General features: G+C 72.0%; 84 protein-coding genes (2 of these 84 running past the window's edge). 45 read left to right on the top strand and 39 right to left on the bottom strand.

Annotation, left to right across the window (positions count from 1 at the left end):
* From ACNF49_RS39335 to ACNF49_RS39320, 4 genes are all read left to right on the top strand, one after another.
* Positions 1–56, top strand: the final stretch of a protein-coding gene (locus tag ACNF49_RS39335; protein WP_482940853.1) for a heme lyase CcmF/NrfE family subunit. Its footprint begins 1,741 nt before the window's first position; the window shows 56 of its 1,797 coding nt (coding positions 1,742–1,797); the start codon falls outside the window, past its left edge; the stop codon is at positions 54–56.
* A 41-nt stretch (positions 57–97) separates the two neighbouring features.
* The gene (locus ACNF49_RS39330; RefSeq protein ID WP_482940852.1) at positions 98–604 is read left to right on the top strand and encodes a TlpA family protein disulfide reductase; all 507 of its coding nucleotides are present in this window, start codon (positions 98–100) and stop codon (positions 602–604) included.
* Positions 601–933, top strand: coding sequence for a cytochrome c-type biogenesis protein (locus ACNF49_RS39325; RefSeq protein ID WP_482940851.1), 333 nt, complete (start codon positions 601–603; stop codon positions 931–933). Before ACNF49_RS39330 ends, ACNF49_RS39325 begins: the two co-directional genes overlap by 4 nt.
* A 64-nt stretch (positions 934–997) precedes the next feature.
* On the top strand, positions 998–1,639 hold the full coding sequence (locus tag ACNF49_RS39320; RefSeq protein ID WP_482940850.1) for a tetratricopeptide repeat protein: 642 nt from the start codon (positions 998–1,000) through the stop codon (positions 1,637–1,639).
* Here the strand turns inward: ACNF49_RS39320 and ACNF49_RS39315 are convergent.
* From ACNF49_RS39315 to ACNF49_RS39275, 9 genes are all read right to left on the bottom strand, one after another.
* Positions 1,607–2,392: a helix-turn-helix transcriptional regulator gene (locus ACNF49_RS39315; RefSeq protein WP_498703300.1), complete on the bottom strand. Its 786-nt coding sequence runs from the start codon at positions 2,390–2,392 to the stop codon at positions 1,607–1,609. The genes ACNF49_RS39320 and ACNF49_RS39315 overlap by 33 nt on opposite strands.
* Before the next feature lie 905 nt (positions 2,393–3,297).
* Entirely contained in the window at positions 3,298–3,765 is a 468-nt protein-coding gene (locus tag ACNF49_RS39310; protein WP_357971346.1) for an acyl-CoA thioesterase, read from the bottom strand.
* Entirely contained in the window at positions 3,762–9,491 is a 5,730-nt protein-coding gene (locus ACNF49_RS39305) for a type I polyketide synthase (protein ID WP_482940849.1), read from the bottom strand. Before ACNF49_RS39305 ends, ACNF49_RS39310 begins: the two co-directional genes overlap by 4 nt.
* A complete protein-coding gene (locus tag ACNF49_RS39300; RefSeq protein WP_482940848.1) occupies positions 9,491–10,432 on the bottom strand; it encodes an enediyne biosynthesis protein UnbU in 942 nt (313 codons plus the stop codon). Before ACNF49_RS39300 ends, ACNF49_RS39305 begins: the two co-directional genes overlap by 1 nt.
* Positions 10,422–12,350 (bottom strand): CRTAC1 family protein, encoded by a 1,929-nt coding sequence (locus ACNF49_RS39295; RefSeq protein WP_482940847.1) that lies wholly within the window; start codon positions 12,348–12,350, stop codon positions 10,422–10,424. The genes ACNF49_RS39300 and ACNF49_RS39295 overlap by 11 nt, the downstream gene beginning before the upstream one ends.
* A gap of 49 nt (positions 12,351–12,399) precedes the next feature.
* Entirely contained in the window at positions 12,400–13,296 is an 897-nt protein-coding gene (locus ACNF49_RS39290) for a DUF1702 family protein (RefSeq protein WP_482940846.1), read from the bottom strand.
* A 962-nt stretch (positions 13,297–14,258) separates the two neighbouring features.
* Positions 14,259–14,930: a hypothetical protein gene (locus ACNF49_RS39285; RefSeq protein ID WP_498703299.1), complete on the bottom strand. Its 672-nt coding sequence runs from the start codon at positions 14,928–14,930 to the stop codon at positions 14,259–14,261.
* Positions 14,931–15,380: 450 nt separating this feature from the next.
* Positions 15,381–16,583, bottom strand: coding sequence for an NAD(P)/FAD-dependent oxidoreductase (locus ACNF49_RS39280; RefSeq protein WP_482940844.1), 1,203 nt, complete (start codon positions 16,581–16,583; stop codon positions 15,381–15,383).
* A 51-nt stretch (positions 16,584–16,634) separates the two neighbouring features.
* A complete protein-coding gene (locus ACNF49_RS39275) occupies positions 16,635–17,486 on the bottom strand; it encodes an SDR family NAD(P)-dependent oxidoreductase (protein WP_482940843.1) in 852 nt (283 codons plus the stop codon).
* Positions 17,487–17,708: 222 nt separating this feature from the next.
* Here ACNF49_RS39275 and ACNF49_RS39270 point away from each other — a divergent pair, with 222 nt between their 5' ends.
* The 3 genes from ACNF49_RS39270 to ACNF49_RS39260 all read left to right on the top strand — a co-directional run bounded on the left by ACNF49_RS39270 (position 17,709) and on the right by ACNF49_RS39260 (position 20,765).
* On the top strand, positions 17,709–18,608 hold the full coding sequence (locus ACNF49_RS39270) for an RNA polymerase sigma-70 factor (protein WP_482940842.1): 900 nt from the start codon (positions 17,709–17,711) through the stop codon (positions 18,606–18,608).
* A gap of 389 nt (positions 18,609–18,997) precedes the next feature.
* A complete protein-coding gene (locus tag ACNF49_RS39265; RefSeq protein ID WP_482940841.1) occupies positions 18,998–20,221 on the top strand; it encodes a cytochrome P450 in 1,224 nt (407 codons plus the stop codon).
* A 235-nt stretch (positions 20,222–20,456) separates the two neighbouring features.
* Positions 20,457–20,765 carry a hypothetical protein gene (locus ACNF49_RS39260; protein ID WP_482940840.1) on the top strand — a complete coding sequence of 103 codons (309 nt, stop codon included), beginning with the start codon at positions 20,457–20,459 and terminating at the stop codon, positions 20,763–20,765.
* 107 nt (positions 20,766–20,872) lie between these two features.
* Here the strand turns inward: ACNF49_RS39260 and ACNF49_RS39255 are convergent, their stop codons facing one another.
* Together ACNF49_RS39255 and ACNF49_RS39250 are read right to left on the bottom strand one after the other, a co-directional pair.
* Positions 20,873–22,345, bottom strand: coding sequence for a hypothetical protein (locus ACNF49_RS39255; protein ID WP_482940839.1), 1,473 nt, complete (start codon positions 22,343–22,345; stop codon positions 20,873–20,875).
* A gap of 29 nt (positions 22,346–22,374) precedes the next feature.
* A complete protein-coding gene (locus tag ACNF49_RS39250; protein WP_482940838.1) occupies positions 22,375–24,729 on the bottom strand; it encodes a S8 family serine peptidase in 2,355 nt (784 codons plus the stop codon).
* A 118-nt stretch (positions 24,730–24,847) separates the two neighbouring features.
* Here ACNF49_RS39250 and ACNF49_RS39245 point away from each other — a divergent pair, with 118 nt between their 5' ends.
* The 4 genes from ACNF49_RS39245 (at position 24,848) to ACNF49_RS39230 (ending at position 30,461) form a co-directional block, all read left to right on the top strand.
* A complete protein-coding gene (locus ACNF49_RS39245) occupies positions 24,848–25,807 on the top strand; it encodes a transcriptional regulator (RefSeq protein ID WP_357971334.1) in 960 nt (319 codons plus the stop codon).
* On the top strand, positions 25,804–26,775 hold the full coding sequence (locus tag ACNF49_RS39240; RefSeq protein ID WP_482940837.1) for a helix-turn-helix domain-containing protein: 972 nt from the start codon (positions 25,804–25,806) through the stop codon (positions 26,773–26,775). Before ACNF49_RS39245 ends, ACNF49_RS39240 begins: the two co-directional genes overlap by 4 nt.
* Before the next feature lie 45 nt (positions 26,776–26,820).
* Positions 26,821–27,165, top strand: coding sequence for a hypothetical protein (locus ACNF49_RS39235; protein ID WP_482940836.1), 345 nt, complete (start codon positions 26,821–26,823; stop codon positions 27,163–27,165).
* A 206-nt stretch (positions 27,166–27,371) separates the two neighbouring features.
* A complete protein-coding gene (locus ACNF49_RS39230) occupies positions 27,372–30,461 on the top strand; it encodes an AfsR/SARP family transcriptional regulator (protein WP_482940835.1) in 3,090 nt (1,029 codons plus the stop codon).
* 102 nt (positions 30,462–30,563) lie between these two features.
* On the opposite strand, the gene ACNF49_RS39225 is transcribed toward ACNF49_RS39230, so the two are convergent.
* Positions 30,564–31,163 carry a TetR/AcrR family transcriptional regulator gene (locus tag ACNF49_RS39225; protein WP_482940834.1) on the bottom strand — a complete coding sequence of 200 codons (600 nt, stop codon included), beginning with the start codon at positions 31,161–31,163 and terminating at the stop codon, positions 30,564–30,566.
* 76 nt (positions 31,164–31,239) lie between these two features.
* Here ACNF49_RS39225 and ACNF49_RS39220 point away from each other — a divergent pair, with 76 nt between their 5' ends.
* Positions 31,240–31,626: a DUF4345 domain-containing protein gene (locus ACNF49_RS39220; protein ID WP_357971329.1), complete on the top strand. Its 387-nt coding sequence runs from the start codon at positions 31,240–31,242 to the stop codon at positions 31,624–31,626.
* An 87-nt stretch (positions 31,627–31,713) separates the two neighbouring features.
* Here the strand turns inward: ACNF49_RS39220 and ACNF49_RS39215 are convergent, their stop codons facing one another.
* Positions 31,714–32,256, bottom strand: coding sequence for a hypothetical protein (locus tag ACNF49_RS39215; RefSeq protein ID WP_482940833.1), 543 nt, complete (start codon positions 32,254–32,256; stop codon positions 31,714–31,716).
* Between the two features lie 288 nt (positions 32,257–32,544).
* Between ACNF49_RS39215 and ACNF49_RS39210 the strand changes: the two genes are divergently transcribed.
* The 3 genes from ACNF49_RS39210 to ACNF49_RS39200 are packed head-to-tail and all read left to right on the top strand — an operon-like array spanning position 32,545 to position 37,325.
* On the top strand, positions 32,545–36,228 hold the full coding sequence (locus ACNF49_RS39210) for a CHAT domain-containing protein (RefSeq protein WP_482940832.1): 3,684 nt from the start codon (positions 32,545–32,547) through the stop codon (positions 36,226–36,228).
* Complete coding sequence (locus ACNF49_RS39205; RefSeq protein ID WP_357971326.1) at positions 36,225–36,917, top strand: hypothetical protein; 693 nt, start codon at positions 36,225–36,227, stop codon at positions 36,915–36,917. The genes ACNF49_RS39210 and ACNF49_RS39205 overlap by 4 nt, the downstream gene beginning before the upstream one ends.
* Before the next feature lie 33 nt (positions 36,918–36,950).
* Entirely contained in the window at positions 36,951–37,325 is a 375-nt protein-coding gene (locus tag ACNF49_RS39200; RefSeq protein WP_498703870.1) for a helix-turn-helix domain-containing protein, read from the top strand.
* Between the two features lie 359 nt (positions 37,326–37,684).
* Here ACNF49_RS39200 and ACNF49_RS39195 read toward each other — a convergent pair whose 3' ends face one another.
* The 3 genes from ACNF49_RS39195 to ACNF49_RS39185 form a co-directional block, all read right to left on the bottom strand.
* On the bottom strand, positions 37,685–39,043 hold the full coding sequence (locus tag ACNF49_RS39195; RefSeq protein ID WP_482940830.1) for an erythromycin esterase family protein: 1,359 nt from the start codon (positions 39,041–39,043) through the stop codon (positions 37,685–37,687).
* Between the two features lie 169 nt (positions 39,044–39,212).
* Positions 39,213–39,851 carry a response regulator transcription factor gene (locus ACNF49_RS39190; RefSeq protein WP_357971323.1) on the bottom strand — a complete coding sequence of 213 codons (639 nt, stop codon included), beginning with the start codon at positions 39,849–39,851 and terminating at the stop codon, positions 39,213–39,215.
* Complete coding sequence (locus tag ACNF49_RS39185; RefSeq protein WP_482940829.1) at positions 39,839–41,080, bottom strand: sensor histidine kinase; 1,242 nt, start codon at positions 41,078–41,080, stop codon at positions 39,839–39,841. Before ACNF49_RS39185 ends, ACNF49_RS39190 begins: the two co-directional genes overlap by 13 nt.
* A gap of 99 nt (positions 41,081–41,179) precedes the next feature.
* On the opposite strand from ACNF49_RS39185, the gene ACNF49_RS39180 reads away from it, so the two are divergent.
* Positions 41,180–41,452 carry a hypothetical protein gene (locus tag ACNF49_RS39180; RefSeq protein ID WP_482940828.1) on the top strand — a complete coding sequence of 91 codons (273 nt, stop codon included), beginning with the start codon at positions 41,180–41,182 and terminating at the stop codon, positions 41,450–41,452.
* Positions 41,453–41,571: 119 nt separating this feature from the next.
* Positions 41,572–42,060: a GNAT family N-acetyltransferase gene (locus tag ACNF49_RS39175; RefSeq protein WP_357971562.1), complete on the top strand. Its 489-nt coding sequence runs from the start codon at positions 41,572–41,574 to the stop codon at positions 42,058–42,060.
* Between the two features lie 112 nt (positions 42,061–42,172).
* On the opposite strand, the gene ACNF49_RS39170 is transcribed toward ACNF49_RS39175, so the two are convergent.
* On the bottom strand, positions 42,173–43,534 hold the full coding sequence (locus tag ACNF49_RS39170) for a CBM96 family carbohydrate-binding protein (protein WP_482940827.1): 1,362 nt from the start codon (positions 43,532–43,534) through the stop codon (positions 42,173–42,175).
* 439 nt (positions 43,535–43,973) lie between these two features.
* Between ACNF49_RS39170 and ACNF49_RS39165 the strand changes: the two genes are divergently transcribed.
* Positions 43,974–44,282 (top strand): hypothetical protein, encoded by a 309-nt coding sequence (locus ACNF49_RS39165; RefSeq protein ID WP_482940826.1) that lies wholly within the window; start codon positions 43,974–43,976, stop codon positions 44,280–44,282.
* Positions 44,283–44,373: 91 nt separating this feature from the next.
* On the opposite strand, the gene ACNF49_RS39160 is transcribed toward ACNF49_RS39165, so the two are convergent.
* Complete coding sequence (locus ACNF49_RS39160) at positions 44,374–47,820, bottom strand: protein kinase domain-containing protein (RefSeq protein ID WP_482940825.1); 3,447 nt, start codon at positions 47,818–47,820, stop codon at positions 44,374–44,376.
* Between the two features lie 184 nt (positions 47,821–48,004).
* Between ACNF49_RS39160 and ACNF49_RS39155 the strand changes: the two genes are divergently transcribed.
* From ACNF49_RS39155 to ACNF49_RS39140, 4 genes are all read left to right on the top strand, one after another.
* Positions 48,005–48,379, top strand: a complete 375-nt coding sequence (locus ACNF49_RS39155; protein ID WP_357971317.1) for a VOC family protein — start codon at positions 48,005–48,007, stop codon at positions 48,377–48,379.
* Positions 48,380–48,439: 60 nt separating this feature from the next.
* Positions 48,440–49,936, top strand: coding sequence for an MFS transporter (locus tag ACNF49_RS39150; RefSeq protein WP_482940824.1), 1,497 nt, complete (start codon positions 48,440–48,442; stop codon positions 49,934–49,936).
* 122 nt (positions 49,937–50,058) lie between these two features.
* Positions 50,059–50,919 (top strand): SDR family NAD(P)-dependent oxidoreductase, encoded by an 861-nt coding sequence (locus ACNF49_RS39145; RefSeq protein ID WP_482940823.1) that lies wholly within the window; start codon positions 50,059–50,061, stop codon positions 50,917–50,919.
* Positions 50,920–50,939: 20 nt separating this feature from the next.
* Positions 50,940–51,359 (top strand): VOC family protein, encoded by a 420-nt coding sequence (locus tag ACNF49_RS39140; RefSeq protein WP_482940822.1) that lies wholly within the window; start codon positions 50,940–50,942, stop codon positions 51,357–51,359.
* A 28-nt stretch (positions 51,360–51,387) separates the two neighbouring features.
* Here ACNF49_RS39140 and ACNF49_RS39135 read toward each other — a convergent pair whose 3' ends face one another.
* Positions 51,388–51,915, bottom strand: a complete 528-nt coding sequence (locus tag ACNF49_RS39135) for a CGNR zinc finger domain-containing protein (RefSeq protein ID WP_482940821.1) — start codon at positions 51,913–51,915, stop codon at positions 51,388–51,390.
* A gap of 125 nt (positions 51,916–52,040) precedes the next feature.
* Here ACNF49_RS39135 and ACNF49_RS39130 point away from each other — a divergent pair, with 125 nt between their 5' ends.
* On the top strand, positions 52,041–53,435 hold the full coding sequence (locus tag ACNF49_RS39130) for an MFS transporter (protein WP_482940820.1): 1,395 nt from the start codon (positions 52,041–52,043) through the stop codon (positions 53,433–53,435).
* Here ACNF49_RS39130 and ACNF49_RS39125 read toward each other — a convergent pair.
* Complete coding sequence (locus tag ACNF49_RS39125; RefSeq protein WP_482940819.1) at positions 53,380–54,072, bottom strand: SDR family oxidoreductase; 693 nt, start codon at positions 54,070–54,072, stop codon at positions 53,380–53,382. The genes ACNF49_RS39130 and ACNF49_RS39125 overlap by 56 nt on opposite strands.
* A gap of 97 nt (positions 54,073–54,169) precedes the next feature.
* Between ACNF49_RS39125 and ACNF49_RS39120 the strand changes: the two genes are divergently transcribed.
* Positions 54,170–54,739: a TetR/AcrR family transcriptional regulator gene (locus tag ACNF49_RS39120; RefSeq protein WP_482940818.1), complete on the top strand. Its 570-nt coding sequence runs from the start codon at positions 54,170–54,172 to the stop codon at positions 54,737–54,739.
* Between the two features lie 107 nt (positions 54,740–54,846).
* Positions 54,847–55,740: a LysR family transcriptional regulator gene (locus tag ACNF49_RS39115; protein WP_357971309.1), complete on the top strand. Its 894-nt coding sequence runs from the start codon at positions 54,847–54,849 to the stop codon at positions 55,738–55,740.
* A gap of 62 nt (positions 55,741–55,802) precedes the next feature.
* On the opposite strand, the gene ACNF49_RS39110 is transcribed toward ACNF49_RS39115, so the two are convergent.
* Together ACNF49_RS39110 and ACNF49_RS39105 are read right to left on the bottom strand one after the other, a co-directional pair.
* On the bottom strand, positions 55,803–56,306 hold the full coding sequence (locus tag ACNF49_RS39110) for a MerR family transcriptional regulator (protein ID WP_482940817.1): 504 nt from the start codon (positions 56,304–56,306) through the stop codon (positions 55,803–55,805).
* Positions 56,303–56,656, bottom strand: coding sequence for a hypothetical protein (locus ACNF49_RS39105; protein WP_482940816.1), 354 nt, complete (start codon positions 56,654–56,656; stop codon positions 56,303–56,305). The genes ACNF49_RS39110 and ACNF49_RS39105 overlap by 4 nt, the downstream gene beginning before the upstream one ends.
* A gap of 198 nt (positions 56,657–56,854) precedes the next feature.
* Between ACNF49_RS39105 and ACNF49_RS39100 the strand changes: the two genes are divergently transcribed.
* From ACNF49_RS39100 to ACNF49_RS39080, 5 genes are all read left to right on the top strand, one after another.
* On the top strand, positions 56,855–58,351 hold the full coding sequence (locus tag ACNF49_RS39100; RefSeq protein ID WP_482940815.1) for an alpha/beta fold hydrolase: 1,497 nt from the start codon (positions 56,855–56,857) through the stop codon (positions 58,349–58,351).
* Between the two features lie 29 nt (positions 58,352–58,380).
* Entirely contained in the window at positions 58,381–59,217 is an 837-nt protein-coding gene (locus ACNF49_RS39095; protein ID WP_482940814.1) for a S1 family peptidase, read from the top strand.
* Positions 59,218–60,005: 788 nt separating this feature from the next.
* A complete protein-coding gene (locus ACNF49_RS39090; RefSeq protein ID WP_482940813.1) occupies positions 60,006–61,670 on the top strand; it encodes a TROVE domain-containing protein in 1,665 nt (554 codons plus the stop codon).
* 444 nt (positions 61,671–62,114) lie between these two features.
* Entirely contained in the window at positions 62,115–62,258 is a 144-nt protein-coding gene (locus tag ACNF49_RS39085; RefSeq protein ID WP_498703298.1) for a hypothetical protein, read from the top strand.
* A complete protein-coding gene (locus tag ACNF49_RS39080) occupies positions 62,255–64,306 on the top strand; it encodes a WD40 repeat domain-containing serine/threonine protein kinase (protein ID WP_482940812.1) in 2,052 nt (683 codons plus the stop codon). Before ACNF49_RS39085 ends, ACNF49_RS39080 begins: the two co-directional genes overlap by 4 nt.
* A 77-nt stretch (positions 64,307–64,383) precedes the next feature.
* Here the strand turns inward: ACNF49_RS39080 and ACNF49_RS39075 are convergent, their stop codons facing one another.
* From ACNF49_RS39075 to ACNF49_RS39060, 4 genes are all read right to left on the bottom strand, one after another.
* On the bottom strand, positions 64,384–65,289 hold the full coding sequence (locus ACNF49_RS39075; RefSeq protein ID WP_482940811.1) for a S41 family peptidase: 906 nt from the start codon (positions 65,287–65,289) through the stop codon (positions 64,384–64,386).
* 112 nt (positions 65,290–65,401) lie between these two features.
* Positions 65,402–66,523, bottom strand: a complete 1,122-nt coding sequence (locus ACNF49_RS39070; protein ID WP_482940810.1) for an RNA polymerase subunit sigma-70 — start codon at positions 66,521–66,523, stop codon at positions 65,402–65,404.
* A 30-nt stretch (positions 66,524–66,553) separates the two neighbouring features.
* Positions 66,554–67,546 carry a zinc-binding dehydrogenase gene (locus ACNF49_RS39065; protein ID WP_482940809.1) on the bottom strand — a complete coding sequence of 331 codons (993 nt, stop codon included), beginning with the start codon at positions 67,544–67,546 and terminating at the stop codon, positions 66,554–66,556.
* 133 nt (positions 67,547–67,679) lie between these two features.
* Positions 67,680–68,930 carry an FAD-dependent monooxygenase gene (locus ACNF49_RS39060; protein WP_482940808.1) on the bottom strand — a complete coding sequence of 417 codons (1,251 nt, stop codon included), beginning with the start codon at positions 68,928–68,930 and terminating at the stop codon, positions 67,680–67,682.
* Positions 68,931–69,003: 73 nt separating this feature from the next.
* Here ACNF49_RS39060 and ACNF49_RS39055 point away from each other — a divergent pair, with 73 nt between their 5' ends.
* Positions 69,004–69,588 carry a TetR/AcrR family transcriptional regulator C-terminal domain-containing protein gene (locus tag ACNF49_RS39055; protein WP_482940807.1) on the top strand — a complete coding sequence of 195 codons (585 nt, stop codon included), beginning with the start codon at positions 69,004–69,006 and terminating at the stop codon, positions 69,586–69,588.
* A gap of 29 nt (positions 69,589–69,617) precedes the next feature.
* Here the strand turns inward: ACNF49_RS39055 and ACNF49_RS39050 are convergent, their stop codons facing one another.
* On the bottom strand, positions 69,618–70,454 hold the full coding sequence (locus tag ACNF49_RS39050; protein WP_357971297.1) for a helix-turn-helix domain-containing protein: 837 nt from the start codon (positions 70,452–70,454) through the stop codon (positions 69,618–69,620).
* Between the two features lie 122 nt (positions 70,455–70,576).
* On the opposite strand from ACNF49_RS39050, the gene ACNF49_RS39045 reads away from it, so the two are divergent.
* Positions 70,577–70,999, top strand: a complete 423-nt coding sequence (locus ACNF49_RS39045; RefSeq protein WP_357971296.1) for a hypothetical protein — start codon at positions 70,577–70,579, stop codon at positions 70,997–70,999.
* A gap of 45 nt (positions 71,000–71,044) precedes the next feature.
* Here ACNF49_RS39045 and ACNF49_RS39040 read toward each other — a convergent pair whose 3' ends face one another.
* Positions 71,045–72,208 (bottom strand): MFS transporter, encoded by a 1,164-nt coding sequence (locus ACNF49_RS39040; protein ID WP_357971295.1) that lies wholly within the window; start codon positions 72,206–72,208, stop codon positions 71,045–71,047.
* A gap of 73 nt (positions 72,209–72,281) precedes the next feature.
* On the opposite strand from ACNF49_RS39040, the gene ACNF49_RS39035 reads away from it, so the two are divergent.
* A complete protein-coding gene (locus ACNF49_RS39035) occupies positions 72,282–72,872 on the top strand; it encodes a helix-turn-helix domain-containing protein (RefSeq protein ID WP_482940806.1) in 591 nt (196 codons plus the stop codon).
* Between the two features lie 109 nt (positions 72,873–72,981).
* On the opposite strand, the gene ACNF49_RS39030 is transcribed toward ACNF49_RS39035, so the two are convergent.
* The 3 genes from ACNF49_RS39030 to ACNF49_RS39020 are packed head-to-tail and all read right to left on the bottom strand — an operon-like array spanning position 72,982 to position 87,981.
* Positions 72,982–74,208 carry an MFS transporter gene (locus tag ACNF49_RS39030; protein ID WP_482940805.1) on the bottom strand — a complete coding sequence of 409 codons (1,227 nt, stop codon included), beginning with the start codon at positions 74,206–74,208 and terminating at the stop codon, positions 72,982–72,984.
* Positions 74,205–75,554: a serine hydrolase domain-containing protein gene (locus ACNF49_RS39025; RefSeq protein ID WP_482940804.1), complete on the bottom strand. Its 1,350-nt coding sequence runs from the start codon at positions 75,552–75,554 to the stop codon at positions 74,205–74,207. Before ACNF49_RS39025 ends, ACNF49_RS39030 begins: the two co-directional genes overlap by 4 nt.
* A gap of 1 nt (position 75,555) precedes the next feature.
* Entirely contained in the window at positions 75,556–87,981 is a 12,426-nt protein-coding gene (locus tag ACNF49_RS39020; RefSeq protein WP_482940803.1) for a non-ribosomal peptide synthetase, read from the bottom strand.
* A 330-nt stretch (positions 87,982–88,311) separates the two neighbouring features.
* Here ACNF49_RS39020 and ACNF49_RS39015 point away from each other — a divergent pair, with 330 nt between their 5' ends.
* Positions 88,312–88,854, top strand: a complete 543-nt coding sequence (locus ACNF49_RS39015; protein WP_357971290.1) for a hypothetical protein — start codon at positions 88,312–88,314, stop codon at positions 88,852–88,854.
* The gene (locus ACNF49_RS39010) at positions 88,847–90,016 is read left to right on the top strand and encodes an MAB_1171c family putative transporter (RefSeq protein WP_482940802.1); all 1,170 of its coding nucleotides are present in this window, start codon (positions 88,847–88,849) and stop codon (positions 90,014–90,016) included. Before ACNF49_RS39015 ends, ACNF49_RS39010 begins: the two co-directional genes overlap by 8 nt.
* A gap of 7 nt (positions 90,017–90,023) precedes the next feature.
* On the opposite strand, the gene ACNF49_RS39005 is transcribed toward ACNF49_RS39010, so the two are convergent.
* Complete coding sequence (locus ACNF49_RS39005; RefSeq protein WP_482940801.1) at positions 90,024–99,623, bottom strand: non-ribosomal peptide synthetase; 9,600 nt, start codon at positions 99,621–99,623, stop codon at positions 90,024–90,026.
* 18 nt (positions 99,624–99,641) lie between these two features.
* Positions 99,642–100,670 carry a guanitoxin biosynthesis L-enduracididine beta-hydroxylase GntD gene (gntD, locus tag ACNF49_RS39000; protein ID WP_482940800.1) on the bottom strand — a complete coding sequence of 343 codons (1,029 nt, stop codon included), beginning with the start codon at positions 100,668–100,670 and terminating at the stop codon, positions 99,642–99,644.
* A gap of 251 nt (positions 100,671–100,921) precedes the next feature.
* Here gntD and ACNF49_RS38995 point away from each other — a divergent pair, with 251 nt between their 5' ends.
* Positions 100,922–101,965: a hypothetical protein gene (locus ACNF49_RS38995; RefSeq protein ID WP_482940799.1), complete on the top strand. Its 1,044-nt coding sequence runs from the start codon at positions 100,922–100,924 to the stop codon at positions 101,963–101,965.
* An 11-nt stretch (positions 101,966–101,976) separates the two neighbouring features.
* On the opposite strand, the gene ACNF49_RS38990 is transcribed toward ACNF49_RS38995, so the two are convergent.
* From ACNF49_RS38990 to ACNF49_RS38980, 3 genes are read right to left on the bottom strand one after another with little or no spacing between them, the layout of a single operon-like run.
* Positions 101,977–102,888: a TauD/TfdA family dioxygenase gene (locus tag ACNF49_RS38990; RefSeq protein ID WP_357971285.1), complete on the bottom strand. Its 912-nt coding sequence runs from the start codon at positions 102,886–102,888 to the stop codon at positions 101,977–101,979.
* A 3-nt stretch (positions 102,889–102,891) separates the two neighbouring features.
* Positions 102,892–103,104, bottom strand: a complete 213-nt coding sequence (locus ACNF49_RS38985) for an MbtH family protein (protein ID WP_357971284.1) — start codon at positions 103,102–103,104, stop codon at positions 102,892–102,894.
* A gap of 20 nt (positions 103,105–103,124) precedes the next feature.
* Positions 103,125–104,030, bottom strand: a complete 906-nt coding sequence (locus ACNF49_RS38980; protein WP_482940798.1) for an ArsR/SmtB family transcription factor — start codon at positions 104,028–104,030, stop codon at positions 103,125–103,127.
* A gap of 437 nt (positions 104,031–104,467) precedes the next feature.
* On the opposite strand from ACNF49_RS38980, the gene ACNF49_RS38975 reads away from it, so the two are divergent.
* Genes ACNF49_RS38975 through ACNF49_RS38965 form a run of 3 tightly spaced genes read left to right on the top strand, consistent with a single transcriptional unit; the run spans position 104,468 to position 107,900 of the window.
* Positions 104,468–106,060 (top strand): tryptophan halogenase family protein, encoded by a 1,593-nt coding sequence (locus tag ACNF49_RS38975; RefSeq protein ID WP_357971282.1) that lies wholly within the window; start codon positions 104,468–104,470, stop codon positions 106,058–106,060.
* On the top strand, positions 106,057–107,364 hold the full coding sequence (locus tag ACNF49_RS38970) for a cation:proton antiporter (protein ID WP_482940797.1): 1,308 nt from the start codon (positions 106,057–106,059) through the stop codon (positions 107,362–107,364). The genes ACNF49_RS38975 and ACNF49_RS38970 overlap by 4 nt, the downstream gene beginning before the upstream one ends.
* Positions 107,361–107,900, top strand: a complete 540-nt coding sequence (locus tag ACNF49_RS38965; RefSeq protein ID WP_357971280.1) for a flavin reductase family protein — start codon at positions 107,361–107,363, stop codon at positions 107,898–107,900. The genes ACNF49_RS38970 and ACNF49_RS38965 overlap by 4 nt, the downstream gene beginning before the upstream one ends.
* A gap of 5 nt (positions 107,901–107,905) precedes the next feature.
* On the opposite strand, the gene ACNF49_RS38960 is transcribed toward ACNF49_RS38965, so the two are convergent.
* On the bottom strand, positions 107,906–109,327 hold the full coding sequence (locus ACNF49_RS38960; RefSeq protein ID WP_482940796.1) for an ArnT family glycosyltransferase: 1,422 nt from the start codon (positions 109,325–109,327) through the stop codon (positions 107,906–107,908).
* Between the two features lie 717 nt (positions 109,328–110,044).
* On the opposite strand from ACNF49_RS38960, the gene ACNF49_RS38955 reads away from it, so the two are divergent.
* From ACNF49_RS38955 to ACNF49_RS38940, 4 genes are all read left to right on the top strand, one after another.
* Positions 110,045–110,728 carry an aminotransferase class I/II-fold pyridoxal phosphate-dependent enzyme gene (locus tag ACNF49_RS38955; protein ID WP_482940795.1) on the top strand — a complete coding sequence of 228 codons (684 nt, stop codon included), beginning with the start codon at positions 110,045–110,047 and terminating at the stop codon, positions 110,726–110,728.
* Positions 110,725–111,963 (top strand): aminotransferase-like domain-containing protein, encoded by a 1,239-nt coding sequence (locus tag ACNF49_RS38950; protein ID WP_482940794.1) that lies wholly within the window; start codon positions 110,725–110,727, stop codon positions 111,961–111,963. Before ACNF49_RS38955 ends, ACNF49_RS38950 begins: the two co-directional genes overlap by 4 nt.
* Before the next feature lie 33 nt (positions 111,964–111,996).
* A complete protein-coding gene (gene mppR / locus ACNF49_RS38945) occupies positions 111,997–112,848 on the top strand; it encodes an enduracididine biosynthesis enzyme MppR (RefSeq protein WP_482940793.1) in 852 nt (283 codons plus the stop codon).
* Between the two features lie 113 nt (positions 112,849–112,961).
* Positions 112,962–113,411, top strand: coding sequence for a helix-turn-helix domain-containing protein (locus ACNF49_RS38940; RefSeq protein WP_357971275.1), 450 nt, complete (start codon positions 112,962–112,964; stop codon positions 113,409–113,411).
* A gap of 115 nt (positions 113,412–113,526) precedes the next feature.
* On the opposite strand, the gene ACNF49_RS38935 is transcribed toward ACNF49_RS38940, so the two are convergent.
* Positions 113,527–113,667 carry a hypothetical protein gene (locus ACNF49_RS38935; protein ID WP_357971274.1) on the bottom strand — a complete coding sequence of 47 codons (141 nt, stop codon included), beginning with the start codon at positions 113,665–113,667 and terminating at the stop codon, positions 113,527–113,529.
* A 62-nt stretch (positions 113,668–113,729) separates the two neighbouring features.
* On the opposite strand from ACNF49_RS38935, the gene ACNF49_RS38930 reads away from it, so the two are divergent.
* Both ACNF49_RS38930 and ACNF49_RS38925 read left to right on the top strand, forming a co-directional pair.
* Positions 113,730–114,338 (top strand): TetR/AcrR family transcriptional regulator, encoded by a 609-nt coding sequence (locus tag ACNF49_RS38930; RefSeq protein WP_482940792.1) that lies wholly within the window; start codon positions 113,730–113,732, stop codon positions 114,336–114,338.
* Between the two features lie 136 nt (positions 114,339–114,474).
* Entirely contained in the window at positions 114,475–115,011 is a 537-nt protein-coding gene (locus ACNF49_RS38925) for a TetR/AcrR family transcriptional regulator (RefSeq protein ID WP_357971272.1), read from the top strand.
* Here ACNF49_RS38925 and ACNF49_RS38920 read toward each other — a convergent pair.
* Positions 115,008–115,343: the end of an MFS transporter gene (locus ACNF49_RS38920; protein WP_482940791.1), read on the bottom strand. The gene runs 1,191 nt beyond the window's last position; the window shows 336 of its 1,527 coding nt (coding positions 1,192–1,527); the start codon falls outside the window, past its right edge; the stop codon is at positions 115,008–115,010. The genes ACNF49_RS38925 and ACNF49_RS38920 overlap by 4 nt on opposite strands.

Below are 115,343 nucleotides of genomic sequence, written 5' to 3'. Positions count from 1 at the left end.
TCGCAGAAGCCGACGGCCGTTTCTGCAGCGCCACGATGAAACGGGAACCGGTATGAAGCCTTCGTCACGTCTCGTGAACCGACTAACAACAGCGGCGGTGGTCACGGCGCTGACATCTCTTGCGGGCGTACTGATCAGTGTGCTGGTGTGGGATCCAGCGGAGGAGCATGTACCGCTCATCGGACGTCAAGCTCCAGGCTTCAGTCTCGACCGAATCGGGGGGCCTGGGAACGTCACTACGGCGCAGTTCGCCGGTCACCCGATAATTATCAACTTCTGGGCTTCGTGGTGTGATGTGTGTCGCTCGGAGTTTGTTCTGTTGGACGGGGCGCTTGAACGATATCGTGAGAAAGGGCTCGTCGTGCTGGGTGTGCTTGCCCATGACACAAAGGAAAGAGGATACGACTTCCTGCGCCAAACCGGTGTGGACTGGCTGAATGGCGTGGATGTCGACGCGAGGACGACTATTGCGTATGGAGTACGAGGGCTTCCTCAGACGGTTTTCGTGGCACCGGATGGTCACGTCAGCGCTGTTCATTTCGGTGAGCTGGATGATACGGCGCTTGAGAGGTACATCGAGGAGATGACGGGAACGGGTGAATGAGACGGGGACTGATCCTTGTGGTTGTCGCCGTCGCACTCGTGCTCCTTGTCGCCCACCAGCTCAGCGGGCCTCCTTCGCGCGGGGAGCAGGCATATCGCCTGGAGAAGCGACTACGCTGCCCAACGTGTCAGGGCATCTCGGTCGCGGACTCTCCTTCGCCGATCGCCCGCACCATCCGGAGGGTGATCGACTCGGAGTTGAATGCGGGACGCGATCCGCGGGCCATCGAGGCTGACCTCGTCGCTACCTATGGTGATTGGATCCTGCTGGAGCCCCCGAACCGTGGGCTCGGGCTGATCGTCTGGTGGCTTCCCCCGTTGCGATGCTGATCGGACTCGTGCTGGTTGGACGTCGGGTCTGGTGCTGGGCCGACGGTGGTCAGCGGGAGGAAGCTTGAACGAATGGCTCATGCCGGTGGGGGCGGCCGCCCTGACATGGGTGGTGCTCGTGGTGGGACTCTGGCCGCTCATGAGGCTGCCTCGGGTCGAGTATGGAATCGGCTCACGCGCTCATCAGCGATGCTTCAGGTGGATGCTGAGCGGTGCTCTTTTGATCGGGATGGCCACGCTGCTCACAGGATCGGTCCCGCTTCGAACGTCGACGACTACCATGAACGCCGCACTCGAACGTTCGACTCCTGCCCAATCCAGAAATGGTGAACCGCAGTCGATCGAAGAACTGCTGGCCCGGGCGCGCCAGTACATGAGCCAGGGGGCGGTCAGAGATGCGATCGTGCAGTACATCAGAGTTTTGAGTATCGACCATCGTAATGCTGAAGCCTATACATACCTGGGATATATGCAGTATATGGCCGGTCATCTGAAGGATGCACGCTGGGCCGTGGGGCAGGCATTGAGTTTCGATCCGGAAAATACGCAAGCACGATACCTGCGCGGCAGGATTGCACTTGGCGCGGGGCGGACCAGAAAGGCCACGGAGGATTTCTGTGAATACTTGAGGCGGGCGCCCCTTGGGGCTTATCGAGCCGATGTGGGGCGCTTGCTAAGGGCTGTCGGCAAAAGTTGCGGAGGTTGAGCGGTCAGAAGTCTGTTCAGGCGAAATGTCCTCCTGTGTGAGAAGGGGAAACGCTGTCAAAAGTGGCGGATCAGTCAACTGTCGCTTTCGTGGCTGGATGTAGACGACTTCCAAGGGGGTTTGGTCGCCGAGTGTCACATCACTTCCTCTTCCTATATATATGGATGCCTCGGGTGTTTCCATGAGAACTTGTTCGACTGTCGCCTCCACGGCCATACTAATCGCCGATGCGACGACTCTTGCCGGAGATCTCGAAACCGGTATCAGGACCGGGCCCGGAGAAGTGATGACCGTGCACGAGATGGGTCGAGTCTGGGCGATGTGCGAAGGGAACAATCCAATCACGGTGAGGCCATGAGTGAGGTCAGGTCGCTCACGAACCCAGCACTCAAGATGAAATGCGGTACCGTCAGGCTGTGGTGCACTGTTGATATTCATCAGTTCGATGACTGGTACGTCTGCGAACTTGCGCGCCAGAGATCGAAATCGTCCTGGAGATAGCCCCACGAGCCTGGTGAATTGTGACGTAAAAGTGCCCAAGCTGGAGTACCCAACGGAGATGCTGACATCCACGATACTCGTGGATGTCCGTACGAGCATTCGCTTGGCCTCGGAGATTCTTAGGGCGGTGAAGAATCGGCCAGGGGTGGTTGTGGTGATTGTGCGGAAGGTTCGATGAAAGTGAAACAAACTCATGTGCGCGGTCTGTGCGTGATCGCGTAGTTCTAGCGGCTCGGCCAGTCTTTCGTTCATGTTGGCGATTGCCAACCTGATGGACCTGACGTGGTCGTCATGGTGGCATGTGCTGTTTCCTGACCGCATGGCTTCGACCCGGTCCATAGTGCTGCTCCGTTAAGTCATCCGGCCATTTCTGTGCCGATAAGCCTCTACGTCATAATCGTATTGGCTCGACTCGGTGGCGAAGAGAGTTGTCTGGGGCGTTGGGAGATGCGAATCGAGTCCATGGTGAAATATGAAGCTCGTCTGATATTTCACCACAGAATTTTACCTCTGATAGGGTGAATCGTTTCGGTGCTGAACGTTCTTGATGCGCTTCGTGTCGCTTGCGTGCATTGACCGCAGCCGTTCAACAGGTCACAGGAAAGGCCTGCAGTGTACGACGGTGGTGATGACGGGAGCGGCTCGCTTCTGAGGGTGTGGATCGGATGACGATCTCTTGCGCATGGCCGATCGGGCGATCGCCAGCTGCTCCGATTTGATGACCGCTGTCTCCGAGGAGTGGGAACTTGCGATAACCGACCCGTGGAACGCCAAATGGCAAGAGATGGTAGGCGGACCGACGGCGTGGGAGCGAGAACGAGTCGTTGTTCTGCGTGATCGCAGACGGATGATCACCCGGTGACAAGTGCTTCGGGGGAGACGCTCACCAGGACGGCGCCCTTCTGGTCTTTCGCCCCCAGAAGGCACCCCTGTAGCCGTTCCCCGCGCGGGCCGTCTGGGACGCGGCCCGGCGGATTCGCCAGTGCGCCCATGGTTGAGGCGCGGCGGAAGACAGGCGATGGGACATCGACCTCTATGGAAGGTTCCGAACGCACGTTCTCGCGCATGTGGGCGATATCCGACTCGATCGGCCGGGCATGGGCCGCGATCGTGGAGTCCCTGTGTGCCGCGCGGGCATCGGGGCATTTCTCGTCCATTTACTCCATGGCTGTGGACGGCATCGGCGAATGTGTTCCGGCGCGCTTCATGTAAGGGCCGAGTGCCGCGATGAGTTGCGCGGGCAGCGGAGCTGGTTCCAGGCCGGTGGATCGGCGCCGCATGAAGGCGACGGTCTGCCGGCCACGCGCGGCGAGTTCCGGGCCTGCGTCCGCGACGCGCTGGTAGTCGAAGATCATCGTTAGCCGGTTCGTGGTGGTGTCGCACAGTGACATGTGCATCTCGATGAGGTCCAGGGGCCAGCATTCGCGCAGGTAGTCGACACCGCAAGAGACGGTGACGAGGGCGTACCCGTCGTGCAGCATGTCCAGGACGCGGGGGCAGTGTTCGGAGAGGAAGGCTTCGCGGCAGTGTCCCTGCCAGCGGACGTAGTGGGCGAAGTAGGCGTTGCCGGTGAAGTTCGTCTCCTCGAAGGTGACACGGTGGCGGTGGACGTAGGTGCGTGTCATGAGGCGCCGTCCCAGGTGAGGGAGGTGCTCCCTTGTCGGTCCCCTTGGAGACAGACGGCGATCGCGACGGGGCTGGGTAGCTCGCGGACCGCGGTGACCAGACCGGCGATCCGCCGTTGTCCCGAATGCATGAGCAGCCAGCCGTCGTCCCGGGTCTCGGGGACGAGGATGAGGGGATCGGAGGGACCGGCACCGAGCTTGGCCAGGGCTTCCCTGGCGGTCCAAATCCGAGCGGCCGCCCAGGTGTTCGGCTCTCCCGCCGTGACGGTGATCTGCCGTGCGACCTGTGCGTCTGATGTGCTCAGGAGCGAGTCCCAGCGTTGCGTGGGCGCGCCTTCGACGGCTTCCCAATCGACCGCGATGGGCCGCGTTCCGATGGCCACCATCAGGTACCCGGCGTGATGGCTCGCGGAGGCGTACGCGCCAGAGACGATCAGCCGACCCTCCGGACTGTGGCTCACGGCGTGCTCGCCGTCCAAGAGCGTCCGCACCATGCGTTCCGTGGTCGCGGGGGACGAGCGTGTACCGCTCGCGACGCAGACCAGATCGGTCGTGATCGAGGGGAAGAGCCGGTCGAGGGTGCGGGCCAGGTGTGGGCCGAGCATCTCCAGGGACAACGCTTGGGTGTCTGGCATTGGTCCCGTATCGGTGAGCCGCAGTCCACGCCAGGTCTCTATCACGGTGCCGTTCGCGTCGGTGACGTCGAGGTCGTAGACGAACGTGGCGCCGTCGTGGTGGCGTTCCCGGGCACGTACCCGCACAGTTCCTGTGGGAAATGCGATGCTCTGCACCGATTCCACCGCTACGGGCAGCACCCGCTGGCCCGGTACGCAGCCCTGAAGCACGTGGATGTAGGCGTCGCGGGTACCGGGATCGCCCAGGAGCAGGTACGGATCGTGGAATCCGGCGAACCAGGTCGCGGTGAGGTCGGCGTTGACGAGCGCCTCGCATCGGCGTGCGGTGAGCAACTCGTAGCGCCGGAGCCGGTGGAAGCGGGAGCCATGGAAGAACAGGGTGCCGTAGTAATCATGGACGGCGTCGCCTGGGCCCTTGCCGGTGACGAGGGTGCGGACGGGTGACCGGTCGGCGAACCGGCACACTGCGGAAAAGTGGTCCACCGCATAGCCGGTCTCCGCGGCGCGCAGGACGACCTCGATCTGGCCGTCGTCGTGGCTGAGGGCCGCGAGCCGAACGGTGCAAACGCCGTCCGTCGGCACCGTCACCGGCCAGCTGAATCTGATGTGCTCGAAGGCAGGCGCGTCCGTGCGGCCGGCCACCGCCGCGGCGGCCTGAGCCATCGCCTCCATTCCCACGACTGCGGGCAGCAGCGCCACGCCGTCCAGCACGTGGTCGTCCAGATAGAGGTCTTCGGGCATGGACAGGTCGGCTTCGGTGATTAGTTCGACGCCGGGATGATGTATCAGGGGGCGTTGCAGAAACCGCCAGGTCGGCACCGCTTCCCGTTCGTACACCAGCGTCTGCCCCCGCGGATGCCGTCCGCAGACCATGACGTCGAACGGCAGGTCGTTCTCGGCGAGGAGGTCCATGAAGGCCGCGACGCCCTCGGGCACCGGGATGGGTGCGACACCCTGACGAGTCAGCATGTCAACAGCGCCGAGTCGTGCCCCCATGCCGGTGCCGGACCAGACTGACCATTCGATGTTCAGGCACCGGCATCGGGGCAGCCGCGCGGCCGCGTCCGCGACGCGGAGGCGCAGCCGCTCATTGGCCAGCGCGTAGTCGCTCTCACCTGGCAGGCCGATCCGGGCGATGACCGACCCGAAGGTGATCAGCATGCGCAGGTCCGCCTCGTCGAGCTCGGACAGGAGGAGTTCCAGCCCCTGCACCTTCGGAGCGAACGTCGCGCGCATCCGCTCCGGGGTCATGGCCTCGATGCGGCCGGGCCGGTTGTGCCCGGCGGAGTGCACGAGGCCGCGGACCGGTCCCAGCTTGGAAGCGTGCCGTACCGCGTGGCGTACCGCCTCGGGGTCGGTGATATCAGTGCGCAGGTAGATGGCCTTCGCCCCGGCGGCGGCGAAACGCTCTAGATTCGCGGCGACCTCCGGATCGTCGATTTCGCTGCGGCCCAGCAGGACGATACGGGCGCGGGTGGCCTGGGCGAGTGCGAGGGCGCACTCTGCGCCGATTCCCTTGGCTCCGCCGGTGACGACACACACATCTTCGGGTCCGAGCGGGAGAGTGCGGACCGGGTCGCCGCGCCGACGCAGCCGTCGATGACGTGTCACCGGCGTGGTCCGCCCGCCTCGGCCGTCGACGGTGATCTCGGTGTACCCGTGGAAGACCCGCGATGCCTCCTCTGCCGCCTGCTCCAGCCCTGCCTTCGTCGCAGGTGCGTCGATCACCAGACAGTCGGTGTCGGGACGTTCGGCTACGAGGCTCCGGCCGAGTGCGGCGCCCAGGCCCTGGTGGTGCAGGACGACAATCGGCACGTTCTCGGCCGCGGCCTCCTGGAGCGCGGCGGTGAGGACGTCGGCGGCGTCCCCGTCACCGGGCGGTAGCGCGACGAGCCGGCTCGGCGCGCCTTCTCCAGGCGGGAAGCAGACGGAAAGCTCGTCGGCGAGAGGATGGTGTGTGGCCGACATCTTCCAGTCCCGGGCGGCGGCCCTACCGGGCGGCGGGGCGGGCACCCAGCGGTGCTCGAACGCTCGCACCCAAGGGGCGACCCCGGCGATGAGGGAGTCGAGCTCCTGCCCGGCCTCGGGCAGCTCGTCCACGTAGGCGGCCAGGTCGGCGACCGTGGCGCCGGCCAGTGCGGGAGGCGCCACGGGCGCGGCCCTGCCCAGACGGGCGGCGGCTTCGGCGGCGAGCCGACCGACCTTCAGCGAGTTGAGGTGCAGATCGGTGAGGAGCCGGTCCTGCGGCCGTACCGCGGGCAGTTCCAGTTCGGTGACGAGCAGCTCCTCGACCACGGCGCGCGCGTCGCAGGCCGCCTCGGGCGGCACTCCACGCGTGGGCGTCCCGGTCTTGGCTGGTTCGCCCGCTCCTTGGTGCTCAGGCCAGGCGGGAAAGGTGGTCTCGCACGGGCTGGTCAGCAATCGCCTCGGCTGCGAGGCGTCGATGTGCCGTGCTCCTCTGCCGTGGACGAAGGCACCGGCGTTCGCGCCGCAGGCGGCGAACAGGGCCGCCGTCACCTCCGCAGCGGGGCGCGCCGAGGGGTTGCCGCTGTCGAGAGCGACTACCGGTACGCCCGCCTGCTCCGCGATACCGGTGAGCATCGTGCCCGGTCCGGCTTCGATGAGCAGATCGGCGTGGGCGAGCAGGCCCTCCAGGGCGTCGGCGAACCGTACCGGCGCGGTGAGCTGCTCGCTCAGCAGGGCGGCCAGGTCGACGTCGGCGGTGATCAGCTTTCCGGTGACCGAGGAGTACACGTCACGCCGCGGGGGACGGAGCCGGGCCGCCTTGAAGTGCGGCTCCAGTTCCTCGGCCGCCGGAGCCATGACGGACGTGTGGAAGGGGTGGGACACGCGCAGACGCGTCGCCCGAACCCCGTGCTCAAGCACCCGGGCCAGAACCGTCTCCAGGTCCTGCGCGGGACCGGCGACGGTCACCGACGCGGGACCGTTGCAGGCGGCGATGACGGCTGCGGTGCCCTCGATGAGACGTCGGGCCGGCTCGGGACCGGTGGCGAGACTGATCATGCCCCCTTCTCCGGGCATCTGGCCCATCGCCTCGCCCCGCGTGCGGGCGAGCCGCAACGCTTCCCGCTCGCTCAGCGCATCGGCCCAGCACAGTGCGGTGAGCTCGCCCAGGCTGTGTCCCACTGCGCCGACGGCGGCCACGTCCAGCGCGGCCACGTAACGTAGTCCGGCGAGCGAGGAACGCACGATGGCGTGCTGCGCCACGGTGGTGTCGGTCGTGCCCGCCTCGACCGGGCCGTCGGCGAACAGGTCGCCGGTGTCGACCAGCCGCCCCGTCCAGCCCGCGTCCGGATACACCGGCGCGGCCTGACCGGGCAGCAGCAGCCCGGGGCGTGCCGGTCGGCGTCCCCACACGAACGTTCCGTCACGCACGCCGACATGCGCGTCCTCCCCGGCCAGGACGAGCCCGAGCGCGCCATGCAGACGATCGGCGAGCATGGACGGGCCGTCCGCGACGAGGGCCGCCCGCCACGGCCGGTCGCGCAAGGCCTGCCGGGTGAGCGTCACCGCCAGGTCGGTGAATTCGGCGTCGGACAGTTCGGCGGCGTGCCCGGCCAGCATCCGCAGCTCGCGCGCGAGTCCCTCGCGGTCGGCGGCGCCGAGCGCGACCACCTCCCAGCCGGGAGGCCGCATGCTCAATCGCCGCTCTCTCGCAGTCAGAGTCGTCCGCCGGGCGGGCCGTGCCTCGGACACGACGACGTGGGTGTTGATACCGCCGAACCCGGCGGAGGTGACGCCGGCGCGGCGATGCGGGCCGCACCATGGTTCGGCGTCCTGCGCCGTACGGAGCACCGGTGCGTTGTCGGTCAGCTCGGGACGCGGCGACCGGCAACCGGTGGTCGGCGGCAGCAGCTCGTGGTGGACGGCGAGGACGGCCTTGAGCAGGCCGGCGATGCCGGCGGCCGCCTTGGTGTGGCCGATGTTGGCCTTGATGCTGCCCAGCACCGCAGGGGCGCCCGCGCGGCCGGCCCGTCTCAGCGTGGCAGTGAGCGCGTCCAGTTCGACAGCGTCGCCGACCTGAGTGCCCGTGCCGTGCCCTTCGAAGAGATCCACCGTCGCGGGTGAGAAGCCAGCCATGCGGTAGGCGCGGTCCAGCGCGAGTGCCTGACCACGCTGCTCCGGCCGGGTCAGGCCGCCCGCGCCGTCGGATGACACGCCCCAGCCGCCGATGAGGGCATACACCCGCATGCCGCGCTCGTGGGCGTGGGACAGGCGGGTGAGCGCCACCATCCCGCAGCCTTCTCCGGGAAGGAAGCCGGTCGGGTCACGATCGTAGATACGCATCTCGTCCTCGGCCAGCGCGCCGAGGCGGGCGAATCCAACCAGTTCGAACGGATCCAGGCTCAGGTCGACCCCGCCCGCCAGGGCGAGGTCCAGTTCACCCCGCTGCAGCGCGGCACACGCGTTGCTCACGGCGAGCAGTGACGATGCGCAGGCGCCGTCGACGGTGTAGCCGAAGCCGTGGAAGTCGTAGTGGTTGCAGATCCGCCCGGCGATCGTGTTGGCCAGCGCGCCGGCCAGCGACTCGTCCCCGGGTACGGGGAACGGCCGCTTGAAGTCCTCCTCCAGGCGGGCGAGCATCCGGGCGCGCTGCTCGGGCGTCAGGTCCTCGGCTGACAGCGCGGCGGCGACGGTACGGCGCACATACGGCCAGCGGGTGCGCAGCCCATGGGCCCGGGTGACGTCGCCGGTCAGGGAGTTGCCGATGACGACGCCGACCCTGTCACGGTCCAGCCCCTCGCCGCCGGGTGCTCCGGCGTCGCTCAGGGTGGCGTCGGCGACTTCGAGCGCGAGCCAGTGCGCCGGATCGACGGCGCGATACAGGGAGCCTGGCACGCGGAAGCGCTCGCGGTCGAACGTCCAGCCTTCCAGGAGCGCCGCACGCTTGACGTAGGTGGTGTCGGCGGCCGACCGGTCGGAGGAGATGTAACCCCGAGGGTCGAGCCGCTGGGCAGGCAGCCGGCGGAACGCCCGCCGCCTCGCCAGCACGCTCTCCCACAGGCGGCTCGGGTCGTCCGCGTCGGGGAAGCGGCATCCGATTCCCACGACCGCGATGGGCTCGTCCATCAGGAGTTCCTCGATTCGGCGGCCACTTCGAGGGGAGCGGTGACAGGGGCGGGCCGCCGGTCGGGGGCCGTGCGCCGCCACAGGTTCAGTGCGGCCAGTCCCAGCCAGCGCGTCACGCAGACCGACGTCAAGGCGAAGAACAGCCCGAATGACACGCCGGCCGCCACCAGGACCCCGTAGGCGGCGGCGACGGACAACCCGAACGCGACCTGGCGGCGGGGGGCGACCGGGGTGCTGCCCGGGTCGGTGATCATGTAGTTGGTGTAGAGGATGAAGGCCACGCCGCTCATCGGCAGCAGCGCGCTCGGCAGCCAGACCTCCGTCAGCACCGCCCGCATCACGGCCTGCAGGACGAACCCGCCCAGCCAGCCGAGGATCAGCGGCATCTTCCCGGTCAGCTTGGCGTTCAGCATGGTCCCGGCGGCAAGGATGACAAGCGGGATCACCCATCGCCACAGGCCGGGGGTGTACTCGGTGAACTGGTACGGCGGCGCGATGCCGACCCACGGGAACAGCAGGAGGACGACGGTGATCCCGGTGTTGGACGGGTTCAGGACGTGCCTGAGCCGCCCGTGGACGCGTATCCGGACGACGTACTTGGTGGCGATGGCGACCGCGACCGCGAGCATGTACGGGGCCAGCCGGTCACCGGCGAAGAGCAGCATCGCCGAGGCCAGCCCGGCGATGTGCGCCGGAAGCAGGAAGTCGGCGAATGTCGCCGCCGAGCCCAGGAACCGGGGCCGCCGTCGAGAGACCAGTGCTTCGAGGCTCTCCAGGGTCAGTTCGACGGCGTAGGCGGTCAGCACCGTCACGATCGGCGTGAGGTATGCCTGCTCGAAGCCGAGCCACGCATGCCCCAGCACGGTCAGGACGGTGATGGACAACGCGAAGCGTCGTAGCGACTTGATTCGCCGTTGGTCGGGCGACAGTTCAGCGGCCACGTCGGCCTCCGTTCGACGAGCCGTGCTCCAGGACCACGGTGTGCCATCCCGGCCGCAGGGCCCGGGTGATGCGATGCAGGCCCGACGCGTCCCGCCAGGTGATCTCGACGGTCACGTCCCGCAGCGGGCGGTCGCCCAGGCCGAAGAGCAGGTCGGGGCTGGACACGCCGGTGTGCCCGTTGGCCGGGTAGACCTGCTGGGTCTGCGAAGGCGAACCCGGTGCCGACACGGTGACGCGTGCGCCGATGGCCGGGGTGAGCGCGCCGTCACGACCCGCCGGTGCCGGCACCCGCAGCCGCAGGCCCACGTGGTCACCGACCGGGCCGGCGTTGCGGTAGAACGTCGACCGGCCCCACTGGTTGGCCACCGCGAAATCCAGACGGCCGTCGGCGTCGGTGTCGGCCAGGGCGAAGGACCGGCTGGGCGTCTCCTGTTCCAGATCCAGCATGGTGGACAGGTCTGTGTAGCGGCCCTGCGGCGTCCGGACGAAGAATCTGTTGTGCGCGGCCCCGGAAAGGTCGTCCCCTGGGCCGAAGTCCGGCCAGGCGGCGGGTTCCCGCAGCAGGGAGTCGTTGGTCATCGCCAGTTCCTGGAGTTGAGGCCAGCGGTTGGTCTCCCCCTTGATGAACCCGACGGCCTGCAGGATCTGCTGCTCGCCGCTGTTGGTGAAGTCTCCGGTCTTGATGTCCCAGGCCCAGCCGGACCGGGACAGGCCCAGTTCCTCGCTGCGGTCCTGGTACGGGGCAACGCCCTTGAGCAGGTCGTCGGCCGTTCCGGTGGGGGCGAACGCGAAGTTGCTCTCCTGGAGCGCGTAGGGAAGCGTGATGTTGCTGACCAGGATGTGCGGCAACGGATCGGGGCCCAGCTGGGCGAACGCGACGCCCATGCCCTTGAACGAGTCACGCCCGACGACCTTCGACTTCGGCGTGGAGAGCGTGCGGGTCCCGGCGGCGGTCGTGAAGCGGACGCGGCCGGGCGAGGAGCGGTTGACCAGCAGATGGTCGCGTCCGAAGTCGTTGGCGAGGTACAGCTCCGGCAGCCCGTCGCCGGTGAGGTCCTGCGCGCCCGTGGCCAGCGTCCAGGAGGTGCGAGCGTCCGGTGGCAGCGCCTGCGGTTCTTCCTGGAAGGACGCGTCCGGAGCGGCCCCGCCCAGACCCGACTTCCACAGCAGGACGTGTGCGGTGCCGGCGCCCGCGGCATTGGACATGCCGTCCTGCATCTTCATGAGCGGATCCGGCCCGGCCTCCGGATCCAGCACGCGGGCGCCGTCGGCGAAGTAGTTCCCCACGATGACGTCCGGACGGCCGTCGCCGTCGACGTCGGCGATGTTCACGGTCTCGGTGTTCCAGATCCGCGGGGGCGAGACCAGTTCCCGTGACCGGAAGCCGTCCGCGGTGGGGGGTCGATCGAGCTCGTCACGCCGCAGGTAGAGGACGGGTGACCGCCCCCAATAGGAGACCAGCAGGTCGGCGCGCCCGTCCTGGTTGAAGTCGCCCGGCACGCAGCCCATCGGCGCCATCGTCGCCGGATTCCACCACAATCCCCGGGGCGTCAGCCGGAACGGCGTGAAGCGATCACCCGTGCCCGGCGCCGGGCGTACGGTCAATGAGTCGTCGCGCGGATCCACCAGGCACACGTCGCCGTCCCGGCCGCTGCCCGCGATGTCGGCGATGGCCACGGCCGCGCCGACCGCCGAGATCCACGCCGAGATCCGGGCGAGGCCGGGCGCCACCCGGCGGACCGTCGCCACGTGTGCGGGGTCGCCGTCCAGATCCATCCGGACGAAGCGAAAGCGCTCGGCCAGTCGCGCCCGCTCGTCCTCCGCCACGGTCGGCTCCCGGCTCACGGTCACGAGCGCCCCCACGACCGCGAGTGCCACGGCGGGCACCAGCAGTCCGCGCCATATTCGTTGCAACACGATCCCCCCGAACACGTGCTGTGATTTCCCGTCGTACTCTTCGATCCGTCTACTCGGCTCCGGAGAGCCGGCGGATCTCACGTCGCCACAGGAGGAATTCCTGGACGGTCCCGTCACCGGAGAGCGAGGCAGCCGCCTTCTGCGTCCAGTCCGCGGCGGTGTCGACATCGACCCCGGCCAGGCGGCGTACGGCCTCCCGCGTGTACCCGGGCACATGGCCGGCGCGACGTCGTGCCTCTGCGGCGAAGGCGGCCCCCTGGGCCACATGAGCCCGATGTCCAGCGGACAACTCCGCCAGGCGGCCTAGTTCCTCCCCGGTGGCGCCGCCGGCATAGGCCGCCGCGAGACCGACACCGCTCCACAGATGGGGCCGGTGCTCCGGAGGGGCGGCGTCGATCACGACCGCTATCGACTCAGGGTCGGCGGACTCGATGAACCACAGACTCCGGCCCATGCCCTGGCACCGCACGGCGTCCGTCGCTCGCAGCGGGCCGCGGCTCCTGCGGCGGCGCAGCGCGCGTCGGCCGCCGAAGAACCCGAGGGAGAATCCCCATCCGTCCTGTGCGAGCCACCCGAGCAGAGGATCCAGTCCCAGCAGCCGGCGCGCGCCCGGGTAACGGAGCCGGGCGAGCGCCCATCCCGCCCCGACGTGGATCACGTAGGGGTGCTCCTCACCCGTCCCTGCGAGCAGCGCCTTCGTACGGCGTCCTCGGGACAGCAGAAGGCCGTCCATCAGGGCGGACGCCATTCCCGCACCCTCGAAGGCGAAGCCACGCTCCTCGGGCTCCACCGAACCGAGCCGCGCGTGCACCTGGCCGATCGGAGAACCGGCCATCGCAGTGTTGAACCCGTACAGGAACGATCTGGCATGCCCTTCGAGGACAGCACGGCTGACGGGACGATTCAGGGTGAATCCTCGCTCGGCAAAATCCGCGAGCCCGTCCACAAGTCTGAAACGGCTGAAAACAAGGTTCCGCCACCCGGACATTAACGACCAGCACCTCAAAGAAGTTCTTGGCAATTGCGCGACAACGCTAACAATGCTCTCAATATCGGGAGCATAGCATGGGGAAAAGGTGGAATTTCGGCCGATTTGCCAGGACTGGCACGCTTAGCGCATGCATGCATTTAGCGGCATTGCCAAGTAATTTCGGCGCCATCGGACATGTTTTAACGCGATGGCCACCTGGCACCAGAACATCCCCCTCGGGCAACGGCGTGTCCTCTCCTGTGGGGTCTCCGGGCCAGAACCATCGCGAACCCGCTCATGCGCTTTCCCTCGACGGACGCGCGAGTCGTCCTCGCGCGGCCATGCGGCAGTGGACCTCCGCATCGCCTCTGGGCCATAGGGCGCATCCGATCCGCCACAAGACATTCACAACGTCATGCCAGAAAATGAGCTGGAACAAGCAAAGATCTCACACCCGGCGACAACGTTCCGTTGACAAAAGCCTGATCGACCTTCCTTGATCACATCAATGGTCGCGGCTGGCGCATCGGCGGAGCCATCGTCTGATGGCCACCCTGGCCCCTCATCTAATTTCGCGAAGACTATCCGGATGAGTCTTGAGCGCCTTCTCCCACAAAGCCCAGGGGCAAGTCAAGGAGAATGCTTTTCCTGCCTGGAGAACGATGCCGATTCTCGCTGGGAAGGAGATCCGATATGACCGAGACCACCATGGGCAGGTACCTCCTGCAGTGCGCTGTCGGCGCTCAACGGCAGTACCATGAGGCCGCACTGAGCATCTTCCTAATGATCGTCTTGGCGCATTGAGCCGAACACGTCACCCAGGCGATTTAGGTGTACGCGCTCGGTTGGCCGCTACCCGAGGCACGCGGCGTACTGGGCCGCCCTTCCCGTGGGTGGTCACCTCGGAATGGATTCACTACCCCGGCAGCCGCCATTCGTCAGCTGAGCTGGGTGTAATCGGTGGCCAGGTGGGAGCGGCGATGGATCCATCGGGCGCGCATGTCCGGCTCGTCGGAGAAGTTGCGCTCCTGGGTGACGACACCCTTGAGGTCGGGATGGCCGGCGTCGTAGCCGCTGTCGAGCACGGCCACCGTGACGCCCTGGCCGGTGAACCCCTGCTTCCACGCCTCGGTCGCGCCGATCTGCGCGGTGCTGCGGTCCAGCGTGAAGGACCGGCGCCCGTCGAGCCAGATCTTGCCCTTCCCCGCGGCCGGCGTACGAGCCCCGCTCACCAGGTCCCGCCACGTCCGCGCGGCGGTGCTCTTCGGCACCCGCACCGCCGCCACGCCGAGGTCGTCGAGCTTGCGGGTCAGGCGGGTCCCGCTCAGCGTCGGGGCCGACTTGTCCTCCAGGGTCTGACTGATCAGCGGGATCTCGTCCGTGTCGGCGTCGCCGTACCTCCATGCGAGAAGCTGGGTCACGTCGAAGAGCCGATCGTCGAGCAGTCCCTCGCTGACGAGCGGGAACGCGTCCGAAGGGATCACGTAGAGGTGTCCGTCGCGAAATTGCGTCGAGTAGCGGACCTGCCGTCCGGGGGCGCTCTCCACCCGGTGGCCCCGGCCGCTGACCGTCACCTTGTCCCCGGTCAGGAGCGTCACGCTACCGGACACGACCGGGCCGGATCCTGACGGGGCCGGCTGCGGGGCCGCGGCGAAGGAGGGTTCCTGAGCCGTGACCGCTCCCAAGGAACCGGCCAGTACGGCGGCCACCAATCCTGTTCGCAAAGTTGTGAATGCCACGCCCCTACTTGGACGAACCGGCGTGAAGCGTTATGAGGCACGTCGGGATCGAGGTTCCGTCCTGTGTGAAGTGTTGCACCGAGCGGGCCAAGACACGGGGCGGCCAAGCGCTCCGTGACGCACCTGGCCAGGCGCCGGGGTTCGCGGTCGAGGGTGCGGGAGCGGACGGGGCCGGCCTCCCGGTGCAAGAACGCGCCTTCGGCGTCGGCGCGGAGCCCAGCGCCAGTGGGGCCGGCCGGTCTCGGCCCGGCCTCACTGGCCTACCGGCTGATGTCGAAGAGATCAGTGGCGGTGCTGCCCACGCGGCCCCCCGTGAGGCGGTTACGCGAGCGCCTTCTCGGCGGACACATCCGGCGTGGCGGCCAGGCGGCGCTTGTGCTTCGGCAGGCCGAAGGTCGGGTGCGAGATGCCCCACAGCGAGATCTGGAGGATGCCGGACTTGATCCGCGCGGCCTTCCTGCCGCCCACGTAGTTCGGCTTCGTTTGCGCTGCGTCGTCGACCATCTGCAGGATCCCGTCCCGCCGTCCGAGGCTGATGTGGTTGCCCGGGTGGTCCAGCCTGCTCTTCGCGATCTTGCGGCCGGTCAGGCGCCCCACGATCGCGTCCGTGGCCTGCCGGCCGGTGGAGCCGGCCGACGCGCAGGACATCGGCAGCGGCCGGCCGTTGCCGCCGATGGCGTAGGCGCTGTCGCCGGCGGCGTAGACGTTCGGGTGCGAGACCGACCGCATGGTGCCATCGACGACGATCCGGCCGTCGTCGGTGACCTCCAGCCCGCCGGCGACGGCGATGGGGGCGACCGCGAACCCGGCGGTCCACACGGTCGCGTCGGACGCCGGAGCGGTGCCGTCGTCGCACTGCGCCCGCGTCGCCTCGACGGCTTCGACGCCGGTGTGCTCCAGGACGGTGATGCCCAGCCGGTCGCAGGCCCGGCGCAGGTGGCTGCGGGCTCCGGCGGAGAGCCGGGCGCCGAGCCGGCCGCGTGCGATGAGCGTCACCGACAGGCCGGGCCGGGATTCGGCGAACTCGGTGGCGGTCTCGATACCGGTCAGCCCGTCGCCGACGACCAGCACCCTCCCGCCCTCGCCCCGCTCGGCCAGGCTGTCCAGGCGCTGGCGCAGGCGCAGCGCGGCGGGCCGGGCGGTGACGTGGAAGGCGTGCTCAGCCACACCGGGGACGCCGCAGTCGGCGACGTGGCTGCCGAGCGCGTAGACGAGCGTGTCGTAGCCGAGTTCGCCGCCGCCGCCGTCGGCGTCAGCGACGGCGACGACCTGGCGCACGGGGTCGACGGCGGTGACCCGGGCCAGGCGCAGCCGTATGCCCGTGCCCGCGAAGACGTCGGCGAGCTTCGGAGCCTCGATGCGCTGGCCGGCCGCCAGCTGGTGCAGCCGCAGCCGCTCGACGAAGTCCGGCTCGGCGTTGACCACGGTGATCTCGACGTCCGCCGGGGACAGCCGGCGGGCCAGGTTCCCGGCCACGTAGGCCCCGGCATAGCCGGCGCCGAGGACGACGATGCGGTGCTTCATGTGTTGCTCCTGTCGGTTCGCTTGCTCGCTGTGGGCTGACTCGGCACCGGGTCACCGGGTTTCTTGATCGAGGTCGCCGTGAGCCTGCGCCGAAAGGTCCCGCCAGTCGGCCCAGGTCTTGAGCCGGTCGGCGTAGACCTGCTGGAGCATCGGGTAGAAGCCCAGGCCGAAGAGCACCCGCAGGGGCGGGTCGTCGGAGTCGACGATCTTGAGGAGTGCCTGCGCCGCGGCGGCCGGGTCGCCGGCGGGCTGCTTTCCCGCGAACGCGGCGATGCGCCGGCGAAGGCCGTCGTAGATCGGGTCGGGCCCGGACAGGTGGCCGTTGTTCAGTGGGTCGGGGTTCTTTCCTGACCGGGTGGCGAAGCCGCCGGGTTCGATGACGGTCACCTTGACGCCGAAGTCGGCGACCTCCTGGGCGAGGGATTCGTTCAGGGCTTCCAGGGCCCACTTTGAGGCGCTGTAGGCGCCGCTGAGCGGCATCGCCATGAGCCCGGCGGCCGAGGACAGCTGGATGATGTGCCCCGAGCGCTGCTCGCGCAGGTAGGGCAGCGCGGCCTGGATCATCCACACCGCGCCGAACAGGTTGGTCTCCAGCTGGTCGCGCAGGTCCTGCTCGGTCAGCTCCTCGACCGCGCCGACCTGGGCGTGGCCGGCGTTGTTGACGATGACGTCGAGCCGGCCGAAGTGCTCCCTGGCCCGCTTCACACCCTCGAAGACGGCGGCCTTGTCGGTCACGTCCAGCTCCAGCGGAAGCACCGCCTCGCCGTAGGCGGCGACCAGCCCGTCCAGGCTTGCGGTGTTCCGGGCGACTGCGGCCACCTTGTCACCGCGCGACAGGGCGGCCTCGACGAAGTGGCGGCCGAGGCCGCGGGACGAACCGGTGACGAACCAGACCTTGCTCATGATGTCTTTCCGTTCTTTCTGCGGAGGCGGCGTCCTGACGATCATGAGGCGTCGGCGTCCCGAACTGTGTGACAGCGCGGCGATGTGACGTGCGTCACCGAGCACGGGTGTCACACGGCGGTGGGCGCCAACGCCTTATGCATGGAGCAGGAGTTGCGAGTGAACAGGCAGGAGCCAGGCATGAACGAGCGCGGGGACGCAACGACGGGGACAGCAGAGCCGATGGCTGATGACGGCCGGATGGACTCCGCCGCCGAGGCGTTCCTCGTCCACCGCAACCTGCTGTTCACCGTCGCCTACGAGATGCTCGGCTCGGCGACCGACGCCGAGGACGTCCTCCAGGAGACCTGGCTGCAGTGGATGAAGATCGACTTGGCGCAGGTGCACGACCGGCGCGCCTACCTGGTACGAATCGCCACCCGGCGCTCGCTCGACCGGCTGCGCACCATGAAGCGCCGCAAGGAGTTGTACGTCGGCCCGTGGTTGCCCGAACCGCTGCTCACCGCGCCGGACGTGGCCGAGGACGTCGAGCTCGCCGAGAGCGTGTCGATGGCGCTCATGCTCGTCCTGGAGACGCTGTCGCCGACCGAGCGGGCCGTCTTTGTGCTACGTGAGGTCTTCGACGTCGGCTATGACGAGATCGCCGCCGCGGTCGGCAAGACGCCGGCGACCGTACGCCAGATCGCGCACCGTGCCCGCCGGCACGTCGATGCCCGTCGCCCTCGTGAGGCGGTCTCCCCGAGCCAGAGCCGGGCGGTGCTGGCCTCGTTCCAGCGTGCGGTCGAGACCAGGGACCTGCAGGGGCTGCTCGACGTGCTGGCCCCGGAGGTCGTCCTGATCAGCGACGGCGGCGGCGTCAAGCAGGCCGCGCCGCAGCCGATCATCGGCGCCGGCAAGGTGGCCCGCATGATCGTCAGCGGTCTCGGCAAGGCCCAGGTCGCGCTCACCGGCGAGCTCACCGTGGTCAACGGCAACCCGGCGCTCCTCCTGTGTGTGGACGGCGAGATCGACGGCGTCATCGCGACCCGTGTCGAGGACACCCGCATCACCGGCCTCTACTACGTCCGCAACCCGCACAAGCTGACCCGCATCGGATCCGAGACCCCGCTCACGCTGAAGTGATCCGCCGGCCGCCGCGCCGGCAGCGCGCGGCATTCCGGGCGGCGGCATCCGCGTTCCGGCCCGCCCCGTCATCACGTCAACCACGCAAACGTTCTCTTCGAGGAGCAGATATGGCCGTTCAGGCCCCGCCGGCAGCCGACACACCACCTTCCCTCTGGTCAACGTTTCTCAGGGCAGTCGTCCTGCTCACGGCGGGCGCCTCCGTACTGCTCACCTCCTTCGCGTGGCCGTCGGTGCGGGATGTGCCGCCGCATCGCCGGCCTCGGCAACCCCGCTCAGCCTGCGATGAACACCGCTGACGAGCCGGCCCACGGCCTTGGAGCGACCGCCGGTTCCGGAGTCGCTCCAGCAGAACACATTCCGCCAGATCCAGTACTGGGAGGTCATTCATGACGAAGAGCGTTGCCGACGGACTCGCCGATCTGGAACTGCCGGTCGGGCGGGGCTGCCCGTTCGCCCCGCCCGCCGCGTACGAGCGACTGCGTGAGCAGGCGCCGATCAACAAGGTCCGCCTGGCCGGCGGTGGCGAGGCGTGGTGGGTGTCCGGGTATGAGGAGGCCAGGGCCGTCCTCGTCGATGGCCGCTTCTCCTCCGACAAGCGCAAGGACGGCTTCCCGCTGTTCACCCTCGACGCGGCGACCCTGCAGCAGCTGCGCAGCCAGCCGCCGTTGATGCTCGGCATGGACGGCGCCGAACACGCCGCGGCCCGGCGCTCGGTGATCGGCGAGTTCACCGTGAAGCGGCTGGCCGCGCTGCGCCCGCGGATCCAGGACATCGTCGACCGCTTCATCGACGACATGCTCGCCGCCGGCCGGCGGCCGGTCGACCTGGTTCAGGCACTGTCCCTGCCGGTGCCCTCACTGGTGATCTGCGAACTGCTCGGTGTCCCGTACGACGACCACGACTACTTCCAGAGCCGCACCACCATGATGGTGCGCCGGACCTCGCTGGAAGACCGCCGGCGAGCCTTCAGCGAGCTCCGCGCCTACATCGACGACCTGATCACCCGCAAGGAGTCCGAGCCCGGCGACGACCTGTTCGGCCGACAGATCGCCCGGCACCGCCGGGAGGGCACCCTCGACCACGCGAGCCTGGTCAGCCTGGCCTTCCTGCTGCTGACCGCCGGGCACGAGACCACGGCGAACATGATCTCGCTCGGCGTCGTCGGGCTGCTGACGCATCCGGACCAACTGGCCCTGGTCAAGGCCGACCCGGGCAGGACGCCCATGGCCGTGGAGGAACTGCTGCGCTACTTCACCATCGCCGACGGAGTCACCTCCCGGCTGGCCACCGAAGACGTGGAGATCGGCGGGGTGAGCATCAAGGCCGGCGAGGGCGTCATCGTCTCGATGTTGTCGGCCAACTGGGACCCGGCGACGTTCGAGGACCCGGGCGAACTGGATGCCGAGCGCGGGGCCCGCCACCACCTCGCCTTCGGCTTCGGCCCGCATCAGTGCCTCGGCCAGAACCTGGCCCGGATGGAACTGCAGATCGTCTTCGACACGCTGTTCCGCCGCATCCCCACCCTGCGGCTCGCCGCACCGGCCGAGGAACTGCCGTTCAAGTCCGACGCCGTCATCTACGGCGTCCACGAACTCCCGGTCACCTGGTGAGCAGGGCATGACCCGCATCAAGGCCGGCACCAGGGCCTGCACGACCGGAGCGCCGCACGGGCGAGCCACGCCGTCAGACCTTGCCTCCACTCAGCGACAACGGCATCGACCTCGTGATCTAGTGGCCATTGTCGGCCATGGGATACCTTTGGCTGTTCTGGACGGTCTCGGTGCAATCCTCGTTGTTTTGCGATGAAGGTGCATGGCAATGGGGGGCGCGTACGAAAGAGGTGCCGTGGTCAAGCCCTTATCGGAGCGCAGCCCCGCCAGGCCAAGAGTCAAGCTGCTGACGATGCTGGTCATTGCGCACGTCTTTGCAGGTACGTTCGCGGCTTTCGACCCTTACAGCAAGCGTGATATCTCGTTCATTCTTCAGAAGGCGCATGAAGGCAAGCTAAGCGAAGTGACTCTTGTCGATGATGAGCGACGCATCTCCGTCTCCACGATCGATGGTCAGAAATGGTACGCCCACTATGGGCCGCCCGGCCTCTCTGCGGAAGCACTCATGGAAGAGCCCCGTGGGCGACGGGTTGGCAGGGCTTGATCGCGGGTGGAGCGGTCCCTTGATCGGCGGGTCCGGGGTTCGAGTGCCTGGCGGCGCACAGCGCATCCCTTCGCTGGAAGGGGTGCGCTGTGCGCGTTCCGTCGGGGTTACTTCAGTCCGTAGGCCTTGTGGATCGTCTGGTCCACGGCGTTGCCCTCCTGGTCGGTGGCCTGGGCGCGGAGGCCGACGGTGCCGTCGGTCCGGGGCAGGGGCGGGTGGGTGATGGTGCCGGTGAAGGCGTGGTCGCCGGAGGCGGACATGGGGACGGGCACCCAGTGGGCGCCGCCGTCGAAGGTGGCCGACAGCCGGAGCGTGGTCAGCTTGGCGTCGGGCTGCCCGAAGGAGCCGTTGTAGCCGGTGACGGTGATGCGGCGGGCGAGCCCGGCCGTGGCCTGGTTGTCCAGGTCGAGGTCCAGGTCGTAGCTGAGGTTGAGCCGGCGTACCGGCGCGCAGGGAGCCAGGACCTGGGTGACGAGCCAGCCCGCGCACAGGCCGTCGGTGAGGTCCTTCATCCCGGATTCGGGGCGTTTGGAGCGGAAGGTCCAGGCCGTTTCGACGTCGGTCGCGAACCGCTGTCCCGACTGCGGGGTGTGGAAGATGTCGGTGAGCCGGTGTTCGGCCTCGTCGGGCGGAAGGGTGAAGGTCGGCAGCTTGATCGCGACGGGTCCGAGCGCGCCGATCCTCTCCTCCAGGGGCACTTCCCGGCCGTCGCGGTAGAGGTGCAGTTCGTCCTTGCCGCCGGCCCAGGCCTGGAAGTTGGCACTCCAGGTGAAGGGCTCCTGGTGGTTGGGCTCGGGGCCCATGACGGGCACCGCCGCCGTGAACAGACCGCCGGTACGGCACGCGAAACAGGTGACCGTGCCCGAGTCGATCACGCGGTCGCTGTCGCGCGGGGCGCCGGGAACTCTGGGCTGCATGCCCCACCGCTCCGTCCGGCGTCCCGCCTTGGTGAAGACGTCGAGCGCGATCGTGGTGTAGCCGGTCCTGGAGGGATTGCCCTCGTCGTACCGCATCCGGACGTCACGCTGCCACGTCACGTCGGGCGAGACCGGCCCGACGTACTCGGTCACCGTGGTCCGTGCCTGCCAGGCGCCGTCGAGACCCCACGCGACGAACGGTTCGGAGCCGTTGAGCAGCACGGGGGTCCAGCTCATGCGTACGGTGCCGGGGCGGTCGGAGTGGAAGCGGTCGTCGATCTCCTGAAGGTTCTTCCCGGTCACCCGGTAGTCGAGCCTGGCGGGGATCCGGCCGCGCTCGGGGAAGAACAACGAGTACATGTACGGCCTGGCCGGGCTGCCCTCGACCTTGACGTCGACCGGCTTGCGGGCCAGCGCCCTGCCCTGGTCGGCGGGCAGGCTCATGGTCGGGATCGGGTAGAAGGCCCAGCTGCCGGTCGGGTCGAGGAAGGCCCGTCCGGACGCGCCGTAGCCGAGCACGCCCACCGCGCCGGCGGCCGCCAGGGCCTCCACGCGGTCGAGCCCGTCGCCGGAGCAGGTCGTGTCCGGGCAGAGGTCGCCGAGGTCGAGCAGGGCGAGCTTGCCCCGTACGTCCAGGCCGGACAGGTCGGTGCCGTGGCCCACGTCCGCCAGCGGGAGGGTCTGCTTGCCGGTCAGCTTCGGGATGTCGGGGGTGATGCCCGCGTAGCGGGGGCGAGCGTGCGTCCGGCGGCCTTCATCGTGACGAGGGGCGCGCCCTGCCAGAACTGGCCGGTGAGGTCGAGGGCGCCCTGCTTGACCGGTTCGGTGGGCAACATCCAGTAGTGGTGCAGCCCGTACGCCGGGTAGGAGGAGAGGAAGTCGGCCACGATGCCGTTCGCGGTGGTCCGCCGCAGAGCGTAGTGGGACAGGTAGGTCTCGGTCGTGCGGGGGGTGTCCAGGCGGACCTCGCGGGCCTTGCGCAGGTCGAGGGTGACCGTCGTGTCCCGGTCCACCTTGACCTCGGGCGCGGTCGGCAGTGACTGCTGCCACTCGCCGTTCTCACCCCGCCAGGCGGCGATGGTGTGGACGCTGAAGGTGCCCGGGTAGACGCTCGCCTCGCCCTCGGCCGTCTGATAGAAGGAGTCCAGGTCGTCGCGGTCGTCGGTACGCAGGAACAGCCAAGGGACGGAGACCGCGTCGGTCGCGCCGTCCGGCATGATCAGTTCGGTCTTGAGCTTGACCCTGCGCGGCTCGACGAACGCGCCCACGGCCGTGCGCACGACCACGTCGCCGCCGGTGGCCGCCACCGAACCCTCGTACCAGGTGGCCGGTCCTGACGGGTCGAAGGAGACGGCCACGTCCGCGGCGCCGTGGGCGGGGACGGTCACCGTGTCGCGGTCCAGCTTGAGCGCCCGATCGGGGGCGGTGCCGCGGTGCGCCGCGATGCTCGCCCGCAGGGCCAGCGTCACCGGCTGGTCGCCGTCGTTGGTGTAGGTGATCGTCCTGGTGGCCGGGCCGCTCTGCGGGGAGCTCAGGAAGCCGAAGTCGAGGTTGCCCGAGCCGCGTACCTGCTGGGTGACCGCCCTGGCCACGTCGATGCGCCCGGCGCCCTGCTGGTAGGCGGTCAGGCCGTCGTCCTTGGCGGTGCCGATGAGCGCCGCCTTGAGCTGCGGTCCCGTCCAGTCGGGGTGCCGGCCGGCGAGGATGGCCGCCGCGCCCGAAACGTGCGGGGTCGCCATCGAGGTGCCGGAGGCGGCGGTGTGGAGCTCGTCCACGGGCGAACCCATCGACGTGCCGCGCGCGCGGGCCGCGACGATGCCGACGCCGGGCGCGGCCACGTCGGGCTTGAGCCCGTAGTCGAACGGGGTCGGGCCTCTGCTGGAGAAGGGCGCCAGCTCGTCCTCGCGGCCGACCGCGCCGACTGTCAGCGCCGCCGCCGCGGATCCCGGCGAGTTGACGGTACGGCTGCCGCCGTCGTTGCCGGCGGCCACGACGAACAGCGCTCCCGTCTCGGCGCTGAGCGTGTTCACCGCCTGGTTGATGGGGCCGTTCTGGTCCTCGTACTCGCCGCCGATGCTGATCGAGACCACCTTGGCCTGCGCGGCGGCCCACTGCATGCCCGCGATGACCTGCGAAGAGGTGCCCGTGCCCGACGAGCTGAGCACCTTGCCCACCAGGAGCGTGGCCTCGGGCGCCACGCCCGTGTACCGTCCGGAGCCGGCGATCGTGGAGGCGACGTGGGTGCCGTGGCCGTGGCCGTCGCGGGCGTCGGGATCGTCGGTGAAGTTGGCCGTCGCCCCGATCCGGCCGGCCAGGTCGGGGTGGTCGGGATCGACGCCGGTGTCGAGCACGGCGACCTTGACGCCCTTGCCCTTGTAGCCGGCGGCCCAGGCCTGCGGCGCGCCGATCTGCGGCACGCTCTTGTCGAGCACGGCCTTCATCTTGCGGTCGAGCCAGATCGCCTTCGGCGCGGTCGCGCGCGCGGCGGGGGACGAGGCGGCCGCGGCCCAGAACTCCCGCGCCGCCTTCTTGTCCACCTTGACGGCGGCGCCTCCCACGCTGGCCAGGGCGAGGGGCGAGGCGGTGGCCGGGAGCGCGTCGGCCCGCGCCGACAGCGTCGCGGCGGCCTGCCCGGCGGTGCCGTACTGGACGATGACCGGCAGGGTCGGGCGTTCGGCGTCGGTGTAGCCGTTGGCGGCCAGGTACGCCACGTCGAACAGGCCCTTGTCCACCTGGCCCGAGGCCACCGGGGCCATCGCGTCGGAGGGGAAGACGTAGAAGGAGTCGCCCTTTCGCAGGGTCACGAAGGACACCGGCGCTCCTCCGGCGCGCCTGGCCGGTCTCACGTCGGCGCGCGGGGTGCCGTCGGCGGCCTTGCCGTACGTCACCACGTCGCCGGTGATCAGGGTGAGCTGGGTGGCGGCGGGTAAGGCGCCCGGGGCGGGGGCCGGGGTGTCGGCGGACTCGGGTGAAGGGGAGGGCGTGGCCATCCCCATGGACAGGACCAACCCCAACGCGGTCAGCCCGGCGAGCGGGCGGCGAGCCATGGTTCTCCTCGGAGTAGTACATGATCGAGCACACAAAACCTCCCATCACGCGCCATATCCAGAAAGATGACCTTTCGTCCTCTTCACGCCGTTGGCGGGAAGAGGACACGATGGGCGCATGCTCGAATCGCTGGGCCTGTCGACGGCCGAAGAGGCGCTGTACCAGACGCTGATCGAGGTCTCGCCGATCACGGCCGCCGACCTCGAACGGCTCGCCGGCCCGCAGGCCGCGCTCTGCGCGAGGCTTCAGGAACTCGGCCTGGTCACCCGGCTGCCGGAGGACCCGCCCAGGTACGCCGCGGTCGCCCCGAGCATGGGCCTCGACGTGCTGATCAGCGCGAGGTCCAGGGCGCTGGCCGCCGCCCGGGGCCGCATCGCCGGGCTCAGCGCCGCCTTCCACCGGGCGGGCACCGAGCGCGACGCCGCCGGGCTGGTCGAGGTGGTGATCGGCAGGCAGGCGGTGAACGACCGTTTCGAGCAGCTCCAGCGGGAGACGCACCGCTCGATCCGGGTGTTCGACGCGCCGCCGTACGCCGGGGTGATCGGGGCGAACGCGCGTGAGTTCGACCTGCTGGCAAGGGGCGTGAACTACCGCGTCCTGTACGACAGGAAGGCGATGGAGCTGCCCGGGGCGCTGACGGTGGTCACCGACTACATCACCGCCGGCGAGCAGGCCAGGGTCGGCGAGGTGCCGATGAAGCTCGTCCTGAACGACCGGCCGACGGCGATCGTGCCGCTGCGGCACGATCTGCACCTGGTCGAATCCGCGCTGGTGGTGCACGACCCGACGCTGCTGGAGGCGCTCGGCGCGCTGTTCGAGATGAACTGGCAGCGCGCCGTCCCGCTGGGCGTGCGGCAGGGGCAGGCCCGGCTGCCCGAGGAGCGGAGCCCCGCCGACGCGCACGAGGACCTGCTGCCCCTGCTCATCTCGGGGCTGACCGACGCGGCCATCGGGGCGCAGCTCGGCTGGAGCGTGCGCACGGTGCGCAGGCGGGTGCAGGCGATGATGGTCCAGCTCGACGCGCAGACCCGGTTCCAGGCCGGCTACCAGGCCGTCCTGCGCGGCTGGCTGCGGTGACGCTCGAAGCGCTCGGGCTGAGCCCGGCCGAGGAGCAGCTCTACGAGCTGCTCGTCGAGTGCTCGCCGGCCACCCTCGACCGGCTCGCCGCGGGCTTCGCCGGCCCCGGCCTGCCCGCGCTGCTGACCGGGCTGGAGAACAAGGGCCTGGTCAACCGGCTGCCGGACGAACCGGCGCGGTACGTCGCCGTCGCCCCCGACGTCGCGCTCGACGCGCTGCTCACCGTCGCCGAAGAGGGGCTCGCGCGCGCCAGGGAGCGTGCCGCCGACCTGGACGACGCCTTCCAGCAGCGCGCCTCCGGGCAGCAGCCGCCGCTGGTCGTGGAGGTGATCACCGGCGCCGCCGCGGTACGGCAACGCCTCCTCCAGCTCCAGCGCGCGGCCCGCCACCAGGTACGGACCTTCTCCCAGCCGCCGTACTTCGACCGGCACGCCAGCGTGGCCGCCCACCGCGAGCTGCTGGACCGCGGCATCACCAGCCGGGTCATCTACGAGCGCGACTTCATCGACCGGCCGGGCGCGCTGGGGCTGATCGAGGAGATGATCGGCGCGGGCCAGCTGGCGAGGGTGCTGCCCAGCCTGCCGATGAAGCTCTACCTGGTCGACGACCGGTTCGCGCTGCTGGTGCTGCGCTACGAGTCGCCCGACTCCGCGGCGCTCCTGGTGCACCCCTCCGGGCTGCTGGAGGCGCTGAGCAGGCTGTTCGAGGGGACCTGGGAGCGGGCGCTGCCGATGCGGCTGACCGGTTCGCGCGAGGCGCCGCAGGACGACGAACGGTTGATCGCCCTCCTGCTGACCGGCCTGACCGACGAGGCCATCGCCCGCCAGCTCGGCATCGGCTACCGCACCGCCCAGCGGCGCATCGCCGAGCTCATGGCCAGGCTCGGCGCCCACACCCGCTTCCAGGCCGGCGTGCAGGCCGCCCGATCCCAGGCCCGGAGCACCCCTCCTCGCTGCTCCAGTGCATAGCCGAGCCACAGCCGATCCATAGCGCCGCGTTCTACGGTGTGCCGCATGCGACCTACGACGGCAATGCGCCGTGCATTCAGCATCGGGCTCGTAGCAGTCAGCGGATTCATCGCTGTCCCTGCGGGGACGGCCTCCGCCACTACCGTGCAAATCGCCTCCGACCTGAGCTGCTACAAAAAGGTGGTCACCGTCCGTGGTGGAGGCATCAAAGGGTTCTCCGTCAACTGCACGGGCCCGTCCAGCAAGATCAGGACCTTCACCGTCTGGGGGTGGCGCGAGAACGCCGGCACGCTGACGAGCAGCGGGATGAGCGTCTACGGAGCCGAAAGCGGATGGGTGTCGCTGCCGACGCTTTCGAGCGGCACCTACTCCTGGATCGACGTCAAGTGACCAGCAGAACGCTCTGACGCCACTTCGGGGCCGGGACCTCTCCGGGGAGCAGAGAGCCTCCGAGGCCGAGCTCGCCAACCGGCCCCCTGACCCCGACACGCCGATGGCCGCCACCCCGACCAGGGTGGCGGCCATCGGCGTCTGCCCCGGTGCGCGCACCTTGCGGGCAGACGCCCGGCGGAGACAGCCCTCGCTATCGTGATCACATGGGGGCAGACGACGTACGGTTCAACATCCTGGGCCGGCTCGAAGCGACGGTCGGCGACCGGCCGGTGCGGCTGGGCGGCCCACGGGCCCGGGCGGTGCTGGCCATGCTGGTGGTCGGCCACGGCAAGGTGCTCAGCATCGACCGGCTGGCCACCGCCTGGGGGCAGAACCCGCCCGCGACCGTACGCAACCAGGTCATGATCGCGGTGGCGGCCTTACGCAAGGGATTACGCGAGGCGGGCGCCGAGTCGGAGATCATCAAGACCGAGGGGTCGGGCTATCGGCTCGTCGGCGGCCTGGTGGACACCCAGCACGCGGAACAGTGCATCGAACAGGGCCGTCAGGCGGCTCAGGCGGGACGGCAGGCCGAGGCCGCCGACCTGCTGGGCCAGGCCCTGGCTCTGTGGCGCGGCCCGGTGCTCGGCGACCTGGAACTGGAGGAGCTGGCGGCCTTCGCCGGGCGATGGGAGGAACTGCGCCTGGCCGTCCTCGAAGAACGGGCCGAACTCGACCTCGCCCTCGGCCGCCACCGCAACGTGGTCGGCGAGCTGTCGGAGCTGCTCGCCGGACATCCGCTGAGAGAGCGCCTGCGGGGGCTGCTCATGACGGCGTTGCACGGCTCCGGGCGGCGGTCCGACGCGCTTGAGGTCTACCGTCAGGGGCGAGCCCTGCTGGCGGACGAACTCGGCCTCGACCCCGGCCCCGAGCTGCGCCGGCTGGAGGCGGCCATCCTCGCCGACGCCCCCGACCTGGAGCCCGTCCACGGAGGCGACGAGACGAGGCAGGTGCCCGCCGAACTGCCCGCCGACGTGACCGCCTTCGTGGGGCGCGAACGCGATCTGGCCCTGCTGCGCAGGTACGCCTTGTCCGGGGGAGTGCCCTCCGTCACCACCGTCACCGGCCCGGCCGGGGCGGGCAAGACCGCCCTGGCCGTCCGGTTCGGCCATCTCGTGGCCGAGGAGTTCCCCGACGGCCGGCTCTACGTGAACCTGCGCGGGCACGCGCCCCGACCGCCCATGTCGCCGCTGGAGGCACTCGTACGCATGCTCGGTTCGCTCGGGACGCCCCCGGAGCGGATCCCTGAAGAGGAGGAGGCCGCGGCGGGCCTGTACCGCTCGCGCCTGTCGGGCCGGCGGATGCTGGTGCTGCTCGACGACGCGCGCACTGCCGAGCAGGTGCGCCCCCTGTTACCCGGCGCTCCCGGTTGCCTGGTCCTCGTCACCAGCCGCAACGCGCTCGCCGGGCTGGCCGTCTCCCACGGCGCCCGGAACCTGTCGCTCGGCGTGCTCGACCGTCGCGAGAGCGTGCGACTGCTGGCCTCCGTGGTCGGGGATCAGCGGCTGTCCGCCGAGCCGGACGCGGCCAAGCAGATCGTCCGGCTGTGCGGCCGCCTCCCGCTGGCCCTGCGCGTGGCCGCCGCCACACTGGCGACGCGCCCGCGCAGGTCGCTGAGCGAATACGCCGCCGCGCTGTCCGCGCGAGGGCTGGACCTGCTGCGGATCGACGGCGACGTGGCGGTCAGGGCGGCGTTCGAGCTGTCGTACGCGGGACTGCCGGAGGCGGAGCGGCGCCTGTTCAGGCTGCTGGGGCTGGTTCGAGGGCCCGACATCACCGCGCCGGCCGCCGCCGCCCTGGCCGGCGTCGAGACCGCCGAGGCCGAACAGCTCCTGGACCGCCTCGCCGCCGCCCACCTGATCGAGGAGCACCGGCCGTACCGGTACACCTGCCACGACCTGCTCCGCCAGTACGCCGGAGAGCTCGCGCTCCGCGACGACGCCCCGGCGGCCGGCGTCCAGGCCCTCGAACGCCTCGGCGACTGGTACCTGGCCGAGGCCGTCGCGGCGGCCGAGAGCGCCTATCCCTCGATCACCCGCCTGCCGCTGCCCGCCACGTCCGGGCTCAGGCCCCGTGCCGAGGCGATGGCCTGGCTCAGCGCGGAGCAGGCCAACCTGGTCGCCTTCGCCCTGCACGCCGCCGACGCCGCCTTCTCCGTCCCCGCCGCCCGCCGGCCGCCGATCAGCGGACCCAGGCGGCACGCCTGGCTGATCGCCGACGCCCTGCGTGGCCACTTCGTCCACCACACCGCCACCAGCCTGGCCGACATCGTGGCGGTCTCCGACGCCGCGGCGCACGCGGCCGCCGTCGAGAACGACCCGCTCGGCCTGGCGGCGGCGCACCTCTGTGCGGGCACGGCCGCCCTGTGCCGCGCCGCCTATTCCGCCGCCCGCCTCGCCTGCGACCTGGCCGTCCGGCACAGCGAGCGCGCGGGTTGGTCCGCCGGCGCCGCCGCCGCGCACAACAACGCCGCCGCCGCCTGCCACGACCAGGGCGAGCTGGGCCGGGCCATCGACCACCTCGTCAGGTCCGTGGAGCTCAACCGGGAGATCGGCGACACCTACGGCGAGGCCCGCGCCACGGGCAACCTGGGCGCCGTACACCTGGAATGCGGCGACCTGGAGGCAGCGGAACGACATCTGCGCGACGCCATCGCCCTCCACCGCCACCTGCGCAACAGCGAGCTGAGCCACTCCCTCAACGAGCTCGCGACCGTCCGGCGCCTCAGCGGCGACCTGGACGAGGCACTGGCCCTCGCCACCGAGGCGCTCCGCCACGACCGCGCGAGCGACCTGCACGTGCCCGAGTCCAAGAGCCTGACCACGCTGGCGGAGATCCACCGTGACCGCGGCCGTCTCGACCTCGCCCTGGAGGCCGCGATCTTGGCCGGTCAGCGCGCGGAAGGCGCGCGGCACGTCTACGCCATGTGCAGCGCCACGCACGTACTCGGCACCGTCCGGGCGATGACCGGACATCACAGCGAGGCCCTCGACGCCCACCGGCAAGCACTCACCTACGCCGTCACGGCAGGCATGCGGCGTCTGCAGGTGAGGCCGCTGCTCGGTATCGCCCGCGCGCACGCCGACCTGGGCACGCACGACCGCGCGCTCCAGTACGCCCGTCAAGCGCTGGACCAGGCGTCCTCGACCGGCTACCGCCTGCTGGAGGACCTGGCGCTGTCGCTCTTGGCCGACCTGGAAGGGCAGCCACGTCCGGCACGTCACGACGGGGACGGGCGCCGTACCCGGCGGTGATGCGGCACGAGGTCGCTGCCGGCGAGGTCACCATGGGCCCGCTGACCGAGCCGGGAGCTCGGCCTCCAGGCCGCCTCCCGGCCGGACGGCCCCCTCAGGCTCTCAGGGGCTCGTCGGGTTCTCGGTGAGCAGTGGCTCGAGGGCGCCGAGGGCCGCGCCGACGCAGATGTCGCGCAGCTGATCGCGCGTGCAGGTCTCGTGGGTGAGCCAGTCGACGCAGAGGATCTGGACGAAGACCAACCAGCTCTTCAGGACCCCGGAGACGGCCTCGCGAACGTCGTCGCCCGCGAGCGGGAGGACCGCCAGCAGCCTCGCCCGGAGCGCGTCCAGCTCGTTCGACATGATCGTCTGGATCACCGGATCGCCCGTGAGGACCCGGTTCGCGGCCAGGACGGCGTTGCGGTTGGCCACGAAGTAGTCGAGATGGACGTCCATGCCCTGCACGAGCTGCTCACGCAGTGAGTGGGCGGGGTCGAGCCGCGTCTCGGCGAGCAACCGGTCCGCGGCCTGCTGGTAGACGGCGGCGAAGAGGGCCTGTTTGCTCGGGAAGTGCCGGTAGAGCAGAGCTCGTGACACGCCGGCCTGCTCGGCGACCTCTTCCATCAGCACGTCGGCGTAGGGGTGCGCGGCGAAGAGCCGGGCGCCGACGGCGAGGAGCTGGGCGTGGCGCCCGTCAGGGGTGAGTCGCTGGCGTGGAGGCATGGACCAAGACTAGTTGACACACGTCTACTAGCGCGGGCACCGTAGTAGACACATGTCAACTAAGGTGGGAGAAATCATGGTCAAGGCGCTCCGTACGCTCGCTCAGCTGATGGGGTGGGCCTGCGTGCTGATCGGCCTGCTCCACGTGGCGCTCGGCAACGCGGCGATCCCCGGCGCCGCTTCCGCGGGGCCGACGATCGACAGCTGGGGCCGGTTCATGGGAGCCGCCTTCGTCGGCTACGGGTTGGCGTGGCTGTGGGCGGCGCGGCAGCGCCCGATCCCGGCCAGGGTGGTGCGGTGGCTGGCCGCCGTCTTCCTGCTGGGCGGCGTGGGCCGGCTGCTCTCGCTCGCCGTGTCCGGTTGGCCGCACGGGTTCCAGGTCGTGCTGGCGGTCATCGAACTCGTTCTGCCGCCGGTCTTCTTCTGGCTCGCCGACAAGGAGGAACGCGCCCATTCGGCCTGAGCGGCACGGCGGAGGCACTCGCGGGCGCGACCTCACCGTACCGGGCGCTCTGTTCCGGCTTGGTCGCGAGCACCGCGACCGGTGGGCTCAGCTCCAGGTCGCCTGCTTGAGAATCGGGCCGAGCCGGCCGTCGCTCCACTGGTCGAAGACGAGGATCTTCGACTTGGGCAGGTGCCAGATCCGCTCCTGATAGGAGACGCCGGTCCGCTTGGCCGACTGCGTCACGCAGCCGACGCGCCAGACGCGGTAGGTGGCCTTGTGTCCCGCGCCGACCGGGCGGATGGCACGGGCGACGAGTTTGCCGGGGAAGTCCTCCACGTAGCGCTTGTCGGGTGCGCAGGCCGCGAGCCCGTTGCCCGGGTGGTACGGCTCCTCGGGGTCGTAGGGGTTGCCGTGGCGGGCCAGGGAGATGCCCTCCGGCCCGACGAGGTAGAACCCACGGCACTCGACGGCGAGCCGGTCACAGCCGCCGGTCCTGACGTGGATGCCCCACATGTCTTCTTTCCCGACTTTCCAGGTCCTGGGGATCTGGAGCGTCATGCCGCGGAAGGTCAGCGGCTTGGTCGCCGTGCTCTGCGCGGGGGCGCCGGTGAACAGGAGGGAGGCGGTCACAACCAGGGTCGTCAACATGATCCCGAGGCTAGGGAAGCCCGCTTGTGGCTCGGCTGCAACGCTCTTGGAGCACACTCGAACGGCCACGCCGGACTCCCAGGACCGTTCGCCGGGCAAGGGCGAGCTGGTCCGTCTCAGCTCCGTCCGTGAGCTCGGCCCCTGCGGGTCGGCAGCAACATCGTTGGATTCACGGTGATGACTGCCGAGACCCCAAGGCCCTCACCGACCAGACGTGTTAACCCTTGAAGACCTCGCCCGGGCCGGGCAACGATGGAATCGTCGCACTCAGCCCGGGGACGGGGGACGATGAGAGACACGCTGCTCGCCGAAGCGCGGGACCGGATGAGGCGGTACGGCGAGTCGAGGCACCCGCAGTGGCTGCTGGACCGCGGAGCCGGCCAGGTGGTCCGGCGGCTGGAGCGGCTCGACGGGGTCCTGCGCGATGCCGACGTCCTCACCGTCCTGGCCGAGTTCGGCGTCCTGAGGTCGAGCGTGCTGAAAGGCGGCAGGAAGGCTGACGACGAGTGGCGCAGGGCCATGCAGTGGTACGCCGCGCTGTTCCTGGTCGATCATCGCCGCGTTCCGGAACCCCTGTGGCCCGACCTGACGGCCGCGACGGGCTTCGACCCGCGCGACGATCCACGGACCCGGGCGCTGCTCGACGTACGAGCCCTGCTCGATCGGTTCGACACCACGGGCGATGGCGAAGCCGGGACGGCGTCCTCTGGCCGGATGGACGCCCTGATCGAGGCCGCCCAGGTGCTCCGCCAGGCCGTCGACGCGGAGACTGACCGGACCGGTCGCGCCGCCCACCTGAGCGCGCTGGCGCGCGTGACCCGGCTACGGCTGGAGTGGGAGGAACCGGACGACCCGGCGGAGACGCCACCGGAGGCCGCGCCTGGGGCCGGCGAGCCTTCGGCGCCCGGCCCGGACGGCGCCGCGCAGGCGCAGGCCCAGGCGGACGCCATCGTCGCGACCGCGGTGGACCTGGTCAACAGGGTGATCAGCGAGGAGCGCGCCCTGGAGCGGGCCTCGGACATCGGACGGGAGGTGACCGAGCATGCGGTGATCGCCCTCATGGATGCGGCGCACCGGCTGCTGAGCGACGGGGACAGCCGGGTCGCCCTGCCGATCGTCCGGCTCACGCTGGAGGCGGCCGGCGTGAGGTGGGGCGCGCGCCGCGGGACCTGGTGGTGGACGCTGGCGGACCTGTATGTCGAGACGTCGCGGTTCTTCCTTGGGCAGTTCCCCGACGGTACGCGGTTCCGCTCGGCGTGCACGGTCGTCGATGACCAGATCGCCAAGCTACGTGCGGAATCACCCCGAGACGACGAAGAACTGGCGCTCACCCTGTACGCCTCGGCGCTGCTGCGCTCAACCCCGTACCTGGAGCACATGACCGCGATCGCCGCCGAGGACGCCCAGCAGGCGTGGCGGGAACGGCTCAGACGGGCCAGGTTCCGTCTCGGCGACGGCCTGGCCGAGATGCCGCTACCGGCCGGGCCGCTACAGGTCGCCCTGACACAACTGCGGGAGGCGGAGACCCTGACCACCGGGCACACCAAGGGCCGCATCCTGGTGGCCCAGGCACGCGTCCTCCCCGCCCTCGGCCTGCTCTCTGGCGAATCAGACGGCCGACAGCAGCTCAGGGCGGTTCGCGAGGCGTTCGACCTGCTCAACCCCCGGCTGGATCCCATCGGGCGGATCAACCTGTTACGCCTGCTGGCCCACTTCGGCGAGGTCGAACTTCCGGCGAGCGCCGACCGGCTGTGCGCGGAACCGCTGCACCTGCTGGGGGAACGGCTCGGACGCAGAGACGCCGAAACCCTGCACGCCGACGCGCTGGCCCTGGCCGCCGAGACGGCCCGTCCGGATCTGCAACGGCAGATCTGGCGAGACCGGGACCTGCCCTCCCCGACCTCGCCCGACAGCAGGCGCCGGCGCTGGGACACCGAGGTACACGCGCTGCCCGGCAACCGCGTCGCCTGCGCACAGGCGAAGGGAGCGGCGAAGGCGGTCCGGTCGCGGGCGCATGCCGAGCGGTGGCCCGCGTCCGAGCTGGCGGTGACCCTGCTGCACCTGGCGGTGCACACCGACGGCGCCGAAGCGGGCCAGGGGGAGGAGCTCATCGAGGAGGCCGCGCGAATCTGGCCGGACCTCACCGCACAGTACCCCGGCCTACGCTGGTACCACAGCGCCCGGCTGGCCGAACAGGCGGCCAAGTCCAAGCTGGACGACGGGGATCTGATCGGCGCGGCGACGGCCGCCGGTTCCGCGATCCGCCAGTACGGCTTCGCGGCCGACTCGGCCGCGGCGGCCGATGCCATCGACCTCGCCATGGCGGTCGTCCTCACCGCCGGCGAAGCCCGGATCGATCACGTCGCCGGATTGCTCGTGCCGGGCGTCGCCTGTCTTCACGCCGTCACAGCGGAGATCGGATTCAAGATCCACGAACTCTGCCTGCTGATGTCCCTGCGCCTCGGCTCGCGCCGGAGTGTCGCCTACGACGTCGTGTTCCTGCTGCACCAGGCCGCCAAGGGCGTCGACACGACTGTCGCGCAACTCGACAGCGGCCCGCTGACCCTGTCGTCAGGGCTGGAGCGCAGCCTCCTGCGGGCGGGCGCCGTCGAGCGCACCGGCCCCGCCCGGCCGTGGCAGGACGAGACGTTCGACATGCTCGCCTACGCGGGGGCGGGCGAGGCCGAGCCCGAAGCGGCCGACGCCGAGCGGCTCAACCGGCTGCGCCTGGCAGATGAGTGGATCACCGGCGAGCTGATGACCTCGCGCCGGCCTGGCGGTGTTCCGCTGCTTTTCCTGGACCAGGTCCAGCCGCTCATCCCCGGCGACACGGTGATCCTGTCGATCTACCTGGGAGCCACGGACGCCGCCGAGGACGGGCAGACGCCACGTGCCTCACTCAGCTGCCTGGCGATCAGCCGCGACTGGGTCGAACTCCACACCATCCGGATCTCCGACGTGGAAGCCGGCATCGTACGGGCGAGTCAGGATCAGCACGTCATCATGTTCCATCCGGTCGCGTCGGAGGTGTCCGATATTCGCGCCGGCATCCAGGACGACCCCCTCCATCGTCCGGTGAGCCGCGCCGCGCGGCGGTTGCTGACCGAGGTCGGCGACACCTACCTCGGCCGCTTCGGGCAGCGGTTGGGCGAATGGAGCCGGCAGGGGAAGACCCACCTGTGCGTCTGGCCGCACGGACCGTTGCACTATCTGCCGTTCCACCTGTTCGAGACGGAGGGAGAGCCCATCGCGGACGGCTGGACCATCACCCAGATCTGCGGGCTGAACCCGCTCCGCCGCTCCCTTGGCGGTCCGATCACCCGAACGACGCCGCCCGCCCGAACACGGCACCTGGTGGTGTTCGGCTCGGCCGAGGGTGGTTCCCGCCACGGGCTGCAGGCGGAGCCTGGCCTCGAGATCCACGCGGCCGAGGTGGGGCGGGCACTGACGGGGGAGGTGCTGATCGGAGCCGCCGCGACCCCGGGCGCCTTCCTGACCCTGGCGCCCACGGCCCGGTACGTGCACGTCGCGGCGCACGGAAGCCACAACGCGGCGGCGCCGTGGTTCCAGTGCCTGTTCCTCACACCAGGCCCTGATGACGACGGGCGGCTGTTCGCGCACGACATCCTGCGGGCCGACCTCCGCAACGTCGAGTTGGTCACGTTGAGCTCGTGCGAGTCCGCGCTCGGCCGCTTCGACATCAACGACAACCTGCGCGGCCTGCCGGCGGCGCTGTTCGCGGCGGGCGTCCCGGCGATCGTCGGGTGCCTGTGGCCGGTACGGCCCGAGGCCGCGACGTTCTTCTTCGCGACGCTCTACCGGTGCCTGGCCGAACACGACGACAGGCGGGCGGCCTTCCGCACCGCGCAGATCGCGACCCGCCGCCGCCATCCGGCCTACCAGGACTGGGGAGCGTTCGGTTTCATGGGAGACTGGCGAACCTCGAACGCCCCCGGGGAGACCACGAGATGACCGGACCCGACCAGCCGTACGCCACCGATGTCTTCGACGTCGATCTCGTCCTGGACCGGCGACTGGGGGGAATCGCGGCGGACCCCCGGCTGGCCGGCCGGGTGTCGATCGGAGCCCCCTACGTTCGCAAGCTCACCGCCGACACACCGGAACTCGACTCCGCCGCCCGGGCCTTCCTCGCCGAGCACCAGGATCGATACGACTTCTACTGGCTCGCCATCGTCTGCACCTTCCGCGAGGGCACAGCCGGCGCCCCGTTCACCAAAGCGGACGTCGGCATGCGGTTCGAGTCCCCGGACGCCGCCCCGGCCGAACAGCCCATCGCCTGGTCCCTCGCCCCCAAACGCCAGGCGTACCCCCGCCGCGCCCGCGACTGGCGCGTCACGTTCACCGCCAACCTGGCCTTCGTGGAATCGAGCGTCGAGTACGCCCCCGGCCCTGCTTCAGAGGACGTCTTCCTCACCGGCTGCGGCGAACGCGACCCTGATCCCGAATGGCGTCTGAAGGCCGTGGCCGACCAGGCACTCGCCGGCGACCAGCCCCTTACCGTGACGATCCGCGCCGCGGCCGGCCGGCCGGTGACGGCCGACATCCGGATCACCGCGACGATCCGCCACCACAGGCTCGGCCTCATCCCCTACCTGGCGGAACTGCCCCCGGCCCTCGAGACCATCCCGATCTCCACCTGACCGACGTGTCACCCCGACGGAGTGCTGAGGGTCATGCCGCCGGAGCGGCGCCGCGGTGGAGCTGGATCGTCAGGTCCTGGCCCAGTTCGGACTCGGTCTCGGGCGAGCCCGGGGGCGGCCATCGGAGTCCTCCGTAGAGCAGGGCACGCGCACATGAGCGTGCGCACCTTCACCCGGCGGTTCCGCGGCGAGGTGGGCAGCAGCCCGCAGAAGTGGCTGGCGCAGCGGCGGCTGGCGCACGCGCGGCTGCTGCTGGAGTCCACAGATCTGAGCGTTGCGCGGATCGCCGCCGCCTGCGGCCTCGGCGACCCCGTCGCCCTGCGCAAGCATTTCAACACGTACCTGGGCCTGTCACCACTGGCCTACCGCCGCGCCCACAACGCGCCAGAACCGATGACGGCACGGTGAGCCGCGGCGACACCCCTCCCATCGCCCGGCGGAGCGATCGGGCACACCTTTGCCCTGTCGCCCACCGTCGGCTCGCGGAAGCCGTGGTCCTCCTGGCGCGGAAAGGCGGCGGCGCGTACACCATCGCCGCCATCCTCGAACGCCGCCGCCCGGCATGACCCGCTTCGCGTGTCGTGCCGGGCACAACGCGAATCCCGGTGCAGGCGCGCCGGCTGGCCGGCACGCCGAATCCCCTTGGACGACGGCCGCCGACGCCGCCATCGCCCATCGTGTGTCATCGATCGACTGCACGGCGTCACCGCGCCGGGCCGCCATGCAACCTGCTGCACCATCGGCCGACCAGCCCGCGGGAAGGCGGGTCAGCGCAGCGGGGTGGCTGCCTCGACCCGGTTGAGGTGCGCGATCACGTCGAAGGCCGCTCCCAGGGCCAGCGGCCGGTTGAACTGCTCGGGCACGTACGTGGCCGGGATGGTGAAGGTCGGACGGGCGGTGTCCAGCCACGCTCGGGTGGACGGGGTACGGCCGGCGCGGCGCAGGTCCACGTAGTAGTCGCGGTAGCGCACCCGGTCCAGGACGGCCTCGCTGCTGGCCGGGACAGGGGAGCCGGTGTCGAAGACCGCGACCTGGCCGGTCTTGGGGTCGGTGGCGCGGAAGCGGCCGCTGTGGATGGTGGTGCCGATCGCCACATAGGAGGCGCCGGCCAGGGAGCGCAGGACGGCGCCCTGGGTGACCGGGTACAGGTCGGGCCAGGCCGAGACGTAGCCGATGTGCCCGTTGTGCGCGGCCGCCACCGTCTTGGTGCCGGTGTTGCGCTGCCACCACACGGTGTTCTCGGCCATGGCCCGGTCACGGTGACGGTGCAGGGCCGACCCGTCCAGTGCGTACATGGTGGTCATCTGGACGATGACGCGGGCCTCCTGCAGGACCCGCGGGCTCGCCTTGCCGCTCTTGTCCAGCAGGCGGTAGGCGGCCTGAGCGTCGCCGGCCAGGGCGGTGCGCCGCTCGGCCGGCAGCTCGGCCAGGGTGTTCATCCGTTCCTCCACACCGGCGGGCAGGGCGAGCAGGCCCGCGTAGCGGCGACGCAGTTCGGGCTCCAGCGACGGCTGGTGCTTCTCGGCCCACGCGAGGATGCGCCGGTACTGCTCGGGATTGACGTCGCCGATGTCGAATCCCATCACGCGCAGCTTGCGTGAGGCGGTGCGGTTGTAGTCGCGCATCCACTCGTACAGGTCCACCCACTCCTGGGTCTTCCACGAGCGGTAGGACTGCTGGAACTCCTCGGCCATGATCGTGCGCAGGTCGCCCTTGCCGGTGCGCACGTACGCGTCCAGGCGGACGCCGGCCGACCAGGTCGCCTCCAGCGCCAGCGTGGTGAAGCCCTGGGTCTGCACCAGGTGCCGGAACATCCGGTGCCGCAGCGTGAACAGCTCCTTCGAGCCGTGCGTGACCTCGCCGATCCCCACGATGGTGGCGCCCTTGGTCATCGCCGACAACGCCCGCAGGTCGCGGGACGGGCCGCCCGGGACGGTGCTGCGCAGTTCCTGAGCGTTGCGCTCCAGGTCCGCCACCACCGGCTCCTGGCCGGCGCCGACGGCCGCCGTGGCGACGCCGGCGGTGGCGGGGGCAGGGGTGGCGAATGCCGGAGCGCTCAGGCTCGTCAGGCAGGCCGCCAGCGCCAGGGTGACCGGCACGGTGCGACGCAGAGTGTTGCTCGTCAAGACAGATCCTTACGTTGGGTGTCGGATGAAGCGATTACCAACGTAGGGAGCGGCGCAGGCGGTTTCGATCCCGCTCGCTGGCCGGTCGATGGTGGTGCTGGCTACCGCACGCCGCCCGCGGCCCAGCGCACAGGGCCGTTTTCCGGAGGCCGGGTGTCAGGGGCCGGCTTCAGGCGCTGAGGTAGCGCAGCACCGCGGCGACCCTGCGGTCCATACGGTCGCTGGGAGCCAGGCCGAGCTTGGCGAAGATGTTGCGGATGTGCTTGTGCACCGCTCCCTCGGTGATCACCATCTTGTCGGCGATGGCCAGGTTGCCCAGTCCTTCGGCCATCAGCGCGAGCACCTCGCGTTCGCGCGGGGTGAACTCCGCCAGGGGGTCGCGGCGGCGGGTGAACAGCTGGGCCACCACGTCCGGGTCGATGGCGGTGCCGCCGCCGGCGACCCGGTTCAGCGCCTCGAGGAACTGCTCGACCTTGCCGACCCGCTCCTTGAGCAGATAGCCGACTCCTTGCGTGCCGTCGGCCAGCAGGTCGGTCGCGAACGCCTGCTCGACATGCGCCGACAGCACCAGCACCCCCAGGCCCGGCTGCAGGCGCTTGGCCGCCACGGCCGCCCGGATGCCCTCGTCGGTGTGGGTGGGCGGCATGCGCACATCCACCACCGCCACATCGGGCCGGTGCTCCTCGACCGCGGCCAGGAACCCCTCGGGGTCGCTCGCGGCCGCGGCCACCTCGATGCCCTCCCCGCTCAGCAGCAGCACCAGGCCCTCGCGCAGCAGCGCGTCATCCTCAGCGATCACGACTCGCACGGCAGTTCCACCTCGATCACAGTCGGCCCCCCATCGGGGCTGGTCAGGGTCATCGTTCCGTCATGGGCCTCGACGCGGCGTCGGATGCCGGCCAGCCCGGTGCCCGCGCCGTCGCGGGCGCCGCCCTTGCCGTCGTCACGCACCTGGACGCGCAGCAACGGGCCTACACGTTCGACGACGACCTCCGCGTGCTGGGCGCCGCTGTGCCTGCCCACGTTGGTCAGCGCCTCGGCCACGGTGAAGTAGGCGGTGCTCTCCACCGACAACGGCACCTCGGCGAGCTCACCCACCCGCACCCGGCAGGGCACCGAGCATCCGGCGGCCAGCGCGTCCAGTGCGCCCGCCAGCCCCTTCTCCTCCAGGATCGGCGGCAAGATCGCGCGAACCACGCCGCGCAGCTCCGCCAGCGCCTGCTCGGCCGCGTTCCTGGCACGTTCCAGTGCGTGCGCGGCCCGGGCGGGATCGCGCTGCAGTGCACGCTCGGCCGCGGCCACCGTGACCACGACCGCGTTCAGCCGGTTCTGCGCGCCGTCGTGCAGGGCCCGCTCGATCCGGCGCAGCTCGACGGCATGCGCGCGCAGCGCACCCGCGCGGGTCGCGGTCAGCTGCGCGATGCGCTGCGACAAGTCGATCGAGGCGTGCGGGACCAGCAGTTTCCTGGCGGGCAGCGCCTGCAGGCGCGCCAGCACAGGGAAGAGACGGGCCAGGGCGACCACGACGACCATGCCGATCATCGAGGTGGCGATCGCGCCCGGCCAGGTGGTGACCGGGACGGCGAAGTTGGTGAGCTGATCCTCGCGCGACAGGAACTGCCAGTAGAGCGGGTAGGTGACCTCCCGCAGCGCCGCCACCGGCATGACCAGCCCGAGCAGGCCGCAGGCCGGGCCCACCACGGCGTAGAGGGCCAGCCAGCCCAGGTCGCGCCAGGTCGCCGGGTCGGCACGGGCCGCCCGCATCCTGGCCGCCCAGCCTCGGGGCAGCTGCTCGGCAGGCAGCCGGTACGGGCTGACGATCTCGACACCCGCGCCGGCCAGGCGCCTGCGTTCCCACTCGGCCGCGCCCCTGGTCATCGCGATCATCGCCGGCACCAGCGCCAGCCCGACCCCCACCAGGCTCAGCGCGGCCACCACCAGCCAGCACAGCGAGACGACGACGGCCATGAACGCGGTGCCGAGCCCTCCGGCCAGCCGTTCCAGACTTTCAAGGATTCCCCGCAACACTGATGCCATGGTAGGTGAAAGGGGACACAGCTTGCTCCAGCCCGCTGTACCACGGCCAGGTAGCGTCCGGGATTTCCGCAGATCGGGCCCGTTTCTAGAGTTCTGGCCATGACGGACCCCTATCGCATCCCCAGCCCTGACTCCGACCCCGCCACCTCCCGGGCCATCACATCCCGGCACGCGGCGGGCAGGCCCGCGCTGAGCAGAGGCGCTTTCGCGCTGCGCGCCCTGCTCTGGCTCGTCCTGATGGCCAGCGCGGTCGTCAACCTGATCGCCAACAGCATCGGCCGTGCCTGGTCGCTCGGCCTGCCCTCGGGCGCCGTCGCCATCGTGTGCGTCGCCGCCCTCATCGTGCACCACGTGAGCAGGCGCAAGACATGAACCACGTCGTCCCCCTCGCAGGAAGGAAGCCCGCTGCTCGGACGGCTGTCACCGAAGGGAAGGCGCACGATGCCTCGCCGTCACCGGGAGACGTTCGGGGCCGCCGGTATATTGGCCGGATGCTGATCAGAGAAGCCACCGTGGACGACTGGTCGGCCATCTGGCCGTTCTTCCACGAGATCGTCGCCGCCGGTGAGACCTTCACTTATCCGCTCGATCTCGATCAGGAAGAGGGGCGCGGCTGGTGGTTGCTGCCCGCCCCGAATCGTACGGTCGTCGCGGTCGACGACGACGGGACGATCCTCGGCACCGCGAAGATGAACAACAACCAGATGGGCAACGGCTCGCACGTCGCGAGCGCCAGCTACATGGTCGATCCAGCGCATTCCGGACGCGGTGTGGGCCGCGCGCTGTGCGAGTACACCATCGAGTGGGCCCGCGCCATGGGTTTCCGCTCGATGCAGTTCAACGCGGTCGTGGAGACAAACGAGACGGCGGTGCGGCTGTACCGGCGGCTCGGATTCGAGGTGCTCGGCACCGTGCCGGAGGGCTTCTGCAGTCCGGTGAAGGGCTACGTCGGACTGCACATCATGTACCGCGCTCTGTGACGGTTCCCCACGACGCGCCCGGCCAGTGCCGCCGGACCGCCTGCAGGCGGTCCGGTGCCTGGCCGAGCAGCCGGCTGTGCTGAGGGCTTGATGACGTCCGCCGGCGGGACGGTCAGGTGCAGAAAGAGGTCCAGGCGGCGCGGCCCGCCGGGTCGCGCAGGCGGTAGTCGCCCGTGGACCAGTCGAGGTCGAAGTAGAGCGCCCACAAGGAGGCGTGCTGGCCGAGGTAGGCGGTCATCTGGCCGAGCCAGGCGGCGCGGCGGGTGCCGTCGTCGCCCGCGGCGATGTGGCTGCCGAGTTCGGCCACGCCGTGCGGGAGGTTCTCGGCCTGGTTGACGGCGTACGTGCGGTCGAGCAGGGCGGCCGGGCTGAGGTACTGGCCTTTGGCGGCGGTGGTGTCGTAGTTGTAGACGTCCCAGGCCAGGACGTCGATGGCGGTGCTGCCGGGGTAGTAGTCGTGCCAGTCGCGGCCTGAGGCCGGGTCCACCGTCCAGCCCATCAGGATGAGCGTGGCTCGCAGGCGGGGGTTGGCCGCCTCGTCGGCCAGCGCGGCGAGGTGACTCCAGGCCTGACGGTAGGCCGCGGCGGTGAACTCGCCGTTTCTGATGTTGTCCTCGGGCTCGTGGTAGTAGGTCCAGTAGATGTCCTGGTCGGCCGGTGCCGCGGCGAACCAGGCGCGCATCGCGGCGTCGTGGGTTCCGGCGACGATCGCGGCGGGGGCGGCCTTGAACGAGATGACCATGGGGCGTTTGCCCGCGTTCAGCTTGCCGGGCCAGGGGTCGGGCAGGCCGCCGTAGAAGACGCGTACCGCCTTCAGCCCGCCGAACAGGGAGTCCTCGCGAGCCAGCGCCTGCTGATAGGTCTCGCCGGTCTCGGCGGCGAAGGACGCTCCGCACAGCGTCGGCCGGGTGTAGGTGACGATCAGGCGGGGGCCCAGGTCACCGGCCTCGCGCGAGTGCACGACGGTCGCCGACTCCGCGCTCGGGTTGGTCATCGCGAAGGAGTACGTCCCGGCCGTGCGCACCGTGGCGGAGACGTCGAAGCCGAGACTGGTGGCGCCCGGCGCGGGCAGGGTGGCGGTGGCCACGACGGGGCCGGGCGCGGGCCGGAGGGGGTAGGTCATGGACTCGGTCCAGGAGTTGTCGGCGACCGAGCGTAGTTCGGTGACGGCGGCCTGCTGCTCGGTCTTCTGGTACAGCATCTCCAGCCGGGCCGAGGCGATGCTCTGCCCGGCCGGCGGGGCGGGCACGGAGAACTTCAGGTATGCCTGGCTGTGCCAGGGAGTGCTCCAGTTCGAGGCCGCGAGTTTGGCCGACGTCCCATAGACGGTTCCCGGCGCCTCGGCCACCACGTAGGTGTCGGCGACGGGTGCGATGCCGTCGCGTGCCGCCTGTGCCGCCTGTGCCGAGGCCGGCAGGGGAGCGAGGCCGCCGAGCAGCAGGCTCGGAAGGAAGGCCCAGACACGTAATCTCACGGATGAGCGGAAACTTCTTCGTCGCACGTCTCTCCCTGTTGTCTGTGAAGTCGTCCCCTGTCGGAACACATTTCTCGGCCCAGGCATGAGGATTGCCCGTAACCTCCAGGAAAAGGCGAACCGGGCCACGTCGGATGCCATGACAAGAATCAATGGACACGAAAAAAGATGCGGCCGCGGCCATTTGCCGCCCGGCTGCACATCTGCATTCCCGGAGATCGTCGGTCGGTCACCAACGTTTGTCAACCCCAGCTACGACGGCGTGTCCCGGCGCGGGCGGTGTGCGTTCACCTGACTGACGGCACCGCAATCCGCGGCCGTCCGTTGACTACGGTCGGTTGTTGATCGGCCACGCTTTGCGATTTACCCTGGGTGTCGTGGGGAAGACCTGGGATCGCCGGAGATCTTCCCGCCGCCTCAGAGAAGATCAGGAGTCCGCATGAAGTCTCGTCTCGCGTTCGCCGCCCTCACTGCCGCGGCCGTCACCGTCAGCCCGTTGGCCGCCGCCGCCCCGGCCCTGGCCGCCAGTGGCGAGGTGGTGGTCTACACCACCGCACTCCAGCCCCTGTTCGTGTACGCCAACCCCAACGGCTGCCACAACCTGCCCCCTGACCCCCATCAGATTTACAACCGGACCAACGGCGACGTCCGCCTCTACGCCTTCCCGGGATGCATCGGCCCGGTCGCGTGGATACTCAAGCCGGGTTACGGCGTGGACACCCCTCCCATCGGGAGCTTCTCCGCCTAGCACGAACATGCGGAAGCCCTCGCACTCCGGCTGTGCGAGGGCTTCCGCATGTTCGGGGACCGCGGCCCCGCATGGATGTCATGCGCGCCGTTCAGCAGAGTTCGCGGTACGGCGCGTCCGGGACGTAGCGCGACCAGTCGGTACGGGAAGGGTGGCCGCCTACGCGGGTGCACAGCAGGACGGCGGCGCGGGGGCCGTCGGTGACGTAGGTGAACAGGGCGCCGTCGCCGGTCAGCGCGTACAGGGTGCGGCCGTCGGGGGAGAAGGACAGGGCGAGCACGGGGCCCGCGGTGCCGGGGAACGGGAGGTCGGCGACCTGGCCGGTGGAGGTGTCGCGTACGCGTATGCGCTGGTCCCTGTCGACGGTGGCGAGGGTGCGGCCGTCGGGGGAGGAGGCGGCGGCGTCGACGCCGGCCTCGCTGACCAGCGGCGGCTCGATGAGGCGGCCCGTACGCAGATCGGCGAGGTACAGCGCGTTGACGCCGGTGAGCGCGTACCGGGGGTCGGGCGCGAGGCCGCTCAGCGACCCGCCGACGGCATCGGTGGTGATCCGCCGGACCGTCCGCCCGGAGGCGACGTCGAGGAGCACGAGCCCGTCGTCGTCGCGTGCCACCACTTCCCGGCCGCCGGGCAGGAAGGCGAAACTCCCGTAGGTCGCGTTCACCGTGTGGGCCGGCCGCCAGGAGGGGGTGGCGGTCCAGAGCTGGGTGGCCCGTTCCTCCTGGCAGGTGCCAGGGGCGCGGTAGGTCGTGGCGGCGGCGAGCGTCCTGCCGTCGGGGCCGAACGTGAGGTCGCCGACCCGCCACAGATCGCCCGTCCGGCGGGGCGGGCGGCGGGAGAGGCGGGCCAGTTCGCGGCCGGTGGCGACGTCGCTGATCCGTACGGCTCCGTCGGGGGTGACCGCCGCGAGGGTGGCGCCGTCCGGGCTGAGGGTCACCGCGTGCGCGGGGTCGTTCGAGGCGGCGCACGGCGAGGTCGCCTCCGTGCCCTGGAAGATCAGGGTGGGCCCGACCTGGCGGCGGGTGCGCAGGTCCCACACCCGTACGCCGCCAGGCCCGGCCGTGGCGGCCCGTCCCGCCCCGACCGCCAGCGCCGCCTGCACGGCCTCCCCGCCCAGCCGATCGGGCGCGGTCCAGGCGGCGACGTCGGCGAACCGTACGCCGCCCGGCCGTACCGTGTAGGCCAGGCCGCGGCCGTCGCCGGTGAACGCCAGCTCCTCCACCAGGGACGGCAGGCCCGGTACGACGGTCGCCGACCGGCGGGCGCGTACGTCCCAGAGACGCAGGCCCTGGCTGCTCGCGGTCGCCAGCCACCGCCCGCCGGGGTCCGTGGCGAAGCTCTCCACGTGCTCCCCGGCCGCGGCGTGGCCGGCGAGCTCGGCGCCGGTGCCGGCGTCCCAGAAACGGAGCTCGACGGCGTGGCTGATCAGGGTCCTGCCGTCCGGGGTGAAGCGCAGGGCCCGGATCTGGTCGTCGGAGGGCGGGACGGTGAAGGCGCGTGCCGTACGTCCCGACGCGAGGTCCACCAGCTCCACCCGGCGGTCCGCGCCGGCCAGCGCGAGGGTGGACCCGTCGGGGCTCAGGGCCGCCGCCGTGACCGTCTTCCTGGTCAGCGTGCGCACGACGGTGCCGCGGCGCAGGTCGAGGACCGAGACCGGCCTGCCGGAGTCGTACGTGAACACCGCCGCCCTGCCGCCCCCGGCGGCGAAGACCGCTCCGTTGCCGACCAGGGGCAGCTCGTGCAGCAGGCGGCCGTCGCGCACGCCGAACAGGCGGGCCGTGGACTGGTAGGCGTCGATGGCGAGCAGGAGGGAGGCGTCCGGGCTGAGGAAGCTGTTCGCGCAACATCCGGGCGAGGCGATCGTGCCCAGCGTCCGGCGCGTGGCCGGGTCGCGGACCGTCGCGCCGTCGCTGTCCCAGGTCAGGACGTGCCCTCGGGCCGACACGGCGACGTACCTGCCGTCGATGCCCGTACTGACGTCGGCCTGGCCGAGCGAGGCCAGCAGCCCGAGCCGCGCCTCGGGCACGGGGGACAGGCGCCAGGCGGCGAGGCTGAGCTGCATCGCCGTGGTGGGCGTGTGCAGGCGCAGCGCGGGCACCCGCGCGGCGAGCCCGCGGGCGATCGCCTCGTCCCGCTGCCCGGTGACGGTACGTCGCTGCGTCTCGGCCAGCGTGCCCAGGACCGCCGCCACCGCGAGCAGCGCGGCGAGCAGGGCGAGCAGCAGAGCCCGGCGCCGCCTGCGACGGCCCGCCAGCGCGGCCGAGGCGGCGAGGAAGCGCCGTTCGACCGGGTTGAGCCGTAGGTGCCGCCTGGTCTGGCCGGCCCAGCGGTGGTCGCGTTCGAGCGCGGAGCCCTGGTGCAGGTCGGCGTCCTTGTGCCCGTTCGCCGCCCATGCCCGGGCCGCGTCGCGCAGCCGTTCGAGATCGGCCAGGCCGGGACGTTCGTCGGCCAGCCAGCCGCGCAGCCGGTGCCAGGCGACGGGCAGGGCGGGCGAGGCGATGCGCACGCCGTCCGCGTCGCCGGTCAGCACCCCCGCCCGGCGCAGGGCCTCGACGGCGACGGGCGCCGCCGGGTCGTCGCCGAGTTCGTCCGGGGTGGCGGATCCGAGCTGGTCGCCGGGGCCGACCAGGCGTACCAGGAGGCCGGGGACGGCGGCCTGCGCGGGCTCGGGCAGCGCCGCGAACGCCTGCTCGGCGCGCTCGCCGAGCGGCGGCCGTACGGCGCCGTTCCGGGCGGCGACGACGCCCGCCGCCCGGCTGCCGGCCTCCATGAGGCTCCCGTGGGCGGCCCGGTGTTCCAGCAGGCCGAGCAGGAGGTCGCGGGCCGCCGGACGCCCTTCCGGCCGCTCGGCCAGCCCCGCGTTCACGAGCGCGCGCAGCGGCTCCGGCAGCGGGACGGTGTGCGCCTGCGCCCGGTACGGCGGACGGCCCGACGCGGCGTACAACATGACGGCCGCCCAGCCGTAGACGTCGGCCGCCCGGCCCGCGGGGGCGCCGCGCAGCACCTCGGGGGCCATGTAGAGCGGGGTGCCGACGGCGCCGCCCGGCGTGATCGAGCCGGTGAGCAGCCGGGCGATGCCGAAGTCGATGACGCGGGGCCCGTCGGGGCCCAGCAGCACGTTGTCCGGTTTGAGATCGCGGTGCACCACGCCCGCGCGGTGGACCGCCACCAGGGCCGTGGCCACCCCCACCGCCAGCCGGTGCAACTCGTCGCCGTGGAAGGGGCCGTGTTCCCGGACCGCCGCGCGCAGGCTCGCCCCCGACACGAACTCGCTGACGATGTACGGCCGCTCGGCCTCCAGGTCGAAGTCGAGGATCCTGGCGGTGCAGAAGGGGGCGATCCTCGACAAGGCCCGTACTTCGCCGTCGGGCGGGCGGAGGGAGGCCGCCCCGGCGTGCAGCACCTTGACCGCCACCCGGTCGCCGGCCGGCCCGTACGCCTCGTAGACGACGCCCTGGCCACCCGCGCCGAGGCGCCCCGCGAGGGTGTACGCGCCGATGCGCTGGGGGTCACCGTCGAGGAGCGGGCTCCAAGCCACGCCCCATTGTGCGCGCGAGGCCGTCACGAACGTCAATGCCCGACCGGCCGCCCGTTAAGTCTGCGGTTAACGCACCATTGCGGAACCCCGCGTTGTTCCCGCACGCCGCACCGGCGAAGCTGATCCAGCATGAAACACCGCAAGAAGGACCATCCATGACCGGCAACCGCGCCAGAGGAGATCAGTGAACGTCGTCTCCTCCACGGTCGTCTTCACCGTCGACGACCTGGCGAGCTCCAGCCGCTTCTTCACCACCCATCTGGGGTTCCGCGAGACGCTCGGCACCCCGGACCTCGTCTGGCTGAGCCGCGACGACGCGGCCGCCGACATCCTGCTGCACCGCCGCGACCTCGAACAGCCTCGCCAGGCGAGCGCCCAGCCGGTGGTGGCGTTCACCGTCACCGGCCTGGCGCGCGAGTACGAGCGGCTGCGGTCCGAGGGCGCGCCGGTCGCCGGGCCGCCGCGGCGCACTCCGTGGGGCGAGTGGCTGGTCCGCCTCACCGACCCCAACGGCATCGTCGTCGAGCTGACCGAATGGATCACGCCGAGCGGCGCCTGATCTCCCCTCCGGCGGACGGCCGCAGCAGGCCGCTCACCGTCGAACACCCTCCGTATCCGAATGGAACCCAGACGTATGCACCCGCATCCTCGTCGCTGGCTGATTCTCATCGTGCTCTGCCTGAGCACGCTGGTCCTGGTCATCGACAACATGGCGCTCACCGTCGCCGTGCCCGCCCTGGCCGCCGACCTCGGCGCCGACTCTCAGGACGTCCAGTGGATCCTGGAGTCCTACATGCTGGCCTTCGCCGGCCTGCTGCTCACGGCCGGATCCCTCTCCGACCGGTACGGCAGACGCAAGATCATGGTCATCGGCCTGGTGATCTTCGGCGCGGCGTCCCTGGCCGCCACCTTCGCCGGTGATCCCGGCCAGTTGATCGCCGCCCGCGTGGCGATGGGCCTCGGCGGCTCCCTCGTCATGCCCTCCACGCTGTCGATCCTCATCGTCGTCTTCCCCGAAGAGACCGAACGCCGCAAGGCCATGGCCGCCGGCGCCGCCTTCGCGCTGCTCGGCCTGATCGGCGGCCCGGTCGCGGGCGGCGTCCTGACCACCGCGCTCGGCTGGGAGTCGGTCTTCTGGATCAACCTCCCGATCGCCGCCCTGGCCGTCATCGCCGCCCTGACCCTCATGCCCGAGTCCAAGGGCCCCGCGACCAGGGCCGACCCTCTCGGGGCCGTCCTGTCGGTGATCGGCATGTCGGCGCTGGTGTGGACGATCAACGAGCTCGCGCACGGCGTCGCCTGGATTCCGCTCGTCGTCACCGTGCTCGCCCTCGGCGCCTTCGTCGCCTGGGAGCTGCGCACGGCGCACCCGATGGTGCCCCTGGCACTGTTCCGCGACCGGGACTTCGCCGGTGGCAGCCTGTTGCTGACCCTGGTCCAGGTCGGCAACGGCGGACTGCTGCTGGTGCTCACCCAGTACCTGCAGTTCGTCCTCGGCTACACCCCCACCCAGGCCGGACTGGCGTTCATCCCCATGTTCGTCGCCTCGATCGTCTTCAACGGGCTCGGCGCCGCGCTGGGCGGCCGGATCGGCAACCGCGCCACCGCCGTCGCGGGCATGCTGGTGATGGCCGCCGGGTTCGCCCTGCTGGGCTTCGCCTCCACCGACGGTTTCGCCGTCCTCGCCGTCGCACAGGTCGTGCTGGGCGCAGGCAGCGGCCTGGCCGCCCCCTCGGCCGTCGCCGCGCTGATGGGCGCGATCCCCACCGACCGGGCCGGGGTCGGGTCGGCGCTGAACGACACCATCCAGCAGGCCGGGGCGGCGCTCGGCGTGGCCGCCCTCGGCGCCCTGGCCACCGGCAGTTACACCGCGGCCATGCCCGCCGACGCCTCGCAGGAGGCCCGCCGCTCGGTCGCCGCCGCCGTGGCCGACCCGTCTCTGGCCGACGCCGCCCGGCAGGCCTACGACTCCGCCATGACCACGGCGTTCGCGGGCGCCACGGCGGGCGTGCTCGCCGCGGCCGTGGTCGCGCTGTTCCTGCTGCGCGGCCGTGGACCCGCCGCGCCTACGGCCGCGCAGGCTCAGCAGCCTGCCCCGGTCGCGCCCGTTCACTGACCGGGCGCGCCGCACCGCCGACCTCGCCGGAGACCTGGCCGACGCGGTCGCCCCAGGGCCGGCGACGGCCCCCGGCCACTTTCCTCACCTACCGAACCGACGACACAAGGAGCTGTCCGCCCATGAGTACCGCATCCACTCGTTCACCGCGCACGTGGTTCATCACCGGAGCCGGTCGCGGCCTGGGCCGCGCCTACGCCGTGGCCGCGCTGGAACGCGGCGACCGGGTCGTCGCCGTCTCCCGGAGCGTGGTGCGCGAGGACTTCGACGCCGTCCACGGCGACCGGGTGATGCCGCTGGCCGCCGACGTGACCGACCGGGACGCTGTCTTCGCGGCGGTGGCCGCCGCGGCCGAACGTTTCGGCCGGCTCGACATCGTGGTCAACAACGCCGGGAGCATGTACTCCGGCATGATCGAGGAGTTCACGGAGGCCGAGGCCCGCGCGCAGATGGAGGTCAACTTCTTCGGCGCGTTGTGGGTCAGCCAGGCGGCTCTCGGGGCGCTGCGCACGCAGCGATCCGGGCACATCGTGCAGATCTCCAGCATCGGCGGCCTGGGCGGCTTCCCGAGCACGGGGCTGTACAGCGCGAGCAAGTTCGCGCTGGAGGGCATGAGCGAAGCGCTGGCGCAGGAGGCCGCGACGTTCGGGGTGAAGGTCACCATCGTCCAGCCGGGCGGCTACTGGACGAATCTGTACACCAGCATGACGGCGACCACTCCGGCCGAGCCGTACGGACCCTTGCGCGAGGAACTGGCGCGGCAGTGGGCGGAGGGCTCGATCGACAGCGATCCCCGGCTGGCCGCCGAGGCGATGCTCGCGCTGGTCGACAGCCCCGAGCCGCCGCAGCGGCTGCTGCTCGGCAGCATGGTCTACGACCTGGCCTTCGACCTCTCGCGCCGCCGGATGGCGGACTGGTCGGGCTGGGAGCGGGTCAGCAGGGCCGCCGAGCGGGCCGTCCCCGCCCCCGCCGACCACTCCTGACCACCCTGAGAGGAATTCCCATGAAGATCACCATCACGACCGTGTCGCTCACCGTCGACGACGTGGCCGCCTCCAGCGCCTTCTTCCGTGCCCACCTGGGCTACCAGGAGGCCATGGCGACCCCCGATTTCGCGTCCCTCACCAGACAGGACGGTGCCGCGGCGGACATCGTGCTGCTGCGCCGCGGCACCGACGTCCTGCCGGAGGCCCAGCGCCACCAGCGGGCGAGCGGGCTCATCGTGGCCTTCACCGTCGACGGCATCGACGCCGAGGACGCCCGGCTGCGCGCGGAGAACGCCCCCATCACCATGCCGTTGCGCACCGAACCATGGGGTGAGCGGCTGATGCAGCTCACCGACCCCAACGGCGTCGTCGTTCAGCTCGTCGAGTGGGACCATGCGGCCACCGGCACGTCAGCCACCGACGTCTCCGCCGGGTGACGGTCTCGGGTGCCTTCGCCGACGGCCGCTATTGGCTCCGGCGGGCGGCGTAGCGGCGGGACTTGGTGCGGTTGCCGCACAGGCGCATCGAGCACCAGCGGCGGCTGTGGTTCTTGGAGGAGTCCCAGAAGGCGCCGCGGCAGGTGTGCTCGGCGCACCGCTTGAGCCGGTGGATCTGGCCGGTGAGGACGAGGGTGACCCAGGCGATAGCCAGGTGGGCCATCGCGGTCTCCACCGCCCCCCGGCCGGGAACGGGGACGAGCGGTTGTCCCAGGCCGGCCAGGAGGGGGATCTCGGCGAGGATCGCCTCGGCCGGTGCCACGTGGTCGGGTGAGACGGGGTGGCCGGGGTCGAGGGCCTCCCGGAATCCGGCACGCAGGTCGAGGAAGGCGCGATGCTGCTCGGCCGTGAGCCGGAGCGCGTCGTCGGCGATCTGGCGGGCGGCGAGCCAGCCGGCGAGCTCGGCCGGGGTGGCGACGTCGTCCTGTCCGTTCTCGAGGTCGACGGTGTTGAGGAACGCCTCGATCAGGCGGGCGGCGGGCGAGGGCTCGATCACGTCGCGCCCCCTTCCGTCAGCTTGCCGACCAACCAGCGAAAGCACTTTACCAGTTATCGACCCAGGTGGCGCAACGGGTTTCTCTACCTGCATACTGACCGGCAAACGCGTTTAGGAGGTTAGCGATGACGAGTGTGCTGGAACCGGGAACCACCGCCGGTGCCGACGGCCGGCCGGTGCCGGTCGATCGCAGCGGCCGCAACACCGTCGTGCTGGTCGCCTTCACCGCGATCACCAACCTGGCCGACGGCGTGACCAAGGTCGTGCTGCCGCTGATGGCGACCCGGCTGACCGATTCCCCCGCCCAGGTGGCCGGCGTCGGCCTCACCCTCACGCTGCCCTGGCTCCTGATCGCCCTGCACGTCGGCGTCCTGGTCGACCGTTTCGACCGGCGCATGCTCCTGTGGCTGGCCGACGGCGCCCGCATGCTGGTCGTCGCCGGACTGATCGCCCTGGCCGTCGGCGACGACATCACCCTGCCCGCCCTCTACCTCGCCGGACTCACGCTCGGCGGCGCCGAAGTGGTCGCGCTGACCTCCGCCGCCACCCTCGTGCCCGCCGCCGTCGCCCCGGCCCGGCACGAGCGGGCCAACGCCTGGCTCGCAGGGGCCGAAACCGTCTGCAACGAGTTCTGCGGCCCCTTCGTCGGCGGCCTGCTCATCGCCGCAGGCGCCAGTGTGGCGCTCGGCTGGACCGGCGTGGGCTACCTGCTCGGCACGCTGATCCTGGTGCTGCTCGCCGGCCGCTTCAAGCCGCAGGCCGCGAGCGTGTCCGGCACCGTCAACCAGCGCATCGCCGAAGGGCTGCGCTGCCTGTGGCAGCAGCCGCTGCTCCGCCTGATGGCGCTCGCCCTGACCGTGCTCAGCGCCTGCTGGGGCGCCTGGCTGGCCCTCATCCCCCTGGTCGCGACCCAGCTGATGAAGCTGGAGCCCGCCCAGTACGGCCTGCTGCTCAGCGCGCTCGGCGCCGGCGGCCTGGTCGGCGCGATCACCGTCACCACCGTCAACCGCCTGCTCGGACGCCGCTGGTCGATGCTCGCCGACCTGATCGGCACCGCCGCCATGGTCGCCGCGCCCGTGTTCACCACCAACCTGTGGATCGTGGCCGCGGCCGCCTTCCTCGGCGGCATGGGCGGCATCCTGTGGACCGTCAACGCCCGCACCATCAGCCAGCGCCTCGTCCACCCCGGCATGCTGGGCCGCTACAACGCCGCCGCCCGCCTGTTCAGCTGGGGCGCCATGCCCTTGGGGGCGGGGCTGGTCGGGCTTCTCGCCCAGTGGCTCGGCATGCAGGCCGCCTTCACCCTTTTCGCCGTCGCGGCCCTGGCCGTCATCGTGCCGTTCCTGAAGACCGCCACCCCCGCCGCGCTCGCGGCCGCCGACGCAGCCGCACCCGCCGCGTGGTTCCGGCTGGGAGCGGCGGAAGGCGGCGCGCGAAACGGCAGGCCCGGCTCGCGCCGGGCGATCACCTGCCGGTCGGGACGGGTCCTCGTGCCAGAGCCTGACGGACCTGAAGGGTGAGGTCGTCGGCCAGGATTTCGGCCTGGCCGGTGGCGAGTCCGTCGAGTGCCTGGGTGGCGACGTCGGCGGGGTCGGCCTTCTGGACGCCGTCCAGCCCGGCGGTCATGTCGGTGTCCATGAAGCCGACATGGAGTGCCGAGACGCTGATCCTCCTGGGCTGGAGTTCCTCGCGGGCCGCGTCCGTCAGTGCCCACGCGGCCGCCTTCGCTGCCGCGTAGGCCCCGGCTCGCGCCGGGTGCAACCACGAGATCACCGACAGGATGTTCAGGATCGCACCCCCGCCGTTGGCCTCGATGACCGGGGCGAACGCTCTGGTGACGGCGAGGGGGCCGTAGAAGTTCGTCTCCAGTTCGCGGCGCACCGCGTCGAGGTCGCCGCCGATGAGAGGCGTGCCGGTGGAGATCCCGGCGTTGTTGATCAGGAGGTTCGCGTCGGTGGCGATCCGCGCGGCGGCCTGGATCGACGCGTGGTCGGTGACGTCGAGGAGCAGCGGGGTGACTCCTGGCAGGTCCAGGTCGTCGGGACGGCGGACGGCCGCGTAGACCGATGCGCCGCGGTCCAGCAGTTGTGCGGCCAGGTGGCGTCCCAGACCCCGGTTCGCGCCGGTGACCACCGCGACCGCGCCGTTCAGATTCATGCCTGTCTCCTTGATGCGGGTTAGTTAGATTATGAAGGTAATCTATCTGCCGCAGCATAGGATAGATGACGACTGACATCCGACAGAGGGGGCGCAGATGGGGCGCGGATCACAGGCGCAGGCGCGGCAGAACCGCCGGCGGGTCGTCGACACGGCGTCCCGGCTCTTCCGTGAGCAGGGCACCGAGGTCAGCGTCGCGGACCTGATGAAGGCCGCGGGGCTGACCCACGGCGGCTTCTACAAGCAGTTCGCCTCCAAGGAAGCCCTCATCGGCGAGGCGACCGCGCGCGCCTTCGACGAGCACGCCGACGTTCGGGCCACCGCGCTCGAACGGCACGCGGGAGATCGCGAAGCCGCCCAGGCGGCGTACATGGACGCCTACCTCTCCTCCACGCACCGCGACAACGCCGCCGACGGCTGCCCCGCCGCCGGGCTCGCCGTCGACATCGCCCGCGGTCACGCGGACGCCGAGGCCCGCCGTGTGTTCATTGAGCAGATCGACGACACCGCGGCCTGGCTCGCCACCGCCGACCAGGACGGCCTCGTACGGCTGTGCACCATGGTCGGCGCCCTCGTCCTGGCCCGCGCCACCGCAGGCGACCCGCTGTCGGAGGACATCCTCGCCGCCGCACGCACGGCACTGACCGGCGACCGGACCACTCCCTAAAGGGACATCGCACGCGATTCGCGCGTTTCGCGGATCAACTACAGTGCACAGCCGGAACAACGATGAGCGTGGAAAGCTCATCTTCAGTAGGAGCAGGCAGGGCAGGCGTGGAACTACGTGACATCGAGATCTTCCTGACCCTGGCCGAGGAACTGCACTTCGGCCGCACCGCGGCCCGGCTGCACGTGTCACCCGCCCGCATCAGCCAGGCGATCCAGAAGCAGGAGCGGCAGGTCGGCGCGCTGTTGTTCGAGCGCAACAGCCGCACCGTACGGCTGTCGCCGGTCGGGCAGCAACTCCGCGACGACCTGCGCCCCTACTACGCCGGGCTGCAGGACAGCATGGAACGCGCCCGGCTCGCCGCCCAGGGCTTCACCGGCACGCTGCGCGTCGGGATGCTGCCCGCCAACGCCCACGACCTGCGCCCCTACTGGGACGCCTTCCGCGAACGGCACCCGCGGTGGAAGCTACGCCTGCAGAACAGCCGCTTCAGCGACGCCTTCGCCACCCTGCGGCGCGGGGACATCGACGTCCTGATCGCCTGGTTGCCCATCGACGAACCCGATCTCACCGTCGGACCGGTCCTGTTCGCCGAACCGCGCGTCCTCGCCGTCTCCGCCGGCCACGAGCTCACCCGCCGCACGTCGGTCTCCCTGGAGATCGCCGCGGACTTCCAGCACCCGCGCTCCGACACCCGGCCCGGCTACTGGTACGACGCCGCCATCCCGCGCGAGACCGGCCGCGGCCGCACGATCGAACGCGGACCCCTGGTCCACGACACCGAAGACGCGATCACGCTCGCCGGCATGGCCGAGATCGTCGTGCTCTTCCCCGCCCACATGACCCGCTACTGGATCCGCCCGGACATCACCTACCTGCCGGTCACCGACATGGAACCGCTGCCGTACGCCCTGGTCTGGCGCAGCGACACGGAGAACGAACTCGTCCGGGCCCTCGCCGGGATCGCCCGCGACCTCGGCCCTCTCCCACCCCAGGACTGACCTGCCGAGTCCGCCCGTTCTCCTCGGCGATGAGGTCCCATGCCCGCCTGCCGCAGGGCAGGTCACGCGCCCGCCGTCCGGCCGGACCCGCCCGAGCAGGGCGGTGACGACGCCGTCCGCTCCGGCAGGCGGCCTTCGGCCAGGTCGGCGAAGGGCAGCGGACAATCGGGACAGGTGCAGTGGGTCAGGCTGTCGCAACCCGCCGAGACCACCTCGGCCAGCGCGGCGCGGATGGTGGTCAGATCGGCGATCCTCGCCTCCACCTCGGCGATCTTCGCCTGGGCGCGGGCCCGCAGATCCGGGGTGGGATGGCCGCGCCGCCCCGTGTCGAGCAGCTCGGCCACCTCCTCCAGCGTGAACCCGAGCCGCTGCGCCGCCTTGATCACCGTCAGCAGCGTGACCGTCTCCGGCGGATAGGCCCGGTGGCCGCCGGGGCTGCGCGTCGGCTCGGCGATCAAGCCGCGCCGCTCGTAGTAACGCAAGGTCTGCAGGTTGACCCCGGCACGTTCGGCCACCTGCCCGCTGCGCAGGTACGGCCTGTCCAGCCCCTGCGTGTCCTGCCTCATGTCGTCCGCCCGGCTTCGGCGACCGCGCGGGTCTGCAGGGCGTCCAGCACGTCGACGTGCTCGGGCGGCACCCTCACCTCCAGCGACAGGCGGCCGTCGGCGATGGTCAGGGTGAAGGTGAAGAAGGAGCAGCAGCCGTTCTCCCGGGCCGTCAGCTCGGCGGCCCGTGCGGCGTGCTCCGGGCTGAGGACGAGGTCCAGGCGCAGCCGGGTGCGCTCCGGCCGCGCCACGCCCCGCACCGCGTCGGCGAACAAGGCGTCGAACTCGGCCACGCGCAGCGGCTGCTCGGCCGTGGGCAGGGTGCAGGCGGCAGGAGCCCATCCCCGGCCGAAGGCGATGTCCTGTGTCATGCCTCGACGGTAAACCTGTACCTGGGTACCGGATGCAAGCCTCTGTGGTGGATGCAGAGCGGATACACGGTCGCGCGGTCGTTGACACGGGGTCGCGACGGTGCTGGAACCTCCGCCCTCCAGGGTGGGCGACGTACGCCTGACGGCGTGCCCCGCGCGCCTGGAGGTGTGCGGGCAGGACCGTCGAAAGATGCGACCATGTTCAGCACCCGTGTATTCCCAGGTATTCGTCCGGCGCGCGTGGCGGTCGTGTGCCTGATCGGCCTGGCGAGCTTCGGAGCCGTCGGCGCGGCCGACGCTCACACCGACGAAGCGCCTCTGACGTGGCGTGAATGCGCCAAGACGGCCAAGGACTGGCCCGTCGAGCACGACACCAGGACCGAATGCTCCATGCTGACGGTTCCCCTGGACTACGCGAACCCGCAGGGCCGCAAGATAAAGATCGCCGTGAGCCGGGTCAAGGCCGCCGACCCGAACAGGCGCCGTGGTGTGCTGGTCATCAGTCCCGGCGGTCCCGGCATCAGCAACATCGACGCGCCGGCGACGTACGCCACCAGCAAGCTCGGCCCGCTGGCCGTCGACCATGACCTGATCGGGTTCGATCCCAGGGGCGTGGGCTACAGCGAGAAGATCAAGTGCGACGCGGAGGACGAGAGGGGCGGTCAGGAGTCGCCGTCCACCACGTCGCCCAAGGAGGAGGCGAGGGCTGGATTCGCCGAGACAGCCGCGTACAACAAGCGGTGCGCCGCCAAGGATCCCGCCTTCGTCCAGCAGCTGACCACCACGAACATAGCGCGCGACGTGGATTCGATCCGCGCGGCCCTCGGCGAATCGAAGATCAACTTCTACGGAGTGTCCTACGGCACCGCGGTGGGCGTCAACTACCGGTCGCTGTTCGACGACCGGGTGAACGCGATGTGGGTCGATTCGGTGATGCCGCCCGTCATCGACCTCGCCGCCATGGACGCCACGATGGACGCGCTCTACGAGAAGCGCTTCGACGCGTTCGTTCCATGGCTGGCGCGGCACGACGGCGAGTATCACTTCGGGACGACCGACGCCAAGGTCCGCGAGACCATATTCGCGTTGCGTGACGAGCTCCGCCGTGAACCACGTGAGGTGGACGAGAACACGGTGCTCGACGGCGAGTGGGTCAGGACGATGCTCGGCGGAGGGCCGAGCGGCTGGATCTCCTCCGCCAGGGATCTCGCCACCGTCCGCGAAGGCGGCGTCCCGCTGTCGGCGCGTCCCGCCCCGGAGTCCGCGAAGGTGTTCGGCTTCGACGAGAACCCTCTGGGCCTGAACCTGATCCAGTACCAGGCGATCTTCTGCAACGAGGGCGTCGGCGGCCGCGACTTCGAGCAGATGTGGGCCGCCGCGCAGGCCCGGAGAGCCGCCTTCCCCGCGACCGGCGGCTATTTCGAGCGCAGCGGCTGGTGCGGGGAATGGCCGTGGCCCGCGCGCCCGTGGAAGCCGGTCAGGGGAACCAGCCCCCTGCAACTGTCCGGCCACATCGGCGAAGACGTCACGCCGTACGCCTGGACGGTGGACACGTGGAAAGCCGTCGGCGGCACGTTGCTGACGGTCCAGGACGACGCGCACGCCTCGCTGCGCCGGCTGCCCTGCGCCGCGAAGGTGATCGATTTCTTCCGCACCGGCCGTACCACCGCGGGCACCTGCCCCGGTACGCGCTGACCGCGGCCCCTCCCATGAACGGACATGAGATGCGTGTGTTTCGGCGAATCGGCGCGGTACTGGGTGCCGCCATCCTCGGCCTCAACCTGCTGGCCTTCCCGGCGCGGGCGGCGACCGTGGACCTGGCGGGCACCGTCAACGTGGACGGTTGCTCGGGATCCCTGGTGCGGATGCCGGTCAGCGCGGCCGACGACCGGGCCTTCGTCCTGACCAACGGGCACTGCTACGAGGGCACGTGGCCGGTGCCGGACGAGGTCCTGGTGGACCAGCCGTCCCACCGCGTGGTCGACCTGCTCGACGGCGCCGGTGAGCCGGTGGCCACCCTGCACGTTTCCAGAGCGGTCTACGTGACGTTGACCGGCACCGACATCGCGTTGTACCAGCTCGACATGACCTACCGGCAGCTGGAGCGGGCCTACCGGATCCGGCCGCTCACGGTGTCGACGGAGCGTCCCACGCCGGGCACGGACATCCGGGTGGTCTCCGGAAGCATGAAGAAGATCTTCTCGTGCGAGGTCGACGCGCTGGTCTACCGGGTGCTGGAGGTGGGCAACGTGACCAAGGACGTCATCCGTTACACGCCGCGGTGCGACACGGACCACGGCACCTCCGGATCCCCGATCCTCGACGCCAGGAGCGGCAAGGTCATCGGCATCAACAACACCAGCAACCACGGCGGCGGCCGGTGCACGCTGGACAACCCGTGCGAGATGAACCGCGACGGCGCCATCAGCGTGCGCAAGGGCATCGCCTACGGAACCCAGACGTACTGGCTGGCCACCTGCGTCAGGGCGGGGAACAAGCTCGACCTGGAGCGCCCCGGCTGCCTGCTGCCCAGGCCGGATGCGCGGGCCTCCGCGCGGTGACGCCGCTGTGCACCCTGTTCGATCCGGCCGGCGCGGGAAGACCTCGCCGACGAGGAACGGTCCTTGATCGAGTCCCGCCTACCGCTGGGTGAGCGGGGTCCGATCCCGGGCGGGGGACGATCCAGGGCGGGGGGCGAGCACCGCTCGGGACGATGCGCTGACATTTCCCATTTCGGAAATATCCAGATGTAATGCGGCACGTTGCTCGCTACCGTATGGATCAGCTTCGCGAGACCCGGGCAGGCGCGGGTCGAATGGACATCGGTTATCTTTCTCCAAAAAAGAACCCTCCGGTGCCCGCCACACACATCCGCGCCTTTCCGAGCCGCGCGAGCTGGTCAGGTCTGGTGCTGGCACGGGTCGAATCTCGTCGGTCATCGCCCTATAAGCCGGCGGCTGCGGGTTCGAATCCCGTCACGGACTTCGGTTCGTGTAGCTCAATGGCAGAGCACCGTAACAGCCGGTGGGTCACCCATATCCGTGCCGGTTCCAGACCTGATCGCACGTCAGCCTTGCCGGCGGTACGGGTCGAATCCTGATCGGTTATCGATTCCCATTCGAGTTGACCGGGTTCGAGCCCCGGCGGTCCGCACTCGCGGCCCGTGGTGTAACTGGCAGCACGCTGAAGGCCGGTCGGAAACCCCACATCCGTACCGCCGGCAAGGCTGACGCGCAAAGGCAGGGGAGCGGGTCGGAAGAGCGTCTGTCATAAAGGCCGGTGGACATCACCACATCCGCGCCCCTTCGTCATATCCGCCCTCGGGCGGGTCGAACGGAAGGAGCCAACGATGGCACGTGACCCTCTCGCGAGCGTCTCGGCGATCGCGACCCAGCAGACGCACCCGATCCCTGGCCGTACCGACCAGGTCAAGAACGCTGCCGGCGGCTACGTGTTCGCCAAGGACGTGTGGCGCAAGCTGGAGGACTTCCTCATTCTCGGCACCACTGGCGGCACCTACTACGTGGATGAGAACAAGCTGACCGCCGAGAACGCCGGCGTGCTGTTCCAGGCCATCGCCGCGGACGGTCCGCGCGTCGTCACGCTGCTCACCGACATCTCGACGGCCCGGCCGCCGCGGGCGCCGAAGCAGCGTCCAGCCCTGTTCGCTCTCGCCGCCTGCTACGCCAAGGGCGACGCCGACACCCGCCAAGCGGCCAAGCGGGCGCTGGCGAAGGTCGCCCGGACCACCGACCACCTGGCCCAGTTCTTCGGCTACTACAAGAACCTCGGAGGCAAGGCGACCGGCCGGGGCACCGCGCCCACGGTGGGCCGGAGCCTGCGCACGGCGCTCGGCTCCTGGTTCCTCGCGGGTGAGGCCGACGCGGTCGCGTTCAAGGCGTGCAAGGCAGCCCAGCGCAAGACGCCGCAGGGCGAGGCGTTCGCGCTGCGGGACGTGCTGCGGATCGCCCACCCGGTCGCCGACTCCGACCAGCGCAGGACGCTGTTCGGCTGGATCGCCGGCAACATCTCCGATGACGAGGCGCGCGACGAGCTGCCCGCCGTCGACCGGTTCCTCACCGCGAAGGCCGTCACCACCGCCGAGGACGCGGTCCGGGTGGTCACCGAGGCGAAGGTGCCGTGGGAGTTCCTGCCGGACTCGGTGCTGAAGGAGCCGTCGGTGTGGGAGGCGCTGATCGAGACGGTCGGCCTGACCGCGCTCATCCGTAACCTGGCCCGCATGACCCGGCTCGGCACCCTCGAACCGATGGCGGACGCCACGTCGCGGGCGGTGCTGCGGCTCACCGACCAGGAGGCCATCCTGCGCGCCCGCATCCACCCGATGGACGCCTGGCTCGCGATGCGCGTCTACGCCTCCGGGCAGGCGCAGCCCAACCCGCGCGCCGACCCGCACACCTGGCACCCCGTCCCGGCCATCCTCGACGCGCTGGAGGAGACGTACGAGCTGTCGTTCGGCACGGTCGAGCCGTCCGGGAAGCGGCTGCTCGTCGCCGTCGACTCGTCCGGGTCGATGAGCTGGGGCGGCGGCGTCCGGGTGGGCGGTTCCCCGATCGGCTCCCCGTACGAGGTGGGCAACGCGATGGCGGTCATGCTGTCGCGTATCGAGAAGGGCAACCTCCACGTCATCGACGTCGACACGTCCGTGCACGCCTCGAAGGTGACCCCGCGCACGAACCTGCGCGAGATCGCCTCCTGGCAGCCGTCGGGCGGCGGCACGGACCTGTCACTGCCGTTCACGTGGGCGCGTGACCAGCGCATGGAGGTGGACGGCATCATCGTCTTCACCGACAACGAGACCTGGGCGGGACGCTCCCACCCGGCGCAGGCCCTCGACGCCTACCGCCGCACCGTCAACGCCAACGCTCGCGTGGTCATCGCCGCGATGACCGCAGCGGGATATTCGATCGGCGATCCTGACGACGAAGGCGTCCTGAACGTGGTCGGCCTGGACGCGTCGCTCCCGCTCATCGTCAACGGATTCATTCGCGCCTGAAAGGGCGTTGACGCGTCACTCCCGGTTCCCGGAGACGTATGCCCCGGCCAGGAAGAGATTCCCGGCCGGGGTCATTACCACGTACGACCCCGAAGAGGTGTACGTCACGACGAGCGAGCACGCTCGCCGCCGGGCTGCTTATGAGGACTTACCAATCTGAATGCCGTCCTCGGTTGGGCTGTGCCCGCCCGGAACCGCCATTTAAGATCACCGCCAACAAAACCTCGCCTCCAAATCGAAGACGCCGGAACACCCGGAGCGTGCGCACGACGAATAGAGCCGAGCGCCTCTGCTTGCAGCGCCCTTCTCGATTGTCTGCTGGGCATCCTCGCGCTCTTGCAAGGGTGAACTCCCGGCTTGGCTCGCTGGAGATGCACGCGGCTGTTTCCTGGAAGGATCTCCGGTGGACAGACACGTGTGTTCTTCTGAATGGGGGGTGCGCCGGTGGATCGCAGGCAGCCGAAACCGACGAGTCGAGAGCAGGGCCACCTCGTCAAGGAGCACCTCGCCGAACGCTGCTCCGTCCGCCGGGCGACGGCGTACCGCGTGCTGGAACGCTTCCTGGACGTACACACGGAGGTGCGATGAGCTTCCCGCTCTGGCCGGAGCCCTTGCGGCCGGGTGATCCGCACCGGGCGGGGGCCTATCGGCTGGAGGGGCGGCTGGGGGGTGGCGGGATGGGGCAGGTGTTCCTGGGGCGCTCTCCCGGCGGCCGACCGGTCGCGGTCAAGCTGGTGCGGCCCGACCTGGCCGACGATCCCGGGTTCCGGCGCCGGTTCGCCCTGGAGGCCGAGGCCGCCCGCCGGGTCGGCGGGTTCTACACCGCCCAGCTGGTCGACGCCGACCCCGATGCCGACCCGCCGTGGCTGGTCACCTCCTACATTCCCGGCCCGTCCCTGCACCAGGCCGTCGAAGCGCACGGACCGATGCCCACGGAGGCGATCACCGTGTTGGGAGCGGGACTGGCCGAGGGGCTCGGCGCTATCCACGCCTGCGGCCTGGTGCACCGCGACCTCAAGCCGTCCAACGTGATCCTCGCCGCCGACGGCCCCCGCGTCATCGACTTCGGCATCACCCGCGCACTGGACGCCACCTCCCACACCCTCTCCCGCGCGGTGGTCGGCACCCCGTCGTTCATGTCCCCGGAACAGGCACGAGGCCGCGAGATCGGTCCTCCCAGCGATGTGTTCTCCCTCGGACTCGTCCTGGCGTTCGCCGCCACCGGTCACAGCCCGTTCGGCACGGGACGGGCCGAGGCGATCGTCTACCGCGTGGCCCACGACGAACCCGACCTGGCCGGCCTGCCCGCCCACCTGGCGGAGCTGGTGAAGCGCTGCCTGGCCAAGGACCCCGGCGACCGCCCCGGCGTGGCCGACATTCTCAAGGAGCTCACCGGCCCCGCCCGGACGACCACCCAATGGCTTCCGCCACCGTTCGCGACGATGGTCGACGAACGCCAACTGCAGACCCCGCCGGCCCTGGCACCTTTCCCCTCTTCCGATCCCGGCCCCCACAAGGGCAGGACCCGAGACGACGCCGACCACGGCCGAGCCCTGGGCACTCCCGGCGGCACGGAGCGGTATTCGCATGAGCCGGGTCACCGGGCATCCAGCGGCTCCGACCTGCCCACCGACAGGCGCCGCCTGCCCCGGCGCCGGTTCCTGCTCGGCGGTGTGGCTGCGCTTGGTGCCGCGGCCGTCCCGATCGGCTGGAACTTCTGGTCCCACCGCAACCGGCTGACCGACAGGGATCTGTACACGGTGGCGTTCAGCCCCGACGGGCGCACCGTCGCGGGAGGCAACATCCACGGCGACGGCTGGCTGTGGGCCGCCGACTCGCACGAGGTGATCGCCGACTTCTCCGCCGAGAACTCCGTCAACGGCGCCATGGCCTTCACCCCGGATGGCTCCGCACTGGTGACAGCCGGGATGAAGGAGCCGTTGAGCTTCCGCGGCCCCTCCACCGGGAAGGTGACACACTCGCTCTCCTCGCCGGTCGGGGGCGCCCACACGATGGCGTTCAGCGCGGACGGCGCCCAATTGGTCGTCGCGGGAAACATCCCGGTAGGCAACCCGGAAGCCTCTGAGATCTGTGTCGTGTGGGATGTCGCAGCCAAGGAGCCGAAGCGCAAGCTGCCGTTCGCGACGAGGGACAGTTCCGCGGTGAACTCGGCTGCGTTCATCGACGACGGCCACTCGATCCTGCTGGCAGGGGAGGACCTCACCGCAGCCGACGGGACGGACGGCTTCTGGCGCTGGAACCTCGACAGCGGCGACCTGGAGGCGATCGGCCCCGACGGGTACGGCTCGGCGGTCGCCGTGAGCCCGAACGGGAAGCAGTACGCGCTGGGCGGCGCCCACGGCTGCTCCCTGACATCCGGTCAGGGAACCGGGCTGCGCCCCATCAGCAGCGCGGACGTCGACGCCCTCGCCTTCAGCCCGGACGGTGCCACCCTGGCAGTGGCCGACAAGGACGGCATCCGGTTATGGGACACGGCGACCGGTCGGGCGAAGGCGACCGTGACCGACCGCAGGGCCGCCGCACTGGCGTTCCATCCCGATGGAACCTTCCTGGTCTCAGGAGGCTGGTTCGTGGATGCCGGAGGCTGCTGGCTGTGGCCGGTCGAAAACGCGTGACCAGGCCGAGGGCGGAGCTCCGGTCGCCCTGATCACGAACGGCGTCCGGTGCGTCACTGACGACGGGCTCGACCGCGTCAGCCTGCCAGGCGGGCGAGGGCCAGTGCGTGTGCCCGGTCGAGGGATTCCGCGGCGGCGCAAGGGATGTCCGGCTGCACGCCGGTGCCCTCCCAGTTCGCGCCGGAGACGGGGTTGACGGCGCGGCCGGTGGGGACGGTGGCTTCCAGGTGGGGGTGCACGGTCCAGCCCCGGCACGGGTGCGCGCCGCCGCGGGTGGGCTCGCCGACGATGACCGCGCGGCCGAGCTGCTGCAGGTCGTAGGCCAGCTCCTCGGCGGCGGAGAAGGTGCTGTCACTGGACAACACGTACAACGGTTTGCTGCCGCCGAAACGTGCGCCGGGAACGTGCGGCAGGCTCCAGGACTGCTCCCTGCGCTCGCCGCCGCGCCAGTACATGGTGTTGAGGTGGGTGCGCTCGTCCAGGAGGTAACTGCAGACGAAGGCGACGGTGTCCGGGTCGCCGCCCCGGTTGTCGCGAAGGTCCACGATCAGCGCCTGGGCGCGGGAGGCCAGGGTGAGCGCGGCGCTCAGCGGTTCGGCGGCCCACTCCAGCGGGAACAGCATCGGCGCCAGCTCCACCACGGCGACTCCTCCGTCGAGCAGCTCCACCCGGGGCGCGCCGCCCAGCGAGGTGTCGTAGTCCCGGCGGATGGATTCCAGGGTTGCCGCGCCCTGCTCGGGGGACACCGGGTCAGCGTGGTGCTTCAGCCTCAGGTGTTTGTCGCCGTTGACGGACTGCAGGTCCGCGGTGACCAGACGGGCGAGTTCCTCGGCATCGCCGACGTCGTAGGCGCCCTCGGCGAGACGTCGTCGTAGCAGGTCGGCGAGCTGCTCGGCGATCTCGGGGAAGACGTAGTGCTCGGTCAGCAGGCGGGCTGTCTCGTCGACGACGGGGGCAGGCTGAAGGCTCGTCAGGGGGGTCATGGCAGGAAGTAGAGCACCGCTCTTCCGAAGACGTCAAAACGCCTTCGGCAGGCGTGACCCGTCTTCCCACCGGCCGCTCCCGTCGTCCGGCCGACCTGCATCCGTCGGCGGGTCAGCGTGCGAGCGCGTCCGGGAAGCCGAACGTCGTGACCAGCGCGGGATCGTGGAACTTGATCACGCGGGCGATGCCGGTGGCGGTGGGGACCAGCACCACGAGGCCGTCGGCCCGGAGCGTGCCGTCCGCGTGCCGGTGGTACACGGCGGCGGAGGGGTGGCCGTTGGCGGTTGTCGCGATCATCCGCCAGTCGCCCGGTGTGCCCAGTACGTACGCGTCGAGCAGGTGGATGCACTTCGCCCGGCCCGACCGCCAGTCGCGGAACGGCGTCGCCTCCAGCGTGGCGTCCATGCGCAGCACCTGTTCCAGTAGGCGGACGTCGGAGCGCTCGAAGGCCGCGATGTAGCCGTCGAGCAGCGCGCGTGCCCGTCGGTCGGTCGGTTCGAGCAGTTCCGCGGGCTCGGGCTCCAGTTCGCCGAGCCGGGCGCGGGCGCGTTGCAGACCGCTCTTGACCGCCGCGGTGGTGGTGCCGAGGATTTCCGCGGTCTCGGCGGCCGAGAACGCGAGCACCTCGCGCAGGATGAGGATCGCACGTTGGCGGGCGGGCAGGTGCTGGAGACCGGCGATGAGCGCCAGCCGCAGGGACTCGCGTTCGACCACCACCGTGGCCGGATCGTCGACGGGCGGGGCGATCCACGCGTCCGGCAGCGGTTCCAGCCAGGAGACCTCGCCCGGCGCAACGGGACTCGGCGGGCGATCGGGTCCGTCGTACGGACCTGTCAGACCCGACGGCAGCACCCGGATCGGGCGCGGCTTCAACGCCGTCAGGCAGACGTTGGTGGCGATCGTGTAGAGCCAGGACCGGATCGACGCCCGGCCCTCGAACCCGGCGTAGGCCCGCCACGCCCGCAGGTACGTCTCCTGCACCAAGTCCTCGGCGTCGTGCGCCGAGCCGACCATGCGGTAGCAGTGCGCCAGCAGTTCCCGGCGGAACCGCTCGGTCTCGGCGGTGAACTGGTCTTGACCTGGCGGGCCCCCTTTCGTGGAAGCGGCGTCCTCGGCAGTGCGCCGGCCGGTCTCGGACCCGAGCGCGGCTTCCGGCGCAGCCGTGTCGTCCCGGTCCAGCGTCACGACGAATCGCGCCGTCTGCCTGATGGGCGGGTCCACCGTTGCGGTCATCTGTTCAACTCCTGTCATGGGCGCCTCCGGTCAGGGCAGCAGGGCCAGTTTGCCGACGGTGGCCCTGGCCTCCAGTTCCGTCAGCGCCTTCGGGCCGTCGGCCAGTTCGTACACGGTGGGCAGGCCGGGGGCGAGCACGCCGGCCGCGATCAGTGCGGACAGCTCACCCATGAGCTCGCCGAAGACCTGCGGTGCGGCCTGGATCAGCACGCCGATGTTGAGGCCGATGACGTGGACCTGGTGCTTGTACACCAGGTCCCAGTTGGTGATCGGGACTTCGCCGCCCGCCAGGCCGTAGACGACGACCCGGCCGGTGACCGGCTTGGCCGCGGCCAGGCCGGCGTGGAAGGCGGCGCCGCCGGCCGACTCCAGCGCGAGGTCGGCGCCGCGACCGCCGGTCAGCTCCAGCACCTCGGCGGTGAGGTCGCCGCCGAGAGAGTTCAGCACGTGGTCGGCTCCCAGCGCCTGCACGGTCTCGTGCTTGCCCGGCGAGGCGGTGGCGATGACCGTCGCACCGTAGTGCTTGGCCATTCTCACCGCGGCCTGGCCGGTCCCGCCCGCCGCGGCGTGGATCAGCACGACGTGCCCGGCGGCGACGCCGCCCAGAGGCTTGAGCGCGGCCAGCGCGGTGGGCCAGTTCACGACCAGCCCCAGCGCCTGCTGATCCGTCCAGCCCGAAGGCACAGGCACCGCCGCGGCCGCGGACAGGACCATGTACTCGGCGAAAGCGCCCGTTCCCACGCCGACGACGCGAGCCCCCGGTCGGGGGCCGGTCACGGCCTGGCCCATCGCGACGACCTCACCGGCGGCCTCGAAACCTGCCAGGTACGGTGGCCGCGGGCCGCCTGCGAACGTGCCGTGGGCCTTCGAGACGTCGGCGAAGTTGACCCCGGCGGCGGTGACGCGGATCAGGACCTCGCCCTGGCCGGGGCTCGGCACCGGCGCGTCAACGATCAGGCGCATGTCCTGTGGGCCGTCGAGGGACGTCTGCTGCAGCGCGCGCATGGTCGCGGGAATGCTCATCGGCGATCAGCTCTTCCTTCTCGGCGTACATGGGGGATCGGCCCGACGCGCGGGCCGATCCCCCATGTAGACCCCGGCCACCACCGAAAGGAATCGGCCGATGGTCTTCCGCCCTGGACCGCATCGGTCGCTTTCAGGCGGCGCTGAGCGGCGCGGGGCTCTCGGGGAGCCGCCAGTTGCCGCCGCGGTCCTCCTTCGAGAAGCGCGCGACGAGATCGGGGACGTGCAGGAAGCACGCCAGTGCGGTGGCGGCCTGGAAGGCGTCGATCGCACGCTGGGTCGTCGGCATGCCCAGGCGCAGGAGACGCGGATTCACCTCGCCCTGGATCTCGTCGACGAAGGGCCGCAGCACGCTGTCGTAGTTCGCCAGTGCGGTCGGCAGATCGCCCGGGTGCCTGTTGATCTCGCCGGCCAGCACGTAGGCGCCCACCAGACCGCCGGAGACGCCCATGCCGCTGTACGGGGAGGCGCAGTGGGCGGCGTCGCCGGCCAGGACCACGCGGCCCTTGGACCAGGTGCCGGTTCGCACCTGGACGACCTCCTGGGAGTAGAAGAAGGGGCTCGTCCGCATGCCGTCGACGAAGCGCTCGGTCTGCCAGCCCGCGTCGCGGAACCTGCTCGCCCAGAACTCCTGCTGGCGCTCGACGGGTTCGCGGTGGATCGCCGAGGACTCCGCGGACTCCTCCCGCAGCACGAAGTACACCTGCGTCTCGGTCGGGTTGTGGCTGCGGCGCATGATCTGACGGCCGCCCGGGACCATGTAGGTGTCCCGGATGTTGCTGTCGGACGCGATGCGCGGGATGAACCAGTAGGCCATGTGGATGCCGAGCCGCCAGTAGGGGTCGTGGCCCGCGGGGAGCATCGCCCGCCGGATGCGCGATCCCTGCCCGTCCGCGCCGACCAGGAGGTCGAACTCGCCGGAGGACCCGTCGGAGAAGTGCGCGACGACCTTCTGCTCGTCCTGCTCGAAGCCGTCCACGCTCATGCCGAAGACGTGCTCGGTGTCGTCCTTCGACGCGTCGTGCAGGATGCGTACCAGGTCGCCGCGCATGATCTCGTACTCGGAGGTGAGGGTCTGCCGGCCCTGGCCGGAGGTGTTGGCCATGATCGTCGCCTTGGTCCTGCCGCGCGCGTCGACGAAGGCGACACCGGCCTCGTCCACCAGCTTGCCGCGGACGGCGTCGAGAAGCCCCATCCGCTCGACGGCCTCGATGCCCTGTCCCCGGAGGTCGACCTGCGCCCCGGTGGCCCGCAGCGCCGGGAAGCGTTCGACGACGGTCACCTGGTGGCCGCCTCGAGTGAGCCAGAAAGCCAGCGCCTGGCCCGCTATCCCGCCGCCGGTGACGAGGACCCGCAGGGGATGGGCTCCTGATCTGTCGGCCATGCCGTCGCTCCTAAAAAATCTATCAGTGAATGATTCCTCTGCAGAGTCATCTATCAGTGATAGATTTGTCAACGTGACCAAGGTCAACCGTGAGATCGTCGTCTCCGAAGCGCTCGACCTGCTCGACGAGGTCGGGCTGGACACGGTCAGCACGCGGCGGCTGGCGAAGCGGCTGGGCGTCGAACAGCCCTCCCTCTACTGGTACTTCCGCACCAAGAAGGACCTCCTCGCCGCCATGGCGGAGGCGGCGATGGCACCGCATGCGGCCGTCCCGCTGCCGATGCCCGGCGACGACTGGCGTGACTGGTTCCTGGACAACACGCGAAGCTTCCGGCGAACCCTGCTGATGCGCCGCGACGGCGCTCGCCTCCACGCGGGCAGCACCCCTGCCAACGACCTCGACCGGATCCGCCGCAAGATGGACTTCCTGATCGCCTCCGGAGTGCCTGAGCGGGACGCCCGAATGGCGATGCTGGCCGCCGGCCGGTTCACGGTCGGCAGCGTCCTGGAGGAACAGGCGGACGCCGGCTCGGATCCACCGGCGGACATGCCTGTGATCGACCACGAGTCGGCGTTCGAGGCCGGCCTGACCCTCATCCTGGACGGCCTGGTACATCGCACCGCAATGCGGGCCACCAGCTCCGATGGTGATCGCTGACCGGGGTCGACGGGCTCCACCGCGGGCCGTCAGCGTTCGGAGAGCCCCTCGACCGGTTCGAGCCCCGCCGCGGAGTGGGCGCGGAGAACGTCGGCGGTGAAGTCGTCGAGGGGATAGAAGAGCTCGATCGCCAGCTCGGCCAGCGTCACGTCGGCCGGAGCGCCGAAGGTGGCCATGGTGCTGAACATCGCCAGTTCGCCGAACGGGGTGCGGATTCTCAGAGGCACCTCGATCGGGCTCGGGCTCGGCTGGTGTCGCGGGACCTCGTCGTCGCTCGATGGCACGGGGTAGCCGGAAACCTCCTCGTGCAGCCGCTGGAGTTCGATGTCTCCAGTGGCGTTGACCTGGCGTGACAGCCGTTCGAGGAAGAGCGTTCGCACCTGCTCCAGGTTGGCCAGCCGCGCGGCCAACCCCTCGGGGTGCAGGGCCAGCCGGAACACGTTCGGCTGCGGTTCCAGAAGGTGCGGCGGGATGCCGTCCATCAGGACGCCCATGGCGCGGTTGCCCTGCAGCACGTTCCAGACCCGGTCGACCACGACGGCAGGGTACGGCTCATGCGCCGCCAGCATGGTCTCCAGCGCGGATCGGATCGAGGCCATGTAATCGTCGTCAAGGCTGCTTTCCCGGTAGGCCGGGGCGTAGTCGGCGGCCAGCAGCAGCGTGTTGCGCTCGCGCAGGGGTACGTCGAGCGCTGCTGACAGGCGCAGCAGCATCGTGCGGCTCGGACGGGCGCGGCCGTTCTCCATGTACGACAAGTGCCGTGCCGAGGTGTCGGCCAGGTTGGCGAGATCGAGCTGGCTGAGCCGGCGGCGCTGACGCCACTCCCGTAGCAGGGCCCCTATCCGGGACGGCTGTTCCGCGTCCATGCCGAGGAGGATAGGCCACCACCAGGTGGGCGACGTCATGACCTCTGAGGTTATTGAGCGCATAACCACCGCGATGGCATGGTCTTGTCCGGTCAGGACCTACTCAGTCGAAGGAGACCCGGATGAGCACGCCGACCCCGACCGCCCGGCATCCAGAGAACGACACCACAGGCCGGCTGCGCACGATCTTGCGGATCGACGGGTGGAGCACCGCTGTCTTCGGTGTGGTCATGCTCGTCGCCGCCCAGCCGCTCAGTGGCCCGCTCGGCCTGCCGACCGCCTGGTCCGTCCCGTTCGGCGTGGCCATGCTGGGCGGGGCCGCGGCACTCGGCCTCATCGCAGGTCATCCGCGGATCCCTGTGCGACATGTGGCGTTCGTCGTGGCGGGCAACGCGCTGTCCTGTGTGGCGCTGCTGGCCCTGGTGTTCGCGGACGTGATACCGCTGACCGGCTGGGGGGTCGCCTTCATGCTGGTCGGCGCGCTGGTGGTCGCCGTCTATGCCGGGCTCGAGTTCGCCGGGCTCCGGCGACTGGGGGCGAGATGACGAGGACGGGCAGGGGTCGAGCATCAGGCAGCGGGCCGATATCGGTCAGCTTGCGGCCGACCGCATCGCATCCGCGTTCCTGATGGTCAGGGGTGCGATGCTGCCTGCGACGACGAAGAGCAGCGCCAGAATGCCCCAGGTCCAACCACCCGTCAGTTGCAGCATGCCGGTGATCAATATGGGGCCGAGGACGTAGCGGCTGACCGAGCGACCCATGCCGAACGCCGCCAGGTACTCACCTCTTCGGTCGTCCGGAGCGAAGGCGTACGACAACGTCCAGGCCGCGGGGACAGCGATCAATTCCGCTGCGGTGAGCATCACCAGCGCAGCGCAGAACAGTGCGAGAGGCGCCGAGTGGGCCGCGTACCAGAACAACAGACAGGCGGCGGCAGCGAATGCCGCAGCGACGGGCTGACATCGCCGGGCGGCTCTGAGGCTTGTGACGTGGCGGGCTACGAGAGCTTGAAAGACCAGCGCGAGGACTGTGTTGATGGCGTACAGCGCCCCGAGTGAGCCGTCCGGCAATGTGGTCGCCCGAGCGAGCCACAGCGGAAAGGCGAGGTTGAGTATCGGTTGCCAAAGCTGCAGTACGCCATCCACACAAGCCAGCGAGAGCAGCCGCAGATCACGTAGCACGCCCAAGCCTCGCCGGACGGGGGCGGGCTCTTCGGTTCGGACCGGCTGGGGCAGGGTGGCGAAGGCCGCAGTGACCAGAAGACAGGCTGCCGCGTTGGCCAGGATGATGGTCCGGAAGAGGCCGGTGCCGGCCAGCAGTCCGCCGAGTGGACCGCCGATGCTGATCGCCAGGTTGATCACGGTCCGATACGAGGCCAGCACCCTTACCCGGCTGTCTCCTTCGGCGATCTCTGCCACGTACGCCTGGGTCAGCGCGGTCGCGATCTGGTCGGCGACCGTGATGATCGTGACGACGACGAGGTACCCCCACCAGTCTCCGACGAGGGCGTAAGCGGCGGTTCCGGCAGTGCGTAGGGCATGCACCAGCACCAGTGCCCGCCGGACACCGTAGCGGTCGGCCGCCCGGCCCAGCGGTATCGCGGCGGCCATGGCCGCGGTACCCGCGATGCTCAAGCCCAGCCCGACCTGGCCTGCGGCGAGCCCGACGACGCCGGTGAAGTAGACGGCCGAGAAGGCCAGGAAGAGCCCCGAGCCAAGGAAGTCCACGAAGCTGGCGCCGAGCAGCCGCCGCACCGCGCGACGCTCGGTGCGACCAGTATCTTGTGTCATAGTCGCACTATTTTGCACCCTAGGGCAGCATTGCGCCATGACCGATCCCGCCGAGGCCGTAGGCCACACCCTCGCCGCGAACCTGCGCGCCGCACGTCAAGCCCGAGGCTGGCGGCTGGAAGAGCTGGCCACTCGGTCCGGCGTCAGCCGCGGCATGCTCCAGCAGATCGAGACCATGCGCACCAACCCCAGCATCGCGACGCTCGCTCGGATCAGCGCCACGCTCGGTGTTTCGATCGGCGAGCTGGTGGAGCCCCCGGAGGAGCTCGGCCGCGTTTCCCGTGCCGCCGACGCCGTGGTTCGCTCTGAAGGCCGCGCCAGGCTCCTGATCAACGACAGCCAGCCGCCTTTCACCGAGCTTTGGGAGTTCCGGCTGCCCGCCGGCGACAAGATCTCCACGCCCGCGCATCCGACCGGCACCCGGGAACTGTTGCAGCTCCACTCGGGCGGCGTCGCGGTCACCGTCGGCGGGGCGCTCTTCCAACTCGCCGCGGGAGACGCGCTCCGCATGCGAGGCGACCGCCCGCACGCCTACAGCAGCCAGGGCCCGGAGCCGGCCCACTTCACGATGGTCGTGGTCTATGCCGGCGCCCGGGACCCTCGCTACGCGAGCCTGGTCCCCGGCTGATCCAACGGTCTGTCGTGCGGCTCCACCCTGCGATGCGCCGATCCGTCCCGACGACCTGCGCCACGGGCCCGCCCTCGTGCGGACAGAGCGGGGACCCTGCGAAGGCGGGTCAGGGGCGGGCGGTGGGGAAGCGACGGAGGGTCGGGCTGAGCGTGGTCGCGGTCGCCACGAGGGTGAGGGCGGCGGCGCAGGCCAGGATGCCGCCGGTCCCCGCCGTGACCAGCGCTCCGCCGAGCAGCGGCCCGAGCGCCGCCGCGCCGCCGCCGCACAGCCCCGTGATGCCCGTCAGCCGGCCGCGCAGCGCGTCCGGGGTGACGGTGATCTGGTAGGTCAGGATCGTGGTGTTGGCCAGGGGGACGAAGAAGGCGGCGCAGCCGAGCAGCAGCCCGAGCGGCAGGCCGCTCGGCACGACCGCCATCAGCGCCGTCAGCGCGGCGGTGACCCAGGAGAAGCCCACGATCACGACCGGCGCGGGCAGCGCGGCGTGCAGCCGGTCGGCCAGCGCGGCGCCGAGCAGCCCGCCCGCCCCCATGCAGGCCATGCTCAGCCCGATCACCCCGGCGCCCACCTGGTCCTCGTGGGACGTCGCCAGCACGATGATGATCAGTGCGGTGAAGACCAGGTTGGACAGCAGCATCCACAGCAGCGTCGTCCTGATGACCCGCCGGCCCAGCACCCACTGCAACCCGGCCACGAGGTCACCGCCCGGCCCCCGCTCCTCCCCGGCCGGAGCCGGACGCGCGGGCAGCCGCAGGAAGAGCAGCGCGACGGAGGAGAACGCCAGCATGACGGCGTCCACCACGAACGGGATCGCCCGCTGCAGGGCGAACAGGAAACCGGCCAGCGCCGGCCCCACCAGGGTCGCGATGAACGGCCGCGCGGTGTTGGCCGCCACCGCCCGCGAGAGCTGCGAGGGGGGCACCACCTGCGGCAGCGCGGCCTGCTCGGCGGGCTCGAACGCGGCTCCGAGCAGGCCGTCGAGCAGTGCCACCAGCAGGATGTGCGGGAAGGAGTAGGCGTCCAGCCACACGGCGGCGGCGACGGAGGCCATGGCCAGCGCCCGCCCGGTCTGGCAGATCAGCAGGGTGCGCCTGCGGTCCCAGCGGTCGGCGATCACCCCGGCCGGGAGGTTGGCGATCATGTGGCCGGCCGCCACCACCGACGAGGCCAGCCCGGCCTCCAGGGCGGAGCCGGACATGGCCAGGATCAGCAGGGGGATCGCGATGAAGTTGATCTCGTTGCCCAGCTCGGAGAGGAACTGCCCGCTCCACAGCGTGGCGTAGCTCCTGTTGCGCGACAGCGGGGCTGGCGCGGGTTCGACGGTGGAATCCTTCATGGTGTTCCTCCCGTCCAGGACTCCGGCGGCAGGCGGCGGGCCAGTCGTCCGGTCACTTGGATCAGGCCGATCCGGCCGTCGCCACCGCTGAGACCGGCGCCGCTGTGGTCGTCGGCGATGAACCGGCCGGCGTGCGCGGTGCGGCCGTGGGGCGGCGGCTCGCCGACGGCGAACACCAGGCCGGGGAAACACGTGATCGCGCCCGTGGACCGCAGGCTCAGGCGGCCCGCGCCGTCCTCGGCCACCTCGAACCTGGCCGCGCCGTTCGCGTACGCTCCCGCGCAGCCCGGCGGACCCGGCACGGGCGCCCCGAGAGCGGCCAGCGGGCGGTGGTCGCCCACTTCGACGCCCGCCGCCGCCAGCCGGTCCACCAGGTCGCGCCACACGGCCAGGCCGGTGTTCGCGTTCGTGGTCAGCGCGACGACCGTGCCGCTGACGGGATCGGCGCGCAGGTGGCACGAGGTGCCCTCGCCCGTGCCGTCGTGGCCGATCCACTCGGCGCCGTCGCGGCGGTGGATCGCCCAGCCGAGCCCCCAGCCGTCCGCCATGCCGTACGGGCCGATCGCGGCGCCGGCCAGCCGGTCGACGCGCATCCGCAGCAGCGTGTCCGCGCCGAGCAGGGCGGGCAGGGACGGGTCGCCCAGGTGCAGGCGGGCGAAGGCGACCAGGTCGGCGGCGCTCAGCGCCAGCGCGCCGTCCGGGGCCTCGACGGGCGACTCCTCCTCGGCCACCGCCACCACCACGTCCCGGGACGGGTGCACGCTGTGGCCGGTCGCCGCCCGGCGGGCCGTCGGCGGGCCCGCCACGTACGTGGGCGTGATCTCCAGCGGCGCCAGCAGCAGGTCCTCGACCGCCTCCCACCAGGTCATCCCGGTGACGGACTCGATCAGGTGACCGGCCAGGACGTACCCGGCGTTGGAGTAGGAGAACGCGGGGACGATGCCGGGCCAGGCGGGCCCGCAGTGTCCTTCGGCCCACGCCCGCCTGCTGGGCGCCCGGTCGGCGTCCTCGGCGTTGGCCGCCAGGCCGGCGGTGTGGCTGAGCAGCCGGCCCAGGGTGAGGTCCGCGGCGTACGGGCCCAGCTCGGGCAGCGGTCCGGCGAGCGGCGTGCCGAAGCCCACGTCGCCGTCGTCGGCCAGCATGGCGGCCAGCGTCGCGGTGAACGGCTTCGTCAGCGACCCGAGCGGGAACGCGGTGCCGGCCGTCACCGGCGGGCCGCCGGGGGTCTCGACGCCGTACTCGGCGGTCGTCGTCCGGCCGTCGCGGTGGACGGCGAGCTGGGCGCCGGGGACGCGGTGCCCGCGCGACAGCTCGGCCAGCAGGCCCGGCAGGTCGAGGCGGTCCATGTCAGCCCTCCCCGCCGGAGCCGGAGCCGGAGCCGGAGTCGGAGCCGGAGTCGGAGCCGGTGGCGTGGCGGGGGCCCGGGTAGTGGGCCAGCGAGCGCAGGCAGGCCAGGAAGTCCGCCATGAGCCGGTCCACCGTGGCCCGGTCGTGCACGTTCCGCGAGTGGTACCAGTCGAACGACAACCGGCCGTCCCGGATCGCGCCCACCACCTCCAGCAGGTGGTCGGCCCGCTCCCGCGGGTTCTGCTCGCGGCCGATCGGGTCGTGGAAGGCGTGCAGGAGGCCGCCACCGGGGCCGCCACTGTGACCGCCACTGGGGCCGCCACTGGGGCCGCCGGCCGCGTCCGCCTGCCCGTGGTAGTTGAAGGCCACCTGCGGGACGGGCCGCGACGACAGCTGCGCCCCGGCGGATCCCGGCGGGCCGAGATGGCGCAGCAGGCCGTAGCCGAGCCCGTTGCCGGGGATCGCGCGAAGCTGCTCGCGCACCGATCGGACGATCTTCGCCCAGTCGTCGCCGCCGGGCAGCGTGAGGGCCGCCGGGTACTCCGTGGTGAACCAGCCGACGGTCCTGCTCAGGTCGAGGTCGTCGAACAGGTGCTCGCGGCCGTGGCCCTCCATGTCGATCACCACCCGCTCGTCGCCGCTCCACCGGCTGAGGGTCCAGGCCAGGGCCGCGACCAGCAGCTCGTGGAGCCGTACGCGGAAGGCGGCGGGGGCGGCGCGGACCAGCGCGCGGGTCTCCTCCTCCGACAGCGCGCCGGGCACGACGGCGACCGAGCCGACCAGGTTGTCGCCGTCGTGGTCCACCGGCAGCGGCGGCGGCTCCGGCAGCCCGGTCCAGTACGCGGCCTCCCGGCCCGGTCCGTCGCCCGCGGCGTACCCGGCCAGCCTGGTCGCCCACGTGCCGAACGGCGAAGAGGCGGGGCCGAGGTCGATCGGCTCGCCGCCGGCCGCCTGCCGGTACGCGGTCTCCAGGTCCTCGGTCAGGACGCGCCAGGAGACGGCGTCCACCACCAGGTGGTGGGCGGTGAGGTACAACCACGGCCGGCGGCCGGGACCGGTGTCGAACAGCAGGGCCCGGCACAGGGGGCCGCGGGCGAGGTCGAACCCGGCGTCCGCGGCGGCGGCCCGTTCGTCCATGGCCGCCCGCAGGCCGGTGTCCGCGTCCAGGTGCGCCAGGTCGTGCCGGGTCAGCGGCAGCCGCGCGTCGTCGGCGGGGGCGATGTGCTGCCGCCATTCGTCGCCGTCCCGTTCGAAGTCGCTGTCCCGTTCGAAGTCGCTGTCCCGTTGGAAGTCGCTGTCCCGTTCGAAGCGGGACCGCAGCGCGTCGTGCCGCCGCGCCAGCGCGGCGAGCGCGGCCCGCAGGGCCTCCTCGTCCACCGGGCCGGTCAGCTCGGCCAGCATGGACTGGTTGTAGTGGTGCGGCGCGACCCGGTGACCGGCCAGGAACGCCCGCTGCACCGGCGTCAACGGCACCGGCCCGCCGGCGACCGCACCGGCTCCGAGAACGTCGCCGGCGTCCGTGGAGGAGGGGGCGGCGCGAGCCACCGGGGCCAGCTCGGCGATCGTCTGGTGCAGGAAGAGGTCCTTGGCGGTGACGCCGATCCCGGCGCGCCGGGCCCTGGCGACCATCTGCATGCTGAGGATGGAGTCGCCGCCCAGGTCGAAGAAGTTGTCCTCGACCCCGACCGCACCGGCCTCGACGCCCAGGACCTCCGCCCACACCGCCACCAGCGCCGACTCCACGCCGTCGCGCGGCGCGAGCCGCCCGTCCGCGGCCGTGCCCGCCGCGGTGGCGGACGGTTGCGGCAGGGCGCGCCGGTCCACCTTGCCGCTGCTGGTCAGCGGCAGCTCGTCCAGCGTCACGAAGAAGTGCGGCACCATGTAGCCGGGCAGCCGGCCGCGGGCGAACTCGCGCAGTGCGGCGGTCTCCGGCGCGGCCCCGGCCACCGGCACGACGTACGCGGCGATCCGCGGCACGCCCTGGCCGTCCCCGAGCACCACGACGGTCGCCCGCGCCACCTGCGGGTGTTCGCCGAGCACCGCCTCGATCTCGCCGGGTTCGATCCGGAACCCGCGCACCTTCACCTGGTCGTCGGTCCTGCCGAGGTACTCCAGCGTGCCGTCGGGACGCCACCGCGCCAGGTCCCCGGTGCGGTACATGCGCCCGCCCGCGTGCTCGAACGGCCCGGCGACGAACCGTTCGGCGGTGAGCGCGGGCCGGCCGAGGTAACCGCGGCCGAGTTGGTCACCGGCGAGGTACAGCTCCCCGGCCACGCCCACGGGGACCGGCCGCAGCCCCCCGTCCAGCACGTACGCCCGGGTGTTGCGCATCGGCCTGCCCACGATGGGCCGTTCGCTGTCGGACAGGCGGCAGTACAGGGTGTCCACGGTGCACTCGGTCGGCCCGTAGTAGTTGTAGCCGGCGGTGTCCGGGGCCGTGCGCAGGTCGCGCCAGAGCGCCTCGCCCACCGCCTCGCCGCCCAGCATGACCACCGCCGGCCGGTGCCGTTCCCCGGTGAGCAGGCCGAGCGGCACGAGCTGCTCGGCGTAGGACGGCGTCAGGTCCAGCACGTCGATCCGGTGCCGGTCGATGTAGCACAGCAGCGCCTCCGGGTCGCGCCGGGTGAGGTCGTCGATCACGTGCAGCTCGTGGCCGTCGGCCAGCCACAACACGCCCTCCAGCGAGGTGTCGAAGCTGAACGCCGCGGTGAGCCCCGCCCTGAGCCGCCCGCCGCCCGCCTCGGGACGGATGAGGCCGGCCCGGTGGTCGAGGAACAGGTTGGCCAGCCCGCGGTGTTCGAGCACCACGCCCTTGGGCCGGCCGGTCGAGCCGGAGGTGTAGATGACGTACGCCGGGTGCCCGGGGAGCGGCGCGGGCCAGTCCGGCGGGCCGTCCGGCTGGCCGTCGACCAGCGCGGGATCGTCCAGCATGATCAGCTCGCCGGGCACGGGCGGGCCGAACGCCGCCTCCCGGTCGGTCAGGACGATCACCGGCGCGGCGTCGTCCAGCATGAACGACAGCCGTTCGTCCGGCAGGTCGGGATCCAGCGGGAGGAAGGCGGCCCCGGCCTTGAGCACCGCCAGCAGCGCCACGACCGTCCAGTCGCCGCGCGAGCAGGCCAGTCCCACCAGCGTCTCGGGACGGGCCCCGCGCGCCCGGAGCAGCCGCGCCAGACGGTCGGCGCGGGCGTCCAGCTCGGCGAAGGTGAGCACGCGGTCGCGGAAGGCCAGCGCGGGCAGCGCGGCGTCGGCGCGGGCCCGTTCGGCGAACAGGTCGGTGAACAGCGCGGACGACGCCGCGGCACGCGTGTCGTTCCAGCCGGTCAGGACCTGGTCCCGGTCGGCGTCCGTCATGATCGGCAGGTCGGCCAGGAGGGCGCCGGGGTCGGCCGCGACGGCGTCGAGCAGGGTCGTCAGGTGGCCGGCCAGCCGTTCGGCGGTGGAATGGTCGAACAGCGCGGTGCTGTAGCCGATGGCCGCCGTCAGCCGGCCGCCGTGCTCGTGGAAGTCGATCGTCAGGTCGTGGCTGACCTGGTCGGAGACGGCCGGCAGCGGCGTGGCGCGCAGGCCCGGCAGGTCCGGGTCGGCCGACGGCGTGTTGTCCAGCACCACCATGACGTCCACCAGCGGGTTCCTGCTCGGGTCCCGCTCCGGCCGGAGCAGCTCGACCAGCCGCTCGAACGGCACGTCCTCGTGCTCGAACGCCTCCAGCACGGTCGAACGAACCTCGGCCAGGAACGCCGCGAACGACGACGAGCCGCTGACCGTGGACCTGAGCACGACGGTGTTGACGAAGAACCCGACCAGCCCCTCCAGCTCGGCCCGGCCACGTCCGGACGTCGCGGTGCCGACGGCGACGTCCCGCTGGCCGCAGATCCGGGACAGCAGGAGCTGCGTCACGGCGGTCAGGACCATGAACAGCGTGGCGTCGTGCCCGCGGGCCAGCGCCTTGAGCCGGTCCAGCGTCCCCGGCGCGACGTCGAGCAGGCGCATCGCGCCGTCGGCCACCCGTACCGGCGGGCGGGGCCGGTCGAGCGGCAGCGCGAGCGGCGTGAGGCCGGCCAGCCGGCGTTCCCAGTAGCCGGGGTCGGACGGGTGCCGGCGCTGCCAGGAGGCGAAGTCGGCGTACCGCAGCGGGAGCGGCGGCAGCTCGGCCCGCTCGCCCCGGAGCGCGGCGGCGTAGCAGGCGCCGAGCTCTGCGCCGAGCACGCCCATCGACCAGCCGTCGGTCGCGATGTGGTGCATGACCAGCGCGAGCGCGTGCTCGGCGGCGCCCAGCCGCACCAGCGTGGCCCGCAGCACGGGCCCGCGCCGCAGGTCGAACGGCCGGGACGCGGCCCGCTCCACGGCCTCCCGCATCGCCCGCTCGGGATCGCCGGCGCCGGACACGTCGGTCACCGGCAGGGGCACCGGCCCGGGAGGCAGGATCGTCTGCGTGCCGCGGCCGTCCACGTCGCCGTAGACCGTGCGCAGCGCCTCGTGCCGCTCCACCAGCCGGTCGAGCGCGGTACGCAGCGCCGCCACGTCCAGCTCGCCGGACAGGCGCAGCCCGTACACGGTGTTGTACTCCGAGCCGCCGGGCTCGAACTCGCTGAGGAACCACAACCGCTGCTGGGCGAAGGACAGCGGCAGGCCCTCGTCGCCCGCGACCCGTTCCACGGCGTCGGGCACGGGGGCGGCGGTGAGCGTGCCTGCGAAGGCGGCGATGGTCGGGGTGTCGAAGAGCTGGCGCGGCGAGGGCGCCGCGCCGAGCGCCGCGCGCACCCGCGAGATCACCCGGATGCTGAGGACGGAGTCGCCGCCGAGGTCGAAGAAGTCGTCCTCGACGCCCACGTCCGCCACGTCCAGGCCCAGCACCTCGGCCCAGATCCCGGCCAGCAGCGACTCGGTGGCGTCGCGCGGGGCGACCCGGGGCACGGCCGCGTCGAGCGGCCCGTCGGGCACGGGCAGCGCCCGCCGGTCGAGGGTGCCGCCCGCGGTCAGCGGCAGGGCGTCCAGCCGGGCGAACGCCGACGGCACCGCCTGCGCGGCCACGTGCGCGGCCATGAACGCGCGCAGCTCGGCCGGACCCGGGACGTCCTCGCCGGCCGGCACGACGTAGCCGACCAGCCGCGTCCGCCCGGCCTCGTCGCGGTGCCCGGCCGCCGCGGCGGCGGCCACCCCGGGGTGGCGGGCCAGCGCGGCCTCCACCTCGCCCAGCTCCACGCGGAACCCGCGGACCTTGATCTGGTCGTCGGCGCGCCCGACGATCTCCAGCTCGCCGTCCGCCCGGCGGCGCCCCAGGTCGCCGGTACGGTACACGCGCTCCCCGGCGGCGTCGCGCAGGAACCGGCTCGCGGTCAGCTCGGGACGCCCCCAGTATCCGCGCGCGACCCCGTCGCCCGCGACGCAGATCTCGCCCGTCACGCCCACCGGCACCGGACGCAGCCCGGCGTCGAGCACGTGCACGCGGGTGTTGGCGAACGGCCGCCCGATCGGCGCGTACGCACCCTGCCCCATGGGCGCCGTGCCGAGCTGGAACACCGTCGAGTCCACGGTGGTCTCCGTCGCGCCGTAGGCGTTGACCGCGATCGTCCCGGGCCCGAGGCGGGCGAGCACCCGTTCGGCCTCGGCCACCGGCCAGCCCTCCGAGCCGACCATCAGCACCCGCAGCGCCTCCGGCCGCCGTCCCGCGCGCGCCAGCTCCTCGGTCACCGCCGCCGCCAGCGACGGCACGGTCACCATGAGGTGCGCGCCGCTGCTCACCAGCAGGTCGGCCATGGCGCGGGGGTCGCCGACGCGGTCGGCCGGGCAGATCACCATCTCGCCGCCGAACATCGCCGACAGCAGGAAGTCGCCGAAGAACAGGTCGACCGACTGGCTGGAGACCGCCAGGCAGCGCGGCCGGGTGCCGGCCAGGCCGTAGCGGGCGTCCCAGGCGTGGGTCATGTGGTGGACGTTGCGATGCTCGACCATCACGCCCTTCGGCCGTCCCGTCGAGCCCGAGGTGTAGATCACGTACGCCAGGTCGTCCGGCCCGACGTGCACGCGCGGCGGCCGGGCGGGGGCGGCGGCGAGGGCGGCATCGTCCAGCAGGACGGCCTCCGTCCCGCCCAGCCGGTCGAGCAGCGCCGGACGGGTGACCACGAGCGGGGCGGCACAGTCGGCCAGCATGGATTCCAGCAGGGCCCGCGGGTGGTCCGGGTCGAGCGGCACGAACGCCGCCCCCGACTTGAGCACGCCGAGCAGCGCGGCCACGGCGTCCACGCCGCGTTCGAGGCAGACGCCGACCAGCGTGCCCGGCCGCGCGCCGCGCTCGATCAGCAGGTGCGCCAGCCGGTCGGCCCGCCCGTCCAGCTCGGCGAAGATCAGGCTGTCGGGGCCGCAGCTCACGGCGGTGTCGCCGGGGGTGCGCGCGGCCTGCTCGGCGAACAGCTCGTGCACCGGGCGGGCGGCGGGGAACCGCGCCGCGGTGTCGTTCCAGGCGGCCAGCTGCCCGCGTTCGGCGGCGGTGAGCACGGGCAGGTCCGCCGTCCGCCGGGCGGTGCCGTCGGCGAGGGCGTCGAGCAGGGTCTCCAGATGGCCCAGCAGCCGGGCCGCGGTGGCCTCCTCGAACAGCGCCGGGTCGTAGTCGGCGGCGATGGTCAGTTCGTCGCCCGCGTGCACGGTGATCATGAGCGGGTAGTTGCTGCGCTCGTCGCCGAGGTGCTCCAGCACCCGTACGCCGTGCCCGTCGCGCCGGCCCTCGGGGTAGTTCTCGAACACCAGCACGCTGTCGAACAGCGGCACGCCGCCCGGCAGGTCGCCGCAGCGGTGGATCTGGGCGGGGGACAGGTAGTCGTACTGGCGGCACTCGGCCTGGTGGTCCTGGAGCCGGCGCAGCCAGCCGAACACCTCGGCCTCGCCGTCCACGTCGACCCGGACGGGCAGCATGTTGATGAACAGCCCCACGATCGACCCGGCGTCCCGCAGGCCGGCGGGCCGGCCGGAGACGGTGGCGCCGAAGCACACCTCCCGCTCCCCGGCGTAGCGCGACAGCAGGATCGCCCACGCGCCCTGGAGCAGCGTGTTCACCGTCAGGCGCGCGTTCCTGGCCCGCTCGTACAGGCGGGCGGAGCGGTCGGCGGGCAGGCTCACCCGTACGGCGGCGGTGGAGCGTGACCGATGCGCCCGCGCCGGAGGCCGGTCGTACGGGATCGGCGTCGGCGCGGCGAACCCGGCCAGCTCCCGCCGCCAGTGCCGCTCGGCCGCCGCCACGTCCTGCCGCCCGAGCCATTCCAGGTAGTCCCGGTACGGCCTGCGCACGGGGGCCGGACGGCCCGCGTACCGCTCGAACACCTGGGTCAGCACCTGCGCCGCGCTCCAGCCGTCGAGCATGAGGTGGTGCGCGGTCCAGAAGACCCGCACCCGGGTGTCGGTCAGGCGGGCGACGACCAGCCGCGCCAGCGGCGCGGTGGCCAGGTCGAGGCGGCGTTCGGCGCGGCGCGCCCACAGCCGTTCGGTCTCGGCCCGCCGCGCGGCCTCCGGCAGCCCGCGCCAGTCGTGCCGCTCGACCGGGAGGCGCACGCCGCGCCGCACGACCTGCACGGGCTCGGGCACGTCCTGCCAGACGATCGCCGTGCGCAGCGCCGGGATGTCGTCGGTGACCTGCTGCCAGGCCAGCGCCAGGCGGTCCGGGTCGTCCACGCCGTCGAGCAGGAGGCTGAAGTGCGAGGCGTAGGTGTCGGCGCCGGGGTCGGCCAGCGAGTGGAAGAGCAGGCCGCCCTGCAGCGGCGTGAGCGGGTAGACGTCCTCGACCGAGCGGCCGTCGCCCGCGACGCGGTCCACGGCGGCCTGGTCGAGCCGGGCCAGCGGGAAGTCGGAGGGGGTGCAGCCGCCCGCGCCGGGCTCCGCGCAGTGCTCGACGATCTCCGCCAGCGCCGCCGTCATCCGTTCGGCCAGGGCCGCCACGGTCGCCTCCCGATGCCGCCGGCACGAGTACGACCAGCGCATCTCCAGCCGGTCACCGCGCACCACCGCGTTGACCTCCAGCAGGTGCACGCGCTCCTGGCGCGGGTCGCGCTCGGTGCCCTCGGGAGTCGGCAGCATGCCGCGCGACTCCATCCGGCCCAGGTAGTTGAAGGCGACCTCGGGCTGCCGGTCGTCGCGCAGCTCGGCCCCCGCGGGGGACAGGTGGCGCAGCGCGCCGTACCGGAGTCCGCGCAGCGGGACCGCCCTGACCTGCTCCTTGACGGACCGGAGCAGGTCGCCCCAGCCGCCGTCCGGGAGCTCCAGCACCAGGGGGGAGACGGTGGTGAACCAGCCGACCGTGCGCGACAGGTCCACCTCGGGGAACAGCTCCTCGCGGCCGTGGCCCTCCAGCTCGACCAGGACGCGGGTGCCACCCGCCCAGCCGGCCAGCACCCGGCCGAGCGCGCCGAGCAGCACCTCGTCGATGCGCGTCCGGTAGACCTCCGGCACCTCGCGCAGCAGCCGGCGGGTGCGGCCGGTGTCCAGCGTGGCCGTCACCGTCCGCAGGTCGCCGGCGACGTTCGCGCCCTCGGCGTCGTCCACGGGCAGTGGAGGGACCTCGGCGGCCAGCTCCCTTACCCGCCGCCAGTGGGGCAGCTCGTGGTCGAAGCCGCCGGCCGCCGCGTGGCCGCTCAGCCGCAGCGCCCACTCGCGGAACGACGTGGAACGCGGGCCCAGCCGGATCGGCTCGCCGGCGGCGGCCTGGCGGCAGGCGACGTCCAGGTCCGACAGCAGCACCCGCCACGACACGCCGTCCACGACCAGGTGGTGGGCGGCGAGGAACAGCCGGCGGGGGCCGTCGCCGGTGAGCAGCAGGGCCTTGATCAGCGGTCCGCGGTCGAGCGCGAACGAGGTCTGCACCTCCACGGCCGCGCGGTGGGCGTACCCGGCGCGCTCGTCCTCGGGCACGCCGGACAGGTCGACGCGGCGCAGCACCCGGCCGTGCTCGGCGGCGGCGTTGTGCTGCCGCCACCCGGCGCCGTCCCGCTCCAGCCGCAGGCGCAGCGCGTCGTGCCGCTCGACCAGGGCCGTCAGCGCCGCCTCGACGTCGTCGTCGCCGGCTTCGGCGGGCGGTTCCAGCGCGACCGCCTGGTTGAACCGCGGCAGGCTGTCGGCCAGGTTCTCCAGGAACCAGTGCTGGATCGGCGTGAGCGGCACGTCGCCGCTCACCGGGCCGCCCTCGGCGTCCCGCGCGCCCGGCAGGTCGGCGGGCAGGCCGTCGGGGTGGCCGACGGGCAGCTCGGCGGCCAGGTCGGCGACGGTCTGGCGGAGGAACATCAGGCGCGGGGTCAGCGCCAGCCCCGCCGCCTGCGCCCCGGCGACGACCTGGAGCCCGAGGATGGAGTCGCCGCCGAGGTCGAAGAAGTTGTCGTGCACGCCCACCCGCTCGACGCCCAGGACCCGCGCCCACACCTCGGCGAGCGCGCGTTCGGCCGGTGTGCGCGGCTCGGCGTACTCCTCGCCGCTGTGGCGGGCGCCGGTCGGCGCGGGCAGGGCCCGCCGGTCCACCTTGCCGCTGTGCGTCAGCGGCAGGGCGGGCAGGACGACGAACGCCGTCGGCACCATGTGCTCGGGCAGCCGCCGCCGCAGGGCCTCGCGCAGCTCCGCGGGGTCCGCGCCGCCCTCGGCCGGTACGACGTAGCCCACCAGCCGCCTGGTCCCGTTCGCGTCCTCCTTGACCGCGGCGGCGGCGGCGACCACGCATGGCTGCTCCGACAGCGCGGCCTCGACCTCGCCCGGCTCGATCCGGAACCCGCGCAGCTTGACCTGGTCGTCGGTGCGGCCCGCGTGCTCCAGCCGGCCGTTCGCCAGCCAGCAGGCCCGGTCCCCGGTGCGGTACATGCGGGTGCCCGGCGGCCCGTACGGGTCGGCCACGAACCGCTCGCCGGTCAGGCCGGGCCGGTTCAGATACCCTCTGGCCAGGCGCGTGCCGCCCAGGTACAGCTCGCCCGGCACGCCGATGGGCGCGGGCCTGAGCCGCTCGTCCAGCACGTACGCCCGGATGCTCGGGAACGGCCGCCCGATGGGCACCGGCCCCGGGTCGGCGTCCGCCGGGGTCAGCGGTTCGCTCAGCGTGGCGCCGACCATGGTCTCCGTGGGCCCGTACCCGTTGAACACCCGCCGCCCCGGCGACCAGGCGCGCACCAGCTCGGGCGGGCACGTCTCGCCCGCCACCACCACGACCGCGCCCCGGGGGACGCCGTCCGCGGGCAGCGTCGCGAGCGCGGTGGGCGGCAGCGTGACGTGGGTGACCCGCTCGCGGGCGATCAGCCCGGCCAGCGGCGCGCCCGGCGGGCGCTCGTCGTCAGTGGCGACCACGAGCGTGCCCCCGGACAGCAGGGCGAGCACCAGCTCCCAGAACGCGCCGTCGAAGGAGAGCGAGGCGAACTGCAGCACCCGCGCGCCCGGCCCGGCGTCCATGCGCTCGCGCTGGACGCGCACCATGTCGTGCACGCCCTCGTGCGTGACCACCACGGCCTTGGGCCGGCCGGTGGAGCCGGAGGTGTAGATCACGTAGGCCGGGTTCTCCGGCCGCACGGCCGGGACCCCGCCGGACGGTCCGCTGGACGGTCCGGCGGGCGCCGGGTCGTCCGGCTCGACGAACGGCAGGCAGGCGGGCAGCGCGGACGCGCTCTCCCGGGTGGCCACCGCCAGCACCGGACGGGTGTCGGCGACCATGGCCGCGATCCGGCCGGCCGGCTGCCCCACGTCCACCGGCAGGTACGCGGCCCCGGCCCTGAGCACCGCCAGCACCGCCACGACCATGTCGATCGACCGGGGCAGCGCCACCGCGACGTACCGCTCCGGCCCCGCGCCCCTGGCGGCCAGCAGCCGGGCCAGCCGGTCGGCGCGCTCGTCCAGCTCGCCGTAGGTGAGCGAGCGGCCGCCGCACACCACGGCCTGGGCCGCCGGCCGGGCCGCCGCCTGCTCGGCGAACAGCCGCGGCACCGTCAGCGTCTCCGGCCCGGCGCCGGTCCCGGGCCACAACGAGGTCAGCAGCCGGTGCTCGGTCCGGCCGAGCAGCGGGATCCCGGCCAGCGGCCGGCCGTGCGCCGCCGCGATCCCGGTGAGCAGGCGCACCAGGTGGGCGGTCATCCGCTCGGCGGTGTCCGGGCCGTACAGGCTCGTGTTGTAGGCCAGGCTCCCGGCCAGGGCGCCGTCCCGTTCGGTGAAGTCGAACGACAGGTCCATGCTCGCGGCCAGCACGGGCGGCGGCAGCTCGGTGACCCGCAGGCCGGGGAAGGCGGCCGTGCCGGGCGGCAGGTTGCGCAGGTTGACCGCCACCTCCGTCAGCGGCGGGCGGCTCGGGTCGCGTTCCGGGCGCAGCGCCTCCACCAGCCGCTGGAACGGCACCCGGTCGTGGGCGAACGCGTCCAGCACCGTCGTGCGCGTCCGGCCCAGCAGCTCCTCGAACGGGCGCGACTCGTCCACCTCGCCGCGCAGCACCAGCGTGTTGACGAAGAAGCCGACCAGGTTCTCCGTCTCGACCCGGTCCCGGCCGGAGACGACGGTGGCCACGGCCACGTCCGGACGGCCGGTGTAGCGGGCCAGCAGCGTGTGCACCGCGGCGACCAGCGTCATGAAGAGCGTGGCGCCGGCCCGCTCGCCGATCTCCCGTAGCCGCCCGGTGACGTCCGCCGGCACCTCGAACGCGCACGCCGCCCCGGCGGAACTCCTGACCGGCGGGCGCGGCCGGTCCGTCGGCAGGTCCATGGGGGCCAGCCGGTCCAGCCGGCGCCGCCAGTACGCGAGCTGCTCCCCGGCCTGCGGCCCCGAGGCCCGCTCCCGCTGCCAGGCGCTGACGTCGGCGTAGCTCACCGGCAGCGGCGGCAGGGCGGCGGGCGGGCCGCCGGCGGCCTCGGCGTACAGGGCGGCCAGGTCGTCGAGCAGCACCCGCGACGACCAGCCGTCGGTGACGATGTGGTGGGCGTGGGCGGTCAGCACGTGCTCGCGCGGGCCGAGCCGCACCAGCCGGGCCCGGAACACCGGCCCCACCCGCAGGTCCACGGGCCGGCGGGCCTCCTCCTCCAGCAGGCGGTCCAGCTCGCCGGGCCGCTCCGACAGGTCCGTCAGCGGCAGCGGCACCTCGGCGGCGGGCATGACCCGCTGCGTGCCGCGCCCGTCCACGGACCCGAACGTCGTGCGCAGGGTCTCGTGCCGGGCCACCACCCGGGTGAGCGCGGTCCGCAGCGCGGGCACGTCCAGGTCGCCCCTCAGCCGTACGGCCAGCGGCACCAGGTAGTCCACGGCGTCCGGGTCGAGCTCGTACATGAACCAGAGCCGCTCCTGGGCGGGGGAGAGCGGGACCGGGCCGGTGGTGTCCGTACGCGGGATCGGGTCGGCGGCCGACCGGCCGGACAGTCTCCGCAGCATCTGGTCACGGAGGTGTTCCGGCAGTGCCGCGATCCGCTCGTCCCGCTGGGAAGAGATGTGCATCGGGGTGTCTCCAAGCCTCCGGTTGACGGTCGGCCGTCCGCGCCTGGATGACGTTTCGATGAACTGCGGTAAGCGCGCGGCCCGGCCCTCGCGGGCGTCGTCCGAGGCCGCCCGCCGCCTCCTCCTGATGTTGTCAACGGCCGCCCGGCCGCTCCAGAGCATTGAACCGACGGCTAAAGAACCAGGTCGGAGGCGGGTACGGGCAGCGGGTGCGGAGCTGGTTAGGCCGGCGGCCCAAGGGGCAGAGCAAGCACGACGTTGTCATGGTCGAAGCGGATGCGACACGATCGTGATCGGATGTCGATGCTGAATTGTTAGCCCTGGAGAGGTATGACTCCCGCCGGCAAGAAGTTCAGGCTCATGCGGCGTCGCTGCGCGGAGATCGCCCGCCGATTACCCATGCCGCGGCCCTATCGCGTCAGAACGCTCTGCGACCTGGTCGCCGCCGAGCGGGGGCGGCCCATCCGGCTCCTGGAGCTGCCCGGCGACGACGAGATGCTGGGCGCCTGGCTGGCCACCGAGGCGACCGACCTGATCTTCTACAAGCCCGACACGACGCCGCCGCACCAGGACCACATCATCCTGCACGAGCTGAGCCACGTGATCTGCGGCCACTACCCCGAGGCCGGCCCGAGGGCCCAGCGGCACGTGTTGTTCCCCAGCCTCAACCCCGCCCTCGTCCGCCGCGTGCTCAGGCGCTCGATCTACGGGTCGGAGGAGGAGCAGGAGGCCGAGCTGCTCGCCTCGCTCATCTGGCAGCGGGCCTGCCGGGAGGCGCGCCCGCGGGCGTCGGACGTCCGGCGCGTGGACGCCGTGCTCACCGGGACCGCCGACGCGCTCCACGGCGGGGTGTCCGGCCTCGGCCGTGGGTGACTGGCTGCGGCTCAACGGCCCCGCGGTGCTGGCCTGCGCGCTGACGGCGTACCGGCTGGCCGCCGTGCGCTCCTGGGGGCGGGACCCGGCCGGGCGGGCGGTGTTCGGCATCCTGGCCGCGATCGCCGCCTCGACGACGGTCAACACGCCCTGGGCCTACGACGCCGTCTGGCGGCTGACCGGCGTGCCGAACCTGGCCAGGCTGGTGTCCCACGCGTTCATGCTGGCCGTCGCCTGGTCGGTCGAGACGTTCGTGCGGCAGGTCGGCCAGCCGCCGGACGGGCCGCGCCGCCGTACGTGGGGCGAGGCCGCCTGGCCGGCGCTCGTGCTGCTCGGCATGTGCCTGACCTTCGCCCTGGCCCGTACGCCGGTCAACAGCCCGCGCTTCGCCGTCCGCTACGGGGACACGCCGGGCGTGCTCGAATACTGGCTCATCTTCCTGTGCTACCTCGTGCCGGTGTTGTGCCACGTCACCTGGTTCGCCCTGCGTGAGGCCCGCCAGACGGAGAACCGGGCGGTGAGCGCGGGGCTGCGCCTGATCGCCGTGGGCGCGTCCCTGATCGTGCTCTACCACCTGCACAAGGCGGCCTACTTCACCTGCCGGCGGATCGGCGCTGACTACCCCGGCCTGCTGCGCGCGCCTGCGGACATGCTGCTGGTGCCGCTCGGCGCGCTCGCGGTGCTGCTCGGCCTGGCCCTGCCGTCGTGGTGGCCCGCGCGGCTGCGCTGGTTCCGCGACTTCCGGCTGCACCTGCGGCTGCGTCCCCTGTGGCGGGCGCTCTACCGGGCCAGCCCGGACATCGCGCTGCTGGCCCCGGCCCCCTTCCTGACCGAGCTGGTCACCTTCCGCGACCTGGACCTGCGGCTGTACCGGCGGTTCGTGGAGATCCGGGACGGCCGGATCGCGCTGGAGCCGTACCTGGACCCGCGCGTGACGGACGCGGCCCGGCGGGAGGGCGCGCGGTCCGGCCTGCGCGGGCAGCGGCTGGAGGCGTTCGCCGAGGCCGCCGCGGTGGACGCGGCCATCCGCGCCCGCGCCCGCGGCCTGCCGCCCGACGGCGGCGCCGGACCGGCGGCCGTGCCCGGCGGCGTCGACCTGAGCAGCGACGCCGCCTTCCTCGGCCTCGTCTCGCGCGCCTACCGGCGGCTGGGCGCGCGCTGAGCCCCCGTCACGACCGGTGGACCGCCTCCTCCAGGGAGTCCAGGATCCTGTCCTGCACCACCTCCGACAGCCCGGCGACGGTCGGCGTCAGGAAGAGGTCGCGCGGCGACAGCTCCACGCCGAACGCCGGCCGCACCCGTGACGTCACCCGCAGGCTGGTGATCGAGTCGCCGCCCAGCGCGAAGAAGTCGTCGTGCACGCCCACCCGGTCCAGGCCGAGCACCTGCTCCCAGATGCGGCCGAGCGCCTCCTCGGTCGGGTTGCGCGGCGCGACGTACGACGCCGCCTTCTCCCGTGGCGGGGCGGGCTCCGGCAGGGCGGCGCGGTCCACCTTGCCGTTGGCGTTCAGCGGCAGCCGGTCCAGGGACACGAACGCCGCGGGCACCATGTACGCGGGCAGCCGCGCGCCCAGGCTCGCGGCCAGCTCCTCGTGCGAGGGCGCGGGCCCGCCGGCGGCCGGCACCACGTACGCCGCCAGCGTCCGGCGTCCGGCGGCGTCCTGCCTGGCCATGGCGACGGCCTCGGCGATCCCGGGGTGCGCCAGGAGCGCGGCCTCCACCTCGCCCGTCTCGATCCGGAAGCCCCGGATCTTGACCTGGCCGTCCACCCGGCCGAGGAACTCCAGATCGCCTCCGGCCGTCCAGCGGACCCGGTCCCCGGTGCGGTAGAGCCGCCCGCCGCCGCCGAACGGGTCGGCCACGAATCGTTCGGCGGTCAGCGCCGGCCTGCCGAGATAGCCCCTGGCCAGGCCGGCGCCCGCCAGGTACAGCTCGCCCGGCGCACCGACGGGCACCGGCGCCAGGGCGGCGTCCAGCACGTAGGCGCGGGTGTCGTCCATGGGACGGCCGATCGGCGCCCGTCCCGTCCGTACGATCTCAGGGGTCATCTCCCGGGTCGTGGCGAACGTGGTGGTCTCGGTGGGCCCGTACCCGTTGTGGAACGTGGTCCCGGGGCAGTGGTCGATCACCCGGGCGAGCGCCTGCGGCGAGGCCGCCTCGCCACCCGTCCACACCTCGCGCAGCCCGGCGAAACACTCGGGCAGCTCTTCGGCGAACAGGTTGAACAGCGCCGACGTGACGAACATCCCCGTGACGCCGTGCTCGGCCGCCAGCGCCCGCAGCCGCCGCGCGTCCAGGTCGCCGGGCGCGACCACCACCTCGCCGCCCGCCAGCAGCGGCACCCACATCTCGTACGTGGCCGCGTCGAAGGCGTGCGGCGAGTGGAACAACACCCGGTCGTGCCCGCCGCCGCGCCAGCGGTGGTCCAGGGCCAGGCTCACCACGTTCTCGTGGGTGACCGCGACGCCCTTGGGCAACCCGGTCGAGCCCGAGGTGTACATCACGTACGCCAGCGAGCCCGGCAGGGCGGCGGACAGCGGGGCGGCGGGGCCGGGGGCGGGCAGGTCGCCGTCCACCTCGACGGCGGGCAGGCCCAGGTCCGCGGCGCGCCCGGCCAGCGACCGGTCGGTCAGCACCGCGACCGCGCCCGTGTCCCGCAGGATCCACCGCATGCGCCCGGCCGGGAAGTCCGGGTGCAGCGGCACGTACGCGCCGCCCGCCCTGAGCACGGCCAGCATCGACACCAGCGCGTCCGGCGAGCGTCCCTGCAACACCGCCACCCTGGACTCGGCGCGCACGCCGAGCCCGGCCAGCACCGCCGCCAGCTCCCCGGACCGGCGGTCGAGCTCGCCGTACGTCAGCTCCGCGCCGCCGCCGCGCACCGCCACCGCGCCGGGCAGCTCCCGCGCCCGCTCGGCGAACAGCTCGCAGACCGTCCGGCGCGGGTGGTCGCGCGCGGTGTCGTTCCACTCCGTCAGCGTCAGCCGCCGCTCCCGCGTGCTCACCGCGCTCAGCGACCCGACGGTCCCGCCGGGGTCCGCGGCGAGCTGCCCGAGCAGCGCCGACAGGCCCTCGCCGAGCCGCCGCACGGTCGCGGCGTCGAACAGCTCCTCGTCGTGCAGCAGGACGAACGACAGCTCCTCGCCCGGGTAGACGACCAGGCCGAGCGGGTAGCCGTTCGCCTCGGCGGCGTCCACGTCCCGCAGGCGCGGGCCGGGGGCGGAGTAGTCGATCGGGTAGTTCTCGAAGACCACGATGCTGTCGAACAACGCCGTCCCCGGCGGCAGGTCGCTCCACCCGCGGATCCGGGTGAGCGAGGCCGCCTCGTGCTCCCGCGCCCCCGCCTGCGACTCCTGGAGCTCGCGCAGCCAGGGCAGCAGCGGGCGGGCGCCGTCCACGTGGACGTGGACGGGCAGCGTCTGGATGAAGATGCCGATCATGGACTCGGCGCCGTCCAGCTCCTCGGGGCGGCCCGACACCGTGGCGCCGAAGCACACCCGCGGCTCGCCGCTGTGCCGGGACAGCAGGATCGACCACGCGCCCTGGACCACCGTGTTGAGCGTCAGACCGGCCGCCGCGGCCCGGTCGGCCAGCCGCCGGGTCAGGTCGGGCGGCAGGGCGGCGCGGACCCGTCCGGCCGCCTTCGGACGGTGTCGCCTGCCGGGCGGCCGGTCGTAGGGCAGCGGCGTCGGGGCGGTGAGCCCGGCCAGCGCCTCCCGCCAGTAGGTCTCGTCCGCGGCGAGGTCGCGGCCGGCCAGCCATTCCACGTAGTCGCGGAAGGGGCGGCGCGGCTCGGGCGCGCCGCCGTCGCCCTCTCCGGAGAGCCGGGCGTACGCGGCCAGGACGTCGCGCAGCAGCCGGTGCACGCTCCAGCCGTCCAGCAGGATGTGGTGCAGGGTCCACACGACGCGCACGGTGTCGTCGTCCAGCCGGATGACCGCCAGCCTGGACGGCGGCGCGGCCGTCAGGTCCAGGCCCGCGGCCCGGTCCGCGGCGAGGAGGGCGGCCAGCGCGGCCCGCCGTTCGTCCTCGGGCAGGCGGCGCCAGTCGTGCCGGACGACCGGCAGCCGGGCCCGTCCGTGCACGATCTGCACGGGGTGGTCCAGGCCGTCCCAGGCCAGGGACGTGCGCAGCACGGGCGTCCGGTCCACGACCGACTGCCACGCCCGCGCCAGCGTCCCGGGGTCGGTGACGCCGTCGAGCAGCATCCCGAACTGGGCCACGTACAGGTCGTCGCCGGCCGCCAGGCACTCGTAGAGCATGCCGGCCTGGCCGGGGGTGAGCGGGTAGACGTCGGCGATGTCGGTCACGTCGCCTCCGTCGCCGATCAGCCGGTCCAGGCTCGCCTGGTCCAGCCCCGTCAGCGGGAAGTCCGACGGGGTGCGCCCGCCCGCGCCCGGTTCTGCGCAGTGGCGTACCAGCCGGGTCACGTTCGCGGCGAACCCGTCCGCGAGCCGGGCGACGGTGGCCTCGTCGTGCAGGTCGGCCGAGTACTCCCAGGTCACCTCCAGCCGGCCGGCGCGCACCGCGGCGACGACGTCCAGGAGGTGTGGCCGGACGTCGCCGGGGTCCTGGAACAGGCCGATGGGCGCGACGTCCCGGTAGAGGTCGCCCAGAGGCGGGTCGAACCGGCCGAGGTAGTTGAAGCAGACGCCGGGGTGGCACTCGGGCGCGGTGCCGCGCAGGTGACGCAGCACGCCGTACCCGAAGCCGCGGCCCGGGACGGCCCTGACCTGCTCCTTGACGCTCTTCAGCAGCTCACCCCAGCCGCCGTCGCCGCCTCCGTCGCCGCCGTCGGGCAGGCGCAGGGCCAGCGGGAAGTAGGTGGTGAACCAGCCGACCGTGCGGGACAGGTCGGTGCCGGGGAGGATCTCCTCCCGGCCGTGGCCCTCGGCGGCCAGCAGCAGGTCCGTACGCCCGGTCCAGTCGCCCAGGGTGCGGGCCAGCGCGGCCAGCAGCACCTCGTTGACCTCCGTACGGTAGACGCCGGGGACGTCGCGCAGCAGGGCGCGGGTGGTCTCCTCGTCCAGCGACACCGTGGTACGCCGTCCCGACGCCACGAGGTTCGCCCCCTCGCGGTCCAGCGGGATGTCCGCCCCGCCCGCGACGCCGGCCGCCCGGGTCCAGTGGGGGAGCTCGCCGTCGAAGGCGCCGGCGGCGGCGTGCGCGGATAGGGCGCGGGACCAGCTCACGAAGGAGGCGGTCTCCGCGCCCAGGTCGACGGGCTCGCCGCGGACGGCCTGCCCGTAGGCGGTGTGCAGGTCCTGGAGCAGCACCCGCCAGGACACGCCGTCCACGACGAGGTGGTGCGCGGTGAGCAGCAGCCGCGGCGCGCCGGAGCCGGTGAACAGCACCGCCGCGAACACGGGCCCGCGCTCGGCGTCGATGCCACGCTGCACGGCCTCGCTCTCGCGCGCCATCACGTCCAGCGCGTCGCCGCCGCGGGCCGCCGCGCCCGCCGCGTCCCCTTCGCCGGTCTCGCCGTCGAGACGGACGTGGCGCAGGACGTCCTCGGCCGGTGGCGGCGTGACGTGCTGGGATCGTCCGCCGTCGTGCCCCGTGAAGCGGGTGCGCAGCGCGGCGTGCCGGGTGACCAGGGCCGACACCGCCACGCCCAGCGCCCGTACGTCCACGTCCTCCGCCAGCTCGGCCTCCACGTACTGGTGGAACGTCCCCGGCACGGTGAACCGGTCGAACAGGAAACGCTGGATCGGCGTCAGCGGAGCGGGCCCGCCGTCGGCGGCGTCCTCGGCGGTGGCGTTCGCGGGCCGCTCGGCCCGCCGCACGTACGGCGCCAGGGCCGCCACGGTCTGCCGCCGGAACAGGTCACGCGCGGTGAGCCGCAGCCCGGCGCGCTGCGCCCTGGACACGACCTGGATGGCCAGGATCGAGTCGCCGCCCAGCGTGAAGAAGGAGTCCTCGGCTCCCACGCGCTCGACGCCCAGCACCTCGCCCCAGATCGCGGCCAGCTCCCGCTGCACGGGCCCCGAGGGCGCGACGTAGGCCGCCGCCCCCGCCCGCGCGCCGGGCTCGGGCAGCGCCGCCCGGTCCACCTTGCCCCGCTCGGTCAGCGGGAACGCGGGCAGCACCATGATCACCGCGGGGATCATGTGGTCGGGCAGCGACCTGGCCAGGAAGGCGCGCAGCGCGGCGGGGTCGGGTTCGGCGTCGCCCGCCGGGGTGACGTACCCGTTGAGGCGGTCGCGTCCGGCGGAGGCCAGCACGACCGCGCCGCCCACCGAGGGGTGGCGCTGGAGGGCGGCCTCGATCTCGCCCGGCTCCACCCGGAAGCCGCGGATCTTCACCTGGTCGTCGCTCCGCCCCAGGTACTCCAGCTCGCCGCCGGGCAGCCGGCGGACCAGGTCCCCGGTCCGGTACATCCGTCCGCCCGGCGGGCCGAACGGGTCGGCGACGAAGCGCTCGGCGGTGCGGCCGGGCCGATTCAGGTAGCCCCTGGCCAGGCCGGGCCCCGACAAGTACAGCTCGCCGGGCACGCCCTCCGGGACCGGGTTGGCGTAGGCGTCCAGGACGTACCCGGCGCTGCCGGCCAGCGGGCGGCCGATCGGCGGCAGCCCCTCGCCCTCCCGGCTCACGTCCCCGGCGGTGGCCACGACGGTGGCCTCGGTGGGGCCGTAGTTGTTGACCAGCCGGAACGGGATGCCGGGCCGCGGCCGGCGGCGCAGCACGTCGCCGCCGGTCAGGACGGTACGCAGCGCCGTCCCGTCGATCGCGGGCAGGTCGAGCACGGTCTCCAGCCGGGGCGTCGGCAGGAAGCAGATCGTGGTGCCCATGGCGGTGAACCAGGTCACCAGCTCGTCCGGGTCGTCCAGCGCGTCCTGGCCGGGGAAGGCGACGCGGGCCCCCGCGCACAGGTAGGGCCAGACCTCCCACACGGCGGCGTCGAACCCGAGCGAGGCCACCTGGGACGCCCGGTCGCGCGGCACCACCCCGAACGCCGCCACGTGCCAGGCGCACAGGTCGGCCAGGCCGCGGTGCTCGATCATGACGCCCTTGGGACGGCCCGTGGAGCCGGAGGTGTAGATGATGTACGCCAGGTCGCCCGGCTCCGTCCCGCACCCGGGCCCGGCGCCGGGACGGTCGCCCGTCTCCGCGTCGGAGGGGGCGTGGCCCGTCTCCGCGTCGCCGGGGCGTACGACCGGCAGCCCCTCGTGGTCCTCGTCGGCCAGCAGGATCGGCGCGCCGGTGTCGGCCATCACGTACGCCAGCCGCTCGGCCGGGATGCCGGGGTCGAGCGGCACGTACGCGCCGCCCGCCTTGAGCACGCCGAGGGCGGCGGTCACCATGTCCGGGCCGCGTTCCATGCACACCACCACGGGCACGCCCCGGCCCACGCCGAGGCCGCGCAGCCGGTGCGCCAGCCGGTCGGCGCGCCGGTCGAGGTCGGCGTAGGTGCGGGTGCCGCCGTCCCACTCCAGCGCGACGGCGTCGGGTGCGACCCGGGCCCACTCACTCACCTGCACATGCACCGGCCGCCCAGCCCGCCCAGCCTGCTCGGCCCGCTCGCCGCCGGTCCCGCCGCGAGCGGCACCGGGACCGGCGGGTCCGGTCAGCGCGGGTCCGGTCAGGGCGGGTCCGGTCAGTGCGGCGTCGGCGGGCGCGGGAGCAGGAACGGGGGGCAGGGGGAGGCGGGCCAGGAGGCGGTCCGGGGCCGCGGTCACCGCTGCCAGCAGCGCGATCAGGTGCGCGGCCATCCGCTCGGCGGTCGCGGCCTCGAACAGGTCCGTGCTGTACTCGATCATCGCGTCGAGCGCGCCGCCGTCATCGCGCTCGACGAACTCCAGCGTGACGTCGAAGATCGAGGACACGTGCGGCAGCCGGTACGGCTCGGTACGCGCCCCGGCGAAGCGCGGCGTCTTCGGCGGCGCGTTCTGCAATGCCACCATGGCCTGCACCAGGGGCGTCCTGCTGGGATCGCGCTCGGCGTCCAGCTCGCGCACCAGCCGGTCGAAGGGCACGTCGCGGTTGGCGAAGGCGTTCAGCACGGTCTCCCGCACCGCGCCCAGGAACTCGGCGAACGTGGCGCGCTCGTCCACGGTGGAGCGCAGCACCAGGGTGTTGACGAAGCAGCCGATGAGCGGTTCGAGCTCGGGCAGGTCGCGTCCGGAGACGGGGGTGCCGACCGAGACGTCCCGCTGGCCGGCGTACCTGGACAGGAGCACCTGGCAGGCCGCGACCAGCACCATGAACGGCGTCGCCCCGGCGCGTGCGGCGAGGTCCCCGAGCGCGGAGGCCAGCTCCGCCGGGACGGTGAAGCGGTGCGCGGCCCCCGCCGAGCCGCGCACGGCCGGGCGCGGCCGGTCGGCGGGCAGGTCGAGCGGGGTGATCCCGTCGAGCCGGCGACGCCAGTGGTCGAGCTGGTCCGCCAGGCTGTCGTCGGTCCAGCGGTCGCGCTGCCAGGCGGCGTAGTCGGCGTACCGGACGGGCAGCGGCGCGAGGGCGGCCCGGTGGCCGTGGCGGGCGGCGTCGTAGAGCAGGCCCAGTTCGTCGGCCAGGATGCGCATGGACACGGCGTCGATCACCGAGTGGTGCAGGCTCAGCAGCAGCAGGTGGTCCTCGGCGGACCGGCGCAGCACGGCCAGGCGCAGCACGGGGCCCCGGGCCAGGTCGAAGGGCCGGGTCACCTCGTGCCGCACCATGCGGTCCAGCTCCTCGCCGGGGAGGCCGGCGACGTCGGTGACGGTCAGCGGTACCTCGACGGCCGCATGCACCTTCTGTACGGGTTCGGCCCGCGCGGGATCGGCGCCGCCGTCCTCGATCGTCGTGCGCAGCGGCTCGTGCCGGGCGATGAGCTCGCCGAGCGCGGTGCGCAGCGCCCCGGGGTCGAACGGCCCGCTCAGCCGGTAGCCGAACCGGACGTTGTACTCGGTGCCGCCGGGGTCGTGCGCGTGGAAGAACCAGAAACGCCGCTGGGCGTAGGAGAGCGGCGCGTCGCGTCCGGGCGGGAGCGGGGTGACGACGTCCGCGCCCTCGGCGTGCGCCCCGGCGCGGTTCTCGTCCGGTTTCAGGGAGGCGGCCAGGGCGGCCACCGTGCGTTCGCGGAAGATCGCCCGTGGGGACAGGCTGGTGCCGAGCGCGGCACGGATGCGCGGCACCACACGGAAGGCCAGCAGGGAGTTGCCGCCGATGGCGAAGAAGTCGTCGGTCACGCCCACCCGGTCCAGGCCCAGCACCTCGGCCCACAACTCCGCGATCACCCGTTCCTCGTGACCGCCGGGCGGCGTGTAGCCGGTGGAGCCCTGGGGGCCCGCGGCGGGCAGGGCGGCGCGGTCCACCTTGCCGCTGGCCGCGAGGGGGAGCCGGTCGAGATGCTGGAACACCGAGGGGATCAGGTACTCGGGCAGGTCCCGGGCGAGGAAGGCCCGCAACTGCTCAGGCGACGGCCCGGCCGCTTCCCTGACGGACACGCCGGCCGGTGCCTCCAAGGAGGCGGTGGGCCGGGCGATGGGGACGATGTGGGCCACCAGGCGGTCGCCGTCGGCGACGACCGCGGCGGCGGCCACCCGCGGATGCCGGGTCAGGGCGGCCTCGATCTCGCCGGGCTCGATCCGGTGCCCGCCGACCTTGACCTGGTCGTCGGCCCGGCCGAGGTATTCGAGCTCCCCGTCCGGCAGGAGGCGGACCACGTCACCGGTGCGGTACATGCGTTCGCCGTCCGTCCCGTACGGGTCGGCGACGAACCGTTCGGCGGTGCCGCCGGGACGGCCCCGGTACCCGCGGGCCACCCCGGCGCCGGCGACGTACAACTCGCCCCGCTCGCCCGGCGGGACGGGCCGCAGCCGGGCGTCGAGGACGTAGGCCCGCGCCCCGGACATCGGCCGGCCGATCGGCACCGGGCCGCCGGGCGTGCTGTCGCCGGGTTCGAGGCGGAAGGCCACGCAGCCGACCGTCGTCTCCGTGGGGCCGTACTCGTTGACCACCGTCACGCCCGGACGGGTCGCGCGCCAGCGGCCGAGCGCGTCGCCGTGCAGCGCCTCGCCGCCGATCACCAGCTCGCCGCGCTCCGGACAGGCGTCCGGCGACCCGCCCTCCAGCAGCGGCAGGTGGCTCGGGGTGATCTTCAGGAAGGACGGCCGGACGCCGCCCGGCTCGTCCAGCGTCCCCGCGTGGACGCGCCCGCCCGCGACGAGCGGCCCCCACAACGTGGTCACCGACAGGTCGAACGAGATCGACGAGTGCAGCAGCGCCGTGCCCGCCAGCCCCGGGTAGTCCCGCAGGCAGCAGGCCAGGTAGGCGGCGAGCTGCCGGCGTTCGACCAGCACTCCCTTGGGGCGGCCGGTGGAGCCGGAGGTGTAGATCGCGTACGCCAGGTCCGCCGGACGGCCCGGGGGAGCGGGCGGCGCGTCGGCGAGCGGCGCGGGATCGTCGTCCACGCACACCACCCGCGCGGCCGTCACGGGCAGCCGCCCGCGCAGCGCCCGCTGGGTGACGACGACGGGCGCGCCCGCGTCGTCGATCACGACGGCGAGGCGGCTCGCCGGCACGCCGGGATCCAGCGGCAGGTACGCGGCGCCCGCCTTGAGCACGCCGAGCAGCGCCACGACGAGGTCGGGGCCGCGCTCGGCGTGGACGGCGACGAGCGTGTCAGGGCCCGCCCCGAGCCCGCGCAGGCGATGGGCGAACCCGTTCGCGCGCGCGTCGAGCTCCCGGTAGGCGAGCGAGCCCGCGGCCGAGGAGACGGCGGTCGCGCCGGGGGCCAGCCGGACCCGCTCGGCGAACAGATCGAGGACGTCACGTGTCGAGTTGTCCATCACCCGGTGCTCCTAGCCTCAGTAGATGACGCGGGACCGCGCGTCCAGCCGGAACTCGCGCGACTTGCGAAGATCCCTGGCCACGTTCAGCCGGCGCAGCCACCGGTCCGTCCCGTCGAACCGGGCGCGGAAGGGCTTGCGCCCGTGCACGGCCTTGTAGTTGTCGATGACGCAGATGTCGCCGGGTTCGAGCACGATCCCGGTCATGGCCGCGTCCACGGCCGCGGCGAGGGTGGCGAGCGCTTTCTCCTCGGCCTCTCCCTGTATTCCTTGCATATAGTGCGGATCGACGCAGAGATACGGGTCGTCCGGCGCGCCGAAAAGCACCGGCAGCGGCTTCGGATCGGTCAGCGCGCTTTCGACCTGGCGATAACTGCGGCGTTTCAGGTCGGCCACCCTCGGGTCGTCGTCCCGATCCGGGGCACGATTCTCCGGACGGTGCGAGTCGTCCGGCAGAATGAGAAATCGGTGCTCCCGGAGCAAGGCTTCCGTGGCCTCGTCGAGATGTATCGAACCGACCTCGGCGAAGGTCGTCTCCACCTTGTCGGGATTACGCAGGCAGAACAGCCCGAGATAATCCGTGCGGAGCGGGTGGAAGGCGTCCTCGGTGTGCCAGACCAGCGTTTCCGCGCTGCTCCAGCCGATTTGCTCGCGTTCGAAGCCGCGCATCGGGAAAACGTCGTGCATGATGCGCCCGTCCTGCTGTGTCACCCAGCCGATCGGCTCCCCCAACAGGCTCATGACCAGGTAGAACGCGATGTCCAGCGACAGTGTCGGCGACGGCGTGGGACGCGATTTCCAGTCCTGCGGAGTGGGGCCGAGCGCGGCGTCGTCCACCGGCAGCCCGGAGATCACCAGCAGGCCCGACGGCTCGGCCAGCCGGAAATCGTGCAACTCCGCGCGGAGGCGTCTTGGCAGCTCGTCGGCATAAACCCGGCCGATTTCCTGGAATTGCGCGGACTCGACTCCCGGATGCTGTCGGGCGAGCTCGCCCGCCAGCTCCGTGATCGCCGTCGCCTCGTCTTTCCGCAGTTCGAAAGTCGACACAACTCGCTCCCTTCCTCGGCGACACCCGTCCGGTCAAGGTTCGGTCGTCGGAGGGCCGGAGCTCAATGTGTTTGAGCCTCAAGCTAAACAGGGCAGTCACGAACCCGGTGTGCTAGCGTCGAAAAGGTATCAGCGAGCGTCCCGCGCCGGTGTCGGCCCCCGGGCGGAAGCGCCGCGCAAGTGAAATTCGCCGACGACCCGGCTCCTGGTCGGCGCTTCCCACGACGTCATTGACAGCGGAGGAGGACCCGGTGCGCCGATCACGACTGGCAAGGATCACCAGTGCGGCGGCTCATCTGCAGGTGTTCGCCATCGCGGGGATCAGCGCGGTGCTGCTGATCAGGACCTGGCTGGCGAGCACGGGCTACCCGAAGCTCGGCACCGGCGACCTGCACATCGCGCACGTCCTGTGGGGCGGCCTGCTGATGGCGGTCGGGCTCGGCCTCACCCTCGCCTTCCTCGGCGAGCGGGCCAGGACGTGGGGCGCGCTGCTCGGCGGGGCCGGTTTCGGCACGTTCCTCGACGAGGTCGGCAAGTTCGTCACCGAGCGCAACGACTACTTCTACCGGCCCGCCGCCGGCATCATCTACCTGGTCTTCGCCGTCCTTGTCGTGCTGGCCCAGTGGCTCAAGGGCCGCACCGGCTACACCGGCGCCGAGCGGACCGCCAACGCCCTGCACGCCGCCCTCGTCGGCGTCACCTCCGGGCTGACGGTCGAGCAGCGGCGCAGCGCGATCCGCCTGGTCCAGGACTCCGGCGACCCGCTCGACGCGGCCACGGTCCGGCTGCTCGGCATGGTGCCCTCCAGCGAACCGCCCCGCTTCCCCGCCGTGCGCGCCGCCCTGGCCTGGCTGGAGCGGTTGTGCCGGCGGCCGGTCGTGGTGGTGCTCGCGGTGGTCTACCTCGCCGTACGGGCCCCGCTGCCCCTGGCCGGGCTGGCCCTGGAGAGCTCCTACGACTCCCTCGGCCAGGAACGGGAGTGGGGAGCGGTGATCGGCCTGGCGGCGTCCGCGGCGGTGACGGTGCTGCTCAGCCTGTGGGGCGCGGCCCGGTTACGGTGGAACCGGGCGGCCGCCTTCCAGGCGCTCTACCTCGCGCTCCTGGTCGACATCCTGTTCGGCCAGGTGTTCGCGTTCATCGTGAACCAGTTCTCCGCGGTGCCGGGGCTGGTCGCTGACCTGCTGGTGCTGGCCGTGCTCGGCACGACGAACCGGCACCTGCGCAGAACCGCCCCGGCCCGCGACGCCGGCGACGGGCCGGGGGCGCGGGCCGGGAACGACGACCGGGACGGCTGAGGCTCCGGGAGCTACGACCGCGACGGCTCCGCCATGGCGACCGCGATCCGCCGCGGCCCCGTGTACGGCTCGCGCCCGTGCGAGGTGAGCATGTTGTCGATGACGAGCAGGTCGTCGGCCGCGTAGTCGAAGCGGCGGGAGGCCGCCCGGTAGCACTTGCGCAGGTGGTCGGTGACCTCGTCGGGGATGGCGCCGCCGTCGCCGTAGTAGGTGTTGCTCGGCAGGCCCTCCTCCCCGCACATCTCCAGCAGCCCCTCGCGCACGGCCTCGGGCAACGTCGTGACGTGGAAGAACGTGGCGTGGTTGAACCAGACGGGCTCACCGGTCACCGGATGCCGGTGCACCGCCGCGCGTACGGCCTCGGTGCGCAGCCGCCCGTCACCGAGCCAGGTCGCCCGTACGCCGTTGCGCTCGCAGTACGCGGTGACCTCGTCCCGGTCGGAGGTGTTGAACGCCTCCGACCACGGCATGCCGAGCTCGTCGTCGTAGGTGCGCACGACCATCCAGCCGCGCCGCTCGAACTCCTCGCGCACCGCCGGGTCGAGGGTGTCGTGCACCTCCCGCGTCGAGGCCAGGGGCGTGGCCCCCTGCGACTCCGGCGGCCGCATGCAGTGGAAGAACAGCACCATGGGCCAGACGGCCTGGTAGGAGTTCTCGTTGTGGAGGAAGATCTCCTCCTCGGGCGGGTAGTCGGTCGAGGTGTAGACGTTGCCCTTGATCACGCTGCGCGGCGACGACCGTTCGGTGTAGGCCAGCGGCGTCCCGGAGAACGCGCGCACGGCGGCGTCGAACCCCTCGACGCCGCCCACCTCGAAGCCGCGGAACAGCAGCGCCCCGTGGCTGGTCAGGCTCTCGCGCAGCGCGCGGTGCCCGGCCCTGATCCGGTCCTGGACGGGCTCGCCGCCGCCTTCGACGATCAGCACGGCTCACTCCTCCATCGCCGCGATGAGGCTCTTGGGCCGCATGTCGGTCCAGTTCTCGTTGATGTAGCCGAGCGCGCGCTCCCGGTCGGTCTCGGGCAGCGCGACCGCCCATCCGGCCGGCACGTCCACGAAGGCCGGCCAGAGCGAGTGCTGTCCCTCGTCGTTGACGAGCACCAGGTAGATGCCGTCGGGGTCCTCGAAGGGGTTCGTGCTCATCGTGCGTCCTCCCGTGAAGGTCAGTTGCGTTGTGAGATCAGGTGTCCGCCGCCGCGCAGCAGCGCCATGCCCAGCGACGTCAGCGTGTGCAGGGCCGTGTTGCGGTTGCGGGCGGTGGTGATGAGCCCGGCCTTGCGCAGCACGGTGGCGTGCTTGCTGGCGCCGGCCAGGGAGATGCCGAGCCGCTCGGACAGCGCGCCGGTGGTGCAGCTGTCCATGAGCGCCTGCATGGCCGCGGCCCGGGTGTGCCCGACGAGCGCGCCGAGCGCCTCGTCGTCGGCCATGGGCTCGGCCACCAGGTCCGACAGCACGGCCGGCGTCCAGGGGACCGAGACCACGAGCGCGGGCAGCCCCGTCTCGTGCTCCCTGTCCAGGAACAGGCAGTGCCTGACCTGGAGGAAGAACGAGGGGCTGAGCAGCAGGCCGTTGCCGTCGAGGTACACGTCGCGGTCCTCGTCGTGCGGGACCTCCAGGACCGGCGGGTTCCAGACCAGCTTCGGGTGCAGGGTGTCCAGCAGGCACTCGACACCGTTGGTGATCGTGATACGGCCGAACGTCTCCCGTTCGAGCTCCAGGTAGGCGCGCACCCGACCCCAGTACGGCAGCACCGCGGCCCGGCAGAACGCCAGCACGGTCGCGGTCGCCCACGGGACGGCGGCGTCCCCGGCGCGGAAGCCGGGCTCGCCGGGGGAGCGGTCGAGCAGGCCGAGCAGGTCGCCGAGCGGCCGGCGCTCGCGGGCCAGCCGATCCACCTGGCCGGCCGTGCCGTTCATGCGCTCGCGCACGTCCCTGCGCCACTCGCCGTGGACCGCGCCGCCGCTTCTGGCGAACAGGTCGAGGGCGAACACGCTCTCGGTCACCGGGCCCAGGGTCGCCGCCATGCGGAGACGTGCCAGGTCTTCGACCGTGAAATGAATCCGCAGCACCGCGGCTCCCATTTCGCATTTTCCGGGTTCGTCGATCACGCCGCGCCGCGGGAGAAATGCGCACGACGCGGTGGCCGCGTGGATCAGGGCGGCTTGGGCGATGAGGGCGTCCGCGGTGGGAGCCCCCAGTTTTGCTCAAGCTAACTCGGAGGCAGTTGGGAAGTCAACTGGCGTTGGTGGATCAAGAAATTCGCATCTACACCAGTTGATGACCGCCTGTGGGCAACCGTGAACGCCCTGCACAGGGGGCGCATGCCGGGCCGCGGGGCCGTGCCGCCACCACCCGTCTGACCGCCCTGTTTAGCTCCGGCGTCAATGAGCTGGAAATCGGCCGGGACCGTCCGGCACGCTCGAAAAAGGGCGGTCGGCGCACTTCCCGTCCTATTTCCGGTTCTTCCCGACGCGCGTTTCCCGACGCCATGGACAAGGGCTCAAGAATGGTAAAGAACGTCGTCATCGTGGGCGGTGGCACCTCGGGCTGGATGACCGCCGCATATCTCCGGGCGGCATTCGGCGACCGAATCGCCGTCACTCTGGTCGAGTCGAAGAACATCGCGACCATCGGCGTGGGAGAGGCCACGTTCAGTACGATCCGCCACTTCTTCGACTATCTCGGGCTGGACGAGCGGGAGTGGATGCCCGCGTGTCACGCCACGTACAAGCTGGGGATCCGGTTCGAGAACTGGCGCGCCCCGGGCCACCACTTCTACCACCCGTTCGAACGCCTGCGCGTCGTGGACGGCTTCCCCCTCACCGACTGGTGGCTCGACGCCCGCCCCGGCGGCAGCTTCGACCGCGACTGCTTCGTCATCAGCTGGCTGTGCGAGGCCAAGCGCTCGCCCCGCTACCTGTCGGGCGAGCTGTTCGAGCAGGACTTCACCGAGAACGCCGACGAGCGCGCCTACCGCACCACCCTGACCGAGCAGAACACCCAGTTCCCCTACGCCTACCACTTCGACGCCGCGCTGCTGGCCTCCTACCTGACCCGGTTCGGCACCGAGCGCGGCGTCCGGCACGTCCTGGACGACGTCGTGGACGTCCGGCTGGACGAGCGCGGCTGGATCGACCACGTGCTCACCAAGGAGCACGGCGAGCTGTCCGGCGACCTGTTCATCGACTGCACCGGCTTCCGCGGCATGTTGCTGAACAAGGCGCTGTCCGTCCCCTTCGTCTCCTACCAGGACAGCCTGCCCAACGACCGGGCGGTGGCGCTGCGCGTGCCCGCCGACATGGCCGGCCGCGGCCTGCGCCCCTGCACCACCGCCACCGCCATGGACGCCGGCTGGATCTGGACCATCCCCCTGTACGGCCGCGTCGGGACCGGCTACGTCTACGCCGGCGACTACTGCACCCCCGAGGAGGCCGAGCGCACCCTGCGCGAGTTCGTCGGCCCCGAGGCGGACGACCTGGAGGCCAACCACATCCGCATGCGGATCGGCCGCAGCGAGCGCTCCTGGGTGAACAACTGCGTGGCCGTCGGCCTGTCCAGCGGCTTCGTCGAGCCTCTGGAGTCGACCGGCCTGTTCTTCATCCAGAACGCCGTCGAGCAACTGGTCAAGCACTTCCCCGCCGACCGCTGGGACGACCGGCTGCGAGAGTCGTACAACCACCAGGTCGGCAACGTCATGGACGGCGTGCGCGAGTTCCTCGCGCTGCACTACCACGCCGCCGCCCGCTCCGACAACGACTACTGGAAGGACGCGGCCACCCGGCCCCTGCCCGACGGGCTGGCCGAACGCCTGGAGCTGTGGCAGGCGCGCCTGCCCGACAACGAGACGATCTTCCCGCACTACCACGGCTTCGAGTCCTACTCCTACATCGCCATGCTGCTCGGGCTCGGCGGCGTCCCGGTGCAGGCCCCGCCCGCGCTGCGGCACTTCGACCACGGCCGCGCGGAACGTGAGCTGCGGCTCGTCCGCGAGCAGGCCGAGGCGCTGGTCGCCAAACTGCCCAGCCAGTACGAGTACATCGCCGCCCTCAACGGCGACGCCATGCCCGGACGGCGACCCGAGCTGAGCCGGACACGATGATCCCGGCCGAGGGACCGGCGCGGATCGCCCTGTTCGGCGTCCTGCTCGCGGCGGTCCTCCTCCTCGCCTGGGCAGGGCGGCGGCTGGCCGGCGTGCTGCGCCAGCCGGCCGTGATCGGCGAGGTGGCGCTCGGGATGGCGGCGGGCCCGCTGGCCGTGGCCGTGGCCGGTCCCGGCGCCGCGCGGGCGCTGCCCCTCGACTGGCTGAGCTGGTGCGGGCATGCCGGCCTGGTGCTCTACCTGGTCGGCGTGATCCACGAGCTGCGCCTGGCCGCGCCGCTCGTCCGCGGCCGGGCGGTGGGCTGGACCGCGGCGGGCGCGCTCACCGTCCCGATGCTGGCCGGCGCCGCCGTGGCCGTGTGGGCGCTGGCCGGGGACGAGCCCGGCCTGCGCGGCACGGCCCCGGCGTCCGCGCTGGTCGTCTTCCTGGCGGTGTCGCTGTCGGTCACCGCCGTCCCCGTCCTGGCGCGGATCCTGTCCGAAGCCCACCTGGTCGGCACCCGGGTGGGGGCGTTGTCGATGACGGTCGCCACGGTCACCGACGTGGTGGCCTGGCTGCTGATCGCGCTGGCGGTGAGCCTGGCGACCGGCGGCCTCGGGAACGTGGCCGTGCTCGTCGCCGTCACCGCCGCGGCCCTGACGGGTGCGGTCGCGGTACGGCGCGCGCTGGGCACGGCCGCGCTCCTGCGCCTGCCCGCCCGCGCCCCGCGGGCGGCGGCGGTGCTCCTCGCCGTCTGGGCGCTGGCCGCCGCGGCGGCGATGCGCTCGTGGGGGCTGACCGAGATCCTGGGCGCGGCCCTCGCCGCCCTCGCCCTGCCCCTGACGGCCCCGGCTCCCGCCCATGGGCCTGCCGCGGGCGGGGGCGAGGACCCGTGGGCAGGGCCCGTGCGGCTGGTCGCGGGCGCCGGGCGGCTGCTCGTCCCGGTGTTCTTCGTGGTCACCGGGTTCACCGTGTTCGCCGAGCCGTTCGCGGTGGCCCCCTGGCCGGCGATCGTCCTGGTCACGCTGCTCGGCATGGTGGGCAAGGCCGGGGGCGCGTACGCGGGCGCCCGCCTCGGCGGCGAGCCGCCCGGGACGGCGCTCCGCCTGGGCGTGCTGCTCAACACCCGGGGGCTGACCGAGCTGGTCGCGCTGCAGATCGGCCACGAGGCCGGGATCCTCACCCCGGCCATGTTCCTCGCGCTCGCCGTCATGGCGCTGGTGACCACGGCGGCGACCGGCCCGTCGTACGCCCTCCTCCAGCGGCCGCGACGGCCGCGCGGGACGGCCCCGGTACCCGTCGCACAGAACGGAGGCTTGCGATGACGGATCTCCCGCTGGTGGAGGCCCTGCCCATGACGCCGACGGTCGACCCCGACCGTTTCCGGTCGCTGATGTCCACCTTCCCGAGCGGCGTCGCCGTCGTGACCGTGACCGACCCCGACGGCCGCCCCCGCGGCATGACCTGCTCGTCGGTGTGCAGCGTCACCCTCGACCCGCCGACGCTGCTGGTCTGCGCCCGCAGCCTCAGCCCCACGCTGCACGCCATGCTCAAGACGGCGCAGTTCACCGTGAACCTGCTGCACGCCCACGCCCGCGACACCGCCGAACTGTTCGCCTCGGGCGCCGCCGACCGCTTCGACCGGGTCCGCTGGTCCGCCCGCCCCGCCTACGGCGGGCCGCACCTGGTGGAGGAGTCCCACTCCGTCGCCGACTGCCGGGTCGCCAGGACCGTGGAGGCCGGCGACCACATCGTGGTCTTCGGCGAGGTGTACGGCATCGAGCGGTGCGCGCCGGCCGTACCCCTCCTGTACGGCCTGCGCGCCTACTCGTCCTGGCGTCCGGGGACCGAGCCGTCATGACCGGCTCAGAAGGTGCCCGTCCACCGCAACCGCTGCCACGTCTGCGCCCACGGCAGGCGCGGCCCCCGGCACACCAGCAGCTCCTTGCCCTCCTCGAAGTGCGGGACGGCGAAGGTGAGCCGCCCGCGCGCCTCGCACCGGCCGAACAGCGCCGAGAACGACGCCCGGTCCACCCCGACCGCGACGACCACGTCCACGCCGTCGGCCGGACGCCCGAAGTCGGCGTAGGAGTTCTGGGCGCTGTAGGTCCGGGGCAGCCCGTACGCGCCGCCGTACCGGGCCAGCGCCCCGGCCTCGCCGTAGTTCTGGGCGTACACGACGGCCCGCCGCCGTTCGTCCTCCGGCAGCGCGCGGTGGACGGCGGACACCTGCGCGGCCAGGTCCGGCCAGCCGGTCTCCCCGAACTGCTCCTCGCCGAGCACGGCCAGCACCGGGTTCCCGGCGTACGTGGCGATCGGCAGGACCGGCAGCACCATGAGCGCCGCGAGCACCCCGTTGAGCACCGCCGCCGCCCCCAGCCACAGGCGGCGGCCGAGCGTCGCCGCCCGCACGCACCCGGCCGCCACCAGCACGGTCAGCAGCCCCTCGGTGTAGCGGGGCTCGGCCCCGAGCAGCATCAGCAGCGGCGCCACGACGAGGTACGCCGCGGCGACCGACCGGTACGGCCGCCACTCCGCCCGCCGGAGCAGGGCCACCAGCCCGATCACCCAGACCGGGGTGAGGAAGGGCCCGATCATGAGCACCTGGCCCACCAGGAAGTTGACGGCACCCGCCGGCCCGGCCGACATCTCGCCCGCCATCGTGAACTGCGGCCATCCGTGCGCGGCCTGCCAGACGAGTCCGGGCGAGGCGATCAGCAGCGCGACCCCGGCGCCGCCCAGGAGCCACCCGCCGCGCGGCACGCGCCGCGGCCCGGCGACGAGCAGCCCCGCCGCGAGGGCGACGACCAGCAGCACCACCAGGTACTTGGCCAGCAGCCCCACGCCGACGATCGCGCCCACGGCGAGCCACAGCCGCTCGTCGCCGGTCCGCAGGACGCGGATCACCAGCCAGCACGCCGTGACCCACACCAGGTGGTCGACGGCGGTGGGGTGCAGCACGTGCCCGGCGGCGAGCGTGGCCAGCGTGGCGGCGCAGACGCACGCCGTCAGCACCTGGAGCCGGCGTCCGGCGCCGAGCTCGCCCGCGATCAGCCCGGTGACCAGCACCGACACGGCGGTCAGCAGCGCCGGCACGACCCGGATCGCGGTCAGCGAGTCGCCGAACAGCACGATCTGCAGCCGGGCCAGCAGGGGGACGAGCAGCGGCTGGTCGACGTACCCCCACGCGAGGTGCTCGCCGGCGACCCGGAAATAGAGCTCGTCGACGTAGTAGCCGGGGCCGCCGGCGAACGCCAGAAAAACCGCGAGGACCGCGACGGTGACCACCGAAAGACCGATGACGGCCCTTTTCGGAGATGTCTCCGCCCGGGGTGGAGAAAGAGTTGCGACGGTGTCCACGAGAACCCCTTCCAGCGTTTGTGTGGAGGTGTAACCGCTGGTCGCAGCCTCCCATCGAGTCGATGAAGACACAACGGAATTGACTCGTCCGGAAAACACACAGCTCGTCGGCCGAGTCCTCCGGCACGCATTGACGGAAACGAATTGAGCGATTTATTTTGCGTCCGGGTATCCCACTCCAAAACGCACGTGAGGTGAATGTGATGCAGGAACTCCAGGCGAACAATCTCACCGAATTCGAATGTCTGGCGCTGAACAGCCCGCTGAACCTCGCCGACGGGCACGCCCGGCAGGCGCTCACCGCGAGCCAGGCGCGGATCATCGACGACCTGCCCAACCTGTTCGCCAAGGCCGCCGCGCGGGCTCCCGAGGAGGTGGAGCTCGACGCCTGCCGCGCGTACCTGGGCCTGCTCGGCCAGCACAGCCACCCGGTCGGCGAGGGCCGCGTGTTCGCCTGCTACTCCTCCTCGGTGGCCATGGAGATCTTCGCCAGGGCCCTGGCCCAGAAGGGCGACACGGTCGCGCTGATCCACCCGACGTTCGACAACATCCCCGACATCCTGCGCGGCGTGGGCCTGAACCTGCTCCCCCTCGGAGGAGGACGTCCTGCACGGCGGCGACCTGCCCCGCGCCCTGCTCGACGCGGTGAGCTGCGTCTTCGTCACCACGCCCAACAACCCCACCGGCCGCGTGGTGACGGAGGAACGGCTGCGCGCCCTGGCCGCCCAGTGCGCCGAGCACGACGTCGTCCTGACACTGGACACCTCGTTCCGCGGCTTCGACCCCCGGGCCCACTTCGACCACTACCGGGTGCTGGAGGACAGCGGCTGCCGCTGGATCGTCATCGAGGACACCGGCAAGCTCTGGCCCACGCTGGAGCTGAAGATCGGCTGGCTGGTGACCTCGGCCAGGCCCGGCCTGCCCGTCGCCAAGGTCTACTCCGACATCCTGCTCGGCGCCTCGCCGCTCGTGCTGGCGCTGGTGCAGCGCTTCGCCGAGGACGCCGCCGACGGCGGCCTGCCCGACCTGCACCGCTTCATCGCCGGCAACCGCGCGCTGGTGCGGCGCTCGCTCGCCGGCCTGCCGGACGTCGACTTCCCCGACCCCGCCAGCCGGGCCAGCGTCGAACGGGTCCGTCTCGGGCGGCGTTCGTCGCTGGAGGTGTGGTCCGCGCTGCGCGAGCACAACGTGTACCTGCTGCCCTGCCAGAAGTTCCACTGGGCCGACCCGGCCGAGGGCGACCACATGCTCCGCGTGGCGCTCGCCCGGCCGGCCGCCTCGCTCGACGAGGCGACGCGGGCCCTCCGCCTCGTCCTGTCCTCCCGATGAGCCTCACCCCCGCCGTGTCCCCGGGGCGGGGGCGGGCCGGGCCCGGGTCACACGCGCTGCGGTGGGAGGCGGGCGTCGTGCAGTCGGTGGCGCCGCCCGGCACGACCGACCTCGGCCCCGGCTACCTCGGCCCCGGCCTGCTGCCCGTGGACCTGCTGGCCGAGGCGTACACCGAGGCCATGACCGGTTACGGCGCGGCCGCCCTGGCGTACGGCGACGACCGCGGCGCGCTCACCCTGCGCGCGGCGCTCGCCGCCCGCGGGGGCGCGGGCGGGCCGCGTGGGGTGCTGGTCACCGCCGGCACCTCGCAGGCGCTGCACCTGCTCGCCACCGCCCTGGCCCGGCCGTGCGACGCGGTGCTCGCCGAGGACTCCTGCTACGACCTGGGCAGGCTCATCCTCACCGACTGCGGCCTGCGGCCGTACGGGGTGCCAGGGGACGCCTGCGGGATGGACCCGCAGGCTCTCGACGCGGCCCTGACCCGCATCCGCCCGGCCTTCGTGTACCTCAACCCCACCTTCCACAACCCGACCGGCCGGGTCGTGCCGCTCGGTCGCCGCCGCGAGCTGCTGGCCGTCGCACGCCGGCACGCGACGACGATCGTCGAGGACGACGCCTACGCCGACCTGCGCCTCGACGGCGACGCCGGACCGCCCGCCCTGGCCTGCCTGGACGGGCACCAGGGCGTGATCAGGCTGGGCACCTTCTCCAAGTCCCTGGCCCCCGGGCTGCGCCTCGGCTGGCTGACGGCCGAGCCCGCCGTGGCCGACCGGCTGGCCGCCCATGGCGTGTTCCAGAGCGGCGGCTGCCCGAACCACACCACCTCGCTGGCCGTGGCCACCCTGCTGGAGCGGGGCCACTACGACCGCCACCTGCTCTGGCTGCGCGAACGCCTGCGCGAACGGCGCGACGCCTTGGTGGACGTCCTCACGGCGCGGCTCGGCGACGGCTTCGCCATCGACCGGCCCGCCGGCGGCCTGTTCGTGTGGGTGCGTGCCGACCGCGGGGAAGCGGGGCTGCTCGCCGCCGCCCGCCGCGCGGGCGTCCTGGTCGCCGCCGGCTCCCGCTTCGCCCCCGCTCCCGTCCCCGCCTCCGTCCCCGGCTCGGCGGCGGGCTCGGGCGGGGGAGCGGCGGGCGCCGTACGGCTCGCGTACGGACTCAACCGCCCGGACGAGCTGGCCGCCGCCGCGGAACGGCTGGCGGAGGTCTGGAACGCGATCCCCCGAGAGACCTGAGAATCCGATGCCCCGACAGGAGATGACCCCCTGATGACCGCACCCCCGCGCACCGCACCCGAGCCCGCCGCGTCCCCGCCGGCTCTGCCGTCGCGCGGCGCGTCCCCGCACGGCTACACGCTCCCGCTCTCGCCCTCGGGGCGTGCGGCGATGGTCACCCCGCCGCCCTGGCACTTCTCCGGTGACGTCATCATGGCCGACTACCGCGTGGACCCCGAGGCCGCCGCCCGCTTCCTGCCGCCGGAGCTCACCTTGGGCCCCGACCCGGGAGCCGCCGCCGCGGTCTTCGCCGAGTGGCAGTGGTGCTCCGCCGACGGCGCCGAGCTGGCCGACCCCGCCCGCTGCCGGTTCGCCGAGTTCCTGATCCTGCTCGCCTGCGAGTATCGCGGCCGCCCCCTGGCCCGCTGCCCGTTCGCCTGGGTGGACGAGCCGGTGCCGCTGGTACGCGGCTGGATCCAGGGCATGCCCAAACAGTTCGGTCAGGTGCACCAGATCAGGCCGGCCCGGGTCGGCAGGGCGGGGCCCAGGCTCGCCCCCGGAGGCCGCTTCGACGCCGCGCTGTCGGCGGGCGGCAGGCGCGTCGCCGAGGCGGCCGTGACCGTCGAGGGCCGCGCCGACGGGCCGCCCCGCCTGCACACCGTCCCGCTGGTGCACACGCGGCTGTTCCCGGCCTGGCTCCCGGCGGAGGAACCGGTGACGCGGCTGGTGACCTCGGAGGTGAGCGACGTGGAGTTCTCGGAGATCTGGACGGGCCGCGCCGAGGTGCGCTTCCCCGACGTGCCGGACTCCGACCTGGCCGAACTGGCCCCGGTCGAGGTGGGCCGGGGGTACGTCTTCTCGTACGCGGAGACGCTGCACCATGGCCGGGCACTGGAGCCGGCGTAGACTCTCGTTAACGGAACGCTATTCGGTCGTCAACTGAAGTTAATTCCTCTGGTATGCTCGCAGCAGCGTCCCCTTCTCCACCCAGCCGCCTCCGTGCATCCGGCAGAGGAATCATGCCCGACACCCCGTCCGAGGGACGCCGTACCCTAGCGGCGAAGCTGGACCACCTGTTCCGCACAGTCCACTCGCGAGAGGGCGGCGAATACAGTTTCGAGGACGTCGCCGACGCGCTGCGGGCGGCGGGCGGGCCCACCATCTCGGGCACGTACATCTGGCAGCTCCGCAAGGGGTTGCGCGACAACCCCACCAAGCGCCATCTCGAAGCGCTCGCGGGATTCTTCGGCGTCCCGCCCGCCTACTTCTTCGACGACGAGGCGGCTGAGCGCATCGACGCCGAGCTGTCGCTGCTCGCCGCGATGCGCGACGCCTCCGTCCGGGGCATCGCGCTGCGGGCGGCCGGGCTCTCGCCGAAGAGCCTGACCGCGATCCTTGAGATGGTCGAGCGCGTACGCGAGCTCGAAGGGCTGCCCGACGCCGCCGAGGGCGACGCCCCCGAAGAGTGACCCGCGACGCGTCGAACAGGACCGGCGCGATCACCACGCCGAACGCCACGAACGGCTCCACCGCGGCCCCATGGGGAGCAGCGGGCTGCTGAGGTCTCCCGTCGTCAGCCGGCCGTCAGAACCAGAGGCCGCAGTGGTGGGCGGTCCTCAGGTTGATCGGCCGTACCGCTTCAGGAGCGAGCGCGAGCGCGCGGTCGGCGGCGTCCAGCCGGGGCCATCCGGTACTGCCCGCGCCGTTGGGGTCGCCGGTTCGCACGAACCTGGTCCAGTACCCGACGAGCCGGTCGGCCAGGCGCCGCTTCGCAAGGGACGGATGGCATGCCGAGACAGGTGGACCATGATCAGCGCCGCCGCCAGATCGCCGAAGCCGTATGGCGCCTGGCGACCCGTGGCGGTCTGGAGGACGTCACCCTGAGACAGGTCGCCACCGAGGCCGGGGTCTCCGCCCGGCTGCTGCAGTACTACTTCGGCACCCGCGACCAGTTGCTGCTCGGAGCGCTGAAGATCCTCAACGACGACGCCGAGCGACGGGCCCGCGAACGCCTCGCGCTGCTCGGCGACGCGCCCGGCATGCGGGCGATCGTCCGGGGAGTGCTGCTCGAGCTGCTGCCGCTGGATGAGGAGCGGCGTAACCGGCATCTGGTGTACGCCGCCTACTTCGTCCGCTTCCTCGCCGACCCCGCCCTGGCCGAGGTCGCCCGCGACGCGCCGCTCGCGCTGGAGAACCTCGTCGCCGGCCTGATCGCGCAGGGGCAGGAGCTCGGCCAGGCGCCCCGGGACGTCGACGCCGCGGCCGAGGCCGCGTTCCTGCTGGCGGGCGCCGAGGGGATCCGGTCGAGCGTCCTGCTGGGGCGGCGGTCCGCCGCAGACGCCGTAGCCATGATCGACCACCAGCTCGCCCGCGTCTTCGCCACGACGAACCGCTGAGGCGTGTCGGCGGTTGTCGGAAGCGACGCCTTGATGGGCGGGACGTGCGGGTGGCGACGGCGAGCGCCGCAGGAGGCCGGCTCGCTCGGAACGGTTGTTTGAAACGTTTGTCTGTGACCTTGGTAGGATCGCCCGCGTGGGAGTTCCTGACGATCTGCTGGCCGCGGCCAAGCAGTGCCTGTCCGAGCGCGGGTACGCACGCACGACCGTCCGGGACATCGTGGCCGTCTCCGGCAGCAACCTCGCCGCGATCAACTATCACTTCCGGTCCAAGGACGCCCTGCTCACCCAGGCGATGATCGAAGTGACCGGCGAAGCCGTCGCGGAGGTCCTGAAGGCGTTCCCCGACGACTCCAAGGAGTGGTTCGAGGCGTTCTGGGCGGAACTGATCGCGTCCTTCCGCTCCCGTCCGATGGTGTGGCGCGCCAACGTCGAGACGCTGGCGCAGGCGCCTCATCTTCCCGACGTACGAACCAGCCTGGCCGAAGGGCAGGCACTGGCCCGGCGTGAGCTGGCCCAGCGCCTGCCACGTCAGGACGAGGCGGCCGCGCAGGTGTTGTTGACGCTGTTCATCGGCCTGCTGGTGCGGTGGCAGATCGACCCGGACCACGCCCCGACGGCTCACGAGCTGGCCGCGGGCATCCGGTCGCTGGGCGCGGCGGCCGACGGCTAACGCATCGCGTGCCGTCCGGAGTGGTCCGGCTCGGGCTGCGGCCGGCTCGCTCGCCGTACGGAACGCAGCAGGACGGGCGCGAGCAGTGCCATCAGGCACAGGACGGCAGCCGCGGCGATCATGGCGTAATGCTGGCCTTGTGTGAAGGCTTCGCGGGCGGCGGCGGCGAGGGCGGTCGCGTCCGGTTCCGTCAGCTGCCGCGCCGTCTCCAGGGCGCCGCCGAGGGTGTCGCGGGCCGCTGCGGGGGCGCCGGCGTCGCTGAGGTGCTCCCGGTAGACGGCGGTGCCGATGCTGCCTAGCAGGGAGATGCCGAGCGCGCCGCCGAACTCGGT

The organism is Actinomadura sp. ATCC 39365, from assembly GCF_054392275.1.
The sequence above is the reverse complement of the archived record's forward strand: the minus strand, read 5'-3'. Positions and strand labels throughout refer to the sequence as shown.

Coding starts and splice junctions, on each gene's coding strand:
- ACNF49_RS39100 (WP_482940815.1), top strand. CDS start 56,855: ATGTTCAGCACCCGTGTATTCCCAGGTATTCGTCCGGCGCGCGTGGCG.
- ACNF49_RS39125 (WP_482940819.1), bottom strand. CDS start 54,072: ATGAATCTGAACGGCGCGGTCGCGGTGGTCACCGGCGCGAACCGGGGT.
- ACNF49_RS39020 (WP_482940803.1), bottom strand. CDS start 87,981: ATGCACATCTCTTCCCAGCGGGACGAGCGGATCGCGGCACTGCCGGAA.
- ACNF49_RS39175 (WP_357971562.1), top strand. CDS start 41,572: ATGCTGATCAGAGAAGCCACCGTGGACGACTGGTCGGCCATCTGGCCG.
- ACNF49_RS39180 (WP_482940828.1), top strand. CDS start 41,180: ATGACGGACCCCTATCGCATCCCCAGCCCTGACTCCGACCCCGCCACC.
- ACNF49_RS39025 (WP_482940804.1), bottom strand. CDS start 75,554: ATGGACCGCCTCGACCTGCCGGGCCTGCTGGCCGAGCTGTCGCGCGGG.
- ACNF49_RS39325 (WP_482940851.1), top strand. CDS start 601: ATGAGACGGGGACTGATCCTTGTGGTTGTCGCCGTCGCACTCGTGCTC.
- ACNF49_RS39270 (WP_482940842.1), top strand. CDS start 17,709: ATGGCTGATGACGGCCGGATGGACTCCGCCGCCGAGGCGTTCCTCGTC.
- ACNF49_RS39065 (WP_482940809.1), bottom strand. CDS start 67,546: ATGAGCATTCCCGCGACCATGCGCGCGCTGCAGCAGACGTCCCTCGAC.
- ACNF49_RS39045 (WP_357971296.1), top strand. CDS start 70,577: ATGAGCACGCCGACCCCGACCGCCCGGCATCCAGAGAACGACACCACA.
- ACNF49_RS39080 (WP_482940812.1), top strand. CDS start 62,255: ATGAGCTTCCCGCTCTGGCCGGAGCCCTTGCGGCCGGGTGATCCGCAC.
- ACNF49_RS39060 (WP_482940808.1), bottom strand. CDS start 68,930: ATGGCCGACAGATCAGGAGCCCATCCCCTGCGGGTCCTCGTCACCGGC.
- ACNF49_RS39150 (WP_482940824.1), top strand. CDS start 48,440: ATGGAACCCAGACGTATGCACCCGCATCCTCGTCGCTGGCTGATTCTC.
- ACNF49_RS38950 (WP_482940794.1), top strand. CDS start 110,725: ATGAGCCTCACCCCCGCCGTGTCCCCGGGGCGGGGGCGGGCCGGGCCC.
- ACNF49_RS39030 (WP_482940805.1), bottom strand. CDS start 74,208: ATGAAGGATTCCACCGTCGAACCCGCGCCAGCCCCGCTGTCGCGCAAC.
- ACNF49_RS39225 (WP_482940834.1), bottom strand. CDS start 31,163: ATGCCTCCACGCCAGCGACTCACCCCTGACGGGCGCCACGCCCAGCTC.
- ACNF49_RS39090 (WP_482940813.1), top strand. CDS start 60,006: ATGGCACGTGACCCTCTCGCGAGCGTCTCGGCGATCGCGACCCAGCAG.
- ACNF49_RS39310 (WP_357971346.1), bottom strand. CDS start 3,765: ATGACACGCACCTACGTCCACCGCCACCGTGTCACCTTCGAGGAGACG.
- ACNF49_RS38930 (WP_482940792.1), top strand. CDS start 113,730: ATGCCGAGACAGGTGGACCATGATCAGCGCCGCCGCCAGATCGCCGAA.
- ACNF49_RS39070 (WP_482940810.1), bottom strand. CDS start 66,523: ATGACCGCAACGGTGGACCCGCCCATCAGGCAGACGGCGCGATTCGTC.
- ACNF49_RS39130 (WP_482940820.1), top strand. CDS start 52,041: ATGACGAGTGTGCTGGAACCGGGAACCACCGCCGGTGCCGACGGCCGG.
- ACNF49_RS39050 (WP_357971297.1), bottom strand. CDS start 70,454: ATGGACGCGGAACAGCCGTCCCGGATAGGGGCCCTGCTACGGGAGTGG.
- ACNF49_RS39305 (WP_482940849.1), bottom strand. CDS start 9,491: ATGGACGAGCCCATCGCGGTCGTGGGAATCGGATGCCGCTTCCCCGAC.
- ACNF49_RS39005 (WP_482940801.1), bottom strand. CDS start 99,623: ATGGACAACTCGACACGTGACGTCCTCGATCTGTTCGCCGAGCGGGTC.
- ACNF49_RS39200 (WP_498703870.1), top strand. CDS start 36,951: ATGCCGCCGGAGCGGCGCCGCGGTGGAGCTGGATCGTCAGGTCCTGGC.
- ACNF49_RS39210 (WP_482940832.1), top strand. CDS start 32,545: ATGAGAGACACGCTGCTCGCCGAAGCGCGGGACCGGATGAGGCGGTAC.
- ACNF49_RS39215 (WP_482940833.1), bottom strand. CDS start 32,256: ATGTTGACGACCCTGGTTGTGACCGCCTCCCTCCTGTTCACCGGCGCC.
- ACNF49_RS39220 (WP_357971329.1), top strand. CDS start 31,240: ATGGTCAAGGCGCTCCGTACGCTCGCTCAGCTGATGGGGTGGGCCTGC.
- ACNF49_RS39280 (WP_482940844.1), bottom strand. CDS start 16,583: ATGAAGCACCGCATCGTCGTCCTCGGCGCCGGCTATGCCGGGGCCTAC.
- ACNF49_RS39230 (WP_482940835.1), top strand. CDS start 27,372: ATGGGGGCAGACGACGTACGGTTCAACATCCTGGGCCGGCTCGAAGCG.
- ACNF49_RS39250 (WP_482940838.1), bottom strand. CDS start 24,729: ATGGCTCGCCGCCCGCTCGCCGGGCTGACCGCGTTGGGGTTGGTCCTG.
- mppR (WP_482940793.1), top strand. CDS start 111,997: ATGACCGCACCCCCGCGCACCGCACCCGAGCCCGCCGCGTCCCCGCCG.
- ACNF49_RS38985 (WP_357971284.1), bottom strand. CDS start 103,104: ATGAGCACGAACCCCTTCGAGGACCCCGACGGCATCTACCTGGTGCTC.
- ACNF49_RS39245 (WP_357971334.1), top strand. CDS start 24,848: ATGCTCGAATCGCTGGGCCTGTCGACGGCCGAAGAGGCGCTGTACCAG.
- ACNF49_RS39315 (WP_498703300.1), bottom strand. CDS start 2,392: ATGAACGAAAGACTGGCCGAGCCGCTAGAACTACGCGATCACGCACAG.
- ACNF49_RS39275 (WP_482940843.1), bottom strand. CDS start 17,486: ATGAGCAAGGTCTGGTTCGTCACCGGTTCGTCCCGCGGCCTCGGCCGC.
- ACNF49_RS39205 (WP_357971326.1), top strand. CDS start 36,225: ATGACCGGACCCGACCAGCCGTACGCCACCGATGTCTTCGACGTCGAT.
- ACNF49_RS39235 (WP_482940836.1), top strand. CDS start 26,821: ATGCGACCTACGACGGCAATGCGCCGTGCATTCAGCATCGGGCTCGTA.
- ACNF49_RS39165 (WP_482940826.1), top strand. CDS start 43,974: ATGAAGTCTCGTCTCGCGTTCGCCGCCCTCACTGCCGCGGCCGTCACC.
- ACNF49_RS38940 (WP_357971275.1), top strand. CDS start 112,962: ATGCCCGACACCCCGTCCGAGGGACGCCGTACCCTAGCGGCGAAGCTG.
- ACNF49_RS39015 (WP_357971290.1), top strand. CDS start 88,312: ATGACTCCCGCCGGCAAGAAGTTCAGGCTCATGCGGCGTCGCTGCGCG.
- ACNF49_RS39035 (WP_482940806.1), top strand. CDS start 72,282: ATGACCGATCCCGCCGAGGCCGTAGGCCACACCCTCGCCGCGAACCTG.
- ACNF49_RS38970 (WP_482940797.1), top strand. CDS start 106,057: ATGATCCCGGCCGAGGGACCGGCGCGGATCGCCCTGTTCGGCGTCCTG.
- ACNF49_RS38965 (WP_357971280.1), top strand. CDS start 107,361: ATGACGGATCTCCCGCTGGTGGAGGCCCTGCCCATGACGCCGACGGTC.
- ACNF49_RS39185 (WP_482940829.1), bottom strand. CDS start 41,080: ATGGCATCAGTGTTGCGGGGAATCCTTGAAAGTCTGGAACGGCTGGCC.
- ACNF49_RS39140 (WP_482940822.1), top strand. CDS start 50,940: ATGAAGATCACCATCACGACCGTGTCGCTCACCGTCGACGACGTGGCC.
- ACNF49_RS39145 (WP_482940823.1), top strand. CDS start 50,059: ATGAGTACCGCATCCACTCGTTCACCGCGCACGTGGTTCATCACCGGA.
- ACNF49_RS39265 (WP_482940841.1), top strand. CDS start 18,998: ATGACGAAGAGCGTTGCCGACGGACTCGCCGATCTGGAACTGCCGGTC.
- ACNF49_RS39105 (WP_482940816.1), bottom strand. CDS start 56,656: ATGACACAGGACATCGCCTTCGGCCGGGGATGGGCTCCTGCCGCCTGC.
- ACNF49_RS38975 (WP_357971282.1), top strand. CDS start 104,468: ATGGTAAAGAACGTCGTCATCGTGGGCGGTGGCACCTCGGGCTGGATG.
- ACNF49_RS39120 (WP_482940818.1), top strand. CDS start 54,170: ATGGGGCGCGGATCACAGGCGCAGGCGCGGCAGAACCGCCGGCGGGTC.
- ACNF49_RS39075 (WP_482940811.1), bottom strand. CDS start 65,289: ATGACCCCCCTGACGAGCCTTCAGCCTGCCCCCGTCGTCGACGAGACA.
- ACNF49_RS39110 (WP_482940817.1), bottom strand. CDS start 56,306: ATGAGGCAGGACACGCAGGGGCTGGACAGGCCGTACCTGCGCAGCGGG.
- ACNF49_RS39095 (WP_482940814.1), top strand. CDS start 58,381: ATGCGTGTGTTTCGGCGAATCGGCGCGGTACTGGGTGCCGCCATCCTC.